Origin of the sequence: Arthrobacter sp. ISL-95, assembly GCF_018613695.1 — a bacterium.
In the GTDB taxonomy this organism is placed as follows: Bacteria; Actinomycetota; Actinomycetes; order Actinomycetales; family Micrococcaceae; genus Arthrobacter.
Map to the genome: position 1 here is coordinate 57,672 of NZ_JAGGPR010000011.1, position 115,004 is coordinate 172,675.

A 115,004-nucleotide genomic window follows, 5' to 3' on the forward strand; every position below is an offset into this window, starting at 1 on the left:
CGCGTGCTGGTGGAGTTTGTTGACCTCGACGCTGAGGATCCCGAACGTATCCGCGCCTTCTCAGAGAACCTGGCGTGTCCCAACGAGCACCCGCTGGCCATCGACGAAATCGAGCCCCGATCGTTCTCCTTCAACAACCCCTTTGGCGCCTGCTCTGCCTGCAGTGGCATCGGCACCCGGCTGGAAGTTGATGAAGAACTGATTGTTCCCAATCCGGAACTCTCGCTGGGTGAGGGTGCCATTGCTCCTTGGGCCCTCGGCACAGCCACTACGGAATACTGGAACCGACTCCTGGAGGGCTTGTCTCACGAACTCGGCTTCTCCATGAAGACCTCATGGGAGAAACTGCCCAAGGAGGTCCGGAATACGGTCCTGCATGGCAAGGACCATAAGGTTGTTGTCCAGTACAAGAACCGCTTTGGCCGTGAGCGTAAGTACAGCACCGGCTTTGAGGGTGCCATTCAGTATGTTCACCGCAAACACGGCGAAACAGACTCGGACTGGGCCCGCGATCGGTACGAAGAGTACATGCGTCAGATTCCGTGCCCCGAGTGCAACGGTGCCCGCCTTAACCCTGCCTCGCTGTCCGTGCTCATCAACGGGAAGTCCATCGCCGAAGTTGCAGCGCTGCCCATGCGTGAGTGCGCGGAGTTCCTTGGCACCCTTACTCTGACCAACAGGGAGGCCCAGATTGCCAACCAGGTCTTGAAGGAGATCCAAGCCCGCTTGACCTTCCTCTTGGACGTGGGCTTGGAGTACCTGAACCTGGAGCGCCCCTCAGGGACCTTGTCAGGCGGCGAGGCTCAGCGCATCCGTTTGGCCACCCAAATAGGTTCCGGCCTGGTGGGTGTCCTTTACGTTTTGGATGAGCCATCCATTGGCTTGCACCAGCGCGACAACCGGCGGCTCATTGAGACTCTCACCCGCCTCCGGGACCTCGGCAACACCCTGATCGTGGTGGAACACGACGAAGACACCATCCAGGAAGCCGACTGGGTTGTGGACATCGGACCCGGTGCCGGCGAACACGGCGGCCAGGTGGTGCACTCCGGTACCTACAAGGCGCTTCTGGAAAACACGGACTCGCTGACGGGTGACTACCTATCCGGACGTCGGAAAATCGATGTCCCCGCCAAGCGCCGTAAGTACGACAAAAAGCGTGAGCTCAAAGTTGTAGGTGCCAGGGAGAACAACCTCAACAATGTTGATGCCACATTCCCCCTGGGACTTTTCACAGCGGTCACCGGTGTCAGTGGTTCCGGCAAGTCCACGTTGGTCAACGAAATCCTGTATAAAGTCCTCGCCAACAAGCTCAACGGAGCCAAGCAGGTTGCAGGACGTCACCGCACGGTGGCTGGACTTGAGCACCTGGACAAAGTGGTCCACGTTGATCAAAGCCCCATCGGCCGTACACCCCGGTCCAACCCGGCCACGTACACCGGCGTCTTCGACAACATCCGGAAACTCTTTGCCGAGACCACCGAAGCCAAGGTACGCGGCTACCAGCCGGGACGCTTCTCTTTCAACGTCAAGGGCGGCCGCTGCGAGGCCTGTTCAGGTGACGGTACTTTGAAGATCGAGATGAACTTCCTGCCGGACGTCTACGTTCCCTGCGAAGTGTGTCACGGCGCCAGATATAACCGGGAAACCCTTGAAGTTCACTACAAGGGCAAGACCATCGCAGACGTCCTCAACATGCCCATCGAGGAAGGTGCCGAGTTCTTCGCCGCCTTCACCCCCATCGCACGGCATTTGAACACCCTGGTGGACGTGGGCCTTGGATACGTCAGGTTGGGCCAACCCGCAACCACATTGTCGGGCGGCGAAGCCCAGCGGGTGAAACTGGCAGCCGAGCTCCAGAAGCGTTCCAACGGGCGCAGTATCTACGTCCTTGATGAGCCCACCACGGGCCTGCACTTTGAGGACATCCGCAAGCTGCTCATGGTCCTTCAGGGCTTGGTGGATAAGGGCAACACCGTTATCACCATTGAACACAACCTCGACGTCATCAAGTCCGCCGACTGGATTGTGGACCTCGGCCCCAATGGTGGTTCCGGCGGCGGAAAGATCGTGGCCACTGGAACGCCGGAACAGGTGGCCAAGTCCACGGACAGCCATACAGCGACCTTCCTGGCTGAGATTCTCGGATAGTACCCGCGGTCGGCCGCACGGGGCCGTCCAAGGAATATCTCCGAGACCTTGGAAGTATTCCGGTAGCGGCATGCGAGTTTCAGGCATGCCGCTACTCGTGAGAAACTAACCCGGTGACTCAAACAACGGTGCCCGTAATATTCGATCTGGACGGCACCCTTGTCGATCCTGCCGGCGGTATCACAGGAGGCATTTCTGCGGCCCTCCGGGAAATGAACCTCCCGGTTCCGGAACAAGCCGTGTTGAATTCCATGGTGGGTCCCAAACTCAGCGATTCCCTCCTGCATTTGGCGAATGTCCCCAGCGAATTGGTGGATGAAACCATTGAGCGATACCGGAGCCATTACAGGGAAACCGGTATTGGTCAGAGCAAGTTGTACCCGGGAATCTTTGATCTCCTGGAATTCTTCGCGGAGACCGGCAGGCCCGTAGCGGTCGCCACGCAGAAGCCACAGTCGATTGCACGGCTCGTGCTGGAGCACCACAAAATTGTTGACTTCTTTGTCTCCATACGCGGGGCAGCAGATGACGAATCCCTGGGGGCCAATACGGCGCCCGGCAAGGTCGAGATCGTTGGCGCGGCATTGAAGGACCTTCACTCGCAGCCCGCCGTCATGGTGGGTGACCGGCACCAGGATGTCGTTGGCGCCCTGGCCAATGGCTTGGACTGCATCGGGGTGAGTTGGGGATTCGCCCCGGAAGGCGAACTTGAGGAAGCCGGAGCAGTAGCCCTTGTGGCCACCGCCCTTGAGCTGCGCACCAAAATTGAAGAACTTGACGCTGTCCGTACGGCAGCCCTGAGCGAGGTACAAAACGATGGCAGTCTTTGATGCGATCCGATGGACAACCCGTGGCCTGATTTCCTCCACCTGCCGGCCTACGGTCATTGGGCTGGAGAACGTTCCCAAGGATGGGCCGTTCATTGTAGCGCCCAACCATCTTTCCTTCCTGGACAGCGTCATCGTCCAGGCACTGATGCCGCGCCCGGTTGCTTTTTTCGCCAAGGCAGAATACTTCACAACCAAGGGCGTCAAAGGTGCCGTGATGAAGTCGTTCTTCGAAGCTGTGGGTTCCATTCCGGTTGAGCGCGGCGAACAGGCAGCCAGCGTGCAGGCACTCAAAACGCTGCTGGACATCCTGGAAGCCGGAAAAGGCATTGGTATTTATCCTGAAGGCACCAGGTCCCGGGACGGCATTCTCTACCGTGGCAGAACGGGAGTGGGCTGGCTTGCCCTCACCACCGGCGCTCCGGTGATCCCGGTGGGCCTGATCGGCACGGAGAAGCTGCAGCCCGCGGACAAGAACGCCGTCCGCCCCCAGCACTTCACCATGAAGGTGGGCGAGCCCCTCTACTTCGATAAGACAGGCCCGGACCATTCACTGCCGGCCCGGCGCGAAGTCACTGACAAAATCATGGATGCCATCGCAGTGCTCAGCGGGCAGGAACGGTCCACAAGCTACAACCAGAGCAAGTCCGTCGACTAATCGCCGGACGGAGGCGACTAAGCTCCGGGATGGTATGGAACATCGGCCATGGATACCGTGGCAATGAGTGTCGTTCCGGTTCACTAGACTGGAAACGTGGCAGATCCAGCAAGTTACCGGCCCCAAACGGGTGAAATTCCCACCACCCCAGGCGTCTATCGTTTCCGTGACCCCCATGGTCGGGTCATCTATGTGGGCAAGGCGAAGAATCTCCGTTCAAGGCTGAATTCGTACTTCGCCAACCCTGCAGGCCTTCTTCCCAAGACCCATGCAATGGTCCACGCGGCCAGCAGCGTTGAATGGACGGTGGTGGGTAGCGAGCTGGAATCGTTGCAGCTGGAATACACGTGGATCAAGGAATTCAAGCCACGGTTCAACGTGGTGTTCCGGGATGACAAAACTTACCCCTACCTCGCGGTCACCATGGGGGAGAAGTACCCCAGGGTGCAGGTCATGCGCGGTGAACGAAGGAAGGGCACCCGGTACTTCGGGCCCTATACAGCGGGTGCCATCCGGGAAACCATGGACACACTTCTGCGGGTCTTTCCTGTGCGGAGTTGCAGCGCAGGAGTCTTCAAACGCGCTGAGTCCAGCGGACGGCCGTGCCTCCTGGGTTACATCGACAAATGCTCTGCACCTTGCGTTGGACGCGTGACACCGGACGAGCACCGTGGGCTTGCAGAGGACTTCTGCTCCTTTATGGGCGGCGAAGCCAAACGCTTCATTGGCCGGCTGGAAAAGGACATGTCTGCCGCCGTAGCCGAACTGGATTACGAGCGCGCGGCCGGGCTCCGCGATGACATCATCGCGCTCCGCAAGGTCTTTGAGCGCAACGCAGTGGTCCTTGCAGAGGACACCGACGCGGATGTCTTTGCCCTCCACGAGGATGAACTCGAAGCTTCCGTACAGGTGTTCCACGTTCGCGGAGGCAGGGTCCGTGGGCAACGCGGCTGGGTGGTGGAAAAGGTTGAGGACGCCACGACGCCGGAACTCATCGAGCATTTGCTGCAGCAGGTTTATGGGGAAGACAGCGAGGTCCAAGGCCGTATCCCAAGGGAAGTCCTGGTTCCGGAGAACCCCAGCAACCATGCCGAACTGGCCGAGTGGTTGGGAGGCCTGCGCGGAGCCAGGGTGGACATCCGGGTCCCGCAGCGCGGTGACAAAGCTGCCTTGATGTCTACTGTGCGCGATAACGCAGAGCAAGCCTTGAAGCTGCACAAGACGCGGCGCGCAGGTGACATCACCGTCCGGTCCCTTGCCCTCCAGGAACTGCAGGAGGCTTTGGAGATCCCGGTTCCCCTGCTGAGGATCGAGTGCTTCGATATTTCCCACGTGCAGGGGACAAACGTGGTGGCTTCCATGGTGGTAGTGGAAGACGGGTTGCCCAAGAAGTCGGACTACCGGAAATTCTCTATTACGGGCGCTGCAGCGTCCGACGATACCGCGGCCATGCACGACGTCCTTACCCGTAGGTTCAGGCACTACCTGACGGACAAAGCTGCCCAGGTCCCCATCGTTTCCGGCGAGATCATCAACCCGACGCGTAGTGGTGCCAAAAGCAGCGCTGACCTGCCGACGTCGGACCCTGATGTTCCGGCCCCGAAAGCCAAGTTCGCCTACCCGCCCAACCTCGTGGTGGTGGACGGCGGGCAGCCGCAGGTCAACGCGGCAGCCCGTGCCTTGGCAGAGTTGGGCATTGATGACGTTTACGTGGTGGGTCTGGCCAAGCGGCTTGAGGAAGTCTGGCTGCCTGACAGTGATTTCCCCGTGATCCTACCCCGTACGTCGCAGGGTTTGTACCTGCTGCAGCGGATCCGCGACGAAGCCCACCGGTTCGCCATCACCTTCCACCGACAGAAGCGCGGGAAGGCGATGACCGTTTCCGTCCTCGACGGCGTTCCCGGCCTGGGTGAGGCGAAACGCAAAGCCCTGGTGGCACACTTTGGCTCGCTCAAGAAGATTAAAGCCGCGTCAGCGGAGGAGCTTACGTCGGCCAAGGGCATCGGGCCGGCGCTGGCGGCCGCAGTGGTCCAACACCTTGGTGCTACAGCGGACACGGGTGAAACGGCACCGGCGGTGAACATGACCACCGGCGAGATCCTTGAATCTTAGCTAGGGTAAGAACTTGGCCGGTCGGCGCAATTGCGCTGCCGGACGCCTCCAAAAGGGCTGCTTGCACCACGGCGACCCAGGCAGCCACCACTAACTTTTTTCCAATGACCACTTCCTACGAAACGGGGACAACTGATGGATGAGGCTACGGCAGGGTCCGGCACGGAGCAGGACGGCCTGACCCCCGTCAAGCCACCAGAGGCGGAGCTGCTGGTGGTGACCGGCATGTCGGGTGCCGGACGCAGCACGGCCTCGGACGCCCTGGAGGATCACGGCTGGTACGTCGTGGACAATCTTCCTCCGCAGATGCTGGGTACATTGGCCGAAATTGTGTCACATGCACCCAAGTCGATTCCCAAGCTGGCCGTGGTGGTGGACGTTCGCAGCAAGGACCTCTTCACAGACATCCAGACTGCCCTGGGGGCGCTGAGCGCGAGCGGTATCACTTTCCGCGTACTGTTCCTGGACGCCAATGACGACGTCCTGGTCCGCCGTTTCGAGCAGGGGCGTCGCCCGCATCCGTTGCAGGGCGGCGGGAGGATCCTGGACGGCATCGGGATCGAGCGTGAGGTCCTGCGCGAACTGCGCGAACACGCCGACGTCGTTCTGGACACTTCCGACTTCAATGTCCATGGCTTGGCCACTGCCATCACGGAACTATTCAGCGATACCGGACCAGTGACACTTCGCCTGAATGTCATGAGCTTTGGTTTCAAGTACGGGCTGCCTGTGGATGCGAACTTCGTGGCCGACGCCCGCTTCATTCCCAACCCGCACTGGGTTCCCCAACTTCGGCCCCATACCGGACTGGATGAGGACGTCAGCGACTATGTCCTGGGCGCGGAAGGTGTTCAGGAGTTCGTGGACCGGTACGTGCGGGCTTTGGAGCCCGTCCTGGACGGCTACCGCCAAGAGAACAAGCATTACGCCACGCTGGCTGTCGGCTGTACAGGTGGCAAGCACCGTTCGGTGGCGGTCGCCATGGAACTTTCCAAGCGTCTGGCGCAGTACCCCCGCGTCACCGTCACCACCACCCACCGCGACCTGGGACGCGAATAGTGGGGGTTCTGACGGGACCCCTGCCGCTCATCCCGCCCAAGGGCGTTCCCGGCAGCCAGCAGAAGAAGAGCCCCTCGGTGGTTGCCCTGGGTGGCGGTCACGGACTGGCGGCTTCGTTGTCTGCCCTGCGGCTGCTCACCTCCGAGCTGACGGCAATTGTCACAGTAGCGGACGACGGCGGCAGTTCCGGGCGTCTGCGTGATGAGTACGGCGTCCTCCCGCCCGGAGACCTGCGGATGGCGTTGAGCGCACTTTGTGACGACACGGACTGGGGCCGGACATGGCGGGACGTCATGCAACACCGCTTCGAGGCCGGCTCAGCCAAGGGAGGTTCGCTGGATAACCACGCTATGGGCAACCTGCTCATCGTCACGTTGTGGGAGCTGTTGGGCGACACTGTGGCCGGCCTGAAGTGGGCGGGAGCGCTGCTGGGCGCCCGTGGGCAGGTACTTCCCATGTCCAGCGTTCCCCTCACCATTGAGGGCAAGGCCCACGTGGCGTTGCCGGATGGCGGCCAGGAACTGCAGACGGTTCGGGGACAGGCAAAATGCGCTGTGGCAGGAAAGCTGGAGGAAGTCAGGCTGCTGCCCGAGGCAGCTCCGGCCTGCACCGAGGCCCTTACAGCGATTGAGCTTGCTGATTGGGTCATCCTCGGCCCTGGGTCCTGGTACACGTCGGTTTTGCCGCATTTGCTGCTGCCTGAGCTTCGGCGCGCCTTGGGCGACACCGCCGCCAAACGCTGCCTCACCATGAACTTGGACGTCGAAACCAAGGAAACCTCCGGTATGACGGCAGCGGATCACTTGGATGTCCTGCGCCGGTATGCGCCTGAGTTCACCGTGGACGTAGTCCTGGCCGATCCTGCAGCCGTGCAGGATCTTAAGGCCTTTGAGAAGGCGGCTGCGATGATCGGCGCCGAAGTGGTGTTGGGTAGAGTAGGGGCGTCGAGGCGCCGCCCCGTCCATGATCCACTGCTGTTGGCAGCGGCGTACCACGATATTTTCGGGAACAGTTAGGAACACGCGATGGCACTTACTGCGTCGGTCAAGGACGAACTGTCCCGGCTGGACATCAAGAAATCGTCGGTCCGTAAGGCGGAAGTTTCAGCAATGCTGCGTTTTGCGGGCGGCTTGCACATTATTTCCGGACGGATCGTCATCGAGGCTGAAGTGGACCTCGCTTCCACCGCACGCCGTCTCCGGGCAGCGATCGCGGAAGTTTATGGACATCAGAGCGAAATAATCGTTGTATCCGGTGGGGGTTTGCGTCGGGGGAGCCGCTACGTCGTCCGCGTTGTCCGTGACGGTGAAGCGCTTGCGCGGCAAACGGGTTTGCTGGATGGCCGTGGACGCCCTGTCCGGGGCCTGCCGTCGGCGGTGGTGAACGGCTCCGCGGCCGACGCCGAGGCCGTTTGGCGGGGTGCTTTCCTTGCCCATGGTTCACTGACGGAACCGGGGCGGTCCTCGTCCCTTGAGGTGACGTGTCCCGGACCTGAATCCGCGCTGGCACTGGTCGGCGCAGCCCGACGCCTCGGGATTCAGGCCAAGGCGCGTGAAGTACGCGGCGTTGACCGTGTAGTCATTCGCGACGGCGACACCATCGCTGCCCTCCTGACCCGCATGGGCGCCCATGACGCCCTGATGGTCTGGGAAGAACGGCGTATGCGAAAGGAAGTCCGGGCTACAGCCAACAGGCTTGCCAACTTTGATGACGCCAACCTTCGTCGCTCGGCGCAGGCCGCCGTGGCAGCGGGCGCCCGGGTGGACCGTGCCTTGGAAATCCTGGGAGATGACGTCCCGGACCACCTCAAATACGCAGGGGAACTGCGCGTCGCTCATAAGCAGGCAAGCTTGGATGAACTGGGCCGCCTGGCCGATCCGCCCATGACCAAGGACGCCATAGCGGGGCGTATCCGACGCCTTCTGGCCATGGCGGACAAACGTGCTTTGGATTTGGGTATTCCCGGGACTGAGGCAAATGTGACTCCCGAAATGATGGACGAGTAGGGCGCACCCCTAGAATCGAAAAAGTGCGGAGGAAATACTGCGAGGCCACCGCGGGTTGTTCCCGGTGGAGGCAAGAGCAGTGTTCTTCGCCCAGGATTTCCGGTCGGCCTGCTGGCCGGATGAAATAACGAGAGTTACCAACCCGGACGTGAGTCCATTACATTGGAGGATTTCGTGACAGAGTACGTTCTGCCCGAGCTCGGCTACGACTACGCAGCACTTGAGCCGCACATTTCAGCGAAGATCATGGAGCTGCACCACAGCAAGCACCATGCGGCATACGTTGCAGGCGCCAACAACGCCCTCTCCCAGCTGGCTGATGCGCGCGAAAAGAATGATTTCGCCAACATCAACCGCCTCTCCAAGGACCTCGCGTTCCACACTGGCGGACACATCAACCACTCTGTGTTCTGGAACAACATCTCCCCGGACGGCGGCGACAAGCCCGAAGGCGAACTGGCTGCTGCCATCGACGACGCCTTCGGCTCCTTCGATGCTTTCCGTGCACAGTTCAGCGCTGCTGCACTGGCCCTGCAGGGTTCCGGCTGGGCTTTCCTGGCCTACGAGCCCATCGGTGGAAACCTGCTCATCGAGCAGCTCTACGATCAGCAGGGCAACGTTGCAGTGGGCACCACCCCGCTGCTGATGCTGGATATGTGGGAGCACGCTTTCTACCTGGACTACGTCAACGTCAAGGCTGACTACGTGAAGGCCTTCTGGAACATCGTCAACTGGGCAGATGTGGCCAAGCGCTTCGAAGCTGCCCGCGCCAACGCTACGGGCCTCATCGTCCTCTAGTTGGTGAGTCCAAGTTCACGTCGATGTAATAAAAGTCACCTTTAGCGTGAATTTGGGCCAAATGCTGGAAAGCCTGCCTCCGCAGTTGCGGGGGCAGGCTTAGTTAAACGTAAGATGGATCACGGAAGGCGGTTAGCCTTCAGCAACGTGGCTGGTCGCCCTCCGATCTGATAATCACCTCTGCCCAACGGCGTGCGGGGTCTGTTAGTTGGAAATATTTGATCCGACTCACTAGGCGTGCTTGCAAGAGCACCAAGGAGATTGACACATAGTGACCACCCGTATTGGTATCAACGGCTTCGGCCGCATCGGCCGTAACTACTTCCGCGCAGCACTGGCCCAGGGCGCAGACCTTGAGATCGTGGCAGTCAACGACCTCACCAGCCCCGAAACTCTCGCCCACCTCCTGAAGTACGACTCCGTTGGTGGTCGCCTCGCCCAGACCGTGGAAGTTGTCGATGGAAACCTGGTAGTGGACGGCAAGTCCATCAAGGTCCTTGCTGAGCGCGATCCCGCCAACCTCCCCTGGGGCGAGCTTGGTGTGGACATCGTCATCGAGTCCACCGGCTTCTTCACCAAGGCCGCGGCCGCACAGAAGCACATTGATGCCGGTGCCAAGAAGGTCCTCATCTCGGCACCCGCCAGCGACGAAGACATCACCATCGTCATGGGCGTCAACCATGAGCTGTATGACCCCGCAGCGCACAACATCATCTCCAACGCGTCCTGCACCACCAACTGCCTCGGCCCGCTGGCCAAGGTTGTTAACGACGCCTTCGGCATCGAGCGTGGCCTGATGACCACGGTCCACGCCTACACTGCAGACCAGAACCTTCAGGACGGCCCGCACGGTGATCTTCGCCGCGCCCGCGCTGCTGCGATCAACATGGTTCCCACGTCCACCGGTGCTGCCAAGGCAATCGGCCTGGTCCTGCCGGAGCTCAAGGGCAAGCTGGATGGTTACGCCATTCGCGTTCCCGTCCCCACGGGTTCGGCAACGGACCTCACGGTCACGGTTTCCCGCGAAGTCACTGTTGAGGAAGTCAACGCCGCGGTGAAGGCCGCAGCTGAGTCCGAGCAGTGGGCCGGCATCCTGTCCTACACGGACGCCCCGATCGTCTCCTCGGACATCGTCGGAGACCCCGCTTCGTCCATCTTCGATTCCGGCCTTACCAAGGTCATCGGCAACCAGGTCAAGGTTGTTTCCTGGTATGACAACGAGTGGGGTTACTCCAACCGCCTCGTAGACCTCACGGAGCTCGTCGCATCCAAGCTGGGCTAGGGTAGACACATGACATCTCACACCCTCAACGAACTCATCGCTGAAGGTGTCCGCGGGCGGTACATTCTGGTCAGAAGTGACCTGAATGTGCCGCTCGACGGCTCTGCAGTGACCGACGATGGCCGCATCAAGGCCTCCCTTCCGGTCCTCAAGAAGCTCTCGGACGCCGGTGCCCGTGTGCTCGTAACCGCCCACCTCGGCCGCCCCAAGGGAACCCCCGAGGACAAGTACTCACTGAAGCCCGCTGCGGCCCGCCTGGCGGAGCTCGCGGACTTTAAGGTACAGCTGGCCGAAGACACGGTTGGGACCTCCGCCAAGGAGCTCGCTGCCGCTCTGCAGGACGGCGAAGTTCTTGTCTTGGAAAACGTTCGATTCGATGCCCGCGAAACCAGCAAGGACGACGCCGCGCGTGGCGCTTTCGCTGACGAGCTGGTTGCCCTCACCGGAACCAATGGCGCATTCGTCGATGACGCCTTCGGCGCTGTCCACCGCAAGCACGCCAGTGTCTTCGATGTCGCTACCCGGTTGCCGTCCTACTTGGGCGATCTTGTGCACACCGAGGTAGAGGTTCTCCGGAAGCTCACCACGGATACTCAGCGTCCCTACGTAGTTGTTCTCGGCGGCTCCAAGGTTTCGGACAAGCTGGCAGTCATTGAAAACCTGCTGGGCAAGGCTGACACCATCCTGGTGGGCGGTGGCATGCTCTTTACCTTCCTGGCAGCAGCCGGACACAAGGTTGCGGGCAGTCTCCTCGAGCTAGACCAGATTCCTGTCGTCCAGGATTACCTCAAGCGCGCATCGGATGCGGGTACGTCGTTCGTGATCCCCACAGACGTGGTGGTCGCAAGCCGTTTCGCGGCCGATGCTGAGCATGAGGTCGTCAAGGCAGACGCCATCGAAGACAGCCGTTTCGGCCCTTCCGGAATCGGCCTTGATATTGGCCCGGAATCGGCCACCGCGTTCGCAGCCCAGATTGAAGGGGCCAAGACCGTGTTCTGGAACGGCCCCATGGGTGTCTTCGAGTTCGAAGCCTTTTCCAGTGGTACACGAGCCATTGCGCAGGCCTTGACGGACACGGTTGCGTTCACCGTGGTTGGCGGTGGCGATTCCGCAGCAGCTGTTCGGACCCTCGGTTTCAAGGATTCGCAGTTCGGCCACATTTCCACCGGTGGCGGCGCCAGCTTGGAATACCTTGAAGGCAAGGAACTTCCCGGCCTGAGCGTCTTGGACCGCTAAGCATCAATCGACCGGCAGGGCGCCATCCCGTCCTGCCGGTCGTTCCATTTCTCAACGCATTCTTTGGAGTTCATGTGACTACCTCTGCCAATGGCAACTTCGTCCGCAAACCCTTCATCGCCGGCAACTGGAAGATGAACATGGACCATGTCCAAGGCATCACCTTGCTGCAGAAGCTGGCTTGGACACTGTCCGACGCCAAGCACGACTACAGTCGTGCAGAGGTGGCAGTCTTTCCTCCGTTCACCGATCTCCGCGGTGTCCAGACGCTGGTTCAGGGTGATGAGCTGGAAGTTGCCTACGGCGGCCAGGACCTTTCCCAGTTTGACTCCGGTGCCTACACGGGTGATATTTCCGGCCAGTTCCTCAGCAAGCTGGGCTGTGCCTACGTCCTGGTGGGCCACAGTGAACGGCGCACCATCCACAACGAGTCCGATGACGTTCTGAACGCCAAGGTCAAGGCCGGATTCCGTCACGGGGTCACTCCGGTACTTTGCGTCGGCGAGGGCCTTGAAATCCGTCAAGCCGGGACGCACGTGGAGCACACTCTGGCTCAGCTGCGCGCTGGTGTTGAAGGACTCACCGCTGAGCAAGCTGCTGAACTCGTTGTGGCTTACGAACCCGTCTGGGCCATCGGAACCGGCGAAGTCGCAGGCCCGGAAGACGCACAGGAGATGTGTGCAGCCATCCGTGCCGAGCTTGCTGAGCTCTTCGACGAGACCGTCGCTGCGAAGACCCGCCTTCTGTACGGTGGCTCTGTCAAGGCCAACAATGCTGCCGCCATCATGGCTGAAAGTGACGTTGACGGTTTGCTTGTGGGTGGCGCCAGCCTGGACCCCGCTGAGTTTGCTAACATTGTCAGGTTCGAGAGCCACCTCGTCACAGACTAGTCCGGCTCCCGTTTTCCGCTTCTTCGAAAGGCCGTCGTGGACGTTCTTCAAGTCATTCTGCAGATCCTGCTGGGCATCACCAGCCTTCTGCTGACGCTACTCATCCTCCTGCACAAGGGACGTGGCGGCGGTTTGTCCGACATGTTCGGTGGCGGCATGAGCTCCGGATTGAGTTCATCCGGCGTAGCCGAGCGCAACCTGAACCGCTTCACCATCATTCTTGGCATCACGTGGGGAGCAGTGATCATCGGCTTGGGCCTGATCATGCGATTTACCTCGGGTGGCGACTCTTAATCATTCCGCGAAAGGGAGGCTCCTTGACAGGAGCCTCCCTTTTTCTTTGCCCTTGGCACCCAACGCTACTGCCGCCGTCGAGCCCCTCGCATTAGACTGACCCTGTTGGCCGTGATGGCCACCACCGAGTCGCGAGGGGTTCGAAAATGGTTCATGGCACGCCCGGATATCGGGGCACCCGCGTAGGTATAACCCAGGGTTCAACTCCACGAAATCAGAGCGACCACGGCCCAGGAAAACAACTGCCACGTATTCGTGTCCCTTACTGGTGCGCCAAGGGACACGAAACACGGCTGATTTTTCTTAAGCTCCCGGACGAACAAATACCCAGCTCATGGGATTGCCCCAAGTGTGGTGCCCCCGCAACCCGGGATCCAGGCAATCCGGCCCCATCACGCCCAGAGGATGACATCTTCAAGTCGCACCTGGATTACGTTAAAGAAAGACGCTCCAGCCAAGACGCCGAAGTGGTCTTGGCTGGAGCGCTTGATCGGTTACGCGCCAGCGGGGTCCTTCCGGACCAGTTGCTGGGGGACTCGTGACGCCGCATTCTCGTCGATAAGCCACAGGGTCCTTGCGCGCCCCACAGGTCCCGCTGCCGGAACCTGAACGGGGTTGGCGCCTGCCAAGGCCAGGCCCACGGCTCCCGCCTTGTCTTCGCCGGCAACAACCATCCAGATTTCCTGGGCGGTGTTGATTGCCGGAAGCGTCAATGAGATGCGGGACGACGGCGGTTTAGGCGAGTTCTCTACGCCCACCACCGTGCGGGTCTTTTCCCGAATTCCGGCTTGCTCGGGAAAGAGCGATGCTACGTGCGCGTCGGGGCCCACTCCAAGGAGCAGGATGTCAAAGCGCGGCAGAATACCGGGCTGCTCAGGCCTGGTATCGGACGTGTCCGCTGCGTGCTCAGCCTCGGCAGCTGCCATGAGCTCCTCAGCGTATGCTGCTGCGGCTTCGTGGGCCGTGGCATAAGCGTCGGCCGAACCGGGTTCGTGAACCCGGGCCGGATCTACAGCCAAATGGCCCAACAATGCTTGGTGCGCCTGCCGGGTATTCCTGTCGTCACTGTCCGCGGCGACGAAACGCTCGTCACCCCACCAGAAGTTAACCCTTGACCAGTCGACGGCGGGCGCCGCGGCAGAATCTGCCACAGCCTTCAGAGTTCCAATGCCAACGGTTCCGCCAGTGAGGACCACCGTAGCCTCGCCGTGCTTGTCCTGGACATCCACAAGCTTGGTGATCAAACGCGCCGCAATTGCGGCCATCAGCACCTTTGAATCGGGGTGGATGCTTACTCTTGGCTCAGCGTGCACTGGTCTGGACTCTCCTCTGGCTGGTAAGTGGAAGTCCCATCGTAATCACTTCTCCGAAGACTTCGTCAGGATCGAGCCGGCGGAGTTCTTCGGCGAGGCAGTCCTTGAGGCTTCTACGGGGGAGGGTGATGCGCTGGGCGGGCTGCCCGGGTTGGGTCAGTTCTGCTACGGACAAGCCTGGGCGGAAGAGCTGAACGTCGCCGCTGGCACGGGTCAGCCGCACCCGGCGGATGCCGGTGCCGGCCGGGTCTGCCACAATCGTGACAGGCGCCTCCAGTGCCAAGCTGAGCCAGGCGGCCAGCAGCAGGGTGCTGGGGGAGTCGGAAGCTCCTTCAACGGCAACGGCGGAGACAGGGTCGCTGTCAACCTGGTCAAAGACCGCGGCTAGTTGCATGCGCCAGTTGGTCAGGCGGGTCCAGGCGAGGTCGGTATCGCCGGCCTTGTACGTGGCGCGAATATTCTCCAACGCCAGACGGGGGTCAGGTTCGTTGGCCGAATCGGTGATCCGGCGGTGCGCGATCCTGCCGATGGAGGTTTCACAGGCGCTTTCCGGGGCGCCGTGCGGCCACCAGGCCACAATCGGTGCATCAGGGAGCAGCAGGGCCGCGACCAAAGATTCGCTCTCGTGGGCCATGTGCCCGTGCCCGCGCAGCACGATCACTTCGGAGGCGCCGGCGTCCCCGCCCACCCGGATTTGCGCGTCGAGGCGGTCCGGTCCTTCCACGCCTGCGTCGGCCAGGACAATGATCCGGCAGGGGTGTTCCCGGCTGGCTTCATTGGCTGCCTCGATGGCATCTTCTTCCTGCCCGGACTTCGTCACCACCACCAACGTCAACACACGGCCCAAAGCGATCACACCGCCTTGCTCGCGCAGCGACATAATCTTCTTGGAGATCTTGGAAGTAGTGGTATCGGGAAGATCTACAATCATGGCCTTCTCCAGGTTCGTCCGTCACGGGCCAGCAGAGCATCAGCCGAAGCCGGCCCCCAACTACCGGGTGCGTAAGGTTGCGGTTGTTCATCGAGCCCGGCCCAGTATTCCTCGAACGGGTCAAGGATCTTCCAGGACAGCTCCACTTCCTGGTGGCGCGGGAAAAGAGGCGGCTCGCCCAAGAGCACATCCAGGATCAACCGCTCGTAGGCTTCGGGACTGGACTCCGTGAAGGAGTGACCGTAGCCGAAGTCCATGGTCACATCACGGACTTCCATCTGCGTGCCCGGAACCTTGGACCCGAAACGGATCGTGGCGCCCTCATCGGGCTGGACACGGATCACCACAGCGTTCTGACCGAAGTCGTCCTCACCATGGTCACGGAACAACAGGTTGGGCGCGCGTTTGAACACCACGGCGATTTCGGTGACACGGCGGCCCAGGCGCTTGCCGGCACGCAGATAGAACGGAACCCCGTTCCAGCGGCGGGTGTTGATATCCACACGGATCGCAGCGAACGTCTCGGTCTTCGAATCAGCGGGAATGCCGTCCTCGTCCAGATACCCGAGGACTTCCTCACCGCCCTGCCACCCGCCGGTGAACTGACCACGCGCCGAGTGGGTGGACAGGTCATCGGGCAGCTTCACCGCCGCGAGGACCTTTTCCTTCTCCGCCCGCAAATCATCGGCGTTGAACGAGATCGGTTCCTCCATGGCGGTCAACGCCAGCAGCTGCAGCAGGTGGTTCTGAATCACGTCGCGGGCTGCGCCCACGCCGTCGTAATAGCCTGCACGGCCGCCGGTGCCGATGTCCTCGGCCATGGTGATCTGTACATGGTCCACGTAGTTTGCGTTCCAAAGCGGTTCGAACAGCTGGTTCGCGAAGCGCAGCGCCAGGATGTTCTGCACCGTCTCCTTGCCCAGATAGTGATCAATCCGGAACACCGCATCAGCCGGGAACACCGATTCGACGATGTCGTTCAACTGGCGGGCGGACTCCAGGTCATGCCCGAACGGCTTCTCGATCACCACACGCCGCCACTGACCCGGCTTCGCCTGTGCCAAGCCGTGCTTGGAGAGTTGCCGGCAAACCTGCTCGAAGGCCTTGGGCGGGATCGACAAGTAGAATCCATGATTCCCGCGGGTACCGCGGGTTTCGTCCAGCTCATCGAGGACGTCACCCAGACGCTCGAAAGCGTCGTCGTCGTCGAACTCGCCCTGAACAAAGCGGATACCGGAAGCCAATTGCTCCCACACCGCTTCATCGAACTTCGTCCGAGCGTGAGCCTTGACGTTTTCCTTGACCTCGGCGGCGAACTCGGCGTTGTCCCACTCACGACGACCGAAACCCACCAGTGCAAAGCTGGGCGGGAGCAGGCCGCGGTTGGCGAGGTCATAGACCGCCGGCATGAGCTTCTTGCGGGCGAGGTCACCGGTGACTCCGAAGAACACCAACGACGACGGCCCGGCAATGCGGTTCAGGCGCCGGTCCCGCGGATCCCGCAAAGGATTCCGGACAGTGCCGTTCCTAGATTCTGGCATGTTTGGTTCTGTGCCTTAGCTTTCGAGTGCGCTGGCTTGGTTAGCCAAAGCAGAGACGAGTTCCTGAAGTTGGGCTACGCCCGCCGCGCGATCGGTGAGGTGCAGGCGCAATACCGGACGGCCATGGCCTTCCAGTACCTGGGCATCGCCGGAGGCCTGCGCCGCAATGAGCTGGCCGAACGTGAAAGGCCGCTCGGGAATTTCCAGATCGGTATCTGATGCTGCCGTGACCTGCAGGAACACTCCGATCGCGGGTCCGCCCTTGTGGAACTGGCCGGTGGAGTGCAGGAACCTGGGACCCCAACCGAACGTCACCGGACGCCCGGACACGGCTGCGAGTTCATCGCGGATGCCTTCAAGGGGTGCGTGCGAAATACGGTCCAGGTAGGCCTGAACGCTCAAGTAACCATCCGTGCCGAGCTGACCAAGTAGCGCCTGCACGGCTTCACTTGCCGTCGAGGCATTACCGAGCCATTCTCCGCCACGTACTTCCACAGCACCATCGGTGAATGCTGCCGGTGTGGGCTCGGGGCGGGCATCCAGCAGACCGCGCGCAGCAACCTTGGCGGCCTCGACGTCGGGCTGGTCGAACGGGTTGATACCCAGCAGACGACCTGCCACCGCGGTGGCGAACTCCCACAAGAACATCTGCGAAGGTAGTCCACCGGCGATGGCGACCTCGTTCTCACGAAGCTCGACGTCATCATCGGCACCAACCAGACGCACCACCAGGACGTCCCCGGCACCGCCCAGGGCCTCCGGGGAATGCGGGCCCGCGACGACCGGCAGAACACCTGTGCCCAGCTTGCCGGTGGATTCCGCAATCAGCTGTTCGGCCCAGTCAGCGAAACCGACAATGCCCGAGCCGTCCTCGGCGATGACGATCTTATTGCGCAGCGGGCTGGTGCCGCCCAAAGCAATACCCAGCGCCAAGCCAATGTTGTCAACGGAGTCCTCGTTGAGGATCTCGGCCGCTTCCTCTGCCTCGTCCAAGAACGCCTGGATGTCCACGCCGGCCAGGCCAGACGGGACCAAGCCGAACGCCGTGAGTGCCGAGAAACGGCCACCCACATTGGGATCGGCGTTGAACACTGCACGATAACCGGCTTCACGGGATGCCTTGTCCAGCGGCGAACCCGGATCCGTAACAATGACGATCCGGCTCTTGGCGTCGATGCCGGCGTCGTTGAACGCCTTTTCGAACACGCGTCGCTGGGAGTCGGTTTCAACGGTGGAGCCGGACTTGGAGGAAACGACGATCGCCGTCTCCGCCAAGCGGTCAACCAAAGCAGCACTGACCTGTTCAGGGTCAGTGCTGTCCAACACGGTCAGCTCGACGCCGGCAGTACCGGCGATGACCTCGGGAGCCAAAGAGGACCCGCCCATGCCACACAGGACAATACGGGTAACTCCTTCAGCGCGAAGGGCATCACGAAGTTCCACAATGCCCTCAACCAAAGGCTGGGACACGGTGGCGGCTTCTACCCAGCCGAGGCGGATCGCGGACTCGGACTCAGCCTCAGGACCCCACAGGGCGTGGTCCTTCGCGAAAATCCGGGTTGCGATCTTGTCCTCAACCAAGCTGTCAATGTGCTGGGCGATGGCCTCTTGGGCGGCACCGCTGGCGTCGTAGCTGATTGTGCTCATGTTTGTTAGGAGGCCTTCCGTGCGGTGGCGAGTGCGCCTTCGATGTCGGCGAGGAGTTCCTTCCAGGAGCCTACGAACTTCTCGAGGCCTTCGGTCTCAAGAACGGTGACGACGTCGTTGTAAGAGACGCCGAGGGCCTCAAGGGCGTTGAGGGTCTCGTTCGCTTCGTCGTAGGTACCGGTAATGGTGTCACCGGTGACTACGCCGTGGTCGAAAGCGGCGTCGAGCGTCTTTTCCGGCATGGTGTTAACCACGCCGGCTGCCACGAGTCCGGTCACGTAAAGGGTGTCCGGGTAAGCCGGGTCCTTCACGCCGGTGGAGGCCCACAGGGGGCGCTGGGGGAGGGCGCCGGCTTCGGCCAGCACTGCCCAGCGCTCGGTGGAGAAGAGCTCTTCGTAGACCTGGTAGGCCAGGCGTGCATTGGCTACGCCGGCTTTGCCCTTGAGTGCCTTGGCCTCATCGGTGCCGATGGCGTCAAGGCGCTTGTCGATCTCGGAATCAACGCGGGAGACGAAGAACGATGCCACGGAGTGAATCTTGGAGAGGTCATGGCCGTTGTCCTTGGCCTGCTCAAGGCCGGACTGGAACGCGTTGATGACTGCGCGGTAGCGCTCCAGGGAGAAAATCAGGGTCACGTTGACGCTGATGCCCTCGGCCAGGGTGGCCGTGATGGCTTCGAGGCCTTCCAAGGTTGCCGGGATCTTGATGTGGACGTTGTCCTTGTTGACCTTCGCGTAGAGGTGCTTGGCCTCCGCGATGGTACCTGCGGTGTCCCAGGCAAGGCGGGGATCCACCTCGATGGAGACACGGCCATCCACGCCGTTGGTTGCGGCGGCGATCGGCGCGAAGAGATCGCAGGCATCGGCGACGTCCGTGGTGGTGATTTCGAAGATGGTCTCTTCGACGCTGGCGCCGGCTGCGGCCTTGGCCGCGATGGTGGCGTCATAGTCCGTACCGGCCGTGATGGCGGCGTGGAAGATCGACGGGTTGGTGGTCACACCAACGACGTTCTTTTCGTCGATGAGCTTCTGCAGGGTGCCGGTATCAAGGCGGGTGCGGGAGAGGTCATCGAGCCAGATGGAAACGCCGGCGTCAGAGAGCTGCTGTGTGGGAGTGCTGGACATGTGTTTTTTCTCCTGTGAGAGGGAAACAGACTGTTATGCGTTCGAGTCTGCGAGGGAGTCTTTGGCTGCGGCCGCGACGGCTTCGGCGGTGATGCCGAATTCGTTGAAGAGCCGCTTGTAGTCTGCCGAGGCGCCGAAGTGTTCCAGGGAGATGGAACGGCCGGCGTCGCCGACGAATTCGCGCCAGCCCAGTGCCAGGCCTGCTTCAACCGAGACACGGGCCTTCACAGAGGCGGGGAGCACCGACTCGCGGTAAGCCTCGTCCTGCTTGTTGAACCACTCAACACACGGCATGGACACAACACGGGCGGCGATGCCTTCAGCCTGGAGTGCTTCGCGGGCCTGCACGGCGAGCTGGACTTCCGAACCGGTGCCGATGAGGATGACCTGCGCGTCAACGGTTTCGCCGCCCTTGGAGGCTTCGGCCAGCACATAGCCGCCCTTGGCAACACCTGCGGTGGAACCGAACGTGTCGCCATTTGCTTCGCCTTCGCCGCGGGCGTAGGTGGGGATGTTCTGACGGGTCAGGACAATGCCGGCCGGGTTCTCGTGATTCTCCAGCATGGCCTTCCATGCCGCGGAGACCTCGTTCGCGTCGCCGGGGCGGACAACATCCAGGCCCGGGATGGCGCGCAGTGAAGCGAGCTGCTCCACCGGCTGGTGGGTGGGACCGTCTTCGCCCAGGCCGATGGAATCATGCGTCCACACGTACAGGGACGGGACACCCATCAGCGCGCCGAGGCGGATGGCCGGGCGCTGGTAGTCGGAGAAGATCAGGAACGTACCGGAGAAAGCGCGGGTGCGTCCGTGCAGGGAAATACCGTTCACGATCGACGCGGCAGCGTGTTCACGGATACCGAAGTGCAGAACGCGTCCGTACGGGTTGCCCTTCCAAGCATCGGTTGAACGCGACGTCGGGATGAACGACGGCGAACCTTCGATGGTGGTGTTGTTGGACTCCGCGAGGTCGGCTGAACCGCCCCAGAGCTCAGGAAGAACCGGGCCGATGGCGTTCAGGACCTTGCCTGAAGCCGCACGGGTGGAAACGTCCTTGCCGGCCTCAAAAACGGGCAAGGCAGCGTCGAGGCCCACGGGCAGCTTCTTGGCTTCCACACGTTCCAACAGGGCGGCAGCGTCCGGGTTGGCGGACTGCCATGCCTCGAACGAGCTCTGCCAGGCAGACCGTGACTCTGCGCCGCGGTCCAGGACCTTGCGGACGTGTGCCAGAACTTCCTCGTCAACGTCAAAGGACTTGGCAGGATCGAAACCGAGCACGGTCTTCAGTGCTGCGACTTCCTCGGCGCCCAAGGCGGAACCGTGGATTTTGCCGGTGTTCTGCTTCTTCGGTGCCGGGTAGCCGATGATGGTGCGCAGCGAGATGATGGACGGCTTGTTCGTCTCAGCCTTGGCAGCGAGCAGTGCCGAGTAAAGCTCCTGGACGTCTTCGACGTAGTCGCCGGTCTTGGTCCAGTCCACGCGCTGGGTGTGCCAGCCGTATGCTTCGTAGCGCTTGAGGACATCTTCGGTGAACGCGATGTCGGTGTCGTCTTCAATGGAAATGTGGTTCTCGTCGTAGATCACTACGAGGTTGCCCAGTTCCTGGTGGCCTGCGAGCGACGACGCCTCGGAGGTGACGCCTTCCTGGAGGTCGCCGTCGGAAGCGATCACCCAGATGGTGTGGTCGAACGGCGACTCGCCAGCGGGAGCATCGGCGTCGAACAGACCGCGTTGGCGACGCTGCGAGTACGCGAAACCGACAGCCGAGGCAAGGCCCTGGCCCAGCGGGCCGGTGGTGATTTCCACACCGGCGGTGTGCTTGTATTCGGGGTGGCCCGGGGTCAATGAACCCCAGGTACGCAGCGCCTCGAGGTCCTTCAGTTCCAGGCCATAACCTGAGAGGAACAACTGGATGTAAAGGGTCAGCGACGTGTGACCGGGGGACAGGACAAAGCGGTCGCGGCCGATCCAGTCCGGGTTCTTGGGGTCATGGCGCATCAGCTTCTGGAACAGCAGGTACGCTGCCGGAGCCAAGCTCATCGCCGTACCAGGGTGGCCATTGCCGACCTTCTCCACGGCGTCAGCGGCCAACACGCGAACGGTGTCAACTGCCTTCTTGTCCAGATCGGTCCATGACAGTTCTTGCTCTTCCAAATGTGGCACGAAAACCGAGCCCCTCTCTGTGCTGACGGCAGGCGTACGGACACGGCACGCAGGAAGCACAGGATGGCGCCCGCTGCAATGTGTCTACCAGCCGTTCACCATTGAAACGTTGATCTCTCATCCAGACGCACGGATATCCAAGAATGCGGTTTCCCGGATCGTCAACGTGTCCTGATCTGCTCAACAGCTTAGCCCTAAACGTGTCATGGAACTCAGGGAATCCCACAAACTGGACAGAAATTCCCTTATATGAATCACGATGGCCCGGCGGGAGAGTGAAGATTCGGAAACATTGACGTATTTTGCGGACATCGGCCCTCTTTCCGCCACGGTATGATATTTGGAGGCCAGCAGCGGTTCATGCGCCCGTTTTGAGGGACGGCAGCCGCTGCGAGAACCCCAGAGCATAGAACAGAGTGACTGCCGCCGTGAGCACAACTGATACGCCCCTTAACGCGTCCCCGGCCCGGGGAAGCATCGGATTGTCCCGTAAATTCAAGGCGTACCTGGCTCTGACTAAACCCCGGGTCATCGAACTGCTCCTGGTCAGCACACTGCCTACCATGATCTTTGCCCAACGCGGCTTCCCATCCATAGGGCTGATCCTGGCTACCCTCGTCGGTGGCGCATTCGCTGCCGGCAGCGCCGGTGTCTTCAACTGCTACATCGACCGCGACATCGACAAACTGATGCACCGCACGGAAAAGCGTCCGTTGGTGACCGGTGAAGTGACTCCGCGCGAGGCGCTGATCTTCGCCTGGATACTGGGGGCCGCTTCGATCGCAATCCTGTGGTTCGGCGCCAACCCGCTTTCTGCTTGGTTGGGCCTCGGCGCGATCGTCTTCTATGTGGTCATCTACACCATGATCCTGAAGCGTCGCACGGCTCAGAACATCGTCTGGGGTGGCGCTGCCGGATGCTTCCCGGTTCTCATCGCCTGGGCGGCCGTCACCAACACCGTCGAGTGGCCCGCCATTGTGCTCTTCATGGTGATCTTCCTCTGGACTCCTCCTCACTACTGGCCGCTGTCCATGAGGTACGGCGAGGATTACCGCAACGCCAACGTGCCCATGCTTGGCGCCATTGCCGGCGCAAAAGTGGTCTCTGTCCAGGTAGTCCTCTACGCCTGGGCCATGGTTGCCTGCTCATTGCTGATGATTCCTGTGGGCGGGGCCGGCTGGGTCTACACCATCGTCGCTGTTGCTGCCGGAGCCTGGTTCCTCTACGAAAGCCACGCCTTGTACAAGCGCGCACAGGGTGGCGACGTGTCCAACAAGGGCGCCATGAAGGTGTTCCACGGCTCCATCAGCTACCTGACGTTGCTTTTTATCGCATTGGCCGTCGACCCGTTTGTCGGCTCAGCGATCGTCGGCGCCTAAGCTCCGCAGCTACTCCTCAAGCAACAACGTTCGACGCCGGTACTCGCCAGAGTGCCGGCGTCGCCGCTTTTTGCACCCCCAACGCTCGCTCACATCCCTCGGGCTTGAACCCAACGCTCGCTCACATCTCAAAAGATGCAACCAATCGAGCCAGCGGGGGAGGAGCCTCGCCGGAGGGTAGTGCAGAGACCATCAGGGGCGCGTACCGGATCTTGTTGCCGCTTCGTCCACCGAAGAACCTCCGCAGCTGTGCTTCCACAGGTAGGTCCCGCAGCGACGGCTGGCGCTGGAGAAGCTCAAACGATGCAAGCTCACCTTGATTGGCGATCACGTTGAGCACCACATCAACGCCTAGGCTGCGGATGAGCTCGTCTTCAAGATCTGCAGTGCAGACCTGAAACCCGAACCCTTCCAAAGGACCGGATCCAATCCCTGCTCTTGCAAGTGCCCTGGCGACGCCAGGGGACTCCCGCGCGTCACAAAGGCCGAGCAGCCGGTGGCCGGCTCCGTTCGGGCCGAAGCGATTCAGGAAGTGGCCGATGCTGGTGGCCCCGCCCATGGGAACCACTGAGACTCCTTGTGACACGAGGTCATATCCCCAGCGGACTGCCAGTGCCTCGACCGCCAGTCGGTCACTTGCGCCCTCTACCAAAACTGTTGTGGCCAGCATAGGAACAGTATGTCGGACCCCGGCGGTGACGCCTCAGGGTCACCGTGTGAACGCTCACCACCTAGAAGTCATGTCACAGCACCTAGTTTGGGGTTTTAGGCACCTAATTCTTGCCCGAGCGCCACCTAATTAGCGACGAACGCGTCTAGGTGCTGACCTCAAACCCTTAGCGTTCGTGCTGGGACAGAGCTGTCCCGCCTCGCACGAACCTAGGGGATATTCATGAAAAACATCTTGCGCACCGCCGGAGTGTTGGCAGTTGCTTCAGCCTCGGTACTGACTGGTGTAACCGCAGCCCAGGCCGCACCGTCCTGCTCAACCGCACGAGTATGCCTCTATGACGATTACTGGTTCACCGGAACCCCGCGATCTTTTGGCTGGGTCACCTACAACGTGGGGGTGGACTCCAATGATAAGGGGAGTTCCCTAGTGATCGGACCCGCCACGGATCCGGCGTCGCCGTATGTCTATTTCTATGTTGACAACAATTTCGCCGGCAACAATGTGGTCTTTCGCGCCGGCAATGCCTCAAATGATCTGCGCGGTCTCTACATGACCCCCACCCGGAACTGGGACGATGAAATCACGAGCGTCTGGGGCTAGTCTCTTGTCGTTCAAGATAAGAAGGGGGACCTCAGCGACTCTGGCCGTGCTGGCGATGCTTGTTGCGGTCGCCGGCACGGGGTGCAGCGCTCCCGACCGTCCACCGGGGACAGGGCCCGCCGTTAGCTTGCCCGCCGTCGATCGTTCTGCGGGTGCTGGGGCACGGGCCTCGCTCAACGATGCCACGGGCGAGGTGGTCCTGCCCATGAGCGCCTACTGGTACTCGGATCGGGAAAACGTCCTGGTCAATTCGGCGGTCGCGTCCCTCATCTTCGACTGTGTCAAAAACGCGGGCTTCACCGTGGCTCCTTGGGGAGGCGGTGGCAAGGCCCTCCAGGACAGCAGATATGGCCAATGGTCACGTACGTTGGCTGCCAGGAACGGTGCCATGCCAGAGATCCGGAAAATCCCTGGTGTTATGGACCAACAACCGGAGCGCCCCAAACTCAGCGCTGAGCATCAGGAGGTTGAAGCCAGGTGCACCACGTCTGTTGGGCGCGCTGGGCTGCCCGAACTCCTGGAGGGTTTGGTTGGCGACACGTCCATACAGAACCAGATCTCGGATATCGCCGTGGGACTAACGGAGCGCGACCCAGAGTACTTGGCCTTTCGGCAGAGTTGGGAGAACTGCCTGGCCGAGAACGGTCTGACACTGACTGAGCAGGGTTCGTGGAGCCTGCAATCGAGCGGGTCAAAAGAGGACGAGATACGTGTTGCCCTGCTTGGACTTGACTGCAAGGACTCGAGCGGCGGTGCCAGGAAACCTTATGACATTCTCGCTGAGTACCAGGCAGCGCAGATGAAGGACCATCAGGCTGAGCTCAACGCCTTGGCAGAAGAGAAGGCAGACGCCGTGGAAAGGGCCAAGCAAATACTTCGGGACCATGGTGTGGCTGATGCAAGACTCTGAGGTGACCCCGCCGGGCAGCGCCATGAGGCGCGTTCCGCGATGGTGGCTCATTCCAGCAGTACTGGTGGTAGTCCTTGCAGGCCTTGGCGCTGCGTACTGGACTGGCGCCAGCAGCGTTGCCGGCACAGAACCATCGGCGGCAACGCCCACGGTGATCCCCGTCTCGGCGACCGTGGAGCGTCGCGCCGTCATCAAACAGGTGGTGCTCTCCGGGAAGGTTGTGGCGGGTACGCAGTTCGCGATCAAAGCGAGCCCCTCCGAAGGTGTTGACAGGCTGGTCCTGACGGCAACCCCAAAAGCAATCGGAAGCGTGGTGACTCCCGGCCAGCTGGTGGCCGCTGTGTCAGGGAGGCCGTTACTCCTGCTGCCCAGCAGTGTGCCGTTATACCGCGACATCGAGCTGGGTGATTCGGGCCCGGACGTCGCAGCTTTGCACACCGCTCTGGCCAGTTTTGGCTACACCGTTTCCTCAACGGATACGTTCGACACGAGCACGCGACATGCCTTGATCGACTGGTATAGAGCCACCGGTTACGAAGCGCCAACCGCGGCACCTTCGTCGAAAGCGATCAAAACCGGGGACGCGGACCCTCAGCCCCTTTCTGCCAAGGAGTCTCCCGACGGCGTGGTTTTCCGGTGGAAGGAATTCGTTCAAGTGCCCGGAGATACAGGGACAATTGCCGCCATGGCAGGCAACGGATCGGTTCTGGGTGAGGATGGCATTGTTGCCCAAGTGAGGATTGCTGACGACTCCATTGTTGCCCGTGCCGACGTTGTCCAGTCCGAGAGTTTTCCTGTAGGCGGGGCCATTACAGTACGCGCAGGCTCCGCAGTACTCGAGACCAAGGTAGTGCACGTCAGCGACTTTTTGGAAGGAGACCAAAGCAAGAACGAAATCCCCGGAAAGGACATTACGCTTGCAGTCCCACCCGGCGCGCAGGGATTCGCCGCGGACCAGTCCGTCACCGTGACCGCAGGCAGCGCCGCCGCGGAGTCCCTGGCCGTACCCCTGATCGCGGTACGGCAGGAAGAAGGGGCACCCTATGTGGTGCTGCAAAAGAGCGGTGAGCCGCAAAGAATGACGGTAAAGGTGTTGGCACAGGCGGACGGGTGGGCGGCAATTGCCGACATTGACGGTTTGGCGCCCGGCGACGAAGTCAAGTTGCAATGACTTCACACAGCTATGTCCACGAAGCGGCCGCTCAACCACCACGCCGTCCGATTCTCAGCATGCAGGACGTCCGGCGCGGATTTTCCGGCGCGCAAGCCCTGGCCGGACTGCACCTCGACATCCATCAAGGCGAGTTCGTAGCCATTGTTGGCTCCTCCGGCTCGGGAAAATCGACGCTACTTAATATCCTCGGCCTTTTGGACACGGCTTCGGCAGGAACCTACTTGGTGGAGGGTAAAGACGTATCGGGCCTGAGCGAGCGGCAGAGAGCTGAGCGACGCGCAAGTCTCTTCGGTTTCGTTTTTCAGGATTCGCACATGGTGGGACGCGATACGGCCGCTCGTAATGCCGTCCTCGGACTCCGGGCACGGGGGATTGGTCTGTCCATCCAAAAGCGACTGGTGATGCCCTCACTTCACAAGTTTGGCCTAGCGCACAAGGCGGCCATCCCCGCTTCCTTGCTCTCCGGGGGCGAACGGCAGCGGCTGGCAATTGCTCGTGCCGTCATAGGAAGCCCGAAAATTGTGCTCGCTGATGAACCAACAGGCAGCCTGGACACTGACAACGGCGGGATAGTCCTGGACCATCTCCGCGAGCTTCACGCCACAGGAACCACCGTTGTCCTGGTCACCCATGACCCTGGCATCGCTGCTGCTGCTGATCGGGTCGTCACAATGCGGGATGGGCTTATCGTGGGCGACACCCTCTCTGCTACTGCCCACATCGACGCGCCAATAGCACCAAAGGACAGTTCCGCTCCCCATCACCTTGTCCGGCACATCCACCACGAAGCTTCAGATGTGACTGCGGACGCGCTGTCTGCGTTGACGGTCCGCCCGGCCAAGGCCCTTCTGCTGGTGCTGGCTTTCCTGCTGGGGAGCGGAGGACTCGTAGCGGCCATGGGGCTGAGCGAGAGTGCAGCCATTAAGGTGTCCGCGAGGATCGACGCAGCCGCCAGCGACGAAGTGCGGGCTACGCGTGAGGGCGGATACGCCTCGTGGGAAAAAGTGACTGCCGATCTTGAGCAGGCAAAGAAGCTGCCCAATGTTCTGGAGGCCGGAGTCATTGCCGAGCTATCGGCGTCCATAGTGCAGCCTTCGACCTTCCGTCCTGGGTCCTTTCCCGAACAGCCTGTCTTCACCGGAGCAGTCCGGGTGGCTGATTCCGCATATTTCCGACTCCAAGGGGCCACCATTTTCTACGGCGATGCCAGCCTGCTTGATCAGTCTTTCGGAGGCCCGGTCGCCGTCCTTGGTCAAGACGCTGCCAGCCAACTCGGAATCGCACGCCCGGGTCCCGGCGTCGTCATGTGGCTGTATGGTGAGCCGGTACCGGTGGTGGGCATCATCGAGAATCCGGGGAGGGATCCGATGCTTCCAGGGTCGGTGGTGGTGGGTGTCGGGTCCTATCCCGTGACCAACGGAGTTGCAGCCAGCTTGGTCCTACGGACAGATCCCGGCATGCCGGCGGCCATCGCGGAGGCGCTGCCGAAGGCTTTGAGCCCTACTGAGACAGGCGCCGTGAAAGTGCAAACCGTGGCAGACCTTAGGGACCTCAAACAAGGGATTGACGCTGATCTTGGCCGTCTGATTGCCATCGTCTCCAGTGTCCTTCTCGCCATCGCCTGCCTGAGCGCCGGAACCACGATGTACCTTGGTGTTTTGGCGAGGTCGCACGAAATTGCGTTGCGGCTTGCACTGGGCATGCGAAGGGGACCGCTGGCTTCGATGTTCCTGCTGGAAGGTGCCGTGGTTGGCGTTTTGGGCGGTGCCGCCGGGGCATCAGTGGGTATGGGCTCGGTCCTGCTCTACGCCTCCGCTGAGGGCTGGGCAGCCGTCATCCCTTGGTACGCCTCGTTGTGGGGAATAGGAGCCGGCATGGCCAGCGGAACGCTGTCCGCTCTGTACCCGGCTCTAGTGGCGTCGCGATCCAACCCTGCCCAACTCATCCGGGCCTAGAGAGAGCTAGTTTGCCGGGCTGTGCTTCGCGAGGTCAGCCGCGTTGGTGGCCGCGCTCATCAAGACAGCGGCACCGAACATGTGTGCACCCACCAACAGTGCCGGGATGCCGTTGTAGTACTGGGTAAAGCCAATGACAGCCTGCAGCAAGGTCACGCCCAGCAGCAAGTAGGCCGCCGTCCGGAACGGACCGCGGATCTTGTGGCGGAACACCAAGTACACCGCGAGGAGTGTTCCAGCGGTGATGAGGTAGGCCGGTACTGCGTGGATGTGTGAGAAAAGGTCCCAGTCGAGGTCATTGCGGGGCGCATCTGCGTCTCCGGCATGTGGCCCGGCTCCCGTCACGACGACACCCAGCATCACCGAAAGTGCAGAGAAAACTGCAACAGCGAGCATCAAAGGGCGGGCAACGGAGGGAAGGGACGGCATGGTGCGGTTCATGAAGCGGCCTGTCCGTCCGTAAGCCCGGTTGACCAACAGCGTGGCAAAGACCACCAGCGCCATGGAAACAAGGAAGTGCAGACCCACAACCCAGGGGTTGAGGTTGGACAGGACCGTGATTCCACCGATGATCGCCTGAGCCGGGATGCTGGCAAGAAGGCCCAGGGCGAGCATGAAGAGATCGCGACGTTCCTTGCGAAGGTTCCACAAGTACACCAACATCATGGCGGCAACAGCGGCGAGGGCAAAGGTCAGAAGGCGGTTGCCGAATTCAATGAACCCATGGATGCCCATCTCCGGCGTGTTGACCAACGAGTCGCTGGTGCAGCGCGGCCATGTGGGGCACCCCAGGCCGGAAGCGGTGAGTCGCACGGCGCCACCTGTTACCACCAGGACTGTCTGCCCAATAAGTGAGAACAATGCCAGGCGGCGTACGGTCTTGTTGACCTCGGTGGGCAGCTTGGACGTTAATCGCTGGACGGTTTTCGGGAGGCGCGATGCCGTGCTCACAGTTTTCTCACTTCTCAGTTCTGCGTTGGTGGTTGGTGCCTGGGCTTGTTAGTTCCACTTGAACCATCGGATGGCCGCCGCGCCGGCTAGTACGGTCCACAGCAGGAGGACTAGAACGGCGGGTAAAGGAACACTGCCCAACAGGAAGGCGTCCCGAAGCGATTGGCCCAAGGCCCCGGAAGGAAGAAAGTGCACTATGCCCTGAAGCAATGAGGGCAACCGATCGGCCGGAACCACGATGCCACCCAAGGCCCCGAGGAGGATCCATAGCAGGTTGGTGATCGCCAGGGTAGCTTCCGGCCGTACTGTACCGGCCACCAGCAAACCGAGCGCAGTAAAGGCAGCCGCGCCGAGAACCAGCAGCCCGAGCCCGGGAAGCCATGCCTCCGGCCGTGGTTGCCATCCCAGCAGGCCGGCTACTGCAGCCACTACCAGGACCTGAAGAAACAGGACTACCAGCACGGCGAGGATCTTGCCCGCGATGAGTCCGCCCCGGCCCAGGGGCGTGGTGGACAGAAATCGGAGAACCCCGTAGCGCCGGTCAAAGCCGGTAGCGATGCCTTGGCCGGTGAACGCCGTTGACATGGCACATAGTGCCAGGACCCCAGGTGTTGCGACGTCTACACGGGACCCGCCGAGGCCGTCCAACAACGGAGTGACAGCCAGGCCCACGAGTGCCATTAAGGGCAGGACGACAGCGAGGATCAGTTGCTCACCGTTGCGTAGCATGGTGATGGTCTCATAGCGCCCCTGCTGCATGATCCTGCGGGGCAAGGATGCCGGTCCGGCGTTGGGGGAGAGGAGCTTGCTCATCGGAGGTCCCTTCCGGAAATGTCCAGGAATACGTCTTCCAGGCGCCGGGCTTCCAACCGAAGCGAAGCAGGCATGATATCCCGTTCAGCCCACCAGGCAGTAAGTGATGCAAGGTCTTTGGGCGTGATCGCGCCGGTGATGGCGTAACTTCCGGGGCGGGACTCTGTTACCTGGAGTCCCGCACCAACTACACCGTTCAGGCTCAGCCCTCCGGGGGCGTCGAAGTAGAGCGTGCGGTCCGTGATGGCAGAGTCCGCAGTGTGGTGGTGCCGGAGCAACTCGGCGACTGTTCCCTCAACCACGTTGTGACCGCCGTCGATGATGTAGACGTAATCCGCCAAACGCTCCGCGTCATCCATCAGGTGGGTTGTCAGGACAATGCCCATCCCGGCGTCCCTGAGCTCGGCAATGAGGTCGAAAACCATCTGCCGGGACTGTGGATCCAGGCCGGCGCTGGGCTCGTCGAGAAACAGGATTTCAGGATTGCCCACCAGCGCCGCCGCCAGTGCCAGCCGCTGCTTTTGCCCTCCGGAAAGTCGGCGCACGTTGGTCCGGCTGAACTGGTTGATTCCCAACCGTTCCACCAGGGCGTCAACGTTCATGGGCTTTTGGTACATGCCGGCGACGTGCCGCAACAAGGGAATGGGACGGGCCGACGGCGGAAGGCCGCCGTCCTGGAGCATCACCCCTACGCGGGATCTCAAGTCGGCACCTGCGGTATCCGGGTCCCCGCCAAGCAGGGAAACACTGCCGCCTGTTCGTTTCTGGAGGCCTTGGGCACATTCCAGGGTGGTGGTTTTGCCGGCGCCGTTTGCCCCTAACAGGGCGGTCACCTGGCCGCGTTCGGCTACGAGGGACAGCCCGCTGACCACCCTGAGCATTTTGCCGTCAAGGGAGGCCAGGGGGCCTACGTCCTTAATGAGTCCATCTATGGTGAGGACAGGGGAATCGGGGGATCGCACCAGAGTATTCTACGGGAAGTAGTACGGTCACACTTGGCGGCTTGCCAAGGTCAGTCTTGCCTTACTGGATGCATGAAACAAATTACGACATGATTGTGTTGTGTATTCCATGAGCAGTCCAACGTCCATGCCCTCAACACGGCATGCTGCAGCGGCAGAGGCATTCGTTGCCCCGCCTGTGCTGCCGGACGCGGATGACCGCACAAGGGACCGCGTCCTGAGTGCCGTTCTTGAGAACGGCCCGGTGAGCGCTGCGGAACTCGGCGATCTCCTCGGCTTTACACCGGCTGCAGTCCGCCGCCACCTTGACCACTTGGAGCGCAGCGGGGTGATCGAGGTCAAGCGTGTGGCCAAGGCCGGTTCCGGCGCGGGGCGTCCCGCACGCCGTTACGTCCTGAGCTCCCAAGGCCAATCCACACTTGGCGACGACTACCTGAACATCGCGAGCTCGGCGCTCCGGCGGCTCCAGGAACTCGCCGGCGAAGACGCAGTCCGTGAATACGCGGAGGAGCGCTTCTCCGACATGGAACGGCGCTACGCTCCGGAGGTCGAGGCCGCCGGAGATGACATTACTGCCCGGGCCATGGCACTTTCCAAGGCTCTCAGCCGCGATCGTTTCGTTGCTTCAGCCCACTCCATTGAGGCCAAGGCCCCGTTGCCCGCCGCGCTGTCCAGCGTCCAGCTTTGCCAGGGTCACTGCCCGATTCAGCGGCTCGCTGCGGAGTTCCCGGTGTTTTGCGATACCGAGACCAAGGTTTTCTCCCGCTTGGTGGGCGTCGATGTCCGGCGCCTTTCCACGCTCGCGCAGGGCGGACACGTTTGCACCACCCACATACCTACCGGGCGCCCGGCTGCCACGGCATCTCCGGATGCCGCAGAGCAGTCCGGGAGTCCGTACCAGGAATCAAACAACCAGCAAGAAAGGCCGTGATGACGGACCAAATAGCAGAGAAAGCGGTAGCCGAAGGCACTGTGATCTCGGAGATTCTGGAAAAGAATCCCGAACTGCACGGTATCGGAAACTACGAGTACGGCTGGGCCGACAAGAACGACGTAGGCGCAAATGCCCGTCGTGGCCTCAACGAGGAGGTCGTCCGCGATATCTCCTCGAAGAAGAACGAGCCCCAATGGATGCTCGATCTGCGGCTTAAGGGCCTGAAGTACTTCGACCGCAAGCCCATGCCTACCTGGGGTGCAGACCTCTCAGGCATCGACTTCGACAACATCAAATACTTTGTGCGTTCCACCGAGAAGCAGGCGGCGACGTGGGAAGACCTTCCGGAAGACATCCGGAACACCTACGAAAAGCTGGGCATCCCCGAAGCTGAGCGCAGCCGCTTGGTTTCCGGTGTCGCAGCCCAGTACGAGTCCGAGGTTGTCTACCACCAGATCCGTGAGGACCTGGAAGCCCAGGGCGTGATCTTCCTGGATACTGACACCGCACTGCGCGAGCACCCGGAGATCTTCCAGGAGTACTTCGGCACAATCATTCCCGTGGGCGACAACAAGTTCGCCTCATTGAACACGGCTGTATGGTCCGGCGGTTCGTTCGTGTATGTGCCAAAGGGCGTGCACGTGGACATCCCGCTGCAGGCCTACTTCCGTATCAACACGGAGAACATGGGCCAGTTCGAGCGCACGTTGATCATTGCCGACGAGGACTCCTACGTTCACTACATCGAAGGCTGCACGGCTCCGATCTACACCTCGGATTCCCTGCACTCGGCCGTTGTGGAGATCATCGTGAAGAAGGGCGCCCGCGTCCGCTACACCACCATCCAGAACTGGTCCACCAACGTGTACAACCTGGTCACCAAGCGCGCCATCTGCGAAGAGGGCGCCACCATGGAGTGGATCGATGGCAACATCGGCTCCAAGGTGACCATGAAGTACCCGGCCGTCTACCTTGTTGGCGAGCACGCCAAGGGTGAGACGTTGTCCATCGCTTTCGCAGGCGAGGGCCAGCACCAGGACACCGGCTCCAAGATGGTGCACATCGCGCCGAACACCAAGAGCTCCATCATTTCCAAGTCCGTGGCCCGTGGCGGCGGCCGTGCCGCGTACCGCGGCCTGGTCCAGGTGCGCGAAGGCGCCAAGCACTCGGCCAACACGGTCCGTTGCGACGCCCTCCTGGTGGACACCATTTCCCGCTCGGACACGTACCCGTACATCGATATCCGCGAGGATGACGTTGTCATGGGCCACGAGGCCACCGTTTCACGCGTCAGCGAAGAGCAGCTCTTCTATCTGATGTCCCGCGGAATGCCTGAAGACGAGGCCATGGCCATGATCGTGCGCGGCTTCATCGAGCCGATCGCCCGTGAACTGCCCATGGAATACGCTCTTGAGCTGAACCGCCTGATTGAACTGCAGATGGAAGGGTCCGTCGGTTAACAATGACTGATATCACTACTGAAAAGGCGCGCATCGGCGCGCCCTCGGCGCAGCCGTTTATCAACGGCTTCACCGAGGAAGGCGAGAACCTTTCGCCCGTCAACACCGGAACGAACACCAGCACGACGTCGGAGCAGCCTTCCGCTGGTCCGCTCGCCGGCGCTTCGGCCAAGAGCCACTCGCATGGTGGCGGCGTAGGCATCCCGGACAGCTCTCGTGCAGGCCGTCTCACCTCTTACAAGGTGGCGGACTTCAAGCCGTTGAACGGCCTCGAGGAAGACTGGCGCTTCACCCCGTTGAAGCGCCTGCGCGGCCTCCACACCGAGGTCCTCAACGGTGCAGCTCCGGTAGTCAACGTAACTGCCCCGTCGGGCGTCGTTGTTGAGACCGTGGGTCGCGATGACAAGCGCATCGGCCAGGCTGCCATTCCGGAGGACCTCGTATCCGCCAACGCGTGGGAGAACTTCTCGGAAGCAACGGTCGTCACCGTTCCTGCCGAGCTCCAGGCTGAGAGTGAAGTTTCTGTGCTGATCAACGGGGCCGGCGAGGCACCGTCTGCGCAGCACATCGTGATTGTGGCCGAACGCTTCTCCAAAGCCGTTGTGGTTCTGGACCACCAGGGCTCGGCAGTTGTCTCCGAGAATGTGGAGATCATTGTTGAAGACGGCGCTGAACTGACAGTTGTTTCCTTGCAGGAATGGGCAGACAACGCAGTCCATGCGTCGTCGCAGCAGGCAAAGATCGGCCGCGATGCCAAGTTCAAGCACATCGTGGTCAGCCTTGGCGGCGACCTCGTACGCGTCACCCCGTCCACGCGCTTCACTGCCCCGGGTGCCGACGTCGAAATGTTCGGCCTGTACTTCGCTGACGCCGGACAGCACCTTGAGCAGCGCCTGTTCGTTGACCACGCAGTGGCCAACTGCAAGTCACGCGTTCTCTACAAGGGTGCCCTTCAGGGCCGCAACGCCCACAGCGTGTGGGTGGGCGACGTCCTGATCCGCAAGGAAGCTGAGGGTACGGATACTTACGAGGCCAACCGCAACCTTGTCCTCACCGATGGTGCGCGCGCGGACTCAGTTCCCAACCTTGAGATCGAAACCGGTTTGATTGAGGGTGCAGGCCACGCCAGCGCCACCGGACGTTTCGATGACGAGCACCTGTTCTACCTCATGGCCCGTGGCATCCCGGAAAAGGTTGCCCGCCGCCTGGTGGTCCGAGGCTTCCTCAACGAGATCATCCAGCAGATCAAGGTCCCGGCAATCGAAGATCGCCTGACCGCAGCCGTTGAGCGCGAACTCGCCGCGACCGACAACTAAGACAGGCCAGGCAGAGCAAACAATGAGTGAAGACACCAAGGGCGAACTGGTATGCAACGCCAATGACATCCAGGTCAAGCAAGCGCTGCGCGTCCTGATTGATGACTACCCCGTAGCAATCGTCAGGGACTCGATGGGCGAGATCCATGCCATCGCCGATACCTGCTCGCACGCGGACATCTCGTTGTCCGAGGGTGAGGTTGAAGGCTGCGCGATTGAATGCTGGGGACACGGTTCCCAGTTCGACCTCCGCAGCGGACAGCCACTCCAGCTGCCTGCTTATGACCCCGTCCCCGTTTTCGCCGTCACCATCGACGGGGACGACGTTTACGTGGACGTGACCAACGTTGTGAACGGCGCCTCGGTAGATCACTACTGAGCGCCCAGTACCGCCAGACTTACGAACGGAAGAAAGAAGAGCATGTCAACTCTTGAAATCAAGGACCTGCACGTCAGCATCGAGACGGAGCAGGGCACCAAGGAGATCCTGAAGGGCGTCAGCCTCACCATCAGGACCGGTGAAACGCACGCCATCATGGGCCCCAACGGTTCGGGCAAGTCCACGCTGGCCTCCACCATCGCCGGCCACCCGCGCTACAACGTCACCAGCGGCACCATCACTTTGGACGGCGAAGATGTGCTGGAAATGAGCGTCGACGAGCGCGCCCGTGCAGGCGTCTTCCTGGCCATGCAGTACCCGGTAGAGGTTCCCGGGGTCACCATGACCAACTTCCTGCGCACCGCCAAAACTGCGATCGACGGCGAAGCGCCGGCCCTGCGTACGTGGACCAAGGACGTCAAGGCGGCCATGCAGCAGCTCCGTATCGACGCCGACTTCGCACAGCGCAACGTCAACGAGGGCTTCTCCGGTGGTGAGAAGAAGCGAGTTGAAATCCTTCAGCTTGAACTCTTCAAGCCGAAGTTCGCCATCCTTGACGAGACCGACTCCGGCCTCGACGTTGACGCTTTGAAGGTTGTCTCCGAGGGCGTCAACCGTGCCCACGAAGAGGGCAACATGGGCACTCTGCTCATCACCCACTACACCCGCATCCTGCGCTACATCAAGCCGGAGTTCGTTCACGTGTTCGTTGACGGCAAGGTTGTTGAAGAGGGCGGCCCGGAGCTCGCGGACCGTCTTGAAGAAGAGGGCTACGACCGCTACGCTCCCGGCGCCGGCGTTGCCGTTGCTCCTGCTGTGCAGGCCTAGTTAGGATCGTTCCATGACCGAAATCAACACGGCGCGAACCAGCCTCGAGGACGTCGAGGAAGCGCTCAAGGACGTCATTGACCCTGAACTCGGGGTCAACATTGTGGACTTGGGCCTGCTCTACGGACTCAAGTACTCCGACGACGACGGCGCGCTCCTGATCGACATGACACTGACCACTGCGGCTTGCCCGCTGACGGACGTGCTTGAAGAGCAGGTTGGCAAGTCCCTCGACGGCGTGGTTGATGACTGGCGCCTGAACTGGGTATGGATGCCGCCATGGGGTCCCGAGCGGATCACCGATGACGGCAAGGACCAGATGAGGGCCCTGGGCTTCAACATCTGATCAGCATTCGCCCGCCAAGCGGGTATAAGGAAGGGTTCCGGGGATATCACCCGGAACCCTTCCTTTTTCATGTTGTGATGCTTAGGGCGCAGCTACACCGAAGGTGTCGCACTTGTTGATGTCGCCCGTGGTGTACCCCTGGTAGAACCATTTCTGCCGCTGCTCGCTGGAGCCGTGGGTCCAAGACTCAGGCGAGACTCGGCCGGTGGCGGCTTCCTGAATGCGGTCATCGCCGACGGCGGAAGCGGCGGACAGCGCATCCTGCAGATCCTGCTGGGTCAGGGGGTCAAGGAAAGGCTTCCCGCTCGCATCCGTCTGCGTCGTGGCGTGGCGGACCCAAAGTCCCGCATAGCAGTCGGCTTGGAGTTCCACCCGCACCGCACCTGATTGCGGCCCTTGCGGATCCTGCTGGGCCTGGTCCAGGTTTCCAAGGATGTTCTGGACGTGGTGCCCGAATTCATGGGCAACTACGTACTCCTGTGCCAAGGGACCTCCCGAGGAACCGAACCGGGTCACCAGTTCATCGAAGAAGCCGGGGTCGAAGTAGGCGGTGGTGTCTGCAGGGCAGTAGAAGGGGCCCACGGCGCTGGAAGCCGCACCGCAGCCGGTGTTGGTGGCCTCACTGAAGATCACAGTCTTTGGCCGCGGATACTGGACGTTGTAGTCCGCCAGGTAGTCGGGCCAGAATGCATTAAGGCTGTTCACCGTGCCGGTGATCCGACAGTCCAGGCGTTTGTCCGCGTCGGCACCGGTCTGGCATTCCTGGACGCCGCCGGCTCCTGCGCCGCCACTTTCGACGGCGGGTGGCTGGTTTCCGCCGCCGGTCAGGTCTCCAAGGATGTTGGGATTGATGCCGAAGAGTGCCAGCAGCAGCACCACTATGCCGCCACCAATGCCACCGCCGATCTTTGTCCCGCGGCCCATGCCACTGCCACGTCGGTCCTCCACCTGGGAGGGGTCAAGCTGTGCGCCGTCATTGAAACTCATACAGTCAGAATAAACGTCACTTTTGGTGCCTGGTGCCAGACACTGCCGTAAAATCGTTTGGATGCCTTTCCTGGATAAACTTCAGCTCTGGGCCGAGGAGCGCCCCCACGACACCGCCGTCGTTGTGGGCAGCGGCCGGCTCACCTGGGCGGGACTCCGCGATGCCGCAGCCGGCCTTGTCGGGGACCACCCTGCCACCGCTATTTTGGCGGAGCCCAACTCTGTCCGCTTCGTGGAACGCTATGCGGCCGCTGTGGCGGGGGAGCGGCGGTGCGCCGTTCTGGACCCGGAATGGCCTGTCCCAATGATCAATGAAGTATCCTCACGAGTCCTCGAAACCAGCACGCCGATTGGGGCCGAACTGGTGGACGGGGACCCGTCGAGCACTTTCCTGATCGGCCTCACGTCCGGGACCACTTCGGTCCCCAAAGCGTTCACCAGGTCCCGCCGATCCTGGCAGGTGTCGTTCGACGCGTCCATAGAGTTCTTTGGCCTCTCACAGGACGATCGGACCCTTGCACCCGGCCCCTTGTCGGCCAGCCTGAACCTGTACGCCCTCTCAGAGTGCCTGTACGCGGGTGCAGCCTTTCACACCCTTGAATCCTTCGATGTCGGCGACGCCCACGCTGCCATCAGCCACGACGGCATTACCCGTCTGGTCCTGGCTCCCACGGCGCTTAGGTTGCTCAGCGAGCGGGGACTAGCCGGAGACGTTGATGCTTCCGGCCTCCGCAGTATCATCTGCGCCGGTTCCAAGTTGGACGCCCGGACCTTGGAGGCAGCTCGGCGGTGGGCGCCCCGTGCGGCCATCTTCGAGTACTACGGAGCCTCGGAGTTGAGCTTTGTTTCAGGTACCCGGTTGGCTGCCGGGGAACCGTTGGATGCAGGTGGCACCGGCATCGGCTCGCCCTTCCCGGGGGTTGAGCTGGCTATCCTCGATGACATCGGCAGACCCCTCCCTGAGGGGGAACACGGGAACATCAGTGTTCGCAGTGGAATGATCAGCAACGGTTACCTGTGGGGCGATGACGGGCAGGCCCTGCGCTGCCTGGATGGCTGGTACACGGTGGGGGACCAGGGCTTTCTGGAGAACGGCACCCTTCACATCCTTGGCCGGCGCTCGGACATGATCATCACCTCCGGAAAAAACGTCTACCCGCACGAGGTTGAGCTTGCTGTCGCTTCCGTGCCGGGCGTAGATGTTGCCGTCGCCGCCGGAGCGCCGGATGACATCCGCGGCCAAAAGGTGATCGCCGGCGTCGTTCCTGCCTGTGGTGCTGTTACTGCCACCCAGCTGCGAACGGGTCTGGATGGCCTGCTGGCCCGGGATAAATGGCCGATTCAGTACTACTTGTTATCCGAGCTCCCCATGACGGACCGCGGAAAAGTCAGCAGAAAAGTTCTCCTGGACTGGATCAAGAACCATGACCCCCGGGCCCAAGTCCTTGGCTAGCGGCAAGCCCCTCCGAAACGAGGACGGCGCAGCCAGAGGAATCGACGAGTCACGGCAGCCCGTGATCATTGCTGCGCTGCGGTCTCCGATTTGTCGTGCCAACGGGCAACTGAAATTTCTCCGCGCCCCGGACCTCCTGGCACCCGTGCTGGCTTCCCTGGTGGAAACAGCAGGGGTGGACCCTTCAGGCGTGGATGACGTGATCGTGGGCAACGCTGTGGGCGGCGGCGGGAATGTGGCCAGGTTCGCCTCGCTTCGGGCTGGTTTGCCCATCACTGTTCCCGGCCTCACGGTTGACCGCCAGTGCGGTTCAGGCCTTGACGCCATTGCACTGGCGTCCCGGCTGGTGGCAGCCGGCGGTGATCCGCTGTTTTTGGCCGGCGGCGTTGAAAGTATCAGTAGGGCGCCGGCCCGGGCCAACAGAAACGACGACGGCGAACTCGACTTCTACTCCAGGGCCAACTTTGTGCCCCAACAGTTCGGGGACCCTGACATGGGCGTTGCGGCGGAAAACGTAGCCCACGAATTCGGCGTTACACGTCAGAGGCAGGACGAGTACGCGCTCCGGAGCCATCATCGAGCCGTTGAAGCAGCCAGGACCGGCGTTTTTGCGGATGAAATTGTTCCGCTCAAAGGCAACGAAAAACTGGTGGATTCAGACGATGGCCCCAAGGCTTCACTCCGCGCCCCGCTCATGGCGAGGTTCCCTGCAGCGTTCGTGGCCGGCGGTTCGGTCACGGCAGCGAACTCGTGCTTCGATGCAGACGCAGCGTCCGCCGTCGTCATGACGTCTTTGAAACGTGCCCGCGCCATGGGCGCGACGGACGGGATGTTGGTGCTGGGCTGCCACACCGCCGGCGTTGATCCGGAACTCCTCGGTATCGGAGCCGCCCACGCCGCCCAACGGCTCCTTGACCAGCATGCTGTGGCCGCAGGAGAGATTGACCTGGTGGAGTTCAACGAGGCGTTCGCCTCCCAAACCATCGCATGCCTGGAATATCTGGGCATTGACCCACGGAGAGCCAACCTTGATGGCGGAGCGCTTGCCTTGGGTCATGGCTATGGAGCCTCCGGCGCAGTGCTGGTGACCCGGATAATGGCCCAGGCACGCCGCAGCTATTCACTGCGCGGCGAGAGCCCACTGGCGCTGGCAATGATCAGTAGTGCAGGGGGCATGGGAACCGCAGCTCTCCTGCAGTACGCACGGTTCTAGTCCCTGCCCGATTTAGTCCCTCTCCGGTTCACCCAGCCCGCGGGCTGCCAAAGCGTCACCGGTTTGGCGGGCATACGCCACAGTCGTGATGAAGACGGGAAGTACCAATGCGCGGGGATTGCGTTCAAGCCCCCGTGCCCGTGCTGAGTCCCGCACGTCAGAGAAGGCGCCGGCTATAAAGGGTATACTCCTGAGCATTACGGCGATAGTCAATGCGAAACGTTCAGGGTCGGCACCGAAACGCCGGAACGGTTTAGCCAGTGCCACCACGCCGTCCAGCAGTTCCTGCACAGGAGTGGTTGCGGTCAGGACTGAAGCTGCCACCACACAGACGAGCACGTTCAGCACGATCCGCGCCGCAGTGGGCCCACCGAGCTGCCACCATTGAAAGAGCCCAATGGCCAGGAGGATGGGCGCCACCAACCAGATGGCCCGCAGGAGTCGGCGGAAGCCGGCGCCAGTGAGCATGAACAACCCGCACATGACGGCGAATATCACCAGCGACACAGCCCAGTCCACAATGAGGAAGGACGCCGCTCCGCAGGCCGCAACCACCAGGAACTTCAGCCACAGGGGAGTGCGGTGGATGATCGAACTTCCACGAATGTAGTTCGCAATCAGGAAACCATGGCCCCTCACCTGGACACATCACCCAAGCGGGTACCGGGCAGGGGAGCCTCGCATAGCTCGCGGTATCGGGCAACGCCCTCGGCGGCACCGCCATCGAAGACGATGCGCCCGGACTCCACCACCAGCACCCGGTCCATGTCCAGCGCCAGGTCGAGGTCATGCGTGGACATCATGACTTGTTGGTCCAGGCCGGCCACCGTCCGCCGCAGGAGTTCGCGGTTCCGGAGGTCCAAAAGGGTGGACGGTTCGTCCAGGACCAGCACGGCGGGATCGACGGCAAGGACTGCGGCCAGTGCCAACAACTGCCTTTCACCACCGGAAAGTTCGTAAATGCTCTGATCGGCCAAGTGCAGCAGGCCGAATCGATCCAGGACTGCTTCCGCCCGGGCCGCCCGCTCCTTGGAGTTCTTGATGGAACGGCGGAGGGACAGCTCAACGTCTTCGCGCCCCGTGGGCATCACCAACTGGGACAGGGGATCGGTGAAGACGAAACCCACATTGCCCCGGACACGGCGGACGTCCGCAACTGTGTTGTGGCCGCGGACCACCACAGCGCCTTCGCTCGGTTCTATCAGGCCATTGACGAGGCGCAGCAGCGTGGACTTCCCGGAACCGTTGGCTCCGATGACACCAATCCGACGCTCAGTCAGGTCCAGGGAGAAATCGTGCAGCAGGGTTTTGGGGGTGTCGCTGCTGTCGACTGCGACACGCACCGAAACCCTGCTGAAACTGATGGAATTCATGGAGTGATTGTTCCCGCTTTACTTGACCCGACGTACCAAGACATCCGGGAAGGCTTTGTGGATTGCCATGGCGATGATCACGGCCAGGACGTTCTTAATGATATCGCCGGGGACAAAGGGAAGATCGGCGAGGAATGCCTTGGTGAAGTCCAACTTGGCATTGACCATCATGCCCAGCACACCCAAAGCGTGGATGACCACGATGCTGCTCACCATGGTCGCGGCGAAGAGCCACAGTGCACGGAACTTCACAGTCCTGCGGATGACCACCGCTGCAAGGTAGCCGGTTGCGGCTGCCGCCAGCGGGAACGCGATGATGTAACCGGCGGAGGGCGTGGCAAGGATACCCAATCCGCTGCGTCCACCGCTGAAGATCGGCAGCCCGGCGAACCCCAGCAATACATAGAGTCCGACGGCGGCGAAACCGCGCCCGGCGCCCAGCACCAATCCGCTGAGCATCACCGTCAGGGTCACCAATGTGATGGGAACACCAAGTGCGCCTACAGGTATGCCAGGGACGATCGCGGAGGCCGCTACGAGGGCTGCGAATACTGCAATGAGGCCAAGGTCGGTGGCGCTCCAGCGTTTTCGGGAGGATGCGGTGCGCTGAGGCGTATCAGCGGAAGTGGAAGAGTTGGTCTGGCTCATGACGGTCCTATCGGGTGTAATGCGATGCGATGAAAAGTTCTTGTTTCCCCTGTTCTCGAGAGTACGTAGGGAACGATGGCGGAATTTTGGAGTCTTTCCACAACACTGGTCGGGAATTCTTTGGTCGTCAGCACAGTTTTCGACTTAATCACCCGATGTCAGGCCTCGGCCTGCGTACCGGTAGACTTGAACAGGCTGTTCTCACGGCCACCCCCGCCGCACTTATCGGACCCACCGGTCCCCGCGAGCGTTCCCCATTGAAAGGCATCACCCGAATTGATTACCGTCCAGGACCTCGAACTCCGCGCCGGCGCACGCCTGCTCATGGACCAGGTCAACTTCAGGGTGGACAAAGGGGACAAAATTGGACTCGTCGGACGTAACGGTGCCGGCAAGACCACCCTCACCCGCGTCCTTGCAGGCGAAGGGCTTCCCGCTGGCGGCAAAGTGACCCGCAGCGGTGAGATCGGCTATCTGCCGCAGGATCCCCGGACGCCGGACATGGAACAGCTCGCCCGGGACCGCATCCTTTCCGCTCGTGGCCTGGATGTAGTTGTAGGCAAGCTCAAGAAGGCACACGAGGACATGGCCAGCGATGACGCCGCCGTCCAGCGAAAAGCCATGAACCGCTATGACCGTCTGGAGGCAGAATTCCTCTCGGGTGGCGGCTACGCAGCGGAAGCTGAAGCCGCTGCAATCTCCTCCAACCTTGCGCTGCCGGATCGTCTCCTCAACCAGCCGCTAAAAACCCTTTCGGGTGGCCAGCGCCGCCGTGTGGAGCTGGCGCGCATCCTTTACTCCGATGCCGAGACCCTGCTCCTGGACGAACCCACCAACCACCTCGATGCCGACTCCATCACGTGGTTGCGCGACTTCCTCAAGAACCACCAGGGTGGCCTGATCGTGATCAGCCACGACACGGACTTGCTCGAAGCCACGGTGAACAAGGTGTTCTTATTGGATGCCAACCGAGCCCAGATCGACCACTACAACATGGACTGGAAGCGCTACTTGCTCCAGCGCGAAACGGATGAGCGCGCCAGGAAGCGCGAACGCGCCAATGCCGAAAAGAAGGCTCAGGTCCTGATTGACCAGGCCAACAAGATGCGTGCCAAAGCTACCAAGGCCGTGGCTGCCCAGAACATGGCCAAGCGTGCTGAGCGGCTCCTAAGCGGTTTGGAGGCCGTACGCGAAAACGACCGCGTGGCCGCGCTGCGCTTCCCGGATCCATCACCTTGCGGCAAGACTCCGCTGACTGCGGAGGGGCTGAGCAAGTCCTACGGTTCGTTGGAAATTTTCACGGACGTGGACCTGGCAATCGATCGCGGATCCAAGGTGGTCATCCTCGGCCTGAACGGTGCCGGCAAGACCACCCTTCTGCGCATGCTCGCCGGTGTGGATAAGCCGGATACAGGCGACATCATCCCCGGGCACGGCCTCAAGGTAGGCTACTACGCCCAGGAGCATGAGACGCTCGACGTCGACCGCACGGTCCTGGAAAATATGCGGTCCTCGGCTCCGGACATGAAAGACGCCGAAGTCCGCGGCATCCTGGGCTCGTTCCTGTTCTCCGGCGACGACGTCGACAAGCCCGCTGGCGTCCTTTCCGGCGGCGAAAAGACCCGCCTGGCCCTGGCCACCATTGTGGCGTCCAGCGCCAACGTGCTGCTCCTCGACGAGCCCACCAACAACCTGGACCCTGCCAGCCGCGCCGAAATCCTGGGTGCGCTCAAGAACTACAGCGGCGCCGTCGTTATGGTCAGCCACGACGAAGGTGCAGTGTCAGCGCTGAATCCGGAGCGCGTTGTCTTGCTTCCGGATGGTGTGGAGGACCACTGGAACGAAGACTACCTGGACCTGATCACGCTGGCTTAAGCCCTGGGGCTGGCCGCCAGTGGCGCGTGTGGTTGCGTTCCGCTGCGCGTGCGGTTGCGTTCCGCGGCGTGTGTTGCGTTCCGCGGCGTGTGTTGCGTTCCGCGGCGTGTGTTGCGTTCCGCTGCGCGGCGCGCTTGATCTGCCGCGTGCTCGCTCGTTCCTCGCTTAGACGCACGCTACGCAGATCAACCGCGTCGCTTCGCTCGCGGGCAAGTGGCCTCCGCGCCGCCTAGCGGACCTGCAAAGGTTCGGCTTCGGTGATGCGCGCTAGTTCCTCATAGCTGATGGAGAACATCGAGTTGTGGTCTCCGGCTCCGGCCCAGAGTAGTGGGTGGTCTTGGAGGGAGGTGTCCAGGATGGTTCGCAATTTCTTTGGGTGGCCCACTGGCGCTACTCCGCCTACTTCCTGGCCGGTGTGTTCCAGCACGAATTCGGGCTTGGCGCGGCGGATCTTTCCTCCGCCCAGCTGCTCTGCCACCAGTCCCGTATCTACTTTCGCCGCTCCACTGGCAAGGATGAGCAGCGGCTCGCCGTCGAGCTCGAAGACCAGGCTGTTGGTGATTGCCGCGACATCGCATCCCAGCACGGCAGCAGCGGCCGCTGCCGTCGGTACCTTGTCCTCGAAAATGCGGACTGTGTCCTCGGCGCCGGCGGCAGTCAAAGCGGACCGGACATTGAGCACCGGCTCGTGAACCGGATCAGTAACCTTGTGCATCCAGGATGGCGTCTTCCTCTTCTTCGGACGTGGGCCGCTTGTTTTTACGGGAAGCAGGCGCGCGCCTGGGAGGAGTACCTCCCGCTGCAAGAATTTGTTCGTCCTCTTCCTCTTCGGCATCGATGGCCGCGTTCCGGGCCTGTTGCCGCGCGGCGTAGCCGAAACCGATGAACATCAAGACGCCAAACGCGAACCATTGCAAGGAGTAGGAAAGGTGTGTTCCTTCTTCAGTGGCAGGTTTGGGGAAGGGCGTGGGCATCGGCTGTACGGAAGGGTTTTCACTGGCCAACTGCCCGTAGGCGCCTGTGGCGATTGGATAGGGGAGTTCTCCTGCGAAGCTTCCGAGGTCAATGGAGGCCAGTTGACCGTCCACCGCGCCGCGGTCCAGCTTGGGTTCGGCGGGCTTGAGACGTGCCACCACTGTGACTTCGCCACTGGGAGGAGCAGGGATAACGTCAGGACGGCCTGGGGTGTTGTTGCCGATTGGTAGCCATCCGCGGTCGATCACTACGGCTTCGCCTGTGGTCAGCCTGAAAGGAACCACGACGTCGTAACCTGGCTGGCCGTTCAGTGGCCGGTTGCGCACAACCCGCTGCCCGTCGAGGTCGTAGCTGCCGTGCAGCTCAACCTGCGTCCATTCCCGTTCGGGGTCCAGGGTGTTGAACTGATTCTTGATCTCCGCATAGGGGATGGGGGTGGCCGAGTAGTTACTCACCACGCGATTGATCTCCGCCAGTGTCTCAGCCCTGCGATCCATCTGCCAACGCCCAAGGAACACACAGGCTGTGGCGAAAATAACGGCCAGCACGAAGTACCCCAGCCACTTGCTGGAGAACAGAAAACGGTACATTCAGCCGGCCTCATTCGCTGTTGTTTCACTGGCGATGAACGGCAGCGTTTCTTTCCAGAGGCCACGTGTCTGCAGGTAATCCTCCAGCCAATTCCGGTGCTCACCGCACGAAAGCCACACCTTACGGCGATCCGGCGTGTGGATGCGGGGATTGTTCCACAGGAGCTGCCACTCTGCGCCGGTACGGCAACCTTTGCGGGAGCATGTGGCCGGTCCGGTATGGCGTTCTGACTCCCCGCCGGCCGCACTTGGGCCGCCGAGGTTGAAGATATTCATGAAGCCGCCCGTTCGTCGCCGGAATGTCCGGCATCGCTTGCATGGCCCGTTGCGGGGCCTTCTGACTTGTCCTGTGGATCGTCATCCACCAGTTCCCCTTGGAGTACCGTTGGCGCGTCCACAGGAGGTTCTTCAGGCTCGGGAGAACGTTCCAACTCGGGGACGGCCACGTAGTCCAACAAGGACTCACTGTGGTCCTCGGCTTTGTCATTGCCATTGGCTATGACCACCGCAATCCAAGGCAGGAAAACAGCGCCTGCGATGGCAATGATTTTGAACCAGCCATCAACCACAAAAATCAGGATGATGCAGACCATGCGGATGCCCATCGCTACCGCGTACTTGATCATGCGATCGCGCATATCTTCGGAGTGCGCGGCAGCAGCATCTGTGATGCTGTGGACTTCGGGGTCACTGGAAAAAGCGTCCGGTTCCCCGGGCACTTGCTGCAGGGGGCTGTCTTCTCGTGTCACAACTGAATCATCACGCTCCAAAGGCCTTCCACAATTCTCTCACCAAGGACGTACCCACCCAAACCGCGCTCATGACCGGTTACCCACGGGTTGCAGTGGGCTACAGATAGGATCAACACAGGAAAATCCCTCTCTCATAGCGGCATGGCAATGCCGCGGAACCTGGAGCCAAAGCATGTCTGAAGCAGTATCCACCGGGCGCAGCGTCCTTATCACCGGCGGCAACCGGGGCATCGGCCTCGCCATTGCCGAATCGTTCCTCGCCAACGGCGACAAGGTTGCTGTCACCTACCGAAGTGAATCAGAACTGCCTGAGGGCATCCTGGGGGTTAAGGCCGACGTCACGGACGAGGTATCCATCGACGCTGCGTTCAAGATCGTCGAGGAAGCGCACGGACCGGTGGAGGTGCTTGTGGCCAACGCAGGCATCACCAAGGACACGCTGCTGTTGCGGATGAGCGAGGACGACTTCACGTCAGTCCTGGACACCAACCTCACCGGCGCCTTCCGTGTCATCAAGCGGGCCTCCAAGGGCATGATTCGGTTGCGCAAAGGCCGCGTCGTCCTCATTTCGTCGGTCTCCGGCCTGTATGGCGCTCCCGGACAGATCAACTACTCCGCTTCCAAGGCCGGCATGGTGGGCATCGCACGCTCCCTGACGCGCGAACTTGGCAGCCGCGGCATCACGGCCAATGTTGTTGCACCCGGCTTCATCAACACGGACATGACTGCTGAATTGCCTGAAGACACGCAGAAGTCCTACCTGGCCAATGTTCCTGCCGGACGCTTCGCCGAAGCCTCCGAGGTAGCAAACGTGGTGCGCTGGGTTGCCAGCGACGAAGCCGCGTACATTTCCGGCGCAGTGATTCCTGTGGATGGCGGCTTGGGGATGGGCCACTAGGCAACTAGCCTGCGCAGCAGTTTTTGTTCGAGGGCGACAACGGATTTCCTACGTGCCGCTGGCATGATGGAACCCAAGCCCACGGAATTTGGATGAAGTGAACAAAAGGAGCACGAATGGGAATGCTGGATAACAAGACCGCGATCGTCACGGGGTCCTCACGCGGAATCGGCGCCGAAGTTGCCAAGATCCTCGCCGGTGAAGGTGCGGCCGTCGTAGTCAACTACCGCCAGAAGGCGCCTCGCGCCAACAAGGTAGTGGCCGGAATCCAGGCAGCGGGCGGGCGCGCAGCGGCGGTGGGCGCAGACCTCACTACCGATGAAGGTGTTCACGCCCTGGCCAGCACCGCGATGGAGGAGTTCGGCTCCCTCGATATCCTGGTACTTAATGCCTCCGGCGGTATGGAATCCGGCATGGAGGAAGGGTACGCACTCAAGCTGAACCGCGATGCCCAGGTCAACATGCTCAATGCAGCAGTTCCCCTCATGCCCGAGGGTTCGCGCGTGGTCTTTGTCACCAGCCACCAGGCGCACTTTGTGGAGACCGTGCCCACCATGCCTGAGTACGAGCCTGTAGCGAAGAGCAAGCGCGCCGGTGAGGACGCCCTGCGAGCCCTCCTGCCAAACCTTGCTGACAAGGGCATCTCCTTGGTGGTTGTGTCCGGCGACATGATCGAGGGCACCGTGACGGCCACTTTGCTTGATCGCTCCAACCCGGGAGCCATCGAAGCGCGCCGCGCCGAGGCCGGCAAGCTGTACTCCGTTGAAGAATTCGCAGCCGAGGTTGCCAAGATGGTGACTGCCGATGTCGAATCAGGACACACCGAATACGTGGGTGGCGCCGACTACTTCGACAAGTCGTCCGAGTAACCTACGCACAGCACTTCAGCAGCGGCCCGGGACACCGTCCCGGGCCGCTGCTGCTTTAACGGGGTTTGGCATTGGATAATGACGATTTCATGAATTATTCAGTTTTTTGCGTCACGAAATGCACTTTGTTGTTTCAGTTGTTTCGCTTTGCATTAAGGCATTCCATCTGGTTGACTCCTAAAAGCGCCCTCGTCCCCGGTTTTATGCAGGCCTCGCAAGCCAAGGTGGGAAGTCCATGCCACGGCAGGCATTTCAGATAGCAGACGGAAGTTTCACGGCGAACCCACAGGGGCGATTATTGTCCCTTTGCATTAGGAGCTTTCTTTGGACATGTTGTTGCGTGCGGATGATATTCATGCGTCATACGATCATCGGCGAATCCTTAAAGGCGTTGCGCTGTCCATAGGACGCGGCGAGATACTGGGTCTGATTGGAACCAACGGTGCAGGCAAGACCACCCTGATGGGCGTTCTGTCCGGTTTGCATCAACACGAAGCCGGGCTGATGACGCTCGCGGGAGAAAAGTACTCACCGGAAACCATTGAAGAAGCGCAAGCCTGCGGCGTTGGCCTCATCCCGCAGAACTTCCGGATCGACCCCCGGCTCACCATTGCACGCGCCATTTTTCGCGGCACCTTCCAAGCAGATAAGCCCCATGAGGAACTCCGCGACCAAGCAAGCAAGCTGATCCGGGACATCGGCCTCCGCTTGGATCCCGACGCCGAGGTCGGATCGCTCATCCGCGCTGAGCAGGCTCTGGTGGAAGTATTGAGGATGGTTGCCGAAGAAGCCCAGCTGGTGATCATGGACGAGGTTGCCGCCTCACTTCCGGACCATGACGTCGCCGTACTCCATCAGGTGTTGCGAATGCTGGTCAGGCAAGGAAGGGCCATCATTTACATCACGCATCGCTTGGATGAGGTCCGTTCCATTGCGCACCGCATTGCTGTGCTCCGGGAAGGACGGGTGCACAAAACCCTGGAGGCCAGCCACACCGACGTGGACGAACTGGCCTTCCTGCTGCTTCAACATGAACTCGAAGGCGGCACAAGACCCAGTGACCCCGTTGAGGGTCATGAGCTCCTAAGGGCTGCGAGCCTGAGCGTGGAAGACAGAGTTCGGGACGTCACCTTTCATGTGGCCAAGGGCGAAATATTTGGGCTGGTTGGAACGCATCGATCAGGCGTCTACGAGCTGGTCCAAGCGCTTGCCGGCGCCCGGCCCAGCACCTCGGGGCACATCCTCCTCCACGGTCAAGAGGTGCAGATTCGAACGCCCCAGGATGCTCTGCGTTTGAAAATCGGCTACTTGTCCGACGCTGTCGATGACGGCAGTGCGACGGGGACCATTGTGGAGGGCCTCAAATCCAGCGGTGAAGGGGGAGAACCGAGTCTGCGGGATGAGATTGCACAGCTTCGCGGAGTTGCGGAGGTGGTTCGACGCATGCATATCAGCACCACCAACATCCATGGAAACATCAGTACACTCTCGGGCGGCGATCGCCAGAAAGTACAGCTCGCCAAGTGGATGACCACAGACTGCGAGCTATTGATCCTCAGCCATCCGAGCCGCGGCATTGATATCGGCGCCAAGGAAGCCGTCTACCAGATGCTCAACGAGCTCAGCCAGACAGGCGTGGGCATTATTCTGCTGTCCTCTGACTTGTCCGAACTGATCAGCTGGTGCCACAGGGTGGGAGTGATGCGTGATGGCGAACTCGTCACCATCGAGGCCAATGCCAACACCAACGAGGACGTCCTGGTACACCATATGTTGGGCGTGAAGTTCGAATCCAGCAGCAGCGATGCCAAGCGCGTGCGGACTTGATGCGTTAGGGTCCTGATGCAAAAGGGGGCGGTGGCGCATAGTGCGCCACCGCCCCCTTGCATTCCCGGGAGATCAGACGGTGATGTCCTTGGCCAGGTTCTTGAGCTTGTGCCGGGCCAGGGCCAGGTTTGCAAAGGTGCGGTCAAGCACAAGGTAGACGAAGAGCCCCTTGGAGCCGCTCGAGTTCAGTACATTGATGAGGTGGTACTGGGTGCCCAGGGTGATCAGGATGTCTTCGATGTCGCTGTCGAGGCTCAAATCGGCCATGGTGCGCAGCTTGGCGGTCACCACGTTGGAGTTCCCTGCAGCAGCAACGCCGAGGTCGAAGCCGGGGCTTCCACCTTGAGCCAGGGCCATGCCGCTGGAGTAGTCCACCACGGCAGCACCAGTGGATCCTTCGATGGCAAGCAGTTGCTTTATGGCTTCGTCCAGTGTGCTCATATCGGGTTGTTCCTGTTCTGTTATGTATTCGGCAGTGTCTGCGAAGTTGGGAATTCTGGTTGTGTCATCGTCGTAGTGATCCAGGTGGATTTCCATGGGCGCTCCGAACGGTTCACGTCCTGCCCCCGCAATTCGTCATACCGGCCTCCGCTTTCTCTGCGGAGTTGATGATCAGAGTCTTCACTTTACACAAAAAATTAACTCAGCAAGGAGAAATGCTATTGCTCTTGCGGTAAAGGATTTTTGAAGCGGTAAAACAGTGACAATTCTATAAATATTGCTGTTTCTGCGTCACGAAATCACTCAAGCGGTTTCCATAAGATCTCCGTGCTGCGAATGGATGTGCCGCGGCCTCCGGATACGCCAAAGCACCGGCGGGGAACCGCGCCGGTGCTTTGTGAGAGGACAATAAAGCGGCGTCAGGAAGCTCCGCCCCAACGTCAGACGTTTGCTATGTGCCGCACGGCGTCCAGGTACGGCATGGTGATTACGGCGTCGGCTACTGCACGAACCGCAGGTTTGGCGTTGAAGGCGACTCCAATGCCGGCTGCACTGAGCATGTCCAGGTCATTCGCACCGTCGCCCACCGCAATGGTGTGCTCAAGGTCGATGCCCTCAGCCGCCGCCCACTGGCGCAAGTACTTTTCTTTGGCGGCCCGATCGATGACCGCGCCCAGCACCTTGCCCGTCAACGCGCCGTCGACGATTTCAAGCTCGTTGGCAATCCAGTAGTCCAAGCCGAGTTCATCAGCGATAGGACCCAGGATTTGGTTGAATCCTCCGGATACCACGGCCACCACGTGGCCCGCCTTCTTGAAGGCCGCAACCAGCTCTGCGGCACCTGGGCTGAGACGCACTTCCTGGCGAACAGAATCGACGACGGCGGCAGGCAAGCCGGCGAGCACGGCAACGCGGGCATGCAGGCTCTGGGCAAAGTCCAACTCACCGCGCATCGCGGCTTCTGTGACGGCAGCGACTTCGTCGCGTTTGCCTGCGTACGCTGCCAACAGTTCGATGACCTCTTGCTGGATCAGGGTGGAATCAACATCCATGATCAAAAGCTTCCGGGAGGCCTCCCGAAGGGCAACAGGGACAACAGCAGTGTCCACCCCTTCTTCTGCGGCCTCTGCCATCAGCCGCCTCATGGTCACGAGGTCCGCGTCCCCGCTCACCGAGAACCCGGCAGTGTGCACACAGAAGCGCTCATTTCCGCCGTGTGATTCCGATGACACCGAGGCGCCGGCGCCAGCCAGTACATTGAGCACATTCTCCAGTGATGCAGGGGACAAATTCACGCCGTAGCTGACTGCAGCCAAGTTCGAAGTCATGGCCTCAATCCTACTGAGAGTGCTGCGGGCGCCCGAATTCGTTTCGGCTGATAAACCAGGAGAAACCCCGGTTATCAGTCATGTGCCTTTTTGTCCTAGTGTCTACTGCTATGAGTGATGTTCTGGAATTGGCTTCCGTCAGCGTTGTCCGAGGCAAGAAGACCCTGCTGGACAAGGTCGATTGGGAAGTCAACGAAGGCGAACGTTGGGTCATCCTGGGACCGAACGGCGCCGGCAAGACCACCCTCCTCCAGATAGCTGCCGCCCGCCTGCACCCCAGCAGCGGCAGGGCCGGAATCCTCGATGAGACGCTGGGACGCGTTGACGTCTTTGAACTCCGCCCCCGCATCGGCCTCTCGTCGGCGGCACTGGCCACCCAGATTCCGGAGCACGAAAACGTCCTGAACGTGGTAGTCACCGCAGCCTATGGCGTTACCGGGCGCTGGCGCGAGGGTTACGAGCGCGACGACGAACGCCGTGCCTTCGCCCTGCTCAACGACTGGGGGATGGGCCCCTTGTTGAACCGCACCTTTGCCACACTGTCCGAAGGGGAGCGCAAACGCGTGCAGATTGCCCGTGCGCTGATGACAGACCCCGAGCTGCTGCTGCTCGACGAGCCTGCAGCGGGCCTGGACCTGGGCGGACGCGAAGAATTGGTTCACAAGCTGGGCGAACTCGCCAAGGACGAAGCAGCTCCTGCCATGGTCCTTGTCACCCATCACCTTGAGGAAGTGCCGCCTGGATTCACCCACGCAATGCTGCTCCGTGAAGGCGGAGTGGTGGCTGCCGGCCTCATCAAAGAAGTCCTCACCGACGAGCACCTCAGCAACACCTTCGGACTCGCCCTGGACGTTTCGGAAAACGGCGGCCGCTACACCGCCACCGCCCGCCGCTAGACCGGCCGATCGTTAACAGTGGAGATCCTTAGCAGCATCCTGGTCTTTTTCGCGGGCTTGTGGGCCGGCACCATCAACGCGGTGGTCGGTTCCGGCACGCTGGTGACCTTCCCAGTGCTCATCGCCCTGGGCGTTTCCCCCGTGGTCGCTTCCATGAGCAACGCGATGGGCCTTGTGGCCGGGACGGCAGCGGGAGCCTGGGGTTACCGCCGCGAACTGGCGGGTCGTGGCAGTCAACTGCTCAAGCTGCTGCCCGCTTCCTTACTGGGAGGCATTACCGGCGCTTGGCTGCTGCTGCACCTTCCGGAGAAGGTTTTCCACTATGTGGCCCCCGTCCTGCTGGTCCTGGCCCTCCTCATGGTCCTGTTCCAACCCAAGCTGCAGGCCTGGGTGCGAAGCAGGGAAGAGAACCCGGAGCACGCCATCCGGGATCGCAGCCACGGAATCCTCCTGGTGGTTCTGGTGTACTTGGCCGGTGTCTATGGCGGCTACTTCGTTGCTGCGCAGGGCATTCTCCTGGTGGGCATCCTTGGCGTGTTCCTCACCGGAACCATGCAAAATGCCAACGCCATGAAGAACATCCTGGTGCTGGGCGTCAACATGGTGGCGGCTATCTCCTACCTCCTCTTTGCCTTTGACCGCATCAACTGGCTCGTGGTCCTGCTCATCGCCGTGAGCTCAACCATTGGCGGGCTCATCGGTTCCAAAGTGGGCAGGAAGTTGTCACCCCGGGTTCTCAGGGCAGTCATCTTCACTCTCGGCATTGTGGCCCTGGGCTTCATGATCGCCAACCTGCTGAAATAATCAGCCGGTGACATTCCACTATCTTGAGTCCGCCAACGATCCCCGCGTGACGGACTACACCACGCTCACCGATGTACACCTGAGAAAATTGCGCGAGCCCCGGGAAGGCATGTACATCGCCGAATCTTCCAAGGTCCTCCGCAGGGCTCTGGCCGCAGGCCATCAGCCACGATCCTTTTTCCTGGCGGAGAAGTGGCTGGAGGACCTGGACGACGTCTTCAAGGCCCATCCTGACATTCCGGTCTTCATTGGCAAGGCCTCATTACTCGAAGAAATCACCGGGTTCCATCTGCACCGCGGTGCCATGGCTGCCATGCACCGGCCAGCTCCTGTTCCGTTGGCGGACCTCTTGGCGGACGCCCGGAGAATTGCCGTTCTGGAGGACATCGTGGACCACACAAATGTGGGGGCAATCTTCCGCTCTGCCGCCGCTCTCGGGGTGGATGCGGTCCTTGTTTCGCCGCGGTGCGGGGACCCCCTGTACAGGCGCAGCGTCCGTGTCAGCATGGGCACCGTTTTCCAGGTTCCGTGGGCCCGACTCGAAAGCTGGCCGGACGATGTCAGCCGGCTGAAGGAACAGGGCTTCACTGTGGTGGCCATGGAGTTGACCGACGACGCCGTAGACCTGGACGATCTTGCAGCCCGAAAGATCCCTCAGCTGGCTCTGGTCCTTGGAACTGAAGGGGCCGGCATGAGCGAAGAGACGTTGGCCGCCGTCGACCTCGCCGTCAAGATTCCCATGCGTGCAGGCGTCGATTCGCTCAACGTCGCGGCCGCCTCGGCAGTGGCGTTCTGGGAACTCCGTCCGCGCGACTGAGCGCGGTCGTAGGCGATGGCCGTTTCCGCTATGATTGGTTGTTGGCCCGCCCGCTGGAATGTTCGCATTGCAGCAAAGGTCCACCTCCATTCATACCTGGCAGCTGGCAAAATCCAGTTGCGCGAACAAAAGGTCCCATTATGAAGTCTGATATCCACCCGAAGTACGAAGCTGTTGTTTTCAACGACCTGGCTTCCGGTACGCAGTTCCTGACCAAGTCCACCGTGTCTTCTTCGAAGACCATCGAGTGGGAAGACGGAAACACCTACCCGGTTATCGACGTCGAAATCTCTTCGGAGTCCCACCCGTTCTACACGGGCAAGCAGCGCATCATGGACTCCGCTGGCCGCGTCGAGCGCTTCAACGCTCGCTTCAAGGGCTTCGGCGGCAAGAAGTAACCACTTCACCCCAAGGCTTTTCATGGCCCGCATTGCTGGATTTCCAGCAATGCGGGCCCTTGCGTTTTCCGGCAAGATGGACACCATGACTTCCCAGCCAACTCACGTTCCACACACCCACGACGACTCCTCGCGCCTTCATGGCGAATACAAGGTCCCGGGCGGCAAACTCGTAGTTGTGGACCTGGACGTTGTGGACGGACGATTTTCCCGGGTTTCGTTGAGCGGCGATTTCTTCCTGGAGCCTGATGAAGCCCTTGAGGACATCAACCGGGCGTTGACAGGCCTGCCGGAGAACTCAGCCGCAGCAGACATCGCCGCGGCCGTCACTGCCGGCCTGCCACGAGACGCCGCACTCTTCGGCTTCTCGGCCGGGGCGGTGGCTGTAGCAGTCCGACGCGCGCTTTCCAAGGCCACCGGATGGGCGGACCACCAATGGGAGATCATCCCGCCCACGGTGTTGCCCACCCAAGTCAACGTTGCTTTGGATGAAGTACTCACAGCGGAGGTGGGAGCCGGCCAGCGCAATCCCACATTGCGTTTCTGGGACTGGGAAGAACCATCCGTGGTGATCGGAAGCTTCCAGTCAGTGCGGAACGAGGTGGATCCGGACGGCGTCTCGCGGCAGGGTATTTCCGTGGTGCGTCGCATCAGTGGTGGCGGTGCCATGTTTATGGAGGCCGGCAATTGCATCACCTATTCCCTTTACCTGCCGCAGACTCTGGTGGACGGTATCAGCTTCGCTGACTCTTACGCGTTCCTGGATGCCTGGGTCATGGCCGCCCTGGAGAAGCTGGGCATCACCGCGTTCTACGTGCCCCTGAATGATATCGCCACCGATCAAGGCAAGATCGGAGGGGCAGCACAGAAACGGCTCGCCAACGGTGGCATGCTCCATCACGTCACCATGAGCTACGACATCGACGCCGACAAGATGGTGGATGTCCTGCGCATCGGCAAGGAAAAGCTCTCGGACAAGGGAACCCGGAGCGCCAAAAAGCGCGTGGACCCCTTGCGTCGCCAGACAGGTCTTGCACGCTCTGAAATCATCGACGTCATGAAAGATGTCTTCGTGGAACGCTATGGCGCCATGGAATCGCGGCTCACCGAAGGTGAACTCGAAGCGGCCAGGAAGCGTGTGGATGAAAAGTTCGGCACTGAGGAATGGTTGAACCGGGTTCCCTAGGGCTTTCCCGGTCCACCTTCCCTTCGGTCAGCCGGCCGCCTGGGCGGTCAACGCCCGCAGCAGGTGGCTCCGTTGCTCGATGATGATCCGGCGGAGGGCCCGGGGAGCGTCAGCGTGGTCATGAAGCCACTGGTCGGCGCGCATCAGGACCGGGTGCCCGGCAGGCCGCATGCCTTGGGGGAGATTTTGGGCACCGGGGAAGAGGCCACGAACAATCCGTCCCGCGATTTCAATGCTGCGTTCGGACCAAACGCGCTCAAGGCACTCAAAGTAGGGCTCGATGTAGCGTTCCAGGAGGTCTTCGGGAGCAGTAACGAACCCGGCTATCGTTGCGCTGAGGATCTCGTTGGAGAGCCCAGTGCTGTTGACAGCCGCATCCCAGGCGGCTGCCTTGACTGAGGCCTCCGGTCGGGCGGCGGAGGCGAGAGCATGGCCCTCCCTGCCCGATGCTGTGGTGTCAGCACCAAGCTCCCGGGCCAGCTCTGCAAGTGCCGCCTGCCCATGAGCTGCCAAAGCCTGCCACAGGCTCCATCGCAGTTCAGCGTCCACGGCCAGGCCATCCACCACGATGCTGCCTTCCAGGATTCCCCGCACAAGCGCTAGCTGGCTGTCACCATGCCGTGATACGTCTGCCACAGTCCTGGCCCAGGCAAGTTGCTGATCTGAACCGGGATCAGCAGCGGTGAGCTGCTCAGCGGCTACGCTCAGGAAATCCTTTCGCACACCCACACGCGTTGCGGCAGGCACGTAGCGTTCAATGGCGCTGCCGGCGTTGCCCAGCACGTTGAGCAGGACACCTATGCCCGTTTCCGAGGGCGCAAACTGCTCGACGGCCGACACATAACGTGCCGCTGGTATAACGCCATCCCGGGCCGAATCCCAGAGCGCAGTCCAGCAAAGGGCTCGTGCCATAGGATCCACAATTCTGTTCAGCGAAGTCCGTACTGTGTGTTCGGAACCGCTGTCCAGCCGCACTTTGACGTAGCTCAGGTCGTCATCATTGACCAGGAGCAGCGCTGGACGGCGCTTTCCGCACAAGTCGGTCACCAGCGTGCTCGGACCGGCAACATCTATCTCGATGCTCTCTGTCCTCACCAACGCACCTGTTGAATCAGGGTCATACAGGCCCAGCCGCATACGATGCGGACGAAGTTCCTGGTGTCCGGTCAGGGGATCGATGGCTTCTTGTTGGAGCGTTACGGCACCCATGACCCCTCCGTCTTCAGCGATGTCTGCTGCAACGGTGGAGATACCGGATGTTTGCAGCCATTGGCGCGCCCAGTCGGCAAGGTCCCTGCCGGAGGCAGCGCTGAGCGCCTGTAGGAGGTCCTGCAGGGACGTATTGCCGAATTCGTGATCCCGGAAATACTGCCGGGACCCCGCGATGAAGGCGTCAAAACCGACATAGGCAACCAGCTGCTTCAACACCGATGCACCTTTGGCGTAGGTGATCCCGTCAAAGTTTTGCTTGGCGGCCTCGAGGTCCGGGATGTCCGCCACGATGGGGTGCGTGGTGGGCAATTGGTCTTGCACATAGGCCCAGGCTTTGCGCTTGCTGGCGAAATTCACCCACGCCGTGTCCCAGCTGGTGGCCCGGTCTACGCCCAGCGTCCCCATGTAATCGGCGAACGACTCTTTGAGCCACAGGTCATCCCACCAGTTCATGGTCACCAGGTCCCCGAACCACATGTGGGCCATCTCGTGCATGAGGGTATTGGCGCGGGCTTGGTATTGGGCATCGGTAGTGCGGGAGGCGTAGACGTACTTCTCCGTGAATGTCACCAGCCCGGGGTTTTCCATGGCACCGAGGTTGTATTCGGGCACAAACGCTTGATCGTATTTACCCCATGGATACGGGTAGGCGAAGAGATCGTTGAAGAACGCCAGCCCGCCCTTGGTCAGCCGGAACAGTTCATCGGCGTCGAATGAGCCTGCCAACGACGCCCGGCAGTAAAGTGCCAGCGGCACATCAAGGCGGGTGCCGTCGTCGAGCGTTGCTCCCCAGTGATCAGTTGCTTTGAAGTAGGGGCCGGCCAGCACCGTGGTGATGTAGGTGGACATCCGCTTGGTGGGGGCGAAATCCCAGAGCGCGGCAGTGGGGTCACCCGCTACCGGTGTACGCGTCTCCGCCACTGAGTTGGACGAGACTTCCCAGGCGACGGGGGCGATCACGTGGAAAGTGAAGTCGGCTTTGAGGTCCGGCTGCTCGAAATTGGCGAAGACACGGCGACTATCCGCGGGTTCGTACTGTGTGTAGAGGTAGCACTGGCCATCCGCGGGATCCACGAAGCGGTGCATGCCCTCGCCGGAGCGGCTGTAGAGCGCCGTCCCGGTCACCGTCACGGTGTTCTCGGCATCGAGGCCTTCCAAAAGGATCCTGTGACGGTCCACCACTGCCCGCACGTCCAAGCTCCGGCCGTTCAGCACCACTGACTCGACGCCGCCGCTGATGAAATCCAGGAAGGTGGCGGAGCCGGGCTCGGCGGAGAAGGTGACCGTGCTGGTGCTCGGATACCCGGCGACGGCGGGATCTGCCGCGTCGCGGACATCGAGGGTGACGTCATAGCTGTGGGTGGTGATCAAGGCTGAACGGGTTGCGGCTTCATCGCGCGACAGATTGTGATTCGACACACAGCTATCTAATCATGATCCACGCGGCCCCCAGGCCCAATGAGGCGATGAGCAACCACGAGCCCAGTGCCACCAGAACAGCGCGCCCTCCCGTGTGGATCAGGGTGCGTACCCGCACCGCCGAACCCAGCCCGAACAGGGCCGTTGCCAACAGAATGTCCTGGACAGCGGCAGCAATTTCCAGACCTGCCTGCGGCGCCCAGCCCAGTGAACGGAGTGCCATCATGGCGAGGAAACCCACCACGAACAGGGGGACAATCGGCGGGAACCGCCCGTCTGAGCCACCAGCAGGATCATCCCCGCCGTTGGTGCGCTTCTTCACATGGACGAATCGTTGGTGCACCCCGGCGGCGGCCGCAACCGGCGCCAGCAGGACCACGCGCGTCAATTTGACGACGACGGCGATCGCCAGCGCCGAGGTTCCTGCGGTTTGAGCCGTGGCCACCACTTGGCCGACGTCATGCACGGAGGCGCCCGTCCATGCTCCAAATTGTTCTGGATTGAGCTTCAGGGGCTGCATGAGCAGTGGCAGTACACCGATTGCAAGGGTGCCGCAGAGCGTTACCAGTGCCACGGGGAGCACTGTGTCTTGATGCTTGATCCGGCGCACAGCTGCTATGGCGCCGATCGCGGAGGCACCGCAGATGGAGAAGCCGGTGGCGATCAGGAGGGCAGCTTCCCCGGGGAGACGCAGAACACGCGCCAAACCATAGGTTCCGGCAAAGCTCACCAGTACTACGGCCGCGATCAATAGCAAGGACAGCCAACCCAGGCCGAGGACGTCGCCGATGCTGACCTTGAGGCCTAGCAACACGATCCCGGCACGCATGAGGTGCTTTCCGGCGAAGTCCAGGCCTGGCCGGGCGCGCCCCGCGGTGAGAACAGCCGTGCCCGGTATATTTGCTGAGAGCAAGCCCAATCCCACGGCGAGTGTCATGGCCGGCACCGCCGGAAAAACGCCGTGGATGGTGAAGGCAAGACCCGTTGCGGCGATGCTCAGGACCAACCCGGGCCCCAGCCGGGACAGCTGGGGCGCAAGACTGTTGAAGGGCATGCCTCAACCCTGCCGGATGGGGGCACGGAAGGCGAACCGGGAGTACCCGGAAACGTTGACACAACCAGCGCGTAATGCGCCCGACTCAAAAAGGTGATTACCTGAATCCCATGTCTGACCTATTCCAGGATTACTCCGAGGCCGCTGCCCGCAGTGGCGCCTATGACGAGATGTTTGCCCAAGGCCACATTGCCAGAAAATCCTACGGTCAGGTTTCCGGGGCTCTCCGCGAGCTTTCCCTGGCGGATGTCACCGCCCGCGCCGACTCCATGGCGCGCACCTTCCTGGACCGTGGTGTGACGTTCGACTACGCAGGGGAGGAGCGGCCGTTTCCCCTGGATATTGTTCCGCGCGTCATTCCAGCCGATGAGTGGGATGTCCTGGAACGCGGCGTTGCCCAGCGTGTCAAGGCTCTTGAAGCCTTCCTCAATGACGTTTACGGACGTATGGCTGTGGTCACCGACGGCGTGATTCCGCGGCAGCTGGTGACCACCAGCGCGCATTTTCACCGCGCGGTGCACGGTTTCGAGCCATCTGGTGGCGTTCGCGTCCACGTTTCCGGTATTGACGTCGTCCGTGATGCAGCCGGAACTTTCCGCGTACTTGAGGACAACGTCCGCGTACCATCGGGGGTCAGCTACGTCCTGGAGAACCGGCGGGCCATGGCCAAGGGCTTGCCCGAGGCTTTCGGCCAGCAGCACATCAGGCCGGTGGAGGAGTACCCCCGGCGGCTCCTTTCCGCATTGCGCAAAACAGCTCCCGCAGGCGTGGACGATCCCACCGTGGTTGTCCTGACGCCGGGCGTGTTCAACAGCGCCTACTTTGAGCACACCCTCCTTGCAGGGCTCATGGGTGTGGAGCTCGTTGAAGGCCGCGACCTGATTTGCCGTGGCAACCGTGTTTACATGCGGACTACTGCCGGTGAGCAACGCGTGGACGTTATTTATAAGCGCATCGATGACGACTTCCTGGACCCACTGCAGTTCCGCTCGGATTCCATGCTCGGTTGCCCGGGTCTGGTCAACGCCGCCCGAGCCGGGGGAGTAACCATTGCCAACGCTGTAGGCAACGGCGTAGCCGATGACAAGCTCGTGTACAGTTACGTGCCTGACTTGATCCGCTACTACCTTCACGAAGAGCCGATCATCGCCAACGTTGACACTTTCCGGCTTGAGGAAAAGGAAGCCAGGGAGCATGTTCTGGACCGCCTTGAGGAACTGGTGGTCAAACCCGTGGACGGCTCAGGTGGCAAGGGATTGGTCATTGGGCCGGACGCCACCAAGGACGAGCTCGATGCCCTGCGCAAGCGCGTCATTGCCGATCCCCGAGGTTGGATCGCACAGCCCGTCCTGCAGCTCTCCACAGTGCCGACACTCTCCGGAGATAAGTTCGGGCCACGCCACGTGGACCTGCGCCCTTTCGCGGTCAACGACGGCGACGACGTCTGGGTCCTGCCCGGCGGCCTCACCCGTGTGGCGCTCAAGGAGGGTTCGTTGATTGTGAACTCCAGCCAGGGCGGCGGATCCAAGGACACCTGGGTCTTGGCAGACTCCCCGCAGCTGCCGGCCGAGATCATTCCCCGCCAATCCGTCACGGTCCGCGAGCAAGTGTCCGTGTGGCCGGTGGAAAGCAACTGGCGGGACCGCCAAACGGAGCAGCAGCAGTGAACGCGCTCCACCAACACTTGAACTTCGATATGCACCACGCGAAGGAGGCAGTTCCATGCTGAGCCGCATTGCTGAGTCACTCTTCTGGATCGGACGCTATGTTGAGCGCGCCGACGGCACTTCCCGGATTTTGGATGTACACCTTGAGCGCTTGAACCACCTGCCCCTCGAGGAACAGCGCAGCGTGGCCCGGGAACTCCTTGCCGTGATGGGCGCCAAACCGCAAGGTGAGGAGTTCGGCCTTCCCGAACTCCTCCATGCGCTGGCTTATGACAAGCACAGCGCATCCTCCATTGCAGGTTCACTGGGCGCAGCCCGTGAAAATGCGCGGCGTGCACGCGAAACTGTTTCCCAGTCCCTCTGGGAAAGCCTCAACACCACCTATTACGGCCTCAATCAACATCGCAAGGACGTTGTAGGAACCTACCGGTTCTGTAACTGGGTTTTGGAGCGCACCGCCATGGTCCGTGGGCTCGCGGACACAACAGTCAGCCATGATGAGAGCTGGTTGTTCATGGTGCTCGGCCGTTCCCTGGAACGCGCCGATATGACTGCCCGCATGTTGTCCACGCGCGATGTTCAGTCCGCTGGAATGTCCTGGGTCAACATGTTGCGGTGCGCGGGAGCGTACGAGTCGTTCATCCGGACCCGCCGGGCCGCGTTCGGGGACCAGCACGCGGCGGAGTTCCTGCTCCTGGACCGTTTGTTCCCGCGTTCGATTGTCTATGCTTTGCGTGATGCCGACGAATGCCTGGCTAAGCTGGATCCCTCGGCGCAGCGCGTCGGATTCATCAACGATGCCCGGCGAATCGTGGGCCAGGCCCGCACGTTCCTTGAGTTCCACCGCACGGACGATCTCATGTCCGAACTGCCCGAACACATGGAACGTGTGCAGAAGGCAGTGACGCAAGCGTCGGACGCAATTTCCCGTAAGTACTTCAATCAGGCTGATGAGCATGCCTGGGTGGGAGAAGTTTCATGACCCGGCTGAGCATCGTTCACAAGACTGCATACAAGTACAACGGCCGCGTGACCCTGTCCTACAACGAGGCCCGGATGACCCCGCTGACCGACGGTCAACAGGTGGTCCTGGAAGCCTCGCTGAAGGTCTCGCCCCACCAGGCCTCGGTCAGTACCTACCGTGACTATTGGGGAACGCGGGTCACTGCCTTCGACATGCAAATGCCGCACGAGAACCTTGAGGTCCTCGCCACAGCCACTGTTGAGGTGCACCGCACCGAACGCGTGGCAACAGAGGATGACATCGTGGGATGGGACGTTATCGCCTCGGAGAAGGTCCAGGACGAGTTCAGCGACTGGTTGCCGCAGTCCCGCCTCAGCGGGCCAGGTGAGGAAGTGCTGGAGATCGTTCCGGATGTTGTTAAGGGCAAGAACCCCCATGAGGCCGCGCTTGCAGTATTCGCTTGGATGGCGGGCGAGATGACCTACATGAAGGGCACCACGGGTGTCACCACGAACGCTGAACAAGCATGGTCCCAACGCCAGGGCGTTTGCCAGGACCTGGCTCATCTGGCCATCGGCGCCTTGCGCTGTAGCGGCATTCCTGCGAGGTATGTGTCCGGATACATCCATCCCCGCTCTTCGGCGGACATCGGCGAAACTGTAGCCGGTCAATCACACGCCTGGTTGGAATGGTGGGATGGAGAATGGCGCAGTTGGGACCCCACCAACCACAAGCCGGCAGGGGATTACCACGTCACAGTGGCCCGCGGCCGTGACTACCGCGATGTTCCCCCTCTGAAGGGAATCCTGTCAGGTGGAGGCGGTTCGGGACTGTCGGTTTCCGTGGAGATTACCCGTCTCGCGTAAGAGTTGCCCACAGGAGTTTGAGTACAGACAAGGCCCCTAAGAATTGTTCCAGGGGCCTTATCTGTACATAAACTCCAGATGCTTCTACCAGGGTGACGGTTTGTAGTCCTTGAGGAAGACGCCGTACTGGTCCTCACCCTTTTCACCCATCACGATGGGGTCGTAAACGCGCGCAGCGCCGTCCACCAGGTCCAAGGGAGCATGGAATCCTTCTTCCATGAGCCGGACCTTTGTGTAGTGCGGCCGTTCGTCAGTGATCCATCCGGTATCCACAGCAGTCATGAGGATGCCATCGGAATCCAGCATTTCCTGGGCGCTGGTGCGGGTCATCATGTTCAGCGCGGCCTTGGCCATGTTGGTGTGAGGGTGTCCAGGGCCCTTGTAGGCGCGGGAGAACTGTCCCTCCATGGCCGAGACATTGACGATGTACTTCCTGTGGGCCGTGGACCGCTTCATGGTTTCGCGCAGGCGGCTGACCAGCAGGAAGGGCGCCGTGACGTTGCACAGCTGCACTTCGAGCATTTCCAGGGGATCCACCTCGTCCACTACCTGGGTCCAGCTGTTGATCGAGGCGCGGTCCGGAACAAGGCCGCCGGCATCGATGGCCGTTCCCGATTCAATTCGTTCCAAAGACGCCGACCCGGTGGAGAGCGCCAAAGAGGTGATCGCATCGCCGGCCAGAACGGGGTGTTCGGTGACACTGCTGGCGAGGGCGAGCGGGTGCTTGTCATGGGCATGCCCGAAAGTCACCAACTCGGGTCCTCCGTTGGCAGCTTCGAGGGCAGCCGGCAAGGGCTCGTCTTCTGCATCGACCAAGGGCTTGTAGGCGTTGCCCGAGCGCCGCACGGTCTGGGCTGCATTGTTGATGATGATGTCCAACGGGCCGGCCTCGTTGAGTGAGTCCGTCAAGGCCATCACTTGGGCCGGGTCGCGGAGGTCGATGCCGACGATCCGGAGCCGGTGCAGCCACTCGCCGCTGTCTTCCATCGCAGCAAATCGACGCGCAGCGTCTTTGGGGAAGCGGGTGGTAATGGTGGTGTGGGCGCCATCCCTGAGCAGGCGCAACGCAATGTACATGCCGATCTTGGCGCGCCCGCCGGTCAACAAGGCCCTTCGGCCCGTGAGATCCGTGCGGGCATCGCGCTTGCTATGGCTAAAGGCCGCGCATTCAGGGCAGAGCTGGTGGTAGAAAGCGTCAACCTGCGTGTAGTGCTTTTTGCAGATGTAGCAGGGACGCGAGCGGATGAGGTGGCCTGCTACCTCGCCTGTGGCGGAAGGGGCCAGCTTGTTGCCGCGCGTTTCGTCGTCAATGCGGTCCGGCGCGGCGGTAGCAGTGAGGGCGATGACGGCGCGGTCAGCCTCGGCGATGGAGTCTCGTTTGGTGACACGGCGGTGGCGCTTGACTGCTTTGAACATCTTGCCGGTGGCACGGCGGACAGCAACATAGTCCGGGTGCTCTTCGTCGTAGACGTGGATCGTGGTCAGAACCTTGAGGCAGGCCTGGATCTCTTCAGGCGTCAGATCGGTGGAGCTCATTGACCTGATTTTACAGCCTTGGGAGCCAGTGGCCTGCCTCGGGTTCTGTCTGCGCCGGCGGTGCGCCTACCGGCTAATGGGAGGCCCCCTGCGCCGCGGCGTCCGCCACGCGTGATTGGATGCCGGCTGCCACCCTTTCCGCTGAGTCGCGGATATCGGGATCGTCATGGGTAGCCGCCTTGACCGCTTCCGGCAACGCACGGCGATGCTGTGCGGACAACGCGAGCTCTGCCTCACCGGGCTCGGGGACAACCTGGCCCTTTGCCAGCACCGTAATGCCGGACTCCGTGACCTTGTATCCCCGGGCCTTATCCAGGGCAGGATCCAGGCCAATGGCCGCACCGGCGGGGACCTTGACGTTCTTGTCCAGGATGGCCCGCTTGATCACGGCGCCTTCGCCCACACGGACCTTGTCCATCAACACGGAGTCCTGGACCCGGCTGCCAGCCGCCACATAGGCGTCATTGGAGAGAACGGATCCTTCAACAATGCCGCCGGAAATCACCACGCCGCTGGCCACAATGGAATCGAGCGCCGTGCCCACGGTGTTGTTTTCTCCACGGACGAACTTGGCAGGCGGAGAAATGCTCTGGCGGGTGTAGATGGGCCACTCGGAGTTGTAGAGGTTAAAGATCGGAACGGGTGAGATGAGGTCCATGTGGGCGTCGTAGAAGGAGTCAATGGTACCGACGTCGCGCCAGTAAGTCCGGTCACGGTCCGTGGCCCCGGGGATGTCATTGAGCGTGAAGTCGTAAACGCCTGCTTCGCCTTGGTCCACAAAATACGGAATGATGTCCCCGCCCATGTCGTGCTTGGTATCGAGTCGTTCCGCATCCACATGCAAGGCTTCAACGAGGGCGTCTGCGTTGAAGACGTAGTTACCCATGGAGGCCAGGAACTGCGTGGGGTCAGCTGCCAGCGCGGGGGTGCTGGCTGGCTTTTCCACGAAGGCGGCGATCTTCTGAGGATCGTTCTGGTCTACCTCGATCACGCCGAACTGGTTGGCCATGTTGAGCGGTTGCCGTACTGCGGCAACTGTGGCTTTGGCACCGCTTGCAATGTGTTGCTCCACCATCTGGGAGAAGTCCATGCGGTACACGTGGTCAGCGCCGACCACTACCACGATGTCCGGGGCGTCATCATGGATGAGGTTCAGCGATTGATAAATTGCATTGGCACTGCCAAGGAACCAGCTCTTGCCCACGCGCTGCTGCGCGGGAACAGAAGCCACGTATCGGCCCAACTGTGTTGACATACGCCAGGTTTCCGAGATGTGCCGGTCAAGGCTGTGTGATTTGTACTGCGTCAACACAACGATTTTTAAATATCCCGAATTAACGAGATTGGATAGTGCAAAGTCAATCAACCTGTAGCCGCCTGCGAACGGAACCGCGGGCTTGGCCCGGTCCGCCGTCAGCGGCATCAGTCGATTGCCTTCTCCGCCTGCCAATACGATTGCCAGAACTTTCTTCAACGCCATGGTCACAGCTCCCCGTACGTCTTCGTATCCCCCAAAAGTCCGATTTTCCGGACTCTTTCACACTAGAACACATACGCCGGAACGACTACGTTGGTTAGCGTGCGAATAGACATTGTGACTAAAGAATTCCCTCCGGAAATTTATGGCGGTGCCGGTGTCCACGTTGCCGAGCTCAGCCGGGTGCTGGCAAAGCACGTCGACCTTCACGTCCGGGCCTTCGGTGCGCCCCGTGATGCCGATTATCACGGGGCTACCGTGGCGTCCTACGCCACCCCCGAAGACCTCGGCGATGCCAACGCTGCCATCCAGACCCTCGGCGTGGACTTGAGGATTGTTCCGGACATTGCGGGAGCGGACGTTGTCCACTCGCACACCTGGTACGCCAACATGGCCGGCCACCTCGCCTCGCTGCTGCACGGCATTCCGCATGTGCTCAGCGCACACAGCCTGGAACCCCTCCGTCCGTGGAAAGCTGAACAGCTTGGCGGCGGCTATGCGTTGTCGTCCTGGGTTGAGAAGACGGCGTATGAGGCAGCCGCGGCGATCATTGCCGTCTCCGATGGCATGCGTCAGGACATCCTCCGCAGCTACCCCAATGTGGATCCGGATAAGGTTCGCGTGGTTCACAACGGGATCGATGTTTCCCTCTGGGAACGCGACGAAGAGGACGACGCAATCCGCGCGCTGGGCATCGATCCCGCCAAGCCCAGCGTGGTCTTCGTGGGACGCAACACCCGCCAGAAGGGGGTGCCGTACCTGCTCCGCGCCGCGTCCAGCCTGCCGGAGGATGTCCAGTTGGTCCTGTGCCTTGGGGCCGCGGACACTCCCGAGCTCGCTGCCGAAACTGCACGCCTCATTGAAGAACTGCAGGCCAAGCGTGAGGGAGTCATCCTCATTGAGCGGATGTTGCCGCGAAAGGAACTCATCCAGGTCCTCAGCCATGCCACGGCGTTCGCTTGCCCTTCGATTTACGAGCCTCTCGGAATCGTGAACCTCGAAGCGATGGCCTGCGGCGCGGCAGTTGTGGCCAGTGCCACGGGCGGCATTCCCGAGGTTGTCCAGCACGGTCAAACCGGTCTCCTTGTTCAACTGGAACAGGTCACCGACGGAACCGGGACGCCGCTGGATCCGGAAAAGTTCGTCAGCGACTTCGCGGCGGCATTGAACGAGGTAGTGGCCGATCCTGCCCGCGCCCGCGAGATGGGCGTCGCCGGGCGACGCCGGGCGGAGGAGCACTTCTCCTGGGAATCCATCACTGAAACAACGCTTGAGGTCTACCGGTCGGTTTTGCGCTAAAACCCCTGTGGTCCAACAGCAGGCCAAACCACGACGGCGCCGCCCCCTTTGGTGGGGACGGCGCCGTCGTGCTTTTTCAACAGTTCCGCAACTAGCCGCGAGATTGCGGAGTTCTGCTACCGGGTTTTGGACGCTTTCAGGGCAAGAAGGGTTTTCTCGTCTGCGGGTGCGTTGCCGCTGGCACGCTGCTCCCGGAAGTGCTCGCGGGCAGCATCCTGCCGTGTTGCTTCGGCGCCCGTGGCAATGGAGGCACGGAGGTGCTCAGGTCCGTAGCCGAAAGCGTCAACGAGGTCCACGGCGTGCGGACGGATCTTGACCAGCAAGCGGTTGATGTACGTGCCAACGGTGCGGCCACGCTGCATCGACAGCCTTCCGTTCATGAGGTACCAGGAAAGGTGCTTCTCGATCAAGGACAAGCCGAACAGGTCGCGAAGCCAGGTCAAAACCCGCTTGGTTCCCTCATCCGATACCTGTGCGAGGGCTTCAGTGAAAGCCTCCCATTGCAGAAGTTCGGCGTGCGCCTGAGCCGCTTCAATGAGTTCGTGTTGGTGCTGGTTGAACAGCGCGGCAGCTTGGTGTTGGGGAAGCTTGTTGGCCCCCTTCAGTGCAGCACCGACCTCGGCAACCATCGACTGGACGCGGTCAGCCAGGAGGGTGCGCTGGCCTTCCTCGTCCCGCAAAGCCAAAGCCGCCTTCTGAACTGAACCGGTGTCGGCCACGAACTGGGCTACCTGCCGCAGGCCCGTCCGGTGCAGGGCTACGCCGGCTGCCTGATCCACCACATAGCGGGCCAGGACGCCAAAGTCAGCGCTCCGGAATTCCTTGGCATAGTCAGCAAGCAGCCGCTTGGCAACAAGCTGCAGCAGGACGGTGTTATCGCCTTCAAACGTCACGTAAACATCCAGGTCCGCACGCAAGGAAGCGAAACGGTTCTCGATCAGGAAGCCCGCACCGCCACACGCTTCGCGGCACTCCTGCAACGTGTCCAGGGCATGCCAGGTACTGAGGGGCTTGAGCGCAGCTGCCAGCGTTTCCAGGTCCTGGCGGTCGGCGTCGGTGTCGTGGGCGCCGGAGAAGACGTCATCGAACTTCTGCAGGAGCTGTTCGTGCGCGAAGCTGGCTGCATAGGTGGTTGCCAGCCGGGTGAACAAACGGCGCTGGTGACGCTGGTAGTCCAGCAGGACTTCTTCATCGGTGCTGGAAGAGGCATTGAACTGACGGCGTTCGGTGGCGTACTGGATGGCGGTCTTGAGTGCCACCTTGCTGGCTGCTACTGCGGCGCCGTCAAGGGAAACACGGCCCTGGACCAGCGTTCCAAGCATGGTGAAGAAGCGGCGTCCCGGGCTCTCAATAGTGGAGGAATAGGTGCCGTCAACAGCCACGTCGCCGTAGCGGTTAAGCAGGTTCGTGCGGGGGATCCGTACATCGGCGAAGTGCAGCCGGCCGTTGTCAATTCCGTTCAGACCGCCCTTGATACCGTCATCTTCGCCGCCGATGCCCGGCAGGAATTCCTTGGTGGCGGGATTGCGGAGTTCCACATAAAAAGCGTGGACTCCGTGATTGACGTTTTTGGTGATCAGCTGGGCGAATACCACAGCGGCCAGGCCGTCGTTGGCCGCATTGCCGATGTAATCCTTCCACGCCGCCTGGAAGGGGGTATTGATGACGAATTCCTGGCTGCTTTCGTCGTACGTCGCCGTCGTCGCAATGCTGGCCACGTCCGAGCCATGGCCGGTCTCGGTCATGGCGAAGCAACCGGGAATTTCCAAGCTCATGATCCCGGGGAGCCACTTGTCCTGGTGTTCCACCGTGCCGAGGTGCATCACTGCAGAACCGAAGAGGCCCCACTGGACGCCGGCCTTGATCTGAAGTGACGGATCTGCGGTGACGATCTCTTCGAAGCCGGCGATGTTGCCGCCGTGGTCATCGGATCCTCCCAGCCGGGTGGGGAACGCGCGATGGACAGTGTTGTTGTCCACCAGGAACTTCAACTGCTCGAATACGCGGGCGCGATGCTCAGTGTGGTGCAGGCCTTCGATCTTCTGCACCACCGGGTTGCCTGCCACCTTGCGGGCTTCGTGGCGGATATGGGCCCATTTTCCAAGGAGTTGCTCTCCAAGCGCGGCGACGTCCACCACCGGCCCGGCGCCGCTGGCGGCGGCGTCCTTGCTGCCCGGGGTGTGCTGGGCGGATGCGTTCCGGTCCACTACTTCAGTCATGTTGCTTCCTTCTTTGGTTCCGACAACTGATGAGTCATTGCTGGTGTCAGGTGGATGTTTTGAGGGCCGGGGCAATGCCCAGGCACAGCCAGTCGGTGATCTGTGCGGCCATTGTTTCCTGGTCCGGCTTGGAGCCGCCTGCCGGGCTTCCCAGCCACATCTCTCCAGCGTTCCTGACGAGTCCAATGGCGGCGGTAGGCCAATACTCAATTACCGCTTCCTTCTCTTCGCCCAGGTACTCCCGCATGGGAGTGGCGATCATGTCAGTGATCTGCTCAAAGAAGTGTCCCAAGGCACCGGAGGCGGCAATGGCGTCCTGAGCTGAGGCTTCACCGGGGGAGAGGCGGGTGATGAACGCGTAGACGTTGGGGCTGGATTCGGCCATCTGCAGATAAGCAGAGACCATGGCGAACAGTCCTTCGCGCGGGGTTTGCGCCAACTGGGCGGCCTCTTGCATGCGTCGCTGCATTTGCCCCAGCACCACTTCGCCCATTGCTTGCTGAAGGCCGGCCTTGTCCCGGAAGTAGCGGTAGAAGACCGATTTGGAGGTGCCGGCAGCTCCGGCAATGTCCTCCATGGAGGCGTCGCTTCCGAGCCTGTGGACGGCTTTTCGCGCGGTTTTGATGAGCTCACGCCGCCGTTCTTCACGGTGGGACTGCCATCGTGCCGCACGACCATCCACCACAGCGTCCTCTGCCCTTGCAACAGGGACTTCAACGGCAGGCTGGGGGGAGCCTGCGGCTTTGGCAGATTCTTCGTGGCGACTGTTCACGATACCCAGCGTATCAGGTACGCTGAGTATCAGTAACTGGCAATAATCGAAGGAGACAAGCATGGCTGCAGCAGACGTGACTACGGACGGGTCCTTGGAACCGGCTACCAACCCTCGGGCAGCGCGCTCGGCGGTTATTGTGGGTGGCAACCGCATCCCGTTCGCCCGAACCGGCGGCGCTTATGTAAAGTCCTCAAACCAGGACATGCTGACCGCCGCGATGGAGGGGCTCATTGCCAGGTTCGGGCTTCAGGATGAACGCATCGGCGAGGTAGCAGCAGGGGCAGTCCTAAAACATTCAAGGGACTTCAATCTCACCCGGGAAGCCGTCCTCGGCTCTGCTTTGTCTCCCGAAACTCCTGCATATGACCTCCAGCAGGCGTGCGCCACAGGTTTGGAGACCGTGCTGGGGCTCTCCAACAAGATCAAGTTGGGGCAGATTGATTCAGGAATCGCCGGCGGCGTGGACTCGGCGTCCGATGCCCCGATCGCGGTCAGCGAGGGACTGCGCGAAATCCTGCTGGACCTGAACCGGGCAAAGACCACGGTGCAGAAACTGAAGATCATCGGCCGGATCCGGCCAAAGGATCTGGCCCCCGATGCCCCTAACACGGGGGAGCCCCGCACCGGACTGTCCATGGGTGAGCACCAAGCCCTGACAACTGCACAATGGAAAATCTCCCGGGAAGCTCAGGACGAGCTTGCGTACAACAGCCACCGTAACCTGGCGGCCGCCTACGAGCGGGGTTTCTTTGATGACCTCATCACCCCCTACCGCGGCCTGAACCGGGATTCAAACCTGCGCGCGGACACCACGTTGAAAAAGCTCTCCACCCTCAAGCCCGTCTTTGGCAAGAACCTCGGCTCAGAGGCAACCATGACCGCAGGCAACTCCACACCTCTGACAGACGGAGCATCCACCGTGCTGCTGGCTACAGCAGAATGGGCGGACTCCCACGGCCTGCCCAAGCTTGCTACAGTCCTGGATGGCGAGGCAGCCGCCGTCGACTTTGTGCACGGCAAGGACGGCCTCCTCATGGCTCCGGTTTTCGCCGTTCCGCGTCTTCTGGCCCGCCATGGACTCACTTTCGAGGACATCGACTTCTTCGAAATCCACGAGGCCTTCGCCGGAACAGTGCTCAGCACTTTGGCCGCGTGGGAGGACGAAGAGTTCGGCAGGACCCGACTGGGCCTTGACGGGGCGCTCGGAAAGGTGGACCGCGCCAAGCTCAACGTCAATGGATCCTCCTTGGCTGCGGGCCATCCGTTCGCCGCAACAGGTGGAAGGATCGTCGCTTCACTTGCGAAAATACTGCATGAGAAGGGCACCGTTGACGGCCGTCCTGCCCGGGGCCTGATCTCAGTGTGCGCCGCCGGTGGTCAGGGCGTCGTAGCGATTCTGGAAGCAGCTTAGGGGGAGCGCGATGACTGATACGTACACACAGCTGGTAAGCCAAGGATTGGGGAGGGACGTAGCCAAGCGGCTCGGCCTGCCTCAGCCGGTGGTGCTTCGACGCCACCAACCCGGCGCACCACTCGTTACCGGCCCGGTCCTGGTCAGCGGTGACAGCGCAGGGGCAAATGACCTCGCTACCACCATGCTCGGTTGGGGTTTGGATGTCCGGCGCAACGCGCTGCCCAAGGAGAAGCTGGGGGCCATCGTCCTGGTCCTTGATACCGTCCAGCACCCCGAGGATCTCAGCAAACCCGTCCTTACCGCAGGCGCTTCCTTGCGGGATCTTTCCCCCAACGGACGTGTCATCACCATCTCCCGGACATCGCAGTCAGCCCGGAACCCGGCATCGGCCGCTGCGAGGCAGGGCATTGACGGGTTGTTGCGCTCCCTCGCCAAGGAACTGCGGGCGGGCGCCACGGCCAACGGCATTCTCCTGGACGAGCACCTGGACGAACACCTGGCAACAACCAGTCCTTCAGCGTTGGGGGCGCTGCGGTTCTTCCTCTCGGGCCGATCCGCTTATGTGGACGGACAGTTCCTCACCGTACGCTCAACGTCAGGCAGCCTGCCCATCGACGCCGACAGGCCCCTGGCCGGGAAAGTGGCAGTTGTTACCGGAGCGGCCCGGGGAATCGGTGCAGCGATCGCCAGGACCCTTCACCGCGACGGAGCCAAGGTTGTGGCCGTGGACATCCCGGCAGCCGGAGATCACTTGGCAGCTGTAGCCAACGAAGTCCGCGGAACCGCCTTGCAGCTTGATATCAGCCGGGACGACGCCGGACACCGCATCATCGAACACGCCGTGGAACGCCACGGCCGGCTCGACATCGTGGTTCACAACGCAGGAATCACCCGAGACAGGCTCCTTGCCAACATGGACGAGGGCCGCTGGCAGTCCGTCATCGCCGTCAACATCGCAGCCCAACTGAGAATCAACGAAGCTCTTCTGGCGTCGGAGCATTTCAAGGACTCGCCGCGCATCGTCTCAGTAGCTTCCACCACTGGCATCGCCGGAAACAGGGGGCAGACCAACTACGGCGCGTCAAAGGGTGGCGTCATAGGCATGGTGAGGTCAACGGCGGCCCTGATGGAACCTTTCGGCGGGACCATCAACGCTGTTGCCCCAGGTTTCATTGAAACTGAGATGACTGCCAAGATGCCGTTCGCGATCCGTGAGGCTGCCCGCAGGCTCAACTCGCTCAAGCAGGGCGGCCAGCCCCAGGATGTGGCCGAAGCCATCGCGTTCCTGGCAAGCGACGCTTCCGGTGGGATTTCCGGAGAAGTGCTGCGCGTCTGCGGGCAACAACTGGTGGGAGCATGAACCATCCCCAGCCTGTTGTCCTGGGCGAACTGCCGTCCCTGTCCAAGCTCTATGTCAACGCAGCGGCCACTGCGGCCCGTCGTCGTGTCCTTGGAGCGTCCACCGGCAAGAAGAGGCTTCCTGCTGTCAGCCACGAGGTCAGGGGAGTACGGGCCGACGTCAGGAACCTCACCGCCTACCAGCATCTGGTAGGGGAGACTGCCAGCGATACCCTCCCCGCCGGCTATGTGCATGCCTTGGCGTTCCCTGTATCCATGAGCGTCATGAACCGTGATGACTTTCCGCTGCCGCTTTTGGGCATGATCCATCTCAAGAACCGCATTGAACAGCTGAAGCCCATTCAGTTCGCCCAAGAACTGGACATCCGATCCTGGGCGGAGAATCTTGCCGGGCACAGAGCCGGAACGCAGCTGGACGTAGTCTCCGAAGTCCGGGCCGGTTCCAGCGATGACGTGCTGTGGCGCGGCGTCTCAACCTACTTGGCAAAGGGTGTCTTTCTACCGGGTATCGACAAACCGGGCAACCCTAACGGCGCCACGGGGGCCAGCGAATTCGTCCCACCACATCCCACCGCGCTCTGGCAACTGAATCTGGACGCCGGTAGGAACTATGCCGCCGTTTCCGGCGACTTCAATCCGATTCACTTGAGTGTCCTCTCGGCCAAGGCCCTTGGCCTGCGGGGATCCATTGCCCACGGCATGTACCTTGCCTCCCGCGCGCTGGCCGATGTCGGAGCCGTTAAGACGAACTCGTTTGCTTGGAATGTAACTTTCGAGGCCCCGGTCTTCCTTCCAGCGCGGCTTGCTCTGGACATCACCACGGTGCAGGCGGACTCGGGAAACTGGGAACGCTCTGACTACGTTGCGTGGAACCCCCGCAGCGGCAGGCGGCACTTCACCGGAAGCGTCACTGCCCTGGCCTGATGCGGGACAAGAAATGGCGGCGACCACCAAGAGGTGACCGCCGCCATTCTTCGTTAAGGACAGCTGAAGAAACAGTTGTGATGAAGCTCGCACCATTGTGGTGGATGCAAGCCCACAGACACAACAAGCCATCAAACAAAACAAGGCCCGAAATCCATGGATTCCAGGCCTTGCGATGGTGCGCGGAGGGGGACTTGAACCCCCACCCCCTTTCGAGGACTAGCACCTCAAGCTAGCGCGTCTGCCATTCCGCCACCCGCGCAGGTGGTGTTCAGATGGTTCGTTATGCACCTTGCGGTGCTTCACTTTCCTCCGAAGCAGCGAGAAAAACTCTAACACGGTTTCAGGTCGCTGAAAAATCGGTAGTGGGCGGGGTACAAGCGGCAGCGCCCCGGGCCCTTGTCACGACGCATATTCCGGACTTCGGCAACTGCTGATGGGTAGGCTGAGGGAAGAAGGGACGTCAGACGCCGCGGAAACCGCAGCCCTCGTCACCCCGACCTGCAGCCCAGCCACGCAAGGAGAGTTTCAATGTCTGCCATCCGCCCCGAAGACGAAGTTGTCCGGATCTGCCAGGAGCTCATCCGGATCGACTCGTCCAACTTTGGCGACGACTCCGGTCCGGGGGAGAGGGCAGCAGCGGAGTACACGGCAGGGTTGATCACCGAAGTCGGCCTCGAAGCCGAGATCTTCGAATCCGCCCCGGGGCGCGCGAACGTGGTCACCCGCATGGCCGGCGAAGATCCCTCAGCGGACGCACTGGTGGTTCACGGACACTTGGACGTCGTCCCTGCCCTTAAGGACCAATGGAGCGTAGACCCCTTCAGCGGCGAATTGAAGGACGGCCTCGTCTGGGGTCGCGGCGCCGTAGACATGAAAGACATGGACGCCATGATCCTTTCAGTCATGCGTAACTTCGCCAGGACGGGACGCAAGCCCAAGCGGGACATTATCTTTGCTTTCTTTGCCGACGAGGAGGCCGGCGGCACCTACGGCGCGAGGTACGCCGTGGAACACCGACGTGAACTTTTCGACGGCGCCACCGAAGCGATCTCGGAAGTGGGAGGCTTCTCCGCCACCATCGGTGGACAGCGGACCTACCTGCTGCAGACCGCGGAGAAGGGATTGTCGTGGTTGCGTTTGCTTGCCCATGGGCGGGCGGGCCACGGGTCCCAGATCAATACCGACAATGCTGTAACCCGGTTGGCCTCAGCCGTCACACGCATCGGTGAATACAAGTGGCCCGTAGAACTGACGCCCACCACCCGACAGTTCCTGGACGGCGTCACTGAACTCACCGGCGTCGAGTTCGACGCCGACAACCCGGACATCCTCCTGAAGGAGCTTGGCACTGTGGCCCGGTTCGTCGGTGCCACGCTTCAGAACACTTCCAACCCCACCTTCCTGCGCTCCGGTTACAAGCACAACGTGATCCCGGAATCGGCCGAGGCGTTCATTGACTGCCGTACGCTTCCAGGCCAGCAGGAGCTGGTGTTCGAGACCATCAAGGAACTCGCCGGTGATGGCATCGAGATCAGCTACGTCAACAAGGACGTCTCCTTGGAAGTACCGTTTGCGGGGAACCTGGTGGATTCCATGATCGATGCCCTGCATTCCGAAGACCCTGGCGCGAAAGTCCTTCCTTACACGCTCTCAGGGGGCACCGACAATAAGTCGTTGAGCAAGATAGGGATCACCGGCTACGGTTTCGCCCCCCTGATGCTGCCCGATGAACTCGACTTCACCGGAATGTTCCACGGCGTTGACGAGCGCGTGCCGGCAGAGTCCCTCCAGTTCGGAGCGCGGGTCCTGAACACCCTGCTAAGCAACTACTAACGAGGAGCTCCCCGCCATGAGTCCCGAAGAAATCCTTCCCGACGAACTTCTTGAACGGCTCCGTGGCCGCGCCGCAGGCTACGACCACAACAACCAGTTCTTCCAAGAAGACCTTGATGATCTGGCCGCTGCCGGTTACCTGAAGTTGTTCGTGCCGGAAGCCGACGGCGGTTTCGGTCTTGGACTCGAAGCGGTGGCTGCCTTGCAGCAGCGTCTCGCCACGGCCGCGCCTGCCACAGCGTTGGCCGTCAATATGCACTTGGTGTGGACCGGCGTCGCGCAGGTCATGTCCGCACGCGGGGACACATCGCTGGACTTCGTGCTGAAGGAGGCAGGGGAGGGCGAAATTTTTGCTTTCGGTATTTCCGAAGCCGGCAACGATTCCATGTTGTTCGATTCCGGCACGGTTGCCGAACCGCTGCCTGACGGAAGCTACAGTTTCACCGGCCGAAAGATCTTTACCAGCCTCTCCCGGGGTTGGACCCGGCTGGGGACGTTCGGCAAGGATGCTCACGCACGGGACGGTGCCGGTGAGCTGGTCTTTGGCTTTCTCCGACGCGATGAGCCGGGCCACGAAACATTGAGCGACTGGGACACCTTGGGCATGCGTGCCAGTGCCTCCAACACCACCCTCCTCCACGGAGCCGTGATTCCGCCGGAACGGATCTTCCGCAAACTGCCTGTGGGACCCGGCAAGGACCTGCTGTTCTTCGCCATATTCGCTTGCTTCGAGACGTTGCTGGCCGCCGTTTACACCGGCGTTGCCGAGCGCGCGTTCACCCTCGGGGTGGCGAACGTCAAGCGCAGGGTTTCGGCGAAGCACGGTGGTCGCTCCTACGCCCAGGACCCCGATATCCGCTGGAAGGTGGCAGATGCGGCATTGGCCATGGACGGGATCGCACCGCAAATCTCGTCTCTCGCCAGGGACGTGGACAGCTTGGTGGACCACGGAGTCCAGTGGTTCCCCAAGCTTGTGGGACTCAAGTCCCGGGCTACGGAGAACGCACGCCACGTAGTGGACTTAGCGATCCGGGTGACGGGAGGATCCAGCTACTTCCGCGGTTCTGAGATGGAGCGGCTGTACAGGGATGTCCTGGCGGGAATCTTCCATCCGTCCAACGATGAATCAGCCCACAACACGGTGGCGAATGCGTGGCTGGGTCCGCTGGGAGACTAGCATCAGCAGCCCGGCTGGGTAGTGCCCCTGAGTTCAGACCGTGCGCTGGACGGAATAGACTTTTCGGCGCAGCCAGAAGCGTCGCCCGCCACCCAGATAGAGCACGCTGCGTTCGAGTTCCCACTTGCCGTATTCGGAGTGTTCGGCGAGCCGTCGCCGGGCTTCCGGCAGCGAATCGTCAGGTCCGACCGTCAGAACGAGGTATTCGTACTGACGTGCGTAGTCTCTTTGGCGCTCAACGGAGCTGCCCGGAAATTGTTCTCTCATCCCTCTCCATTTTCGTCTTTTTCCGGCTAACGTGAAGTCATGAGCATCGATCCGCGTGTCGCGCTTCAATCACTGACCGCCGCCCTGGAAGAACATCTGGCTGCTGCATCGGCCCGTCGGGGTGAAGGTGACCCCAACGTCGAGGCGGCTTTTTTCGCCGTCGCCGATGCCTTCGAGGTTTATGAAGATGCACTGTACGAGGCCTACTCCGAGGTTACTCCGCTGCAAGTCTTTGATGACGAGGATGAAGAGGACGACGACGTCCTGGACGAGGATTTGGAGATAGTGGAGGACTAAACACACTCATTAACCGGCCACTCTGGGGTGGCCGGTTTTTTTGTGCCATCTCCCGGGATCCATATGGTTGTTCCGGGCCCGGATTACGGCCGTTTTTCTCCTCATGGACAGGCACGAAAGCACGTAGTCCCGCCGTCGCATGCTAGGTACTCGCACGTAAGTGTGATGGGTAATCCTGCGCAAACTTGAGTACCGACTACTGGTGCGCCACCACAGCGTCGCCGCTTCACTGATTAGTAGGCAATGGCAGGTCTGCAAAGAAGGCTGACATGGTGAAAGTTCCAGTTTTGCGTACGGGCAAGGTAGCGGCACCCCGGGGTGCGGACCATGCCCTGGCGCATTCAGTCTTTCCCGCAAAAACTGCCATCGTCGACGTCAATCCGCCGGCGTCTCCCTGGATTGACAGGTCCGTTGCTGCACAACGGTCCGAAAAGGCGGGACTGGCGGCACCAAGGTCCGAGGTCACTCTGGACTTCGTGCCGCCAGTCACCCGCGCCGCTCCGCACATCCCATCTGCCCGGCGTAGCCGCTCCGATTGGACGCACTCGCTCACCAACAGTCTCCGCATGACCGACATGGCCTTGGTGTCTGCCGCGGTCTTCGCCGGCTTTGTCCTCAACACCGACGGGCTGTCCTTGTCTACCGAAAGCCCTGGCTACACACGCCATCTGCTGATGGCGTTGATACTTGGACTTCTCTGGTTGGGATCATTGGAGGTCTACCGCACCCGCGATCCCAAAGTCCTCGGCGTCGGGCCCGAGGAATACAAGCGCGTCCTCTCGGCCAGTTTCCGCGTCTTTGGCTTCCTGGGCATAGTGGCCGTGGTTTTCCGGCTTGATGCGGTCAGTGCATTTGTCCTTGTCTCCTTGCCGCTTGGTCTGGTGGCGCTCACCGGCAGCAGGTGGAGTTTCCGCCGGTGGTTGAGCCACGAAAAGTCCCGCGGCCGCTGCCTTTCCCGCGCGATAGTTGTAGGTGAACCGCAGGACGTCAGATACGTCATCAAACAAATCAACCGGAAATCCGGTGCCGCCTACGACATCCTCGGAGCGTGCCTCCCGGGCGCCCGGCGTGGTGCGGTTCTGAAGGTGGACCACCTTCGAGTCCCTGTCCTGTCGTCGATCTACGGCATTGCCGACACCGTCCGGCAGACAGGAGCCAATGCAGTTATTGTGGCCGGCCCCGTGCCCGGTGGAAATCAGTTCATCCAGGAGCTCGGATGGCGTCTGGAGGAGAATGCGGCCGAACTTGTCCTTGCGGCCGCCCTGACCAATGTTGCCGGCCCGCGCATCCACTGGCGGCCGGTGGAGGGACTCCCTTTGATGCACGTGGACATCCCGCACTACTCCGGGGGTAAGCACACGCTTAAGCGGTTGATGGACATTACGGTCTCGGCGTCGGCATTGCTGATCCTGTCACCGATCCTGCTGCTCCTTGCCGCCATAGTTCACCATGACAGCCCGGGCCCCGTACTTTTCCACCAGGAACGGGTCGGACGGAGAGGTACAACGTTCCACATGCTGAAGTTCCGTTCCATGGTGGTGGACGCCGAAACCCGTTTGGAAGAGCTCAACACCCAGGACGAGGGCGCGGGGGTTCTGTTCAAGATCCGCGGGGATCCACGCATCACCCGGTGCGGCCGTTGGATGCGCAAGTACTCCCTGGATGAATTGCCCCAGTTCTGGAATGTCCTGATGGGCAACATGAGCCTGGTGGGGCCGCGGCCGCCGCTGGCCAGGGAAGTGAGCGGATATGAACGGCATACGCATCGCCGGCTCCTCATCAAACCCGGCATCACCGGCCTCTGGCAGATTAACGGGCGATCCGACTTGCCATGGGACGAGGCCGTTCGGCTGGACCTCTACTACGTGGAGAACTGGTCCATAGCGGGAGACCTGATGATCATGTGGCGAACTTTCAGGGCAATGATCCAACCGGCCGGAGCCTACTAGCCAAGGGCTGCAACAAATCAAGCGAATCGGACTGTCAACACAGAAGCAGAGTGGGAAATGACCATACGAACCATTCCATCAGGACAACTGAACGGCCACGGACTACTGCCCCGGCTCCGCATCGCTGTGGTGGGAGCAGGGTATTGGGGGCCCAATCTCGCCCGGAACCTCAAGGCCAGCCCGGACTGGGATCTGGTTGCCATCTGCGACCTCGACGTCGACCGGGGCATGAAGCTCGCGGAGGCCGTTGGCGGGGTGGCCGTCGTCGAATCTTTGGACGAGCTGTTGGATGCCTACAACCTCGATGCCATAGCAGTAGCGACTCCGGCGCACACTCACCATGGGGTGGTGATGACGGCCCTGCGGGCAGGCAAACATGTTCTGGTGGAGAAGCCTTTGGCTGACAGCCGCGCCAAGGGCCTGGAAATGGTTGAAGAAGCAAAGGCCAGGGGGTTGGTCCTCATGGCAGATCACACGTACTGCTTCACTCCAGCAGTCCTGAAGATCCAGGAACTGGTGGCCAGCGGCGCATTGGGCGACATTTTGTATGTCGACTCCGTTCGCATCAACCTTGGCCTCGTCCAACCGGATGTCAACGTTTTCTGGGACCTGGCCCCGCATGACCTGTCAATCCTGGACTTCGTCCTTCCCGGCGGCCTGCATCCTACGGAAATCTCCGCCCACGGCGCAGATCCTCTGGGGACCGGCAGGGACTGTGTGGGACACCTCACCTTCGGCCTGCCCAACGATGCCATGGTCCATATTCATGTGAACTGGCTCAGCCCCACCAAAATCCGGCAAATGATCATCGGCGGCTCAAAGAGGACCTTGGTGTGGGACGACCTCAATCCCCAGCAGCGCCTGAGCGTGTACGACCGCGGCGTGAGCCTGGAGCATCAACCCCGGTCCGCAGCGGACAAACGGACCTCAGCCATCTCCTACCGGCTGGGGGACACATGGTCCCCGGCCCTGCAGGAACGGGAGCCGCTGGGCCAGGTGGTGGGCGAACTCGCCTCCTCCATCCGCAACCGGACAACGCCTCGGACCAGCGGTGAATCCGGGCTTCGTGTCTTATCCGTCCTCGAAGCCGTCACCCAAAGCTTGAGTACTGAAGGACAATCGACCATAGTCGCCGGGAATGAAGTCTCTTTCCAGGTTGCACGGTGAAAGAGCTTCTAGGGGCACGCGTTCTGGTTACCGGTGGCGCTGGGACCATAGGCTCGACGCTGGTTGATCAACTGCTCGACGCCGGTGCGGCGCACGTAGACGTGTTGGACAACCTCGTCCGGGGCCGCCGCGCAAACCTGGACGATGCCCTCGCCAGTGACAGGGTGCAGCTGGTCGAAGGCGACCTGCGTGACCGCGACCTTGTCCACGACCTCACCCAGGGCAAGGACCTTATCTTCCATCAGGCTGCCATCCGCATCACCCAATGCGCGGAAGAACCGCGGCTGGCCCTTGAAGTACTGGTGGATGGGACCTTCAACGTCTACGAGGCTGCCGCAGCGCACAAGGTGGACCGGCTCATTTCAGCATCCAGTGCCTCCGTTTACGGCATGGCCGAAGAATTTCCCACCAAGGAAAGCCACCACCACCACAACAACGACACCTTCTACGGCGCGGCAAAGTCCTTCAACGAAGGCATGGCAAGGAGCTTCCACGCCATGTCAGGCCTGGACTATGTCCTACTGAGGTACTTCAACGTTTACGGGCCCCGCATGGACGTCCACGGCCTCTACACCGAAGTCTTGGTCCGTTGGATGGAGCGGATAGTCGATGGCCAGCCACCGCTGATTTTCGGCAGCGGACAGCAAACCATGGACTTCATCCATACGGCGGACGTTGCCAGGGCCAATGTCCTCGCTGCCGTCAGCAACGTCCGCGAGGGCGTCTATAACGTGGCCAGTGGTACCGAAACCAGCCTGGCTGAACTGGCTCAAACGCTGCTTAAGGTCATGAACTCGCCTCTTCATCTGGAACATGGCCCTGAACGGGCCGTCAACGGAGTTGCCAGACGCCTGGCGGATGTCACGGCAGCACGCGAAGACCTGGGGTTCGAGGCCGCGGTGGGTTTGGAAGACGGGTTGCGTTCCCTAGTCTCCTGGTGGAGTCCGCTTCGTGAAGAGATCGCCGCAACCCGCCCGGTAAGTCGCCCGACTGCTCCGGCAGTTGGTGCGCGATGACCATCTCCGAGACCCGGTTGGGCCGCATCGATGTCATGAAGCCGTGGCTCGGTGAAGAAGAAGCACAAGCGCTTGCTGACGTGATCGCCTCAGGCTGGGTAGCCCAGGGTCCTAAGGTAAGGGAATTCGAGGAAGCCTTCGCAGCCGGTCAACATGCAGGATTTGCCGTCGCAACCTCGAGCTGCACCTCGGCACTGCACTTGGCGCTTATTGTCGCCGGCGTCGGAGCCGGCGATGACGTCGTGGTGCCGTCCTTCTCCTTCATTGCTACCGCAAATGCAGCTACGTATGTGGGCGCGCGGCCGATTTTCGCCGACGTCGATCTTCATACAGGCTGCGTCACCGCTGCAACCATCAAGGCCGCCCTGACTCCCGATACCCGGGCGGTCATCGCCGTGGACCAGGGCGGAGTCCCGGTTGACCTCGAACCCCTCCGGGCACTCTGCGATCCTCTCGGGATAACGGTGGTGGAGGACGCGGCGTGCGCTATCGGCTCCAGCTACCGCGGACAACCGGTGGGTGCCACCGCGGAACTGGCGGCTTGGTCCTTCCACCCGCGCAAAATTCTCACCACGGGGGAGGGTGGCATGCTCACCACCGCGCATCAGGACCTCGGTGACAGGGCACGGCGGCTCCGCGAGCATGCCATGAGCGTTTCCGCCGCTGACCGGCACGCCAGCTTGCTCGCCCCCTCGGAGGAGTACCTCGAGATCGGGTTCAACTACCGCATGACCGATCTTCAGGCCGCCGTCGGAATCGTCCAGCTCGGCCGCCTCGAAGCGGTTGTCCGGCGTCGGCGCGAACTCGCCGCTACCTACGCAAGCGCCTTTGCCGGAGTGGAGGGCATCCGTCTGGTGGGCGATCCGGAGTACGGCACGAGCAACTTCCAGTCGTGCTGGCTGGAGGTGGGTCCGGCGTTCCCCCTGGGACGTGAGGCTCTCATGGCTCATTTGGCCTCGGACGGTATCTCAGCACGTCGCGGAATCATGGCCGCGCACCGGCAGCCGGCTTATGCCGGTGCGGACACAGGTACAGCTGAACTGGGCGTCACAGAGTGGTTGTCGGATCACACCCTCATCCTCCCGCTTTACCACGAGCTGGCACTCCACGATCAAGTCCGCGTCGTCGACTCCGTGCTGCGCGCGGCGGGTCAGCCATGAGCGAGCTACTCCTCATTGCGGCAAGCGGCTTGGCCCGGGAGGTACTTGCCATGGTCCGCAGCAGCGGGCCCTTCGACGTCATAGGGATCCTCGACGACGACGAAGACAAGCTCGGCCGTGTAGTGGACGGGGCCCACGTGCTGGGTCCTGTCCGTGAGGCCATGAACTACCCCCATGCATTGCTGCTGATCTGCATTGGATCAGGGACCGGGCGGGAAGGCGTCGTGATGAGGCTCCGCGCCCTGGGACTCGCCGAAGATCGCTATGCCACAGCGATAGATCCGTCAGTGCACGTCCCCGAGGGCTGCGTGATTGGCCGGGGAAGCATCATCCTTGCCCACGTGAGCATGACAGCCTCCGTGACCATCGGCGACCATGTTGTGGCCATGCCAGGGGTTACCTTCACCCACGATGACCTGATCGGTGACTACGCCACGCTTGCCTCCGGCGTATCACTCGGAGGCAACGTCCGCATCGGCAGGGCCGCATACCTGGGCATGAATGCCAGCGTTCGCGAGCGCCTGAACATCGGTGCGAAAGCGACCATTGGCATGGGGGCCGCGGTCCTGACCGATGTACCTGAGGATGAAACCTGGGCCGGCGTGCCGGCCAGGGTGATCCGGCGGGGCAACACTCCGGAGCTGGAGGGCGTGCAGTGACCCTTAGGAGCCCGGTTACCCCCCGGCAGACACCGACGCCCACCAAAGCATTTGCCATCAGCGTGATCAACGCGTTCATCACAAGGCTGGGGACCATTGGCATTGGCATAGCGCTCGCGCGTCTGCTCGGTCCCGAAGAGTTCGGAACCTACGCCGTGGCGTTTGTCGCGTTGGTAGCGGTACTAAGTTTCAACGAATTGGGAGTAAGCCTCGCGATCGTCCGTTGGCCCGGTGACCCCAAGACCATAGCGGCTACAGTAACGACAATTTCGGCAACCTGCAGTGTCCTGTTGTTCGGCGCTTCCTATGTGGCTGCACCCTATTTCACGGCTGCCATGGGAAATGAAGAAGCAACGGACGTAGTCCGGGTGCTGGCCGTCTGCATCGTTCTTAATGGACTGGTGGCCACCCCCGCGGCCCTTCTGCAACGCAATTTCCGGCAAGGCCAGCGCATGGTCATTGACCAAGTCAATGTGTGGCTGGGGGCAGGTGCCTCGTTGCTTCTGGTGGTCGGCGGAATGGGGGCCATGAGCCTTGCCGTTGGCAGAGTTCTGGCCAGCGTTGTCGCGGCGGTTCTGTTCCTGATCTACTCGCCTTTGCCCTATCGTTTCGGGTTCTCACCGCAGTCCGCCAGACAGCTCCTGGTGTTTGGCCTTCCCCTGGCCGGCGCAAGCGCCGTGGTCTTTGCGGTGGGCTACATTGACCAGCTCATTGCGGGAAGACTGTTTGGTCCAGTAATTCTGGGTTTCTACGTGATGGCATTCAATATGGCGGGATGGCCCTCGAGCCTTCTGTCCCAACCCCTACGCAGCGTGGCGCCGGCAACGTTTGCCCGGCTGCAGGACAGGCCTGACGACATGAAGGCAGCATTGCTGGCCATGATCGGCGCGGTGTCGGTTGTGGTGTTGCCGGTATCGGCGGTGATGGTCGGGTGCGCCATGCCCCTTGTCAGAGTGGTCTATGGAGAGGCTTGGGCGCCTGCGGGAACGGCCCTGATGTGGCTGGCGCCGCTGACGGTGTTCCGCATCCTCCATGAACTTCTCTACGACTATCTGGTGGTTCTGGGTTCTTCCCTGTCCATATTGAACGTGCAGGTGATTGCACTGTTCGCCCTGGTTCCGGCGTTGCTGGGCGGCGGTGCGCTCGCAGGGATGCCGGGGCTTGCTGCAGCGCCGGTGCTGGTTGCCCTGCTGGTTACCTCGCCTCTCTACCTCAGGGCATTGCGGCGGGCGAACGTTTCGCTGGTGGCTGTAGGAAAGCGGCTTTGGCTTCCCTTTGCCTTGGCTGCCCTCACGGTGAAGGGCTGTTTCACGCTGACGGATTCCATTGACTCTCCGCTGGGAGCGATACTCGCTTCTACGGGCCTTGGAATCGTTGCGATGGCTGTGCTGACGGTCGTTCAACGCCAAGACCTTCGGGACGTCAAGCGCTGGGGCCGTGGACGGGACGTGGCACCGTCATGAGGATACTTGTTTACCCCCACGATCTCCGCATGGGAGGCAGCCAGCTGAATGCCATCGAACTCGGTGCCGCAATGCAGCAGATGGGCCACACGGTGATCCTCTTCGGCCAGCCTGGCCCCCTCGTTGAGAGGGCCAGTGAGCTGGGGTTGGAGTTCATTGCCGCCCCTTTGCCGGGGAAGCGTCCTTCGCCAAGGGTAATCGGTGCTTTGGTGCACACTGTCCGCGAGCGCCGCATCGACATAGTGCATGGTTACGAATGGCCCCCGGCGTTGGAGTGCCTCGCCGCTTCCAAACTGGTCCGTGGTACTACCGCTGTCGCAACTGTCATGTCCATGGCGGTGGCTCCCTTTATTCCGAAGTCCATGCCGCTGATGGTCGGCACGGAGCAAATTCAGCAATGGGAAGTCTCCCGGCGCAGGAGGAACGTGCATCTCATGGAACCTCCGGTGGATACTCGCGCCAATCAAGCTTCGGCCACAACTGGCTTGGAAGTATTCAAGCGGCAGTTCGCACCCTCAGACGGTTCCCTGAATGTTGTGTGCGTTACGCGGCTGGCAAAGGAATTAAAGCTTGAGGGCATCCTCTGCGCCATGGATGTCGTCCGTCTGTTGTCTACGGAATGGCCCATACGGCTGATCATTGCCGGAACAGGCCCGGCGGCGGAAGAAGTGGCAGGACTGGCTGCCGGTATCAACGCAGCCACCGGGCGGGACACGGTAACGCTCACGGGTGAACTCTCGGACCCCCGCCCTGCCTACGCTGCCGCCGATGTCGTCCTGGGCATGGGCGGTTCGGCGCTGCGTGGTTTGTCCTTCGCGAAACCGCTCGTGGTCCAAGGCGAAAGGGGATTCTGGGAACTTCTCACACCGGATTCACTGCCCGCGTTTTTGTGGCAGGGGTGGTACGGCTCCGGTCCGGGTACTACTGGCGCTGGCCGTGCTGGTTTGGTGTCAATCCTGCACGCGCTTTTGGAGGATCGGTCACTTCGTAACGCGCTGGGCCCATTTGGACGGACGGTGGTGGAAGGCAGGTTTTCACTTGACGCAGCTGCTCAACGCCAAACTGAGTTATACCAGCGCTTCATTAGCGTACGCCCCGGTTTGCCGTTCGCTCTGTGGGCAGAGGCAACAGCTCTTTCACGGTACTCCTCCCATGTAGTCCGTCGACGTTACCAGCGTTTGCAAGGCCGGCAAGCTGCAGAGGACTTCAACGCCCGCCCTGTGGCCATGACGTCCACTGGATCGAACGTGCCCAAGGCGGTGAAGGCATGAGCGACACCATTATGTACATCTCTGGTGGGCAATGGAACGGAGTGCCAGGCACGGACAGGCTACTTGCGGAGGCATTGAGCGTCCGCGCGAAGGTTCTCTGGGTCGATCATCCGGTTTCTGTTGTCCGGGACGGGGACGTACGTCGTCACACCGTACGAAGCTTTCACGGGGAGACTGAGTCTGCGACCCCCACAGTGCGCAGATTGCGCGTGCCTGCCCTCCCAGGCTTCACCCGCCCCCTGCTACGACGATCTACCGAGGCCATTGCCCGGTGGACCATGCAGTCGGCAGGGAAGAAGTGGAAGGACGGCATTGCAGGAGTGGTCAATGCTTCTCCATTGGTACAGTTCCCGCGAGGACTATCCGCGCCGCGGCTTCTGCATCTGACCGACGATTGGCTTGCATCAGCGGAGCTCATGGGTTTATCCCGGACACATCTGCAACGGGTCCTCAGCGCCAACATCGCTGCGGCCGATGTCATCACGGCGGTATCGCCGGAACTGGCGCGGAAGATCTCTGAATTCTCCGGCCGGAAGGTCGAGTTTCTGCCAAACGGCTGCAGGGCACCCGTTCCGGCCGACCCCGGAACAGTCCGCCAACCCGTCGCTGTATTAGTTGGCCAACTTAATGAACGTTTGGACTTTGCCACCCTCAGCGAGCTGGGCCGGACGATGCTTCCCATAATCGTGTTGGGTCCGAGGACCGAACGAGACCCGTCTGCCAAGAGGAGCCTGAACGAATTCTTGTCCCGGCCCAACGTGGACTGGCGTGGCGAGGTACCGCCCCGGGAGGTTGCCCGGGTACTGGACATGGCCACCATAGGCCTCACCCCTTACACCGATTCGGAATTCAATCGGTCAAGCTTCCCGCTCAAGACACTCGAATATCTCGCCTTTGGGGTTCCTGTGGTTGCCACCGAGCTACCGGCTACACGGTGGATCGACTCCGAGTTCGTGAAGATAGCTGCCACGTCGGGGGACTTTGTGGATCTTGTGCGATCAGGTCTGGAGACAGTCCTGACAACTGACCAGCAGCGGAAAATCCAGGCCTCAGCACAGGGGCACACATGGGACGTAAGGGCAGAAAAACTGCTTTCGCTTTTGGGCGAGCAAAAAACCACGGAGCCGGTCAGCGAACGTGCTCCCCGTCATTTAGGGGGCAAATGATGCAGTTGCGAACGGTTCTGGCGAGTGTAGCCCGGCGGTGGTATCTGGTAGTTGCAGGCATCCTCGTTACCGGGCTCTTATGTATGGCCGTCCAGACAAGTGCCCCGGAGAAATACAAGTCTCAGGCAAGCCTGGTCCTCATGCCGTCAAGCCAAAGCATTGGTGATGCCGGGAACCCTTACCTCTATTTGGGCGGGCTGAGCGAGGCCCTTGACATCCTGATCCGCAAAATCACGTCCCAGCCTGTGATGGAACGGCTTCTGGCTAACTTTGGATCCGCAAGCTACACAGCAGAACCCGACCGCGGTACCAGCGGCGCGATCCTGGTCATCACAGCCACTGCAAACAACCCTGAAGAAGCAATGGCACTTTTGAAGGCAGTGATGGACGAAACCCCGCGCTCCCTCAACGAAATGCAGGAATCCCTCAACGTCGCAGTACCGGCCAGGATCACCACCATGAGCCTTCTCATTGACCGAAAAGCCGTGCCTGAAGTGAAGGCCCGCACACAGCTGGTCTTCGTCGCCGGTGCTGGGGGGTTAGCCCTCACGCTGGTCCTGTCTGTCCTGGTTGATGGCTTGATGATGACCAGGACCCGAAAGAAAGAAGCTTTGAAGAAAGATACCCTGCCGGACGACGAGACATCTCCGATGGAAGGTCGAGGTACGGCAGAAAATGCCGCCCTCCGTAGCCGGACCTTACAGGCCAGGGATCCCATCATGGCCTCCTCAGATGTCCGTCCCGGAGCGTCCCGTACTAAGCAAACGTCCCAGGAAGCCACGCAAACGCATGAAGAGATCCCTGGAGTCCTGCCGCTGTCCTCCGGATCAAGTTAGCCATGACTACGTCAACACTTCTGGGGGTCCTGCTGCGCCGATGGTACATGGTGGCCTTCGGACTGGCATTGGGTCTGGCGGCCCTTGGCGCGATCCGTTCTTCGGAGCCGGTCTTTTGGACCGAAGCTGACGTCACGTTCCTTGCCCCTGAACGCGAACCGGCCTACTGGATCTCCGGTGGCAGCGCCATGACCTTGGCTGCATTCGCTGACATGGTCAAGCGTCGCGTCGACCAGGAAGCTCCGTCCGTGGATCTGGCTCTGACCCGGGGAACCCTCTACGGTGCTGGGGTTCAACAAGGGTTCTCGGTGACGCTGCCCGCCAACGGCGGTCAGTGGAACAAGACGTTCAGCCAGCCGGTGCTCAAGGTTCAGGTGGTGGACACCAGTGCCGAAAGAGTGAACCAGGTCCTTGCGGTAGTAGTTGAGCGCATCAACGTCGCCACGATCGAGCTGCAGGACGAGGCATCCGTGAAGGCCGACCATATCTCCACGCAGACCACTCCCTCACAAGCAGAGGTCGTCTTCGGCGGAGGAACCCCGGTCACTCGTATGAAGGGTGCTGTGGTCTGGGCAGGCCTATCTTTGGCCGTCACTTCGGCAGGGGTCCTGTACTGTGATCGCGTTTTGGTGCGACGAAGGCATAATCGTAGCGATCCAGTGGAGGAGACATCGAATGCATCCCGGCTATGAGGACACCCATCTCCTACGCAGCGTCAAAGCTCGGGACGGCTCGGAGCGCAAAGATGTTTCGTGGTTTGTCATCGTGTACCTGCTCATTACATGCCTGGTTCCGTCGAATCTGACCATTACTGCGTTGGGTTCCGTTGGCCGACCTACCACGCTGTGTGGATTACTGGCCTTTGCCTGGTGGCTGCTGTATCAGTTGCAGCGGACTACGCCAACCCGCGCCGGTGTCCAAGCGGTCCGAATCGCCATGGTGGTCTTCCTGGCAGTGGCCTTGACCAGCTATTCATTGGCCATGCTGCACGGTGTTCCTGATTCAGAATCCAGCCCCGCAGATAGTGGGCTTATCAGGTTGGCCAGCTGGGCCGGGATCTTCTTGCTCATCAATGACGGACTGGCCAGTCGCCAAACACTGATCAAAGTGTTGCGGAGCCTCGTGCTTGTGGGGACAGCCACGGCTGTCCTTGGACTGATGCAATTTGCCACGGGATCATCGCTTGTAGATTGGATCAGCATTCCAGGCTTCAGCGCGGCTTCGGAACTGACAGGCGTACAGTTCAGGGGCGGATTCATTCGAGCGGCGGGAATGGCCAGTCATCCTTTGGAATACGGGGTGGTGCTCGCCGCGTCCCTTCCCATTGCCATCGCGCTCGCTGTTACTGACCATGCCAAAGACTGGCTCGTACGATGGCTGCCCGTGGTGATTATCGCTGCTGCGGCTGTCCTGTCCGTCTCTCGCTCGGCGTTGATTGCTTTCGGCTTTGCAGTTCTGGCCCTGATACCGTCTTGGCCCAAGAAGATCCGGCGGGGTGCATTGCTGCTCGGCATTGGACTAGCCAGTGGAATGTACGTTCTGACGCCCGGCATGCTGGGCACCTTGCGGGGATTATTCACGGTGGGTAGCGCAGACCCCAGCATCAGCTCAAGGACCAGCGCCTACACGACGGCCTTTGGCATGCTGGCAAACAACCCCGTCGTGGGACGCGGGTTTGGAACTTTCCTTCCGGACTACGTCATTGTGGACAATCAATTTCTCGGCATTCTCGTGGAACTGGGATTCACTGGTCTGGCGGCGTTCGTTGTGCTGATTCTCTGCGCAATTGTTTGCGTCTGGAGGGCACGTAAGCTTGCGGCCGACGACCAAATGCGCCAGGTCAGTCAAGCCGTTCTCGCCTCCATAAGTGCGATCGCCCTGACCTTCATGTTCTTCGACGGATTGTCATTTGCCATGGCAGCCAGTCTCTTCTTCTTCATGCTGGGAATTTCCGGTGCACTTTGGCGCATTGCACGACAAACCCATCCCAGCGAGACCGGAGCAACATAACCACTACGTGCCGGCCAGAAAAGCGGTAACCATGAAGCGGAGAACAACCACAATGTTTGGCGCTGTCGCGTTGCTGTGCCTCGTCGCGGCAGCAGTGGTCATTGGCGGCGCGCATCAGCTTGATCCACTCGTCGGGCCTGGCCCCACCATCAACACGTCTCAAACCACAACAGCGCCCCCGTCCGGAACGGAGCTTCGCAACGTCGATGGCGGCATTGGCTTCTACTCTCGCTTCACGAATCCCCTGCCCACTGAACCGAATTTCTTCCCAGTCGGCGTCTGGTTTGAAAGCGTTTTGGAAAAGGACTACGTGGCAAAGGACCGGGCAGCGGGACTAAACACTTACGTCGTCTTGACCGCAGATTCCGACCTCGATCTCGTCCGCGCTTCAGGGATGTATGCAATACCCACCTTCACTGCAGCCCAGGCATCCGGGCATGCGTTAGCCGACGAAGTCGACATGTGGGCTGGAGCGGGAAACTCTGCATGGACCGGCAAGTACCCGGGGGAAGGCCCCATTTGCATCCCGGAGGAGTCCAAATGCGGTTTCACAGTCCAAAACGAGACGCGGGCGCTCGCTCCACCGGGGGTCATGGCCTACGCGAACTACGGCAAGGGAGTAACTTTTTGGCTCTCGGACGAACAGTCTCGGGCTTTCATCCATGGGTTCCAGGATCTCGTGTCAGCAGACAACTACTGGTTCACGGATCCCAACATCTGCACGCGGACAGAGGGCGGAGCAATCAGTGGTTACGCAAACGACCTTACTGAAGAAGAATGCCGGTTGGCAGCCAACTATGGATGGACAGTTGACCGCATCCGAACACTTACCGAGGGCAAGGGACCCGTCTGGGCATTCGTAGAGGTCGGCCACCCCTTTGAGGACTCACCAAGGGCAACTACGATTACAGGACCGGAAATTCGCGCAGCAGTCTGGAGCAGTCTCATTCACGGCGCCCGCGGGATCATCTACTTCAACCATAGTTTCGGCGGAGACTGCGTGACCCAGCACGTGTTGCGTGATTGTCCAGGCGAATCACGCCCCGCCGTAACTGCTGTAAACAAGCAAATCCAAGACCTCGCACCCATCCTCAACGCCCCCTTCCTCGACGGCGCCACCACAGCCACCGGACCAGTGGACCTCGCCACCAAACTTCACAACAGCAAGGTCTACGTCTTCGCAGGAGCAAACAAGAACTCCGGCGGAACAGCAACCTTCGCCCTGAAATGCGGCGGCAGCACCGCCGTCGTCATTGATGAAAACCGAACCATACCCATGGTGGACGGAACGTTCACCGATGCCTTCGCCGACGGCAACGCCGTCCACCTCTATAGCATCGACGGCGGCGGAAGCTGCGGCTACTGACTAACGGCTGCTATCGTCCCGCTCCCAAGCGGCCACTGCCTTACGGCTCAACAGCGGACGACGACGGCCCGCACCGGCGAAAGCGACATAGACAACTGCATCAAAGACGCTCAACGGCCCCCTGGCCGAGGCAAGCAGCTGCCTTACGGTCCGCCCCATAGAGGCACCGCCCGATACACGATCCTGCTCCGCATTCCCCCTATAGGTACGCCTCAGAACGGACAACAGCGCCGTACACGTCCGTGGCGTCCGCACCACCACGGGCTCGGTAGGCAGCACCGCCTTCTCATGGGCAGAAAAGAGCCGGTCCACGTAGTAGTCATCACCGGTGAGGGCAGGAAACGTCCCCAACCGCTCGTGCCCGGAAAAGCTGAGAGCATAAGCACCAGCACCCCACAGCCTCTCGGAGTTACCCGGTATACGGGAACGGGCGCGGTAGTACGCCCTCACCCAAGCCGAAGCTCCCTCGGTGTCATACCGCAAAGCCGGACGGGCAGCCAGCAAAGTGTCACCTTCCAAAGCAACGAAGACCGCACGAAGCGCAGGGGCACTGACCTCAATATCAGCGTCCAGATAAAGACGCGGCCAACGCTGCGTCGCCAGGTCGGCAGCGTTTAACGCCGCAGTCTTGGACGCCTCGGACACGTTAACCACCTGAACACCCCGGCACCGGGACGCAATAGCCGCGGTGGCATCCATGCACCCATTACAGGCCACCACCACATCAACCGTGCCCCACTCAATAACCTCCCGCAATGCCTCAAGCGTCCTGCTGATAACACCGGCCTCATTATGAGCCGGGATGATGACCGCACCGGAAGGATGGGACGTGATCATGGCATAACCGTGGTCGAGGTCCGCGTCATATGGGGGAGCGTCTCCCAACGCCGCTGACTCAGAACCGCCAACGCCGCATCCCTGTGCCCTGGCTTATTCAAGCGCGCAACCTCGGCCGCCAGGACAGCTCCACGGAAAGCCAGCGCCCTTCCGCGCCCGAGATGCTTCGCTGCATACCGAACCCGATTGACCGACATCAAAGCAGCCAACTGCGGCGACGATCCGGAGCCCCCACGTGCATGCCACATCCTGGCGGCGGGTTCAAACCAGATGGAAAAACCCGCACCCCTGACCCGACGGCAATAGTCCGTCTCCTCCGAATACAAAAAGAACTGCTCATCCCAAGCACCCACCGCCCCCGCAGCCGCAGCACTAATCAACAGAGCCGCACCTGTAGCCCAATCAACCCGGTGCCCATGCTCATAACTCTCCAGCTCAAAATCCATCTCAGATAACCAACCAGGCCTGCCCTTCACATGGCTGCCCAACGCCGCGTCGCCCAGCGCTCGCAGAACGCCCGGCTCGCGGCGTAACGACGGGTAGATGCTGCCGTCGTCGTCCAACAGGACCGGTACCACCACACCGGCCCCCTGCTCATTCATGCGTTTGAGCATGGCGGCCAGGGCACCCGGTTCCACGCGTAGGTCCGGGTTCAGGATGAGGTAGCTCCCGGCTTCCCCTGCCACGGCCATCGCGGCATTGATTCCGCCGGCGTAACCGAGGTTTCCCCCTGTTCGCACCGTTGTGATGTCAGGGTGATGCGAGAGTTCAAGCAGGGTGCTCTCATCGGGGGAGTTGTCCGCCACCACCACTTTGATCGAGATATCGACCGCTTCCTCGCGCAGGCTGGCCACCAGCGGCCCGACGTCTTCAGCGTTGTTGTAGGTGACAACCACGACGGCGACGTCGGCCCCTTCGGTGACAGGCACTAACGATCCCGGAGCCCGGCTGGGCACGGGTTCCGGGACAGAGTAAGCAGCGGCAGGCGTCTGAGTGCCTGGCCTCTGCGTGGGCGACTCGATGCCGCAACTGCTCGAAGTCCGCAACGTCATGTACGCCTCCGGCCCATCCACCAGATAGCGGCGTGCCAACCGGCGTGGCTCCAACATGAGGCGCCACGCCCATTCGAGGCTGTGCGAGCTGGCCCATAGGGGAGCACGCCGGACATTTCCCGCCAGGAAATCCACCACGGCACCGAATGCGAGCAGGACGTTGGCGCCGGTCAGGTGCCCGTACTCCGCTATCCACAGTTCCTGGCGGGGTTTTCCTAAACCAACCACCAGGACGTCCGGGGCTGCCGCCCGTATCTCCTCGGCGAGCTTACGGGAGGCTGCGGCATCGCCCAGCGTGGACCGTGCAGGGGCCCACCACCCAGCGACCGTCAGCTCAGGCCGCTCTGCTGCGAACTTTCCGGCGATCAGATTCTGGGTCTCCTCAGACCCTCCCAGGAAACCGAGGCGCAACCCCCGGGCCGCTGCGCCGTCCAAGAAGGGGTGAATGAGGTCGCTGCCAGCCAGCCGCGGCCACGTCTCCGAGGTGATCAGCCGGGCTTCGGTAGCTAAGGGCGCACCGTCGATCAGGGTCAACCACTCAACGGGCGCGGGCTGGTCCAAGGTGCCTATCCAGCGGCTTCCGGTTCCGAAATGCCGGATGTGGTCCAAATTTGCGGAGCAAACACCCAGGGGCGACGCATCGGGGGCGCCGGCACGATCCAACATCTCCCGAAGTGCGCCGTCAGCGTCCATGAGCTTTACCGGGACACCTCCCAGACTCACCCACGGCGCTTCCGAAGCCGGCGGTCCGGAAGTGGCGGCACTTTGGTGCCGCTGACCTTGGAGTTTGCCGACGGCGACGCCGCGTCGGGGGTGAAGGTGGGGGACTGCCCTGTGGAGGAGATCTCCCATGGGCATAATTTTCGGTAGCAGCATTCTCGGCTCCAACTCAAGGCATCACCATGTGGCCGACGATCCGAGGCTGCTGCACTGCCTGGATCGTCGGTGGCGGACCTGTGCCGCCATGTCAACATGTTCATTTGAGTTGTCTCCCGGCCTCCTGCAAGAGGCTGCCGTACGGCTACTTTAGGACGTTTCGCCTCACTCCGCTAGAGCTCCAAACTCTTGAGGTACTCAGCCAGCCGCTGGGTTGCCGAAGGCGGGTCAAATCCGGTCGCGCGGATTCCTGACAAGTCCAGCACACTGCTGCGTGGCCTTGGGGCAGTGTTGGGTTTGGCGTAGTCCGCGGTGCTGATGGGTAGCACCAGCTTTGGATCCGCGCCCATCAGGCGGTAAACGTCGCGGGCTACCTCGTGCCAGGACTGTGGTTTCCCGCCATTGCTGAGGTTGTACGTCCCGTAGGGGGCTTTGCTGTGGAGCAGGTGACGAATGCCCGGGGCGATGTCAGAGGCGAAGCTCAGCCGCCCCCATTGGTCATCCACCACCGTGGGCGAGACACCCTCGGTGGCCAACGAGGCCATGGTTCGAACAAAGTTCCTTCCCTCGCCCACCACCCAACTGGTCCTGATGATGTAATGCCTTGGCACGGTGGCTGCCGCGAGGTCTCCGGCGGCCTTGCTTTGACCGTAGACCCCCAGGGGAGCGGGGACTTCATCTTCGAAGTGAACCTCTGCAGTGCCGTCGAACACGTAGTCACTTGAGATGTGGACAAAAGTCAGTGAATGCTCGACGGCGGCACGCGCCAAACGGGAAACGGCAGCTGCGTTGATGCTCCAGGCAGCCGCGCGGCCTTCCGCGCTTTCGGCCGCATCGACTGCGGTGAACGCGGCAGCGTTGATGATCGTGGAGTAATCGCGCCAATTGACTGCCTCGTAGGACTCCCGGGCGGTGATGTCGAACTGCGCGCGCCCGGCGAACTCCACCGTGGAGTCACCCGCGAAAGCATGCCGAAGGGCGGATCCCAGCTGGCCGTCCGCGCCAAGGACCAGGGTACGCCGGCCGCTCATGGGTACAACGTCTCCCATCCGCGGGTGCTTGCTGTCCTGCGCGGAAACGACGGAGCTCTCCAAGGGGATCGGCCACGGTACGGCTACATGCTCATCAGCAAGGTTGAGGAACGTGTAGTCCTTTTGTGACTCCGCGCTCCAATGGTCGTTGACCAGGTAGCAGTAGGCGGTATTTTCCTCCAATGTCTGGAATGCGTTGCCAACGCCACGCGGGACGAAGATGGCCTCGCCCGGGGTTAGTTCTGCGGTAAACAGTGTTCCGAACGTTGGACCCTCACGCAGGTCCACCCAGGCGCCGAAGATCCGTCCCGAGGCCAGCGAAACGAACTTGTCCCAAGGCTCTGCGTGGATGCCGCGGATCGTTCCACGCACGGCGTTGAAGGAAATGTTGTTCTGCACCGGGCCGAAGTCAGGCAACCCGGCAGCCAGCATCCTGGCGCGGTGCCAGTTTTCTTTGAACCAGCCTCTGCCATCCCCATGAACAGGAAGCTCAAACAGCAGCAGTCCAGGGATGGGCGTTATTCTCGAACGTAGTTGACGTCCCTGTTCCACGTTTCAGTGACCTTGACCGGCGTATTTGGACTCTGTGGCTGCTTTCTGCGGTCTCCACCAGTACTCGTTGTCCCTGTACCACCGGACCGTGTCAGCCAGCCCGGCGTCGAAGTCCGAATATCGGGGAGCCCACCCGAGCTCGCGTCGGAGTTTGCTTGAATCGATGGCGTACCGGAGATCATGGCCTGGCCGGTCCGTCACCAGCTCATAAGCATCGCGGGGCTGGCCCGCGAGTGAAAGCAGCATCTCAACAACTTCCCGGTTGGACCGTTCTCCATCGGCGCCGATCAAGTAGGTTTCGCCTATGCCGCCACGCTCCAAGATGGCCAATACTGCGGAGGAATGGTCTTCCACATGAATCCAGTCGCGAACATTTCGCCCGTTCCCGTAAAGATGCGGCCGGTTCCCGTCCAGTATGTTGGTAATCTGCCGAGGAATGAATTTTTCCACGTGTTGGTATGGGCCGTAATTGTTGGAGCAATTGCTGATGGTCGCCTTGAGTCCGAAAGAACGCACCCATGCGCGCACCAACATGTCCGAGCCCGCTTTCGTTGCGGAATAGGGACTCGTTGGCCGGTAAACGGAATTCTCCGTAAATCGGTGGGGGTCATCCAGGGCTAGGTCGCCATAGACCTCATCGGTGGAAATGTGATGGAAGCGTGTGCCGTACCTTCGCGCGGCTTCGATCAGGGTGAACGTTCCCAAAAGATTAGTGTCCAGGAAGGGGCGGGGATCCTGCAATGAATTGTCGTTGTGGGACTCCGCTGCGAAATGCACCACCGCTTGAACCGATTCCGTTAGCCCGTTAACCAGCGCAGCATCGCAAATGTCGCCCTTGACGAAGGTGAAGCGCTCCTGCGGCAGCCTGGAGAGGGATTCGATGTTCCCGGCATAAGTCAGTTTGTCCAGGACCGTGACATGGAGCCCAGTGTGCTCCATGATGTAGTGGACAAAGTTGCATCCGATGAATCCGGCCCCGCCGGTGACAAGGATTCTCTGCATGGCCCTAGAGTAACCGCCCACGGCATTTCCGGGCATAGGTGAGGACGGCAGGTTTGCGAGGAATTGTTCTTGCAGGTGGAACGGGTTCAAGGCTTCACCCCATCACGCTTGGAATCAGTAAGCAGCTGGTTCCGGTGTTCGATAAGCCCATGATTTATTACCCGCTGTGCACGCTGATGCTGGCAGGAATACGCGACATTTTGATTATCACCACGCCTGGCGATGCTGCCCAGTTCCAGCGGCTCCTCGGAGATGGTTCGCAGTTCGGCATCAATCTCAGCTATGCGGAACAGCCCACCCCCGACGGGCTGGCGCAGGCTTTCATCCTGGGAGAGGACCACATCGGAACAGGCAACGTGGCACTGATCCTGGGTGACAACATTTTCAACGGACCCGGCATGGGCAACCAGCTCCGGCACTACACAGACGTCGCCGGCGGTGCGATCTTCGGATACTGGGTCAAGGACCCCTCCGCATATGGCGTGGTGGAGTTCGATGAACATGGCATGGCAGTCTCCATCGAAGAAAAGCCCGCAGTCCCCAAAAGCAACTATGCCGTTCCGGGACTCTATTTTTATGACAATAACGTTGTTGCCATGGCGAAGGACCTGCAGCCATCTCCCCGGGGTGAATTGGAGATCACGGATATCAACCGGAAATACATGGAGCTTGGCAGCTTGCATGTGCAGAAGTTTCCCCGGGGTACTGCCTGGCTGGACACTGGGACCTTCAGCGACCTCAATGATGCCTCAAATTACGTTCGTACCACCGAGAACCGGCAGGGTTTGAAGATTGGTGCCCCCGAGGAGGTGGCCTGGCGCATGGGTTACCTGAGCGACGACGAGCTCCGGCAGCAGGCCGCCAAGCTCGCCAAGAGCGGCTACGGCAGCTACCTGTTGGACATCCTGGATCGCCAATAAGCGGAACTAGACTGCTGAAACGTCCTCAAGGGCGCGCGCGATCTCAGCCGGCAGCGCCGTCAATTGAGCGTCCAGTAGTTCCTTGAGTTGAACGGCGTTCCTCGGGCCAACAACTGCCGTCGCCACGCCCGGCCGGGAGAGTAACCAGCTGAGGGACACGTCCATTGGTGTCCGGCCCAGTCCCTGGGCTGCCATGGCCACGGCTTCCACGACGCGGGACGCCCGCGACTCAAGGTAGGGCTCGACGTACCCGGCCAGACGGCTCTGCGCCGCACGGGAATCGGCAGGAATCTGCCCCCGGTATTTGCCGCTGAGTACGCCACGTCCCAGGGGCGCCCACGCCATCAGCCCCAGGCCGGCGTCTTCCACGGCAGGAATGAGTTCTTCCTCTGCTCTACGTTGGACCAAGGAATATTCGGACTGGTTTGCCACGAGGGTGAATCCGGCCACGGCCGCTGCCTTGGCTGTTTGCCACCCGTTGTAATTGGAAATACCCACGTAGCGCGCACGGCCACTCCGCTGGGCGAGCTCCAAGGCGGAGAGTGTTTCTTCCAAGGGCACGTTCGGATCCCACTCGTGGGCGAACCAGATATCGATATAGTCGGTGCCAAGTCTGGCCAGGCTTGCATCAAGGGCGGACAGCATCGCGCCCCGGGATGCGTTGACGCTTCGCCTGGAGTCCGACGACGACACGCCGGCTTTGGTGGAAATCACAATCTCGGAACGGGCCACTACATCGCCCAGCATGGATCCCAACATTGCTTCTGCCCTGCCTTGCGCGTAAGACGCTGTTGTGTCCACCACAGTGCCACCGCCGGCAACGAATCCGTGGAGCAGTTCAGCAGCATCCTGCTCGTCGGTCTCCTGGGCCCAGGACATGGTTCCAAGGGACAATGAGGACACACGGAATCCGCTGTTTCCGACATAACGCTGCTGCATAGCAGTTAGCTTACGGGGAGTTAGAGGACTTCATGACGTAGGGTCTATTCACGTGAACTGGATAGAAGCAGCCTTGCTGGGCCTGGTGCAGGGCCTCACCGAATTCCTCCCGATTTCCTCGAGCGCGCACCTGCGGATCGTCGGCTCATTCCTCCCGAATGCCTCAGATCCCGGTGCCGCCTTCACGGCCATCACGCAGCTGGGAACTGAAACCGCCGTGATTGTCTACTTCTGGCGTGACATTGTAAGGATCGTCCGGGCCTGGTTCGGCTCCCTCACAGGCAAGGTGGAACGCAACAATCCGGATGCCCGGATGGGCTGGCTGGTCATCCTTGGCAGCCTGCCGATCATCATCCTCGGCCTGTTGTTCCAAGACCAGATCGAGTCAGTGCTGCGCAGTATGTGGATCGTTGCCACCATGCTGATTGTGTTCGGAATGATCCTTGCTGTTGCCGACGCCATTGGCCGGCAGGAGAGGGATCTCACCCAACTGAGCTACAAGCACGGCATTCTCTACGGCTTCGCCCAAGCCATGGCCTTGATCCCCGGCGTATCACGCTCAGGCGGCACCATCACCGCCGGCCTCCTCATGGGGTACACCCGTGAAGCCGCCGCCAGGTATTCCTTCCTTCTGGCCATACCGGCCGTGTTCGGCAGCGGGCTGTACCAGCTCTATAAGACGGTTTCCAACGAAGGCCTGGCTGGACCCTACGGCCTCCCGGAGACTGCGATGGCCACGGTCATCGCTTTCGTGGTGGGTTACGTCATCATCGGCTGGTTCCTGAAGTTCGTCTCCACCCGCAGCTACCGGCTGTTCGTTTGGTACCGGATACTCCTGGGCCTGGCCTTGTATGTCCTGCTCGGTTTCGGTGTGATCAGCGCCTAGCACTAAGGTTAAGTCGTGAAATCGTGGACCTCCCGCCCTGTACCTGAGCTGCCCGGCAGCCTGCCGCAACTACGGCTGTATGACACAGCCCTTGGCCGGGTGGTGGACGTTGAGAAACAGCCGGAGCAGTCGATGTATGTCTGCGGCATCACCCCGTATGACGCGACGCATATGGGACACGCAGCCAGTTATGTGGCTTTCGATCTCCTGAACCGTGCTTGGCGCGACGCCGGCGTCCGGGTCTCCTACGTCCAAAATGTCACTGACATTGATGATCCCCTTCTGGAGCGCGCCACAGCTACCGGCGTGGACTGGCGTGACTTGGCCCAAAGCCAAATCGAGCTGTTCCAGACAGACATGGACGCCCTGAACGTCCTCGCACCGAACCACTACATCGGCGCTGTCGAGGCCATCCCGGACATCGTTCCGGCCATCGAGCAGCTGATCGCTGACGGCGTGGCCTATCGCGTTGCAGGCTCAGAAGGAGAGCCCGACGGCGATGTGTACTACGACGTCGAGACCGCCGGTAAGCGCTCCGACGCCACAGACGCCTGGACACTGGGCGATGTTTCCGGCTTGGGCGAGAACGAAATGCTGGAACTCTTCGCTGAACGGGGCGGAGACCCCGCCAGAGCGGGCAAGCGCCATGCCTTGGATCCCTTGCTGTGGCGGGTTGCCCGTGAAGGCGAGCCGAACTGGCCCGGGGCCACCCTCGGCGACGGCCGGCCAGGTTGGCACATCGAATGTACGGTGATCGCGCAGAAGTATCTTCCCGCACCCTTCACCGTTCAGGGTGGTGGCTCGGACCTGGTATTCCCGCACCATGAAATGGGCGCCGGCCACGCCTATTCACTCTCCGGCGTTCCACTGGCGCGCCACTATTCACACGCCGGCATGGTGGGGCTGGACGGGGAGAAGATGAGCAAGTCCAAGGGCAACCTGGTTCTTGTTTCGAAGCTTCGCGCTGCCGGCGAGGAACCTGCGGCAATCCGCCTTGCCATCCTCGCCCATCACTACCGCTCCGACTGGTCATGGACCGATGCCGAGTTTGCTGAGGCCAAGGACCGGCTTCAGCAGTGGCGCACGGCCCTGGATCATGCTCCGGCCGGATCTGCTGCGGCCCTGATAACGGCCATGCGCGATGAACTGGCCAACGACCTCAACGCTCCTGGTGCGATCTCCGCCGTCGATCACTGGGCAGAGAGAGCGATTAGCTCTGGCGCGGACTCCTCAGCGCAGGATGCGGCCCTTGTTACTGACGCCATCGACGCTTTGCTCGGGGTTGAGCTCTAAGCAACCCGAGAGCCGTTGTTGGTTTCAGGCGAATTGACCTCTTAGGGACGCTCTTTGCCGCGCCGTTTCAAGTACCGCTCGAATTCACGGGCAATGGACTCGCCGGACGCCTCCGGCAGGTCAGCTGTGTCTTTCGCTTCTTCCAATTGCCGTACATAGGCAGCAATCTCAGGGTCCTCTGTTGCGAGTTCATCCACCCCGCGTTCCCAGGCTTCAGATTCTTCAGCCAATGCCTGACTGTCCAACGGAACCTGCAAAAGGTCCTCGATCCTGTGCAGGATGGCCAGCTGCGCCTTGGGGGAGGGCGGCTGAGCAACGTAGTGCGGAACCGCTGCCCACAGTGAGACCGTAGGCAGCCCTGCCAGCATCGCGAACTCTGCAAGCACACCCACAATGCCCACCGGCCCTTCATACTGGGAGGCCTCCAGGTTGAGGCGTTCCCGCAGTGAACTGTCCTCCGTTGTGGTGCTCACCGGAATAGGACGGCTATGGGGAACGTCGGCCAGCAGAGCGCCCACCAAAATCACGGAGTCCACTTTGAGCGCTTCAGCATGGACCAGCAGTTCGGTGGTGTAGGCGCGCCAGCGGTATGAGGGTTCGGTACCGAGAACCAAGACCACATCCACGTTGCTGTCCGGAACTTCAGCCTTGTACATCCGCGTTGAAGGCCATTTGACCTTTCGGGCACCCGAAGACGTGCGCCGCACGGTGGGGCGCGTGAACTGGAAGTCGTAATACTCCTCGGCGTCCACTGTGGCAACCTTTTTGCCGTCCCACAGCTTGTTCAAGTAGTGCAGCGCATCGCTCGCGGCCTCACCGGCGTCGTTCCAGCCCTCAAACGCGGCGAGCATTACGGTGACACGCTGGCCGTCCGCGGGTTCCTTGAGGAAACGCTCGGGCTCCGCGGTGATGTCCTGTCCTTCGGGGGTCCCGTCCACACTGTTCATCCACTCACCCTACGTCCAAGACCCTTGTGGATGCATGGCATTTCACGCCGAAGCGTGTCCGCGATTCGCCCGGAGCGCAACCCGCGGACGGCCGCCCGCCAGGTTCCACGTAGACTGGAAACCATGCATTCCTCACCCAGCCAGCCCCTCCTCAAAGCCGTGCTCTGGGATATGGATGGCACACTCGTGGACACTGAGCCCTATTGGATCGCTGCCGAGCGTGCGCTGGTTGAGTCCCATGGCGGGGCCTGGTCCCACGAGCAGGCCATGCAATTGGTGGGGCAGTCCTTGCTTCACTCGGCGGCCGTCCTGCAGGCAGCAGGCGTCAGGCTTGAGGCACGAGAAATTGTTGACACGTTAAGTGCACAGGTGATCGCGCAGGTCCGCAAGGAGGTCCCGTGGCGGCCCAGCGCCCGTGAACTGCTCGATGATCTCCACCAGGCAGGCATTCGCTGCGCCCTGGTGACCATGTCCGAAGGCCCACTGGCCGGTGTGGTGGCGGAGAGCCTTCCCAAGCCCTACTTCGAGTTCATGGTCACCGGCGATTCCGTCACCAACGGGAAACCGCACCCGGAGGCCTACCTCACAGCCGTAGAGCGGCTCAGGCTGGAGGACCCCTCCGTGAGTATTCACCACTGCGTTGCCCTCGAGGATTCCATCCCGGGTGCCACGGCAGCCATTGCATCGGGCGTAGTCACTGTAGGAATTCCCCATCAGGTGCCCCTTCCGGATGACCCCCGAATGATCATGTGGCCTACGTTGGTTGGCCGAACAGCACCCGATCTGCAACAGCTGGTCGCTGACCGTTTCGCCGCAGCAAACCTGCTTGAAGGGGCCAACTAGGTGACCAGCCCGTCAACACCGCATCACGCACAAAGCAAAAAACGTGACGGCATCCCACTAGGGAGCATCGCCGGCATTCCGGTCTATTTGGCTTACTCGTGGTTCATTATCGCTGCTTTCACGGTCATCGTTTACGGCCCGGCGCTGCTGGTTCGGACGCCCGAACTGGGCATCGGAGCGTACTTCGTGGCATTGGGATACGCCTTGCTCCTTGCCGTGTCCGTGCTGGTCCATGAATTGGCGCATGCGCTTAGCGCAAAGGCCTTCAACTGGCCGTCGGAGAAAATTGTGCTCAACCTTTGGGGCGGCCACACGCAATTTGAGAGCTTCACCGCTTCACCGGGTCGTTCAGTAGTGGTCGCCCTGGCCGGACCTGCCTCCAACTTTGTTTTGGCGGCCGGGATGTGGGCCGTGATTTCAACCGGTGTTCTGAGCGGCGTCCCTGACACCCTCGCGAACATCCTGATGTGGGCCAACCTCTTGATCGGGTTGTTCAACATCCTTCCCGGATTGCCCTTGGATGGGGGCCGTCTGGTGGAGTCCGCAGTGTGGAAAGCCACGGGTAGCCAGGACAAAGGCACCATAGCCGCTGGCTGGTCCGGTCGCGCTATTGTCGCCGCATTGGTCATCTGGTTCATTGGACTGCCGCTCATCAAAGGCACACCCCTGGACATCAGCCTCATACTCATCACCGTCCTCGTCTGCGGTTTCCTCTGGATGGGCGCCTCAAGCTCCATCCACCACGCGAAGCTCCGCAGCCGTCTTTACCTGGTCAGTGCCGCCGGCCTGGCCGAACCCGCAGTCGGCGTGCCGAACTCGGCCACGGTGGCAGATGTCCTAAACATTTCACCGGCCGGAAGTCCCGCCGTCGTCATTTGTGGCCCGGACGGCAAACCCCAGGGAGTGGTGGATTTCGGCGCGACGCTCGCTGTGCCGGCTGCATCTGCGACGACGACCCCCGTCACCGCAGTGGCGCACGCACTCGCGGCCGGGGCCTACGTCCCTGAATGGTCCAAAGGACAGGAATTGATCCAGTATTTGGCTCGCCTGGACGGCGGCGAATACGCTGTGGTTGACCACAACGGAATCGTCACCGGGCTGCTTCGGCAGCAAGCAGTAGTGACTGCCATAACAGGCAAGGAAGCACGCAGGAGCGGGCGCGCCTGACTGCGTTGCCGGTAGAGTTACATGCCGGCGGTTATACAAAAGAACCCATTGATTTTTTGGCGCCCGCCAGCCGGTCACACACCGCGGCCCAGCCGTACAGGAGCGAGGAACACCACATGAGCAGCGAAACCGCCGCCCCCGCAGCAAGCACAGGCACTGACGAGCCAGCCATCGGCCCGGCCGCACAGCCGACGGGCGCTGCGCGACGCCGCGGGCCTTTTCGTGTGGGCGAGCGGGTGCAGCTCACGGACGAGCGCGGGCGGATGAACACCATCACTCTGGAAGTGGGCGGCGCTTTCCATACTCATCGCGGTTTCCTGAACCATGATGAGATCATCGGCAAGGTGGATGGCTCCGTGGTCAGCAACAACGTCGGCCAGCAGTACCAGACGTTGCGCCCGTTGCTCTCTGACTTCGTGCTGTCCATGCCCCGCGGCGCGGCAGTGGTTTATCCCAAGGACGCCGGCCAGATTGTCACCATGGCGGATATCTTCCCGGGCGCACGGGTTGTGGAAGCCGGAGTGGGCTCCGGCGCCCTCTCCATCTCCCTCCTGCGTGCAGTAGGCGACGGCGGTTACCTCCACTCGTTTGAGCGTCGCGAAGAATTCGCGGACATCGCCCGCGGAAATGTTGAGACTATCTTTGGCGGCCCCCATCCCGCATGGCAGATCTCCCTGGGCGACTTTCAGGAAGAAGTTGTCAAAGCCGAAGCCCCTGGCTCGGTGGACCGGGTGGTCCTGGACATGCTCGCTCCGTGGGAGTGCTTGGACGCTGTGGCCACTGTCCTGGCTCCCGGCGGAGTCTGGATCAACTACGTAGCCACCGTCACCCAGTTGTCCCGGACTGCTGAAGCAATCCGCGCTGACGGCCGCTTCACCGAGCCCGATGCCTGGGAATCGATGGTTCGCGGCTGGCACCTGGAAGGCCTGGCCGTCCGGCCGGACCACCGCATGGTGGCCCACACGGGTTTCCTTCTTGTCACGCGCCGCTTGGCTGACGGTGTCACCGGAATTTCCGTGAAGCGCCGCCCCTCCAAGACTGAATTCAGCGAAGAGGACCTCAACGCCTGGACCCCTGCAGCAGTGGGGGAGCGCGCCGTCTCTGACAAGAAACTGCGACGCGCAGCGCGTGACGCAATTGCCGGGACCAACGTTCAGGATGATCCCTCAGTCACAAACTGACAAAGGTCACAATAGGGTTCGCATTCCGAATGTCACCCAGCACCCTGAGCTTTTCGGGACTAAGGTCTTGTTAAGCGCAGGAAGGGGCTGATGAATCGTGGATACGTCAAACAACGACCTTGGACGGCCGACGCCGGAAGATGCAAACGGCGAAGCGGAGAATACGGCAGGCCGGAGGATCGGCGCGGTTCAACCGCCGGAGACGTCGAGTGAACTGACTGTTGCCGAACGGCAGATCAATATCCTTCGGGACAAGCTTCGCCACATCGACCGCCAGTTGGCAGCCGCTACCCAGAACAACAGCAAACTTGTCAGCATGCTGGAAACGGCGAAGGCTGAGATCCTTCGTTTGAAGGGGGCCCTGGAACAAGAGGGCCAGCCCCCGTACAGCTTTGGCACCGTGGTGCAGATCAACCCACGGAAGCAGCCCGCCGCCGGCAGTTCAGGGCAGGCTGCTACTGAAGAGTCCGTGGACATCTTCAACGCTGGGCGCAAGATGCGTGTTGGCGTCAGCCCGCTCGTAAACCTGAACCAGCTTGCCGTCGGGCAGGAAGTCCTGCTCAACGAGGCACTGCTGGTAGTGGCCGGCCTCGGCTACGAACGCGCGGGCGAACTGGTCACCCTCAAGGAAATGCTGGGCAAGGACCGCGCTCTGGTGGTTGGCCGTGCCGATGAAGAGCGTGTGGTCCGGTTGTCCGGGGCGCTCCAAAGCGTTCACCTGAAAGTGGGCGACGCTTTGTCGCTCGATTCACGGACGGGCTACGCGCTGGAGAAGGTCCCGCGCGCCGAGGTGGAGAACCTTGTCCTCGAAGAAGTCCCGGACATCACCTACCAGGACATTGGTGGCCTGGGCCCGCAGATCGAACAGATCCGTGACGCCGTGGAGTTGCCGTTCCTCCATCCGGACCTCTACCGCGAGCACGGACTGAAGGCACCAAAAGGCATCCTGCTCTACGGTCCGCCAGGGTGCGGCAAGACCCTCATTGCCAAAGCAGTGGCGAATTCCCTTGCTGCCCGGGCAGCAGAACGGGCCGGCAATACCGATCTCAAGAGCTACTTCCTGAATATCAAAGGTCCGGAGCTCTTGGACAAGTATGTGGGCGAGACAGAGCGGCACATCCGGCTGATTTTCTCCCGCGCCCGCGAAAAGGCTTCAGACGGGAGCCCCGTGGTGGTCTTCTTTGATGAAATGGACTCGTTGTTCCGCACCCGCGGTACCGGCGTTTCTTCCGACGTCGAAACCACCATCGTGCCTCAGCTGCTCAGTGAGATCGACGGCGTGGAGCGCCTGGACAACGTGATCGTCATTGGCGCCTCCAACCGTGAGGACATGATCGATCCCGCAATCCTCCGTCCCGGTCGCCTCGACGTGAAGGTCAAGATCCAACGGCCCGACGCCGAAGCTGCAGCCGACATCTTCGCCAAGTACATCACCACTGACCTGCCCTTCCACCCCCAGGATTTGGCCGAGTACGGCGGCGATGTACAGGCCACTGTGGATGCCATGGTCCAGCGCACGGTGGAGGCCATGTACTCCACGGAGAAGTCCAATGAGTACCTTGAGGTCACCTATGCCAATGGCGATACAGAGATGCTCTACTTCAAGGACTTCAACTCCGGCGCCGTCGTCCAGAACGTGGTGGATCGCGCGAAGAAGTACGCCATCAAGGATTTGCTGACCAGCCACCAGAAGGGTCTTCGGATCGATCACCTGCTCCGGGCCGTTGTGGATGAATTCCGTGAGCACGAGGACATGCCCAACACCACCAACCCGGATGACTGGGCAAGGATTTCGGGCAAGAAGGGCGAAAGGATCACCTACATCAGGACCATCGTTCAGGGCAAGGCAGGGCAGGAGCCTGGCAAGTCCATCGAAACCACCGCCAACACGGGTCAGTACCTGTGACAGTAAGGTCCGAGGGTTCACCCGCCGAGAAGCTTCCCGCAGGCGGCGCCATGCGCGTCATGGGCTCGGAAACTGAATATGGGATCCACGCGCCGTCAGCTCCGGGTGCCAATGCCACCATGATGTCCGCCCGGATCATTCAGGCGTATGCCACCGTCACCCGGCAACGGGCGGCCGGTGGGGCGGAGACGCGGTGGGACTACACGGATGAGGAACCGCTGCACGATGCCCGCGGCTGGACCGTGAACAGGGCTGCCGCGGATCCAAGCCAACTCACGGACCAACCGCCGGTGCTCGACGCCGAAGCGGTCGCCTTGGCCTATGGCCGTCAGGAATTGGAACTGGACGGAGCTGACGAGTCCGGATCCCTGCTGATGAACATGGTCCTGGGCAATGGTGCACGCCTGTACGTGGACCATGCGCACCCTGAGTACTCCAGCCCGGAGGTCACCAACCCGCGCGATGCTGTGGCCTGGGACGCCGCCGGTGATCTGGTGGCCTTGTCCACCGTCCGGAAAGTTGCGGCCGATGCCTCGCTTCCGGCGATCAACCTCTACAAGAACAACACTGACAACAAGTCTGTGTCCTATGGCTCGCATGAGAACTACCTCATGCCACGCTCTGTGCCCTTCGGGGACATCATCCGTGGCCTCACGCCGTTCTTCGTGACCCGCCAAGTGATGTGTGGTGCGGGCCGGGTGGGGCTGGGGCAGGACAGCTCAACGCCCGGATACCAGATAAGCCAGCGGGCGGACTTCTTCGAAGCAGAGGTTGGGCTGGAGACAACCATCCGCCGCCCCATCATCAATACAAGGGACGAGCCACACGCCACAGCGGACAAGTACCGCCGCCTGCACGTGATTATTGGGGACGCCAACCTCAGCCAGGCTTCGAACTTCCTGAAGTTCGGAACCACTGCCATGGTCCTTAGCCTCATCGAGGCGGGGCAGGCTCCCAAAATCGAGGTCCATGAACCCGTCCAGGCGCTCCAAGCCGTCAGCCATGACACCACGCTGACCACAACCGTCAGGCTCCTCGACGGAAGACGAGTGACAGCACTCGATCTGCAGTGGATGTATTTCGAGGCAGCCGCCAAGCTGGCCCAGGAGACAGGGGTGGCAGATTCAGTCACCGGAGATGGCCACACGCACCAGGTGCTGTCTCACTGGGAGTCCACGCTGGCAACTCTGGGGACCGATCCTGATGCCGCCGCCTCATCGGTTGAGTGGGTGGCCAAGAAGTCACTGCTTGAGGGCTACCGAAACCGCGATGGCCTGGCTTGGGACGACGCCCGTCTCGGCTTGGTGGATCTTCAATGGTCAGATATCCGACCTGAGAAGGGCCTCTACTACAGAATGCTCTCCAGGGACCGGATGATGCGCATGGTGGACGACGCCGACATCACCCGGGCGGTGACCGAACCGCCGTCGGACACCCGGGCTTACTTCCGGGGGCGATGCGTTTCCAAATTCGGCAAGGACGTTGTGGGCGCCAGTTGGGATTCGGTAATTTTCGATGTTCCGGGGCTGGGAAAACTGCAACGGGTGCCTACGCGGGAGCCCTTGAGGGGAACCCGGGCTTTGACCGGCGCCCTCTTTGACCGCCACCCGGATGCTGCTTCATTCCTGGCCGAATTGTTGGGCCAGGCGCCGCCACCGGCCCGGAGTTGAGGGTACCCGCCACAGGATTATTCGTCGCCTGGCAAAGCCGTCCGCAGGGCCGGTCAGCGTGGCAATATGGCAGTAGGAAGTCTCCGTCTTCAGGAGACTGATAGTAGGGAGAAAGAAAAATGGCAGCACAGGAGCAGCAACAACCGCAGTCACGGGAAACCGAGACCGAAGTGGACGTACCAGAGGCGCCGCCGGCAGCACCGGAGGCACAGGCCTCGGAGTCGACGCAAGGCGTGGATGACCTCCTTGACGAAATCGACGGCGTTCTTGAATCCAACGCTGAAGAGTTCGTCAGGGCGTTTGTCCAAAAGGGCGGCCAGTAGGCGGACCTGCCAGAGGATGTACTGCCCGGCCGGCGTGAGGCCGCCGGGCATCGGAATGCAGAGTCGAAGGAGTGCAGCAATGCAGGACCCATCAACCGGCCCCCTGGCCACCCAGGCAACGTCTTCTTTCACGGAGCATCTTCAACGCTCGCGTCCCGAACTCCTTCCCTTCAATCAGTCGTTACCCGCCGGCGTGGTGCCGCCGTCCCCACACGCCACCACGATCGTTGCATTGACGTACGCCGGTGGAGTCCTGATGGCGGGGGATCGCCGCGCCACCATGGGCAACATCATCGCCAGCCGGCACATAGAGAAAGTGTTTCCGGCGGACGAGTACTCAGTCCTCGGCATCGCTGGTACCGCCGGTTTGGCGATTGACATCACACGGCTTTTCCAGGTTGAGCTGGAGCACTACGAAAAAATCGAAGGCACGCTCCTCAGCCTCGTCGGCAAGGCCAACCGTCTGGGCGCCATGATCCGCGGAAACCTGCCCATGGCGATGCAGGGGATGGCTGTCATTCCCTTGTTCGCAGGCTTCGACCACGGTTCCGGCGTGGGCCGCTTGTTCTCCTACGACGTCACCGGCGGCCGCTACGAAGAACAGGAGCATCACTCCGTTGGTTCCGGTTCCGTGTTCGCCCGAGGCGCCCTCAAGAAACTGTGGAAGCCCAACTTGTCAGAAGAAAACGCTGTGGCAGTAGCTGTTGAGGCGCTCTACGATGCCGCCGATGACGACTCCGCCACCGGCGGCCCTGACCCGGTCCGCCAACTGTGGCCCGTGGTGTATACCGTCGATCGATCCGGCAACCGGCGTGTCCCTGAAAGGGATCTGGCCGCGATAGCCGCCGCAATCGTTGAATCGCGGGCTGCCGCCGGACGGGAGGCCTGATATGACACAGCAGTTTTACGTCTCTCCCGAGCAGTTGATGAAGGACCGTGCGGACTTCGCACGGAAAGGCATAGCCCGTGGGCGCTCTGTTGTGGTCATCAGCTGTGCTGATGGCATCGCGTTGATCGCCGAAAACCCCTCACCGTCACTGCACAAAATCGGTGAAATCTACGACAAAATCGCCTTCGCTGCGGTGGGAAAGTACAACGAGTTTGAAAGCCTCAGGCAAGCAGGTGTCCGCTACGCAGACGTCCGAGGGTACTCCTATGACCGCGAGGACGTGACTGCCCGCGGCCTGGCAAGTGTTTATGCTCAGAGCCTCGGAGCGGTGTTTACGGCCGAGCAGAAGCCGTTCGAGGTGGAACTGGCAGTAGCCGAAGTTGGTTTCAGCCAGGAGCAGGACCACCTGTACCGACTGACCTTCGATGGATCAATCGCCGATGAGAACGGATTCGTGGTCATGGGCGGGCTCGCCGACCAGATTTCCGACGTCGTCAGCGGGGCTTGGGAGCCGGAGCTCACCTTGGCGGGGGCCATGCAACTGGCATTGCACGCTCTGGCCACCAATAAGGAAGTTGACGAACTGCCCGCTACCGCCGTCGAAGCCGCGGTGCTATACCGAGCTTCGGAAAGCAATCGCGGGTCCCGCAGGGCCTTCCGACGGTTGCTGCCGGAAGACATGACCCTGCTGCTCACAGAGGAGAGCTGAGATGGATAAGCGAATATTTGGCATCGAAACCGAGTTCGGAATTTCCTATTCCAGCCCTGATTCCCGCCCCTTGGCGCCTGAAGAAGTGGCACGTTACCTCTTTCGCAAGGTGGTCAGTTGGGGCCGGTCCTCCAATGTTTTTCTCACCAACGGTTCACGGCTATACCTCGATGTGGGCTCGCACCCGGAGTATGCCACCGCGGAATGCGACGACCTCGCTCAGCTCATCGCCCATGACAGGGCCGGGGAACTTATTTTGGACGACCTCGTGGATGAGGCTCAGGCAAGGCTCGCCGCCGAGGGCTTCAACGGCACGGTGTACCTCTTCAAGAACAACACCGATTCAGCGGGCAATTCTTACGGCAGCCATGAGAACTACCTCATACCGCGGCGCGGGGAGTTTTCCCGCCTTGCCGAGATACTGATTCCCTTCCTGGTGACGCGGCAACTGATCGCCGGTGCCGGCAAAGTACTGAAGACCCCGCACGGTGCCACGTTCGCTTTTTCCCAGCGGGCCGACCATATCTGGGAAGGCGTGTCCTCGGCCACCACCAGGTCCAGGCCCATCATTAACACCCGCGATGAGCCGCATGCGGATGCCGAATTTTACCGCCGCCTGCATGTGATTGTGGGGGACTCCAACATGTCCGAAACCTCGGCTTTGCTGAAGGTCGGCACGGTGGACCTTATCCTTCGCATGATTGAGGCGGGCGTCATTATGCGCGACATGCGCATGGAGAATCCCATTCGCAGCATTCGCGAAATCTCCCACGACCTCAGCGGCCGCGCCCTGGTCCGCTTGGCCAACGGCCGGCAGCTGACTGCTCTGGATATCCAGCGGGAATACCTCAACAAGGTCACCGAGTTCGTGGCAGCCAATGGTGCCCACAACGCCCATGTACCGCTCATCCTGGACTTGTGGGAGAGGACTTTGAACGCCATCGAGAGCGGCGACACCAGCACCATCGACACCGAAGTGGACTGGGCCATCAAAAAGAAACTCATGGACGGCTACATGCGGCGTCACGACCTCAGTCTCGACTCACCGCGCATTGCCCAGCTGGACCTTACTTACCATGACATCTCGCGGCAACGCGGCATCTTTTTCCTGCTCCAAGCCCGCGGTGCAGCACGGAGGCTGGTCACCGAAACCGACGTCAAAGATGCCGTGGACGCTCCACCCCAGACAACGCGCGCAAAATTGCGGGGAGATTTTGTGCGAAGAGCACAGGAGCTGGGCCGCGACTACACGGTGGACTGGGTGCACCTGAAACTCAACGACCGCGCGCACCAAACCATCCTCTGCAAGGATCCTTTCCGGAACGTGGACGAGCGGGTGGATGCCCTCTTGGACTCCATGGGCTGAAAGGCTTTTAAGCTGGCTCCCAGCTTCACGGGCTACTCTGGATAGTGGTCTCTTCCCGAGATACATCTTGCTTGGATGTGCTACGCGCTGTTCCGAGTGTCCCTTTGCCCCGACGAAAGTGTCTTTTTGTGCGCCGACTCCTAGCAATTCTCCTCCCCGCCCTGCTGCTCATTACCGCGTGCGGAGGTGGAGACACACCGGCCGCTGAGCCCACCAGCAAATCAGTAGGTGACGTCTCCAAGCTCGACTCCCTGAAGGTCACGGACAACGGTAATGACAAAGCGCCCGGCATTGAATTCTCCAAGCCCCTCGCCGTGACGGGACCCACCGTCAAGGTTGTCAAGGAAGGTGATGGGGAGCCGGTGAAAATGGGTCAAATCGCCGAACTGGTCTTCATTGCGGTCGATGGCACCGATGGCAAGACACTTGAGGACGGTTACGCCAAGGGACCCCAGGCGATCGAACTCTCCGAGCAGATGAAAACCGGCAATGAGTTGATCTTTGACGCCATTATCGGCGCCAAAGTAGGCAGCCATGTGGCCATTGCTGCTCCGGGCAGCTCTTCCGCTTCGGCACCTGCTTCCTCCCAACTGGTCGTCTTCAAGATTGCCTCGGCGAAGGACGCACCTGGTCTTCTGAGCAAGGAAGAGACAGATCAGCTGGACAAAGACGGCAAGCTTCCCAAGGTGACCTTTGACGACAAGGGCGCACCTTCGGTGGAGATTCCCAAGACTGATGCCCCCGCTGGTCTGTCGGTGAAGGTCCTTTCCGAGGGCACCGGTGAGGAATTGAAAGACTCTGACACGATCGATGCCAACTACACAGGCTGGCGCTGGGAAGACAGCACCAAGTTCGACTCCAGCTATGACCGCGGCGAGGCCGCTACCTTCGGCCTGAACCAGGTCATCAAGGGTTGGACTCTCGGACTGACAGGCCAGAAGGTCGGCTCCAAGGTTCTCCTGACGATTCCCACCGATCTCGCCTATGGTGCAAGCGCTGCTGCCCAGGGCAAGCCTGCGGGTCCGTTGGTGTTCGTCGTTGAGATCACCGGTAAAAAGTAAAACCTCACGCGGGTTCTGGCTAAGCTGGTTCCTGAAAAGTTTTACGTCTTCTCAACCCTTAACGTCCCAAAAACCTAAGGAGCATCCATGTCATTTGGTCAGCGTGACTTTGACCGCACCAAGCCCGAAATCGACTTCCCGGAAGGCGACGTCCCCTCGGACCTCGTCATCACGGACCTGATTGAGGGCACGGGCCCCGAAGCCAAGGCCGGGGACACCGTGTCCACCCACTACGTGGGCGTTGCCTGGTCCACTGGCGAAGAATTCGACGCTTCCTGGGGTCGCGGCGCTCCACTGGACTTCCGTGTAGGCGTCGGCCAGGTCATTCAGGGCTGGGACCAGGGCCTGCTGGGCATGAAGGTGGGCGGCCGCCGTCGTCTGGAGATCCCCTCGGAGCTCGCCTACGGCTCGCGTGGCGCTGGTGGAGCAATCAAGCCCAACGAGGCCTTGATCTTCGTCGTAGACCTCGTGGCTGTCCGCTAGGACATTGACCGTTCGCAAGGCGCGTTACCTTCCGGTTTTGCCGGTCGGTGACGCGCCTTGCTGCTTTCGGGCTGGTTTTTAGTAACGTAGCAACCGTGTCCGCATCCCGCACTGAACGTCTCCTGAACCTTCTCCTGGCTTTGCTCAATACCAAGGTGGGCCTCCCACGCGCCGTGCTGCGCGAAAAGGTGTACCACGATTCCGCGGAGAACGATGTCGCCTTCGGACGGATGTTTGAGCGCGACAAAGTGGATCTGAAGCAATTCGGCTTTGAGATCGAAACCTTGATGGACCCCCGAAGCTTCGGAGCAGACGACCCCGCAACTGCGCGCTACCGGATCGGCAAGGGCTCCAACCGGCTTCCTGATGTGAGCTTGACGCCGGCAGAGGGGACCGTACTGTTGCTCGCTGCACAACTCTGGGAACGAGCGGCACTTGGCACGGCAGCCGCCAACGCGGTACGTAAGTTGCAGGCAGCCGGCGGATTTACGGACGTGGACCTCCCTGCAGGGGTCCAGCCGCGGATCAAGCCGGCCGGACAAGCCTTCGACGACGTCGTGGCGGCCATGCACGGCAAGCACCCGGTCCGCTTCGGCTACCTTGCGGTCAGTACCGGGCGGGAAGAAGTCCGCGAAGTAGAGCCGTGGGGCCTGGGCAGCCGCTTCGGTCAGTGGTACCTCGTGGGCTTCGACCGGGGGAGGAGTGCAAAAAGGCTCTTCAGGCTCTCAAGGATGACCACAGCAGTCAGCATCGTCGACACCAGCAGCTTTCTTCCTCCGGAAGGCTTCAACGCCCGGGCTGAGCTGGACGAACTCAACGAACTCCCCGTCCGGCAAGCCACTTTGGATGTCGAAAGGGATAGATTGCTTGCCTTGCGTAAAAAGGCCACATCCGTCGAAAACCCTGCGGATGAAAGCGGCCGTGACCGCATAACGATCGATTTCCGTGATCCGGAGCAGCTGGCCGAAGAGCTGGCATCCTACGGACCGCATGTGAAGGTGGCCGGCCCCGCTGAACTGAGTGCCGCCGTCGTACGCCGACTGAAAGCTGCCGCTGACTTTGACGACGCTCCGCCGGTACCCCGCCGGTTCCCTGAGGCGGGGCGTGCGCCCCGGGCGCGCAAGCGCACCTCCGAGGACCAGTTGGCCAGGATGCTGCAGCTGGTGCCTTTTCTGGTCCACCACCAAGGGCTGCACATCCAGCAGGT

General features: G+C 61.3%; 105 protein-coding genes and 1 tRNA gene (2 of these 106 cut by a window edge). 72 read left to right on the forward strand and 34 right to left on the reverse strand.

The features are described 5' to 3' along the window. The 13 genes from uvrA to J7I86_RS15535 form a co-directional block, all read left to right on the forward strand. On the forward strand, positions 1-2,151 hold the 3' portion of the coding sequence (gene uvrA, locus J7I86_RS15475; RefSeq protein WP_214821217.1) for an excinuclease ABC subunit UvrA. It extends 777 nt beyond the left edge of the window; only the last 2,151 of its 2,928 coding nucleotides appear in the window; its start codon lies beyond the left edge, outside the window; it ends in the stop codon at positions 2,149-2,151. A 113-nt stretch (positions 2,152-2,264) separates the two neighbouring features. Then, positions 2,265-2,981, forward strand: a complete 717-nt coding sequence (locus tag J7I86_RS15480) for an HAD hydrolase-like protein (RefSeq protein WP_214821219.1) — start codon at positions 2,265-2,267, stop codon at positions 2,979-2,981. After that, the gene (locus tag J7I86_RS15485; protein ID WP_214821221.1) at positions 2,968-3,636 is read left to right on the forward strand and encodes a 1-acyl-sn-glycerol-3-phosphate acyltransferase; all 669 of its coding nucleotides are present in this window, start codon (positions 2,968-2,970) and stop codon (positions 3,634-3,636) included. Before J7I86_RS15480 ends, J7I86_RS15485 begins: the two co-directional genes overlap by 14 nt. 96 nt (positions 3,637-3,732) lie before the next feature. Next, the gene (uvrC, locus tag J7I86_RS15490) at positions 3,733-5,748 is read left to right on the forward strand and encodes an excinuclease ABC subunit UvrC (RefSeq protein WP_214821223.1); all 2,016 of its coding nucleotides are present in this window, start codon (positions 3,733-3,735) and stop codon (positions 5,746-5,748) included. A gap of 135 nt (positions 5,749-5,883) precedes the next feature. After that, the gene (rapZ, locus tag J7I86_RS15495; RefSeq protein ID WP_214821225.1) at positions 5,884-6,807 is read left to right on the forward strand and encodes an RNase adapter RapZ; all 924 of its coding nucleotides are present in this window, start codon (positions 5,884-5,886) and stop codon (positions 6,805-6,807) included. Then, a complete protein-coding gene (gene yvcK, locus J7I86_RS15500; protein ID WP_214821227.1) occupies positions 6,807-7,823 on the forward strand; it encodes a uridine diphosphate-N-acetylglucosamine-binding protein YvcK in 1,017 nt (338 codons plus the stop codon). Before rapZ ends, yvcK begins: the two co-directional genes overlap by 1 nt. 9 nt (positions 7,824-7,832) lie before the next feature. Beyond that, positions 7,833-8,813: a DNA-binding protein WhiA gene (gene whiA, locus J7I86_RS15505; protein WP_017198459.1), complete on the forward strand. Its 981-nt coding sequence runs from the start codon at positions 7,833-7,835 to the stop codon at positions 8,811-8,813. A 174-nt stretch (positions 8,814-8,987) separates the two neighbouring features. Beyond that, a complete protein-coding gene (locus J7I86_RS15510; RefSeq protein ID WP_214821229.1) occupies positions 8,988-9,611 on the forward strand; it encodes a superoxide dismutase in 624 nt (207 codons plus the stop codon). Positions 9,612-9,882: 271 nt separating this feature from the next. Then, positions 9,883-10,893: a type I glyceraldehyde-3-phosphate dehydrogenase gene (gene gap, locus J7I86_RS15515; RefSeq protein ID WP_024821016.1), complete on the forward strand. Its 1,011-nt coding sequence runs from the start codon at positions 9,883-9,885 to the stop codon at positions 10,891-10,893. Positions 10,894-10,902: 9 nt separating this feature from the next. Beyond that, positions 10,903-12,129 carry a phosphoglycerate kinase gene (locus J7I86_RS15520; protein WP_214821231.1) on the forward strand — a complete coding sequence of 409 codons (1,227 nt, stop codon included), beginning with the start codon at positions 10,903-10,905 and terminating at the stop codon, positions 12,127-12,129. A gap of 74 nt (positions 12,130-12,203) precedes the next feature. Next, positions 12,204-13,019, forward strand: a complete 816-nt coding sequence (gene tpiA, locus J7I86_RS15525; RefSeq protein ID WP_214821233.1) for a triose-phosphate isomerase — start codon at positions 12,204-12,206, stop codon at positions 13,017-13,019. Between the two features lie 36 nt (positions 13,020-13,055). Further along, entirely contained in the window at positions 13,056-13,313 is a 258-nt protein-coding gene (secG, locus tag J7I86_RS15530; protein ID WP_024821019.1) for a preprotein translocase subunit SecG, read from the forward strand. A 146-nt stretch (positions 13,314-13,459) separates the two neighbouring features. After that, the gene (locus J7I86_RS15535) at positions 13,460-13,855 is read left to right on the forward strand and encodes an RNA polymerase-binding protein RbpA (protein ID WP_214821235.1); all 396 of its coding nucleotides are present in this window, start codon (positions 13,460-13,462) and stop codon (positions 13,853-13,855) included. On the opposite strand, the gene pgl is transcribed toward J7I86_RS15535, so the two are convergent. From pgl to tkt, 6 genes are read right to left on the reverse strand one after another with little or no spacing between them, the layout of a single operon-like run. Continuing rightward, positions 13,808-14,626 (reverse strand): 6-phosphogluconolactonase, encoded by an 819-nt coding sequence (gene pgl, locus J7I86_RS15540; RefSeq protein ID WP_214821236.1) that lies wholly within the window; start codon positions 14,624-14,626, stop codon positions 13,808-13,810. The genes J7I86_RS15535 and pgl overlap by 48 nt on opposite strands. Further along, positions 14,616-15,557: a glucose-6-phosphate dehydrogenase assembly protein OpcA gene (locus J7I86_RS15545; protein WP_214821237.1), complete on the reverse strand. Its 942-nt coding sequence runs from the start codon at positions 15,555-15,557 to the stop codon at positions 14,616-14,618. Before J7I86_RS15545 ends, pgl begins: the two co-directional genes overlap by 11 nt. Next, the gene (gene zwf / locus J7I86_RS15550; protein WP_214821238.1) at positions 15,554-17,098 is read right to left on the reverse strand and encodes a glucose-6-phosphate dehydrogenase; all 1,545 of its coding nucleotides are present in this window, start codon (positions 17,096-17,098) and stop codon (positions 15,554-15,556) included. The genes J7I86_RS15545 and zwf overlap by 4 nt, the downstream gene beginning before the upstream one ends. A 15-nt stretch (positions 17,099-17,113) precedes the next feature. After that, positions 17,114-18,745, reverse strand: a complete 1,632-nt coding sequence (locus J7I86_RS15555) for a glucose-6-phosphate isomerase (RefSeq protein WP_214821239.1) — start codon at positions 18,743-18,745, stop codon at positions 17,114-17,116. Between the two features lie 5 nt (positions 18,746-18,750). Next, positions 18,751-19,869 (reverse strand): transaldolase, encoded by a 1,119-nt coding sequence (tal, locus tag J7I86_RS15560; RefSeq protein ID WP_214821240.1) that lies wholly within the window; start codon positions 19,867-19,869, stop codon positions 18,751-18,753. 33 nt (positions 19,870-19,902) lie between these two features. Further along, complete coding sequence (gene tkt, locus J7I86_RS15565) at positions 19,903-22,029, reverse strand: transketolase (RefSeq protein WP_309476743.1); 2,127 nt, start codon at positions 22,027-22,029, stop codon at positions 19,903-19,905. A 416-nt stretch (positions 22,030-22,445) separates the two neighbouring features. Here tkt and J7I86_RS15570 point away from each other — a divergent pair, with 416 nt between their 5' ends. Then, a complete protein-coding gene (locus tag J7I86_RS15570) occupies positions 22,446-23,408 on the forward strand; it encodes a heme o synthase (RefSeq protein ID WP_214821241.1) in 963 nt (320 codons plus the stop codon). A 121-nt stretch (positions 23,409-23,529) separates the two neighbouring features. Here the strand turns inward: J7I86_RS15570 and J7I86_RS15575 are convergent, their stop codons facing one another. Beyond that, positions 23,530-24,078: a TOPRIM nucleotidyl transferase/hydrolase domain-containing protein gene (locus J7I86_RS15575; protein ID WP_214821242.1), complete on the reverse strand. Its 549-nt coding sequence runs from the start codon at positions 24,076-24,078 to the stop codon at positions 23,530-23,532. A 222-nt stretch (positions 24,079-24,300) separates the two neighbouring features. Between J7I86_RS15575 and J7I86_RS15580 the strand changes: the two genes are divergently transcribed. The 4 genes from J7I86_RS15580 to J7I86_RS15595 all read left to right on the forward strand — a co-directional run bounded on the left by J7I86_RS15580 (position 24,301) and on the right by J7I86_RS15595 (position 28,720). Then, positions 24,301-24,681, forward strand: a complete 381-nt coding sequence (locus J7I86_RS15580; protein ID WP_214821244.1) for a peptidase inhibitor family I36 protein — start codon at positions 24,301-24,303, stop codon at positions 24,679-24,681. Positions 24,682-24,808: 127 nt separating this feature from the next. Then, complete coding sequence (locus J7I86_RS15585; RefSeq protein WP_214821246.1) at positions 24,809-25,591, forward strand: hypothetical protein; 783 nt, start codon at positions 24,809-24,811, stop codon at positions 25,589-25,591. Further along, positions 25,578-26,762 (forward strand): hypothetical protein, encoded by a 1,185-nt coding sequence (locus tag J7I86_RS15590; RefSeq protein ID WP_214821248.1) that lies wholly within the window; start codon positions 25,578-25,580, stop codon positions 26,760-26,762. The genes J7I86_RS15585 and J7I86_RS15590 overlap by 14 nt, the downstream gene beginning before the upstream one ends. Continuing rightward, a complete protein-coding gene (locus J7I86_RS15595; RefSeq protein ID WP_214821250.1) occupies positions 26,759-28,720 on the forward strand; it encodes an ATP-binding cassette domain-containing protein in 1,962 nt (653 codons plus the stop codon). The genes J7I86_RS15590 and J7I86_RS15595 overlap by 4 nt, the downstream gene beginning before the upstream one ends. 6 nt (positions 28,721-28,726) lie before the next feature. Here the strand turns inward: J7I86_RS15595 and J7I86_RS15600 are convergent, their stop codons facing one another. Genes J7I86_RS15600 through J7I86_RS15610 form a run of 3 tightly spaced genes read right to left on the reverse strand, consistent with a single transcriptional unit; the run spans position 28,727 to position 31,446 of the window. Then, positions 28,727-29,671, reverse strand: a complete 945-nt coding sequence (locus J7I86_RS15600; RefSeq protein ID WP_214821251.1) for a heme A synthase — start codon at positions 29,669-29,671, stop codon at positions 28,727-28,729. A gap of 48 nt (positions 29,672-29,719) precedes the next feature. Then, positions 29,720-30,484: an ABC transporter permease gene (locus tag J7I86_RS15605; protein WP_214821252.1), complete on the reverse strand. Its 765-nt coding sequence runs from the start codon at positions 30,482-30,484 to the stop codon at positions 29,720-29,722. Further along, positions 30,481-31,446 (reverse strand): ABC transporter ATP-binding protein, encoded by a 966-nt coding sequence (locus J7I86_RS15610; RefSeq protein WP_214821253.1) that lies wholly within the window; start codon positions 31,444-31,446, stop codon positions 30,481-30,483. The genes J7I86_RS15605 and J7I86_RS15610 overlap by 4 nt, the downstream gene beginning before the upstream one ends. Positions 31,447-31,555: 109 nt before the next feature. On the opposite strand from J7I86_RS15610, the gene J7I86_RS15615 reads away from it, so the two are divergent. Genes J7I86_RS15615 through J7I86_RS15640 form a run of 6 tightly spaced genes read left to right on the forward strand, consistent with a single transcriptional unit; the run spans position 31,556 to position 36,709 of the window. Then, the gene (locus J7I86_RS15615; RefSeq protein ID WP_214821254.1) at positions 31,556-32,377 is read left to right on the forward strand and encodes a metalloregulator ArsR/SmtB family transcription factor; all 822 of its coding nucleotides are present in this window, start codon (positions 31,556-31,558) and stop codon (positions 32,375-32,377) included. Continuing rightward, positions 32,377-33,840 carry a Fe-S cluster assembly protein SufB gene (gene sufB, locus J7I86_RS15620; protein ID WP_024821032.1) on the forward strand — a complete coding sequence of 488 codons (1,464 nt, stop codon included), beginning with the start codon at positions 32,377-32,379 and terminating at the stop codon, positions 33,838-33,840. Before J7I86_RS15615 ends, sufB begins: the two co-directional genes overlap by 1 nt. Before the next feature lie 2 nt (positions 33,841-33,842). Beyond that, entirely contained in the window at positions 33,843-35,156 is a 1,314-nt protein-coding gene (gene sufD / locus J7I86_RS15625; RefSeq protein WP_214821255.1) for a Fe-S cluster assembly protein SufD, read from the forward strand. A 22-nt stretch (positions 35,157-35,178) separates the two neighbouring features. Next, complete coding sequence (locus tag J7I86_RS15630) at positions 35,179-35,535, forward strand: non-heme iron oxygenase ferredoxin subunit (protein WP_214821256.1); 357 nt, start codon at positions 35,179-35,181, stop codon at positions 35,533-35,535. A 42-nt stretch (positions 35,536-35,577) separates the two neighbouring features. Next, complete coding sequence (gene sufC, locus J7I86_RS15635) at positions 35,578-36,363, forward strand: Fe-S cluster assembly ATPase SufC (protein WP_214821258.1); 786 nt, start codon at positions 35,578-35,580, stop codon at positions 36,361-36,363. 13 nt (positions 36,364-36,376) lie between these two features. Then, positions 36,377-36,709, forward strand: a complete 333-nt coding sequence (locus J7I86_RS15640) for a metal-sulfur cluster assembly factor (protein WP_089595078.1) — start codon at positions 36,377-36,379, stop codon at positions 36,707-36,709. A gap of 81 nt (positions 36,710-36,790) precedes the next feature. Here J7I86_RS15640 and J7I86_RS15645 read toward each other — a convergent pair whose 3' ends face one another. Further along, the gene (locus tag J7I86_RS15645; protein WP_214821260.1) at positions 36,791-37,696 is read right to left on the reverse strand and encodes a neutral zinc metallopeptidase; all 906 of its coding nucleotides are present in this window, start codon (positions 37,694-37,696) and stop codon (positions 36,791-36,793) included. Between the two features lie 61 nt (positions 37,697-37,757). Between J7I86_RS15645 and J7I86_RS15650 the strand changes: the two genes are divergently transcribed. Together J7I86_RS15650 and J7I86_RS15655 are read left to right on the forward strand one after the other, a co-directional pair. Continuing rightward, a complete protein-coding gene (locus J7I86_RS15650) occupies positions 37,758-39,149 on the forward strand; it encodes a class I adenylate-forming enzyme family protein (protein ID WP_214821262.1) in 1,392 nt (463 codons plus the stop codon). Further along, on the forward strand, positions 39,121-40,362 hold the full coding sequence (locus J7I86_RS15655) for a thiolase family protein (RefSeq protein ID WP_214821264.1): 1,242 nt from the start codon (positions 39,121-39,123) through the stop codon (positions 40,360-40,362). Before J7I86_RS15650 ends, J7I86_RS15655 begins: the two co-directional genes overlap by 29 nt. Before the next feature lie 12 nt (positions 40,363-40,374). Here J7I86_RS15655 and J7I86_RS15660 read toward each other — a convergent pair whose 3' ends face one another. Genes J7I86_RS15660 through J7I86_RS15670 form a run of 3 tightly spaced genes read right to left on the reverse strand, consistent with a single transcriptional unit; the run spans position 40,375 to position 42,383 of the window. Next, positions 40,375-41,001 (reverse strand): energy-coupling factor transporter transmembrane protein EcfT, encoded by a 627-nt coding sequence (locus J7I86_RS15660; RefSeq protein ID WP_214821266.1) that lies wholly within the window; start codon positions 40,999-41,001, stop codon positions 40,375-40,377. Further along, entirely contained in the window at positions 40,998-41,735 is a 738-nt protein-coding gene (locus J7I86_RS15665; RefSeq protein ID WP_214821268.1) for an energy-coupling factor ABC transporter ATP-binding protein, read from the reverse strand. Before J7I86_RS15665 ends, J7I86_RS15660 begins: the two co-directional genes overlap by 4 nt. An 18-nt stretch (positions 41,736-41,753) precedes the next feature. Then, the gene (locus J7I86_RS15670; protein ID WP_214821270.1) at positions 41,754-42,383 is read right to left on the reverse strand and encodes a biotin transporter BioY; all 630 of its coding nucleotides are present in this window, start codon (positions 42,381-42,383) and stop codon (positions 41,754-41,756) included. Between the two features lie 276 nt (positions 42,384-42,659). Here J7I86_RS15670 and J7I86_RS15675 point away from each other — a divergent pair, with 276 nt between their 5' ends. After that, entirely contained in the window at positions 42,660-44,258 is a 1,599-nt protein-coding gene (locus tag J7I86_RS15675) for an ABC-F family ATP-binding cassette domain-containing protein (RefSeq protein WP_024816682.1), read from the forward strand. A gap of 229 nt (positions 44,259-44,487) precedes the next feature. Here J7I86_RS15675 and J7I86_RS15680 read toward each other — a convergent pair whose 3' ends face one another. Genes J7I86_RS15680 through J7I86_RS15695 form a run of 4 tightly spaced genes read right to left on the reverse strand, consistent with a single transcriptional unit; the run spans position 44,488 to position 46,593 of the window. Continuing rightward, complete coding sequence (locus tag J7I86_RS15680) at positions 44,488-44,973, reverse strand: YbaK/EbsC family protein (RefSeq protein WP_214821272.1); 486 nt, start codon at positions 44,971-44,973, stop codon at positions 44,488-44,490. Then, on the reverse strand, positions 44,957-45,823 hold the full coding sequence (locus tag J7I86_RS15685; protein WP_214821274.1) for an SURF1 family protein: 867 nt from the start codon (positions 45,821-45,823) through the stop codon (positions 44,957-44,959). The genes J7I86_RS15680 and J7I86_RS15685 overlap by 17 nt, the downstream gene beginning before the upstream one ends. Then, positions 45,824-46,099, reverse strand: a complete 276-nt coding sequence (locus J7I86_RS15690) for a hypothetical protein (protein ID WP_214821276.1) — start codon at positions 46,097-46,099, stop codon at positions 45,824-45,826. Next, positions 46,096-46,593, reverse strand: a complete 498-nt coding sequence (locus J7I86_RS15695) for a DUF3099 domain-containing protein (RefSeq protein ID WP_214821277.1) — start codon at positions 46,591-46,593, stop codon at positions 46,096-46,098. Before J7I86_RS15695 ends, J7I86_RS15690 begins: the two co-directional genes overlap by 4 nt. Positions 46,594-46,747: 154 nt before the next feature. Between J7I86_RS15695 and J7I86_RS15700 the strand changes: the two genes are divergently transcribed. From J7I86_RS15700 to J7I86_RS15710, 3 genes are all read left to right on the forward strand, one after another. Beyond that, positions 46,748-47,473 carry a beta-ketoacyl-ACP reductase gene (locus J7I86_RS15700; protein ID WP_214821279.1) on the forward strand — a complete coding sequence of 242 codons (726 nt, stop codon included), beginning with the start codon at positions 46,748-46,750 and terminating at the stop codon, positions 47,471-47,473. 116 nt (positions 47,474-47,589) lie between these two features. After that, positions 47,590-48,342, forward strand: coding sequence for an SDR family oxidoreductase (locus J7I86_RS15705; protein ID WP_214821281.1), 753 nt, complete (start codon positions 47,590-47,592; stop codon positions 48,340-48,342). Between the two features lie 330 nt (positions 48,343-48,672). Continuing rightward, entirely contained in the window at positions 48,673-50,169 is a 1,497-nt protein-coding gene (locus tag J7I86_RS15710) for a sugar ABC transporter ATP-binding protein (RefSeq protein WP_286179853.1), read from the forward strand. A 72-nt stretch (positions 50,170-50,241) separates the two neighbouring features. Here J7I86_RS15710 and J7I86_RS15715 read toward each other — a convergent pair whose 3' ends face one another. Further along, positions 50,242-50,706 (reverse strand): hypothetical protein, encoded by a 465-nt coding sequence (locus tag J7I86_RS15715; RefSeq protein WP_286179854.1) that lies wholly within the window; start codon positions 50,704-50,706, stop codon positions 50,242-50,244. Between the two features lie 344 nt (positions 50,707-51,050). After that, complete coding sequence (serB, locus tag J7I86_RS15720) at positions 51,051-51,938, reverse strand: phosphoserine phosphatase SerB (RefSeq protein ID WP_214821285.1); 888 nt, start codon at positions 51,936-51,938, stop codon at positions 51,051-51,053. Positions 51,939-52,048: 110 nt separating this feature from the next. On the opposite strand from serB, the gene J7I86_RS15725 reads away from it, so the two are divergent. The 5 genes from J7I86_RS15725 to J7I86_RS15745 all read left to right on the forward strand — a co-directional run bounded on the left by J7I86_RS15725 (position 52,049) and on the right by J7I86_RS15745 (position 56,039). Continuing rightward, positions 52,049-52,834 carry an ABC transporter ATP-binding protein gene (locus J7I86_RS15725; protein WP_214821287.1) on the forward strand — a complete coding sequence of 262 codons (786 nt, stop codon included), beginning with the start codon at positions 52,049-52,051 and terminating at the stop codon, positions 52,832-52,834. Positions 52,835-52,852: 18 nt separating this feature from the next. Then, complete coding sequence (locus J7I86_RS15730; protein WP_214821289.1) at positions 52,853-53,638, forward strand: sulfite exporter TauE/SafE family protein; 786 nt, start codon at positions 52,853-52,855, stop codon at positions 53,636-53,638. A gap of 7 nt (positions 53,639-53,645) precedes the next feature. Next, on the forward strand, positions 53,646-54,455 hold the full coding sequence (locus J7I86_RS15735; protein WP_214821291.1) for an RNA methyltransferase: 810 nt from the start codon (positions 53,646-53,648) through the stop codon (positions 54,453-54,455). A gap of 140 nt (positions 54,456-54,595) precedes the next feature. Further along, on the forward strand, positions 54,596-54,853 hold the full coding sequence (locus J7I86_RS15740; protein ID WP_017200906.1) for a type B 50S ribosomal protein L31: 258 nt from the start codon (positions 54,596-54,598) through the stop codon (positions 54,851-54,853). 85 nt (positions 54,854-54,938) lie between these two features. After that, positions 54,939-56,039, forward strand: a complete 1,101-nt coding sequence (locus J7I86_RS15745; protein ID WP_214821293.1) for a biotin/lipoate A/B protein ligase family protein — start codon at positions 54,939-54,941, stop codon at positions 56,037-56,039. 27 nt (positions 56,040-56,066) lie between these two features. Here J7I86_RS15745 and pepN read toward each other — a convergent pair whose 3' ends face one another. Together pepN and J7I86_RS15755 are read right to left on the reverse strand one after the other, a co-directional pair. Continuing rightward, positions 56,067-58,670, reverse strand: coding sequence for an aminopeptidase N (gene pepN, locus J7I86_RS15750; protein WP_214821295.1), 2,604 nt, complete (start codon positions 58,668-58,670; stop codon positions 56,067-56,069). A 4-nt stretch (positions 58,671-58,674) separates the two neighbouring features. Further along, positions 58,675-59,724, reverse strand: coding sequence for a YeiH family protein (locus J7I86_RS15755; RefSeq protein ID WP_214821297.1), 1,050 nt, complete (start codon positions 59,722-59,724; stop codon positions 58,675-58,677). Between the two features lie 110 nt (positions 59,725-59,834). Here J7I86_RS15755 and J7I86_RS15760 point away from each other — a divergent pair, with 110 nt between their 5' ends. Genes J7I86_RS15760 through J7I86_RS15770 form a run of 3 tightly spaced genes read left to right on the forward strand, consistent with a single transcriptional unit; the run spans position 59,835 to position 63,221 of the window. After that, on the forward strand, positions 59,835-61,391 hold the full coding sequence (locus J7I86_RS15760; RefSeq protein ID WP_214821299.1) for a circularly permuted type 2 ATP-grasp protein: 1,557 nt from the start codon (positions 59,835-59,837) through the stop codon (positions 61,389-61,391). A 55-nt stretch (positions 61,392-61,446) separates the two neighbouring features. Continuing rightward, a complete protein-coding gene (locus J7I86_RS15765) occupies positions 61,447-62,373 on the forward strand; it encodes an alpha-E domain-containing protein (RefSeq protein ID WP_062068749.1) in 927 nt (308 codons plus the stop codon). Continuing rightward, complete coding sequence (locus tag J7I86_RS15770) at positions 62,370-63,221, forward strand: transglutaminase family protein (RefSeq protein WP_214821301.1); 852 nt, start codon at positions 62,370-62,372, stop codon at positions 63,219-63,221. Before J7I86_RS15765 ends, J7I86_RS15770 begins: the two co-directional genes overlap by 4 nt. 84 nt (positions 63,222-63,305) lie before the next feature. On the opposite strand, the gene J7I86_RS15775 is transcribed toward J7I86_RS15770, so the two are convergent. Next, positions 63,306-64,757 carry an SDR family NAD(P)-dependent oxidoreductase gene (locus J7I86_RS15775; RefSeq protein ID WP_214821303.1) on the reverse strand — a complete coding sequence of 484 codons (1,452 nt, stop codon included), beginning with the start codon at positions 64,755-64,757 and terminating at the stop codon, positions 63,306-63,308. A 73-nt stretch (positions 64,758-64,830) separates the two neighbouring features. Beyond that, on the reverse strand, positions 64,831-66,243 hold the full coding sequence (gene glgC / locus J7I86_RS15780) for a glucose-1-phosphate adenylyltransferase (protein ID WP_214821305.1): 1,413 nt from the start codon (positions 66,241-66,243) through the stop codon (positions 64,831-64,833). A 93-nt stretch (positions 66,244-66,336) separates the two neighbouring features. Between glgC and glgA the strand changes: the two genes are divergently transcribed. Next, positions 66,337-67,533, forward strand: a complete 1,197-nt coding sequence (gene glgA, locus J7I86_RS15785; protein WP_214821307.1) for a glycogen synthase — start codon at positions 66,337-66,339, stop codon at positions 67,531-67,533. A gap of 116 nt (positions 67,534-67,649) precedes the next feature. Here the strand turns inward: glgA and J7I86_RS15790 are convergent, their stop codons facing one another. Then, positions 67,650-69,752 (reverse strand): acyl-CoA dehydrogenase, encoded by a 2,103-nt coding sequence (locus J7I86_RS15790; RefSeq protein ID WP_214821309.1) that lies wholly within the window; start codon positions 69,750-69,752, stop codon positions 67,650-67,652. Positions 69,753-69,798: 46 nt separating this feature from the next. Then, the gene (locus J7I86_RS15795; protein ID WP_286179857.1) at positions 69,799-70,587 is read right to left on the reverse strand and encodes a TetR/AcrR family transcriptional regulator; all 789 of its coding nucleotides are present in this window, start codon (positions 70,585-70,587) and stop codon (positions 69,799-69,801) included. On the opposite strand from J7I86_RS15795, the gene J7I86_RS15800 reads away from it, so the two are divergent. The 3 genes from J7I86_RS15800 to J7I86_RS15810 are packed head-to-tail and all read left to right on the forward strand — an operon-like array spanning position 70,586 to position 74,224. Then, positions 70,586-71,938 carry an acetyl-CoA C-acetyltransferase gene (locus J7I86_RS15800; RefSeq protein ID WP_214821311.1) on the forward strand — a complete coding sequence of 451 codons (1,353 nt, stop codon included), beginning with the start codon at positions 70,586-70,588 and terminating at the stop codon, positions 71,936-71,938. The two genes, J7I86_RS15795 and J7I86_RS15800, sit on opposite strands and share 2 nt — an antisense overlap. Before the next feature lie 10 nt (positions 71,939-71,948). Next, positions 71,949-73,301 carry a 3-oxoacyl-ACP reductase gene (locus J7I86_RS15805; RefSeq protein ID WP_214821312.1) on the forward strand — a complete coding sequence of 451 codons (1,353 nt, stop codon included), beginning with the start codon at positions 71,949-71,951 and terminating at the stop codon, positions 73,299-73,301. Further along, positions 73,298-74,224: a MaoC/PaaZ C-terminal domain-containing protein gene (locus J7I86_RS15810; protein WP_214821314.1), complete on the forward strand. Its 927-nt coding sequence runs from the start codon at positions 73,298-73,300 to the stop codon at positions 74,222-74,224. The genes J7I86_RS15805 and J7I86_RS15810 overlap by 4 nt, the downstream gene beginning before the upstream one ends. A 176-nt stretch (positions 74,225-74,400) precedes the next feature. Here the strand turns inward: J7I86_RS15810 and J7I86_RS15815 are convergent. Beyond that, positions 74,401-74,486, reverse strand: a tRNA-Leu gene (locus J7I86_RS15815). 269 nt (positions 74,487-74,755) lie between these two features. On the opposite strand from J7I86_RS15815, the gene J7I86_RS15820 reads away from it, so the two are divergent. Next, on the forward strand, positions 74,756-76,060 hold the full coding sequence (locus J7I86_RS15820) for a M20/M25/M40 family metallo-hydrolase (RefSeq protein WP_214821316.1): 1,305 nt from the start codon (positions 74,756-74,758) through the stop codon (positions 76,058-76,060). Positions 76,061-76,076: 16 nt separating this feature from the next. Continuing rightward, positions 76,077-77,237, forward strand: a complete 1,161-nt coding sequence (locus tag J7I86_RS15825; RefSeq protein WP_214821317.1) for an acyl-CoA dehydrogenase family protein — start codon at positions 76,077-76,079, stop codon at positions 77,235-77,237. Between the two features lie 33 nt (positions 77,238-77,270). Here the strand turns inward: J7I86_RS15825 and J7I86_RS15830 are convergent, their stop codons facing one another. After that, positions 77,271-77,504 carry a DUF5703 family protein gene (locus J7I86_RS15830; protein ID WP_017200923.1) on the reverse strand — a complete coding sequence of 78 codons (234 nt, stop codon included), beginning with the start codon at positions 77,502-77,504 and terminating at the stop codon, positions 77,271-77,273. Positions 77,505-77,543: 39 nt separating this feature from the next. On the opposite strand from J7I86_RS15830, the gene J7I86_RS15835 reads away from it, so the two are divergent. The 13 genes from J7I86_RS15835 to J7I86_RS15895 all read left to right on the forward strand — a co-directional run bounded on the left by J7I86_RS15835 (position 77,544) and on the right by J7I86_RS15895 (position 91,864). Then, entirely contained in the window at positions 77,544-77,801 is a 258-nt protein-coding gene (locus J7I86_RS15835) for a hypothetical protein (RefSeq protein WP_214821318.1), read from the forward strand. A gap of 269 nt (positions 77,802-78,070) precedes the next feature. Further along, the gene (locus J7I86_RS15840; protein WP_214821319.1) at positions 78,071-79,750 is read left to right on the forward strand and encodes a sugar transferase; all 1,680 of its coding nucleotides are present in this window, start codon (positions 78,071-78,073) and stop codon (positions 79,748-79,750) included. Positions 79,751-79,807: 57 nt separating this feature from the next. Continuing rightward, entirely contained in the window at positions 79,808-80,917 is a 1,110-nt protein-coding gene (locus J7I86_RS15845) for a Gfo/Idh/MocA family protein (protein ID WP_214821320.1), read from the forward strand. After that, positions 80,914-81,933 carry an NAD-dependent epimerase/dehydratase family protein gene (locus J7I86_RS15850; RefSeq protein ID WP_214821321.1) on the forward strand — a complete coding sequence of 340 codons (1,020 nt, stop codon included), beginning with the start codon at positions 80,914-80,916 and terminating at the stop codon, positions 81,931-81,933. Before J7I86_RS15845 ends, J7I86_RS15850 begins: the two co-directional genes overlap by 4 nt. Further along, positions 81,930-83,093 (forward strand): DegT/DnrJ/EryC1/StrS aminotransferase family protein, encoded by a 1,164-nt coding sequence (locus tag J7I86_RS15855; protein ID WP_214821322.1) that lies wholly within the window; start codon positions 81,930-81,932, stop codon positions 83,091-83,093. Before J7I86_RS15850 ends, J7I86_RS15855 begins: the two co-directional genes overlap by 4 nt. Further along, positions 83,090-83,752, forward strand: a complete 663-nt coding sequence (locus tag J7I86_RS15860) for an acetyltransferase (RefSeq protein ID WP_214821323.1) — start codon at positions 83,090-83,092, stop codon at positions 83,750-83,752. Before J7I86_RS15855 ends, J7I86_RS15860 begins: the two co-directional genes overlap by 4 nt. After that, positions 83,749-85,215: an oligosaccharide flippase family protein gene (locus tag J7I86_RS15865; protein WP_214821325.1), complete on the forward strand. Its 1,467-nt coding sequence runs from the start codon at positions 83,749-83,751 to the stop codon at positions 85,213-85,215. Before J7I86_RS15860 ends, J7I86_RS15865 begins: the two co-directional genes overlap by 4 nt. Next, positions 85,212-86,486, forward strand: coding sequence for a glycosyltransferase family 4 protein (locus tag J7I86_RS15870; protein WP_214821327.1), 1,275 nt, complete (start codon positions 85,212-85,214; stop codon positions 86,484-86,486). Before J7I86_RS15865 ends, J7I86_RS15870 begins: the two co-directional genes overlap by 4 nt. Next, on the forward strand, positions 86,483-87,652 hold the full coding sequence (locus J7I86_RS15875) for a glycosyltransferase (protein WP_214821329.1): 1,170 nt from the start codon (positions 86,483-86,485) through the stop codon (positions 87,650-87,652). The genes J7I86_RS15870 and J7I86_RS15875 overlap by 4 nt, the downstream gene beginning before the upstream one ends. A gap of 140 nt (positions 87,653-87,792) precedes the next feature. Beyond that, a complete protein-coding gene (locus J7I86_RS15880) occupies positions 87,793-88,488 on the forward strand; it encodes a hypothetical protein (protein ID WP_214821331.1) in 696 nt (231 codons plus the stop codon). 2 nt (positions 88,489-88,490) lie between these two features. Beyond that, on the forward strand, positions 88,491-89,180 hold the full coding sequence (locus tag J7I86_RS15885) for a hypothetical protein (RefSeq protein ID WP_214821332.1): 690 nt from the start codon (positions 88,491-88,493) through the stop codon (positions 89,178-89,180). Further along, positions 89,164-90,498, forward strand: a complete 1,335-nt coding sequence (locus J7I86_RS15890; RefSeq protein WP_214821333.1) for an O-antigen ligase — start codon at positions 89,164-89,166, stop codon at positions 90,496-90,498. Before J7I86_RS15885 ends, J7I86_RS15890 begins: the two co-directional genes overlap by 17 nt. Positions 90,499-90,529: 31 nt before the next feature. Beyond that, the gene (locus tag J7I86_RS15895) at positions 90,530-91,864 is read left to right on the forward strand and encodes a hypothetical protein (RefSeq protein WP_214821334.1); all 1,335 of its coding nucleotides are present in this window, start codon (positions 90,530-90,532) and stop codon (positions 91,862-91,864) included. On the opposite strand, the gene J7I86_RS15900 is transcribed toward J7I86_RS15895, so the two are convergent. The 4 genes from J7I86_RS15900 to rfbB all read right to left on the reverse strand — a co-directional run bounded on the left by J7I86_RS15900 (position 91,865) and on the right by rfbB (position 97,214). Further along, entirely contained in the window at positions 91,865-92,701 is an 837-nt protein-coding gene (locus J7I86_RS15900; RefSeq protein ID WP_214821335.1) for a glycosyltransferase family 2 protein, read from the reverse strand. Further along, the gene (locus J7I86_RS15905; RefSeq protein ID WP_286179862.1) at positions 92,698-94,605 is read right to left on the reverse strand and encodes a WecB/TagA/CpsF family glycosyltransferase; all 1,908 of its coding nucleotides are present in this window, start codon (positions 94,603-94,605) and stop codon (positions 92,698-92,700) included. Before J7I86_RS15905 ends, J7I86_RS15900 begins: the two co-directional genes overlap by 4 nt. A 197-nt stretch (positions 94,606-94,802) precedes the next feature. Further along, positions 94,803-96,212 carry a bifunctional dTDP-4-dehydrorhamnose 3,5-epimerase family protein/NAD(P)-dependent oxidoreductase gene (locus J7I86_RS15910; protein WP_214821337.1) on the reverse strand — a complete coding sequence of 470 codons (1,410 nt, stop codon included), beginning with the start codon at positions 96,210-96,212 and terminating at the stop codon, positions 94,803-94,805. A gap of 3 nt (positions 96,213-96,215) precedes the next feature. Next, positions 96,216-97,214 (reverse strand): dTDP-glucose 4,6-dehydratase, encoded by a 999-nt coding sequence (rfbB, locus tag J7I86_RS15915; RefSeq protein WP_214821339.1) that lies wholly within the window; start codon positions 97,212-97,214, stop codon positions 96,216-96,218. A 53-nt stretch (positions 97,215-97,267) separates the two neighbouring features. On the opposite strand from rfbB, the gene rfbA reads away from it, so the two are divergent. Then, on the forward strand, positions 97,268-98,134 hold the full coding sequence (gene rfbA / locus J7I86_RS15920) for a glucose-1-phosphate thymidylyltransferase RfbA (RefSeq protein WP_214821341.1): 867 nt from the start codon (positions 97,268-97,270) through the stop codon (positions 98,132-98,134). A 6-nt stretch (positions 98,135-98,140) separates the two neighbouring features. Here rfbA and J7I86_RS15925 read toward each other — a convergent pair whose 3' ends face one another. Further along, positions 98,141-99,073 carry an aldo/keto reductase gene (locus J7I86_RS15925; protein WP_214821343.1) on the reverse strand — a complete coding sequence of 311 codons (933 nt, stop codon included), beginning with the start codon at positions 99,071-99,073 and terminating at the stop codon, positions 98,141-98,143. Between the two features lie 52 nt (positions 99,074-99,125). Between J7I86_RS15925 and J7I86_RS15930 the strand changes: the two genes are divergently transcribed. Together J7I86_RS15930 and mshC are read left to right on the forward strand one after the other, a co-directional pair. Continuing rightward, on the forward strand, positions 99,126-99,959 hold the full coding sequence (locus tag J7I86_RS15930; protein WP_214821345.1) for an undecaprenyl-diphosphate phosphatase: 834 nt from the start codon (positions 99,126-99,128) through the stop codon (positions 99,957-99,959). Between the two features lie 15 nt (positions 99,960-99,974). Next, positions 99,975-101,252, forward strand: a complete 1,278-nt coding sequence (gene mshC, locus J7I86_RS15935; RefSeq protein ID WP_214821347.1) for a cysteine--1-D-myo-inosityl 2-amino-2-deoxy-alpha-D-glucopyranoside ligase — start codon at positions 99,975-99,977, stop codon at positions 101,250-101,252. Between the two features lie 41 nt (positions 101,253-101,293). On the opposite strand, the gene J7I86_RS15940 is transcribed toward mshC, so the two are convergent. Next, the gene (locus tag J7I86_RS15940; protein WP_214821348.1) at positions 101,294-102,199 is read right to left on the reverse strand and encodes a PAC2 family protein; all 906 of its coding nucleotides are present in this window, start codon (positions 102,197-102,199) and stop codon (positions 101,294-101,296) included. Between the two features lie 30 nt (positions 102,200-102,229). On the opposite strand from J7I86_RS15940, the gene J7I86_RS15945 reads away from it, so the two are divergent. The 12 genes from J7I86_RS15945 to J7I86_RS16000 all read left to right on the forward strand — a co-directional run. After that, positions 102,230-103,042 (forward strand): HAD family phosphatase, encoded by an 813-nt coding sequence (locus tag J7I86_RS15945; protein ID WP_214821349.1) that lies wholly within the window; start codon positions 102,230-102,232, stop codon positions 103,040-103,042. Continuing rightward, positions 103,043-104,209, forward strand: coding sequence for a site-2 protease family protein (locus J7I86_RS15950; protein ID WP_214821350.1), 1,167 nt, complete (start codon positions 103,043-103,045; stop codon positions 104,207-104,209). A 116-nt stretch (positions 104,210-104,325) separates the two neighbouring features. Then, entirely contained in the window at positions 104,326-105,390 is a 1,065-nt protein-coding gene (locus J7I86_RS15955) for a tRNA (adenine-N1)-methyltransferase (RefSeq protein WP_286179863.1), read from the forward strand. A 97-nt stretch (positions 105,391-105,487) separates the two neighbouring features. Further along, a complete protein-coding gene (gene arc, locus J7I86_RS15960; protein WP_214821351.1) occupies positions 105,488-107,296 on the forward strand; it encodes a proteasome ATPase in 1,809 nt (602 codons plus the stop codon). A 50-nt stretch (positions 107,297-107,346) separates the two neighbouring features. Continuing rightward, positions 107,347-108,966 (forward strand): depupylase/deamidase Dop, encoded by a 1,620-nt coding sequence (gene dop, locus J7I86_RS15965; RefSeq protein WP_214821421.1) that lies wholly within the window; start codon positions 107,347-107,349, stop codon positions 108,964-108,966. Between the two features lie 119 nt (positions 108,967-109,085). Next, complete coding sequence (locus J7I86_RS15970; protein ID WP_214821352.1) at positions 109,086-109,289, forward strand: ubiquitin-like protein Pup; 204 nt, start codon at positions 109,086-109,088, stop codon at positions 109,287-109,289. A 79-nt stretch (positions 109,290-109,368) separates the two neighbouring features. After that, positions 109,369-110,178 (forward strand): proteasome subunit beta, encoded by an 810-nt coding sequence (gene prcB, locus J7I86_RS15975; RefSeq protein WP_214821353.1) that lies wholly within the window; start codon positions 109,369-109,371, stop codon positions 110,176-110,178. A 1-nt stretch (position 110,179) separates the two neighbouring features. Then, entirely contained in the window at positions 110,180-110,887 is a 708-nt protein-coding gene (gene prcA / locus J7I86_RS15980) for a proteasome subunit alpha (RefSeq protein WP_214821355.1), read from the forward strand. A 1-nt stretch (position 110,888) separates the two neighbouring features. Then, positions 110,889-112,253, forward strand: coding sequence for a Pup--protein ligase (gene pafA, locus J7I86_RS15985; protein ID WP_142939159.1), 1,365 nt, complete (start codon positions 110,889-110,891; stop codon positions 112,251-112,253). Positions 112,254-112,381: 128 nt separating this feature from the next. Beyond that, positions 112,382-113,314 (forward strand): FKBP-type peptidyl-prolyl cis-trans isomerase, encoded by a 933-nt coding sequence (locus tag J7I86_RS15990; protein ID WP_309476744.1) that lies wholly within the window; start codon positions 112,382-112,384, stop codon positions 113,312-113,314. An 87-nt stretch (positions 113,315-113,401) separates the two neighbouring features. Further along, a complete protein-coding gene (locus J7I86_RS15995) occupies positions 113,402-113,797 on the forward strand; it encodes an FKBP-type peptidyl-prolyl cis-trans isomerase (RefSeq protein ID WP_214821358.1) in 396 nt (131 codons plus the stop codon). A gap of 95 nt (positions 113,798-113,892) precedes the next feature. Then, positions 113,893-115,004, forward strand: the 5' portion of a protein-coding gene (locus J7I86_RS16000; RefSeq protein ID WP_214821360.1) for a YafY family protein. The gene runs 907 nt beyond the window's last position; 1,112 of the gene's 2,019 nt are visible here — the first part of the coding sequence; the start codon lies at positions 113,893-113,895; the stop codon falls past the right edge of the window.

Bases quoted from the DNA above. Each gene is read 5' to 3' on its own strand.
- J7I86_RS15825 (WP_214821317.1), top strand. From the start codon at position 76,077: ATGAGTCCCGAAGAAATCCTTCCCGACGAACTTCTTGAACGGCTCCGT.
- J7I86_RS15875 (WP_214821329.1), top strand. From the start codon at position 86,483: ATGAGCGACACCATTATGTACATCTCTGGTGGGCAATGGAACGGAGTG.
- J7I86_RS15590 (WP_214821248.1), top strand. From the start codon at position 25,578: ATGCAAGACTCTGAGGTGACCCCGCCGGGCAGCGCCATGAGGCGCGTT.
- J7I86_RS15945 (WP_214821349.1), top strand. From the start codon at position 102,230: ATGCATGGCATTTCACGCCGAAGCGTGTCCGCGATTCGCCCGGAGCGC.
- J7I86_RS15845 (WP_214821320.1), top strand. From the start codon at position 79,808: ATGACCATACGAACCATTCCATCAGGACAACTGAACGGCCACGGACTA.
- J7I86_RS15640 (WP_089595078.1), top strand. From the start codon at position 36,377: ATGACCGAAATCAACACGGCGCGAACCAGCCTCGAGGACGTCGAGGAA.
- sufD (WP_214821255.1), top strand. From the start codon at position 33,843: ATGACTGATATCACTACTGAAAAGGCGCGCATCGGCGCGCCCTCGGCG.
- J7I86_RS15575 (WP_214821242.1), bottom strand. From the start codon at position 24,078: ATGCTGGCCACAACAGTTTTGGTAGAGGGCGCAAGTGACCGACTGGCG.
- J7I86_RS15690 (WP_214821276.1), bottom strand. From the start codon at position 46,099: ATGAATATCTTCAACCTCGGCGGCCCAAGTGCGGCCGGCGGGGAGTCA.
- J7I86_RS15795 (WP_286179857.1), bottom strand. From the start codon at position 70,587: ATGCTTGTCTCCTTCGATTATTGCCAGTTACTGATACTCAGCGTACCT.
- J7I86_RS15855 (WP_214821322.1), top strand. From the start codon at position 81,930: ATGACCATCTCCGAGACCCGGTTGGGCCGCATCGATGTCATGAAGCCG.
- J7I86_RS15715 (WP_286179854.1), bottom strand. From the start codon at position 50,706: ATGGAAATCCACCTGGATCACTACGACGATGACACAACCAGAATTCCC.
- J7I86_RS15880 (WP_214821331.1), top strand. From the start codon at position 87,793: ATGCCGTCAAGCCAAAGCATTGGTGATGCCGGGAACCCTTACCTCTAT.
- J7I86_RS15665 (WP_214821268.1), bottom strand. From the start codon at position 41,735: ATGAATTCCATCAGTTTCAGCAGGGTTTCGGTGCGTGTCGCAGTCGAC.
- J7I86_RS15545 (WP_214821237.1), bottom strand. From the start codon at position 15,557: ATGATTGTAGATCTTCCCGATACCACTACTTCCAAGATCTCCAAGAAG.
- J7I86_RS15605 (WP_214821252.1), bottom strand. From the start codon at position 30,484: ATGAGCAAGCTCCTCTCCCCCAACGCCGGACCGGCATCCTTGCCCCGC.
- prcB (WP_214821353.1), top strand. From the start codon at position 109,369: ATGCAGGACCCATCAACCGGCCCCCTGGCCACCCAGGCAACGTCTTCT.
- J7I86_RS15810 (WP_214821314.1), top strand. From the start codon at position 73,298: ATGAACCATCCCCAGCCTGTTGTCCTGGGCGAACTGCCGTCCCTGTCC.
- zwf (WP_214821238.1), bottom strand. From the start codon at position 17,098: ATGCCAGAATCTAGGAACGGCACTGTCCGGAATCCTTTGCGGGATCCG.
- J7I86_RS15555 (WP_214821239.1), bottom strand. From the start codon at position 18,745: ATGAGCACAATCAGCTACGACGCCAGCGGTGCCGCCCAAGAGGCCATC.
- J7I86_RS15800 (WP_214821311.1), top strand. From the start codon at position 70,586: ATGGCTGCAGCAGACGTGACTACGGACGGGTCCTTGGAACCGGCTACC.
- J7I86_RS15745 (WP_214821293.1), top strand. From the start codon at position 54,939: ATGACTTCCCAGCCAACTCACGTTCCACACACCCACGACGACTCCTCG.
- J7I86_RS15655 (WP_214821264.1), top strand. From the start codon at position 39,121: ATGACCCCCGGGCCCAAGTCCTTGGCTAGCGGCAAGCCCCTCCGAAAC.
- rfbB (WP_214821339.1), bottom strand. From the start codon at position 97,214: ATGCAGAGAATCCTTGTCACCGGCGGGGCCGGATTCATCGGATGCAAC.
- J7I86_RS15760 (WP_214821299.1), top strand. From the start codon at position 59,835: ATGTCTGACCTATTCCAGGATTACTCCGAGGCCGCTGCCCGCAGTGGC.
- J7I86_RS15615 (WP_214821254.1), top strand. From the start codon at position 31,556: ATGAGCAGTCCAACGTCCATGCCCTCAACACGGCATGCTGCAGCGGCA.
- J7I86_RS15830 (WP_017200923.1), bottom strand. From the start codon at position 77,504: ATGAGAGAACAATTTCCGGGCAGCTCCGTTGAGCGCCAAAGAGACTAC.
- J7I86_RS15900 (WP_214821335.1), bottom strand. From the start codon at position 92,701: ATGATCACGTCCCATCCTTCCGGTGCGGTCATCATCCCGGCTCATAAT.
- J7I86_RS15710 (WP_286179853.1), top strand. From the start codon at position 48,673: ATGTTGTTGCGTGCGGATGATATTCATGCGTCATACGATCATCGGCGA.
- J7I86_RS15955 (WP_286179863.1), top strand. From the start codon at position 104,326: ATGAGCAGCGAAACCGCCGCCCCCGCAGCAAGCACAGGCACTGACGAG.
- tal (WP_214821240.1), bottom strand. From the start codon at position 19,869: ATGTCCAGCACTCCCACACAGCAGCTCTCTGACGCCGGCGTTTCCATC.
- J7I86_RS15805 (WP_214821312.1), top strand. From the start codon at position 71,949: ATGACTGATACGTACACACAGCTGGTAAGCCAAGGATTGGGGAGGGAC.
- pafA (WP_142939159.1), top strand. From the start codon at position 110,889: ATGGATAAGCGAATATTTGGCATCGAAACCGAGTTCGGAATTTCCTAT.
- J7I86_RS15700 (WP_214821279.1), top strand. From the start codon at position 46,748: ATGTCTGAAGCAGTATCCACCGGGCGCAGCGTCCTTATCACCGGCGGC.
- dop (WP_214821421.1), top strand. From the start codon at position 107,347: ATGCGCGTCATGGGCTCGGAAACTGAATATGGGATCCACGCGCCGTCA.
- sufB (WP_024821032.1), top strand. From the start codon at position 32,377: ATGACGGACCAAATAGCAGAGAAAGCGGTAGCCGAAGGCACTGTGATC.
- J7I86_RS15925 (WP_214821343.1), bottom strand. From the start codon at position 99,073: ATGCAGCAGCGTTATGTCGGAAACAGCGGATTCCGTGTGTCCTCATTG.
- J7I86_RS15645 (WP_214821260.1), bottom strand. From the start codon at position 37,696: ATGAGTTTCAATGACGGCGCACAGCTTGACCCCTCCCAGGTGGAGGAC.
- J7I86_RS15685 (WP_214821274.1), bottom strand. From the start codon at position 45,823: ATGTACCGTTTTCTGTTCTCCAGCAAGTGGCTGGGGTACTTCGTGCTG.
- J7I86_RS15595 (WP_214821250.1), top strand. From the start codon at position 26,759: ATGACTTCACACAGCTATGTCCACGAAGCGGCCGCTCAACCACCACGC.
- sufC (WP_214821258.1), top strand. From the start codon at position 35,578: ATGTCAACTCTTGAAATCAAGGACCTGCACGTCAGCATCGAGACGGAG.
- J7I86_RS15755 (WP_214821297.1), bottom strand. From the start codon at position 59,724: ATGCCCTTCAACAGTCTTGCGCCCCAGCTGTCCCGGCTGGGGCCCGGG.
- J7I86_RS15770 (WP_214821301.1), top strand. From the start codon at position 62,370: ATGACCCGGCTGAGCATCGTTCACAAGACTGCATACAAGTACAACGGC.
- J7I86_RS15860 (WP_214821323.1), top strand. From the start codon at position 83,090: ATGAGCGAGCTACTCCTCATTGCGGCAAGCGGCTTGGCCCGGGAGGTA.
- J7I86_RS15520 (WP_214821231.1), top strand. From the start codon at position 10,903: ATGACATCTCACACCCTCAACGAACTCATCGCTGAAGGTGTCCGCGGG.
- prcA (WP_214821355.1), top strand. From the start codon at position 110,180: ATGACACAGCAGTTTTACGTCTCTCCCGAGCAGTTGATGAAGGACCGT.
- J7I86_RS15790 (WP_214821309.1), bottom strand. From the start codon at position 69,752: ATGACTGAAGTAGTGGACCGGAACGCATCCGCCCAGCACACCCCGGGC.
- J7I86_RS15535 (WP_214821235.1), top strand. From the start codon at position 13,460: ATGGTTCATGGCACGCCCGGATATCGGGGCACCCGCGTAGGTATAACC.
- J7I86_RS15970 (WP_214821352.1), top strand. From the start codon at position 109,086: ATGGCAGCACAGGAGCAGCAACAACCGCAGTCACGGGAAACCGAGACC.
- J7I86_RS15885 (WP_214821332.1), top strand. From the start codon at position 88,491: ATGACTACGTCAACACTTCTGGGGGTCCTGCTGCGCCGATGGTACATG.
- J7I86_RS15765 (WP_062068749.1), top strand. From the start codon at position 61,447: ATGCTGAGCCGCATTGCTGAGTCACTCTTCTGGATCGGACGCTATGTT.
- J7I86_RS15680 (WP_214821272.1), bottom strand. From the start codon at position 44,973: ATGCACAAGGTTACTGATCCGGTTCACGAGCCGGTGCTCAATGTCCGG.
- J7I86_RS15740 (WP_017200906.1), top strand. From the start codon at position 54,596: ATGAAGTCTGATATCCACCCGAAGTACGAAGCTGTTGTTTTCAACGAC.
- whiA (WP_017198459.1), top strand. From the start codon at position 7,833: ATGGCACTTACTGCGTCGGTCAAGGACGAACTGTCCCGGCTGGACATC.
- J7I86_RS15775 (WP_214821303.1), bottom strand. From the start codon at position 64,757: ATGAGCTCCACCGATCTGACGCCTGAAGAGATCCAGGCCTGCCTCAAG.
- rapZ (WP_214821225.1), top strand. From the start codon at position 5,884: ATGGATGAGGCTACGGCAGGGTCCGGCACGGAGCAGGACGGCCTGACC.
- J7I86_RS15670 (WP_214821270.1), bottom strand. From the start codon at position 42,383: ATGAGCCAGACCAACTCTTCCACTTCCGCTGATACGCCTCAGCGCACC.
- J7I86_RS15650 (WP_214821262.1), top strand. From the start codon at position 37,758: ATGCCTTTCCTGGATAAACTTCAGCTCTGGGCCGAGGAGCGCCCCCAC.
- J7I86_RS15485 (WP_214821221.1), top strand. From the start codon at position 2,968: ATGGCAGTCTTTGATGCGATCCGATGGACAACCCGTGGCCTGATTTCC.
- J7I86_RS15995 (WP_214821358.1), top strand. From the start codon at position 113,402: ATGTCATTTGGTCAGCGTGACTTTGACCGCACCAAGCCCGAAATCGAC.
- J7I86_RS15905 (WP_286179862.1), bottom strand. From the start codon at position 94,605: ATGGGAGATCTCCTCCACAGGGCAGTCCCCCACCTTCACCCCCGACGC.
- J7I86_RS15725 (WP_214821287.1), top strand. From the start codon at position 52,049: ATGAGTGATGTTCTGGAATTGGCTTCCGTCAGCGTTGTCCGAGGCAAG.
- J7I86_RS15705 (WP_214821281.1), top strand. From the start codon at position 47,590: ATGGGAATGCTGGATAACAAGACCGCGATCGTCACGGGGTCCTCACGC.
- J7I86_RS15890 (WP_214821333.1), top strand. From the start codon at position 89,164: ATGCATCCCGGCTATGAGGACACCCATCTCCTACGCAGCGTCAAAGCT.
- J7I86_RS15820 (WP_214821316.1), top strand. From the start codon at position 74,756: ATGTCTGCCATCCGCCCCGAAGACGAAGTTGTCCGGATCTGCCAGGAG.
- J7I86_RS15870 (WP_214821327.1), top strand. From the start codon at position 85,212: ATGAGGATACTTGTTTACCCCCACGATCTCCGCATGGGAGGCAGCCAG.
- J7I86_RS15630 (WP_214821256.1), top strand. From the start codon at position 35,179: ATGAGTGAAGACACCAAGGGCGAACTGGTATGCAACGCCAATGACATC.
- J7I86_RS15840 (WP_214821319.1), top strand. From the start codon at position 78,071: ATGGTGAAAGTTCCAGTTTTGCGTACGGGCAAGGTAGCGGCACCCCGG.
- J7I86_RS15835 (WP_214821318.1), top strand. From the start codon at position 77,544: ATGAGCATCGATCCGCGTGTCGCGCTTCAATCACTGACCGCCGCCCTG.
- J7I86_RS15940 (WP_214821348.1), bottom strand. From the start codon at position 102,199: ATGAACAGTGTGGACGGGACCCCCGAAGGACAGGACATCACCGCGGAG.
- J7I86_RS15580 (WP_214821244.1), top strand. From the start codon at position 24,301: ATGAAAAACATCTTGCGCACCGCCGGAGTGTTGGCAGTTGCTTCAGCC.
- serB (WP_214821285.1), bottom strand. From the start codon at position 51,938: ATGACTTCGAACTTGGCTGCAGTCAGCTACGGCGTGAATTTGTCCCCT.
- J7I86_RS15895 (WP_214821334.1), top strand. From the start codon at position 90,530: ATGAAGCGGAGAACAACCACAATGTTTGGCGCTGTCGCGTTGCTGTGC.